110 protein-coding genes and 1 pseudogene (2 of these 111 cut by a window edge) are annotated in these 113,511 nt (G+C 64.8%); 71 read left to right on the top strand and 40 right to left on the bottom strand.

What is annotated here, in order from left to right; genetic code table 11:
* Positions 1-822, top strand: partial view of an L-histidine N(alpha)-methyltransferase gene (gene egtD / locus WC704_RS05930; protein WP_372888984.1) — the 3' portion only. It extends 156 nt beyond the left edge of the window; 822 of the gene's 978 nt are visible here — the last part of the coding sequence; its start codon lies off the left edge, out of view; it ends in the stop codon at positions 820-822.
* Between the two features lie 125 nt (positions 823-947).
* A complete protein-coding gene (locus WC704_RS05925) occupies positions 948-1,817 on the top strand; it encodes a 3-hydroxyacyl-CoA dehydrogenase NAD-binding domain-containing protein (RefSeq protein ID WP_372888983.1) in 870 nt (289 codons plus the stop codon).
* Positions 1,818-1,823: 6 nt separating this feature from the next.
* On the opposite strand, the gene WC704_RS05920 is transcribed toward WC704_RS05925, so the two are convergent.
* The gene (locus WC704_RS05920; protein ID WP_372888982.1) at positions 1,824-2,453 is read right to left on the bottom strand and encodes a flavin reductase family protein; all 630 of its coding nucleotides are present in this window, start codon (positions 2,451-2,453) and stop codon (positions 1,824-1,826) included.
* A gap of 113 nt (positions 2,454-2,566) precedes the next feature.
* Between WC704_RS05920 and WC704_RS05915 the strand changes: the two genes are divergently transcribed.
* From WC704_RS05915 to WC704_RS05890, 6 genes are all read left to right on the top strand, one after another.
* Positions 2,567-3,340, top strand: a complete 774-nt coding sequence (locus WC704_RS05915; protein WP_372888981.1) for a cytochrome b/b6 domain-containing protein — start codon at positions 2,567-2,569, stop codon at positions 3,338-3,340.
* On the top strand, positions 3,337-4,098 hold the full coding sequence (locus tag WC704_RS05910; RefSeq protein ID WP_372888980.1) for a molybdopterin-dependent oxidoreductase: 762 nt from the start codon (positions 3,337-3,339) through the stop codon (positions 4,096-4,098). Before WC704_RS05915 ends, WC704_RS05910 begins: the two co-directional genes overlap by 4 nt.
* 18 nt (positions 4,099-4,116) lie before the next feature.
* Positions 4,117-5,343, top strand: a complete 1,227-nt coding sequence (locus WC704_RS05905; protein ID WP_372888979.1) for a class I SAM-dependent methyltransferase — start codon at positions 4,117-4,119, stop codon at positions 5,341-5,343.
* 60 nt (positions 5,344-5,403) lie between these two features.
* The gene (locus WC704_RS05900) at positions 5,404-6,621 is read left to right on the top strand and encodes an argininosuccinate synthase (protein WP_372888978.1); all 1,218 of its coding nucleotides are present in this window, start codon (positions 5,404-5,406) and stop codon (positions 6,619-6,621) included.
* A gap of 61 nt (positions 6,622-6,682) precedes the next feature.
* Positions 6,683-8,437: a hypothetical protein gene (locus WC704_RS05895; protein ID WP_372888977.1), complete on the top strand. Its 1,755-nt coding sequence runs from the start codon at positions 6,683-6,685 to the stop codon at positions 8,435-8,437.
* Positions 8,438-8,446: 9 nt separating this feature from the next.
* Positions 8,447-10,063 (top strand): hypothetical protein, encoded by a 1,617-nt coding sequence (locus tag WC704_RS05890; RefSeq protein WP_372888976.1) that lies wholly within the window; start codon positions 8,447-8,449, stop codon positions 10,061-10,063.
* Here WC704_RS05890 and WC704_RS05885 read toward each other — a convergent pair.
* The 15 genes from WC704_RS05885 to flgB form a co-directional block, all read right to left on the bottom strand.
* On the bottom strand, positions 10,060-11,199 hold the full coding sequence (locus WC704_RS05885; RefSeq protein WP_372888975.1) for a GNAT family N-acetyltransferase: 1,140 nt from the start codon (positions 11,197-11,199) through the stop codon (positions 10,060-10,062). The genes WC704_RS05890 and WC704_RS05885 overlap by 4 nt on opposite strands.
* 3 nt (positions 11,200-11,202) lie before the next feature.
* A complete protein-coding gene (locus WC704_RS05880) occupies positions 11,203-12,588 on the bottom strand; it encodes a glycosyltransferase (RefSeq protein ID WP_372889110.1) in 1,386 nt (461 codons plus the stop codon).
* Positions 12,589-12,593: 5 nt separating this feature from the next.
* A complete protein-coding gene (locus WC704_RS05875) occupies positions 12,594-13,502 on the bottom strand; it encodes a flagellar motor protein MotB (protein ID WP_372888974.1) in 909 nt (302 codons plus the stop codon).
* 238 nt (positions 13,503-13,740) lie between these two features.
* Positions 13,741-14,604, bottom strand: a complete 864-nt coding sequence (motA, locus tag WC704_RS05870) for a flagellar motor stator protein MotA (RefSeq protein ID WP_372888973.1) — start codon at positions 14,602-14,604, stop codon at positions 13,741-13,743.
* Positions 14,605-14,749: 145 nt separating this feature from the next.
* A complete protein-coding gene (flgL, locus tag WC704_RS05865; protein ID WP_372888972.1) occupies positions 14,750-15,670 on the bottom strand; it encodes a flagellar hook-associated protein FlgL in 921 nt (306 codons plus the stop codon).
* Positions 15,671-15,678: 8 nt separating this feature from the next.
* Positions 15,679-17,025: a flagellar hook-associated protein FlgK gene (gene flgK / locus WC704_RS05860; RefSeq protein WP_372888971.1), complete on the bottom strand. Its 1,347-nt coding sequence runs from the start codon at positions 17,023-17,025 to the stop codon at positions 15,679-15,681.
* Complete coding sequence (locus WC704_RS05855) at positions 17,022-17,366, bottom strand: rod-binding protein (RefSeq protein WP_372888970.1); 345 nt, start codon at positions 17,364-17,366, stop codon at positions 17,022-17,024. Before WC704_RS05855 ends, flgK begins: the two co-directional genes overlap by 4 nt.
* Positions 17,363-18,457 carry a flagellar basal body P-ring protein FlgI gene (locus tag WC704_RS05850; protein WP_372888969.1) on the bottom strand — a complete coding sequence of 365 codons (1,095 nt, stop codon included), beginning with the start codon at positions 18,455-18,457 and terminating at the stop codon, positions 17,363-17,365. Before WC704_RS05850 ends, WC704_RS05855 begins: the two co-directional genes overlap by 4 nt.
* A gap of 11 nt (positions 18,458-18,468) precedes the next feature.
* Complete coding sequence (locus WC704_RS05845; RefSeq protein WP_372888968.1) at positions 18,469-19,152, bottom strand: flagellar basal body L-ring protein FlgH; 684 nt, start codon at positions 19,150-19,152, stop codon at positions 18,469-18,471.
* Positions 19,153-19,163: 11 nt separating this feature from the next.
* The gene (gene flgG, locus WC704_RS05840; RefSeq protein ID WP_372888967.1) at positions 19,164-19,952 is read right to left on the bottom strand and encodes a flagellar basal-body rod protein FlgG; all 789 of its coding nucleotides are present in this window, start codon (positions 19,950-19,952) and stop codon (positions 19,164-19,166) included.
* Positions 19,953-19,964: 12 nt separating this feature from the next.
* Positions 19,965-20,708, bottom strand: a complete 744-nt coding sequence (gene flgF, locus WC704_RS05835; protein WP_372888966.1) for a flagellar basal-body rod protein FlgF — start codon at positions 20,706-20,708, stop codon at positions 19,965-19,967.
* A gap of 23 nt (positions 20,709-20,731) precedes the next feature.
* Entirely contained in the window at positions 20,732-21,979 is a 1,248-nt protein-coding gene (locus WC704_RS05830) for a flagellar hook protein FlgE (protein WP_372888965.1), read from the bottom strand.
* A gap of 42 nt (positions 21,980-22,021) precedes the next feature.
* Positions 22,022-22,705 carry a flagellar hook assembly protein FlgD gene (locus tag WC704_RS05825; RefSeq protein ID WP_372888964.1) on the bottom strand — a complete coding sequence of 228 codons (684 nt, stop codon included), beginning with the start codon at positions 22,703-22,705 and terminating at the stop codon, positions 22,022-22,024.
* Positions 22,706-22,709: 4 nt separating this feature from the next.
* Positions 22,710-23,120: a flagellar basal body rod protein FlgC gene (flgC, locus tag WC704_RS05820; protein WP_372888963.1), complete on the bottom strand. Its 411-nt coding sequence runs from the start codon at positions 23,118-23,120 to the stop codon at positions 22,710-22,712.
* Positions 23,121-23,122: 2 nt separating this feature from the next.
* Positions 23,123-23,479 carry a flagellar basal body rod protein FlgB gene (gene flgB, locus WC704_RS05815; protein ID WP_372888962.1) on the bottom strand — a complete coding sequence of 119 codons (357 nt, stop codon included), beginning with the start codon at positions 23,477-23,479 and terminating at the stop codon, positions 23,123-23,125.
* A gap of 224 nt (positions 23,480-23,703) precedes the next feature.
* Here flgB and WC704_RS05810 point away from each other — a divergent pair, with 224 nt between their 5' ends.
* The 8 genes from WC704_RS05810 (at position 23,704) to WC704_RS05775 (ending at position 30,080) form a co-directional block, all read left to right on the top strand.
* Positions 23,704-24,357, top strand: coding sequence for a MotA/TolQ/ExbB proton channel family protein (locus WC704_RS05810; protein ID WP_372888961.1), 654 nt, complete (start codon positions 23,704-23,706; stop codon positions 24,355-24,357).
* The gene (locus tag WC704_RS05805; protein WP_372888960.1) at positions 24,354-24,902 is read left to right on the top strand and encodes a flagellar motor protein MotB; all 549 of its coding nucleotides are present in this window, start codon (positions 24,354-24,356) and stop codon (positions 24,900-24,902) included. The genes WC704_RS05810 and WC704_RS05805 overlap by 4 nt, the downstream gene beginning before the upstream one ends.
* Positions 24,903-24,950: 48 nt before the next feature.
* Positions 24,951-25,490, top strand: a complete 540-nt coding sequence (locus WC704_RS05800; RefSeq protein WP_372888959.1) for a flagella basal body P-ring formation protein FlgA — start codon at positions 24,951-24,953, stop codon at positions 25,488-25,490.
* Positions 25,491-25,594: 104 nt separating this feature from the next.
* Entirely contained in the window at positions 25,595-25,882 is a 288-nt protein-coding gene (gene flgM, locus WC704_RS05795; RefSeq protein WP_372888958.1) for a flagellar biosynthesis anti-sigma factor FlgM, read from the top strand.
* A complete protein-coding gene (locus WC704_RS05790) occupies positions 25,879-26,235 on the top strand; it encodes a flagellar protein FlgN (protein WP_372888957.1) in 357 nt (118 codons plus the stop codon). Before flgM ends, WC704_RS05790 begins: the two co-directional genes overlap by 4 nt.
* Before the next feature lie 99 nt (positions 26,236-26,334).
* On the top strand, positions 26,335-27,240 hold the full coding sequence (locus tag WC704_RS05785) for a lytic transglycosylase domain-containing protein (protein WP_372888956.1): 906 nt from the start codon (positions 26,335-26,337) through the stop codon (positions 27,238-27,240).
* A 48-nt stretch (positions 27,241-27,288) separates the two neighbouring features.
* A complete protein-coding gene (gene flhA, locus WC704_RS05780; protein ID WP_372889109.1) occupies positions 27,289-29,340 on the top strand; it encodes a flagellar biosynthesis protein FlhA in 2,052 nt (683 codons plus the stop codon).
* Positions 29,337-30,080, top strand: coding sequence for a sigma-70 family RNA polymerase sigma factor (locus WC704_RS05775; protein ID WP_372888955.1), 744 nt, complete (start codon positions 29,337-29,339; stop codon positions 30,078-30,080). The genes flhA and WC704_RS05775 overlap by 4 nt, the downstream gene beginning before the upstream one ends.
* Before the next feature lie 251 nt (positions 30,081-30,331).
* On the opposite strand, the gene WC704_RS05770 is transcribed toward WC704_RS05775, so the two are convergent.
* Positions 30,332-31,597, bottom strand: a complete 1,266-nt coding sequence (locus WC704_RS05770; RefSeq protein WP_372888954.1) for a NupC/NupG family nucleoside CNT transporter — start codon at positions 31,595-31,597, stop codon at positions 30,332-30,334.
* 146 nt (positions 31,598-31,743) lie between these two features.
* Between WC704_RS05770 and WC704_RS05765 the strand changes: the two genes are divergently transcribed.
* The 5 genes from WC704_RS05765 to WC704_RS05745 all read left to right on the top strand — a co-directional run bounded on the left by WC704_RS05765 (position 31,744) and on the right by WC704_RS05745 (position 35,545).
* Positions 31,744-32,415, top strand: a complete 672-nt coding sequence (locus WC704_RS05765) for a queuosine precursor transporter (protein WP_372888953.1) — start codon at positions 31,744-31,746, stop codon at positions 32,413-32,415.
* Positions 32,416-32,551: 136 nt separating this feature from the next.
* Positions 32,552-33,451: an acetylglutamate kinase gene (gene argB / locus WC704_RS05760; protein WP_372888952.1), complete on the top strand. Its 900-nt coding sequence runs from the start codon at positions 32,552-32,554 to the stop codon at positions 33,449-33,451.
* 73 nt (positions 33,452-33,524) lie between these two features.
* Positions 33,525-33,827: a YggT family protein gene (locus WC704_RS05755; RefSeq protein ID WP_372888951.1), complete on the top strand. Its 303-nt coding sequence runs from the start codon at positions 33,525-33,527 to the stop codon at positions 33,825-33,827.
* Positions 33,828-33,858: 31 nt separating this feature from the next.
* A complete protein-coding gene (gene folD, locus WC704_RS05750; RefSeq protein WP_372888950.1) occupies positions 33,859-34,731 on the top strand; it encodes a bifunctional methylenetetrahydrofolate dehydrogenase/methenyltetrahydrofolate cyclohydrolase FolD in 873 nt (290 codons plus the stop codon).
* A 196-nt stretch (positions 34,732-34,927) separates the two neighbouring features.
* Complete coding sequence (locus tag WC704_RS05745) at positions 34,928-35,545, top strand: MarC family protein (protein WP_372889108.1); 618 nt, start codon at positions 34,928-34,930, stop codon at positions 35,543-35,545.
* Positions 35,546-35,650: 105 nt separating this feature from the next.
* On the opposite strand, the gene WC704_RS05740 is transcribed toward WC704_RS05745, so the two are convergent.
* Positions 35,651-37,426, bottom strand: a complete 1,776-nt coding sequence (locus WC704_RS05740) for an AcrB/AcrD/AcrF family protein (RefSeq protein WP_372888949.1) — start codon at positions 37,424-37,426, stop codon at positions 35,651-35,653.
* Positions 37,427-37,488: 62 nt separating this feature from the next.
* Here WC704_RS05740 and WC704_RS05735 point away from each other — a divergent pair, with 62 nt between their 5' ends.
* On the top strand, positions 37,489-37,917 hold the full coding sequence (locus WC704_RS05735) for a GtrA family protein (RefSeq protein WP_372888948.1): 429 nt from the start codon (positions 37,489-37,491) through the stop codon (positions 37,915-37,917).
* Between the two features lie 17 nt (positions 37,918-37,934).
* Positions 37,935-38,663, top strand: coding sequence for a class I SAM-dependent methyltransferase (locus tag WC704_RS05730; protein WP_372888947.1), 729 nt, complete (start codon positions 37,935-37,937; stop codon positions 38,661-38,663).
* Positions 38,664-38,671: 8 nt separating this feature from the next.
* Here WC704_RS05730 and WC704_RS05725 read toward each other — a convergent pair whose 3' ends face one another.
* The 4 genes from WC704_RS05725 to WC704_RS05710 form a co-directional block, all read right to left on the bottom strand.
* Entirely contained in the window at positions 38,672-39,751 is a 1,080-nt protein-coding gene (locus WC704_RS05725; RefSeq protein WP_372888946.1) for a glycosyltransferase family 2 protein, read from the bottom strand.
* Positions 39,752-39,805: 54 nt separating this feature from the next.
* Positions 39,806-41,614 (bottom strand): DUF885 family protein, encoded by a 1,809-nt coding sequence (locus tag WC704_RS05720; protein ID WP_372888945.1) that lies wholly within the window; start codon positions 41,612-41,614, stop codon positions 39,806-39,808.
* A gap of 26 nt (positions 41,615-41,640) precedes the next feature.
* On the bottom strand, positions 41,641-43,743 hold the full coding sequence (locus tag WC704_RS05715; RefSeq protein ID WP_372888944.1) for a bifunctional (p)ppGpp synthetase/guanosine-3',5'-bis(diphosphate) 3'-pyrophosphohydrolase: 2,103 nt from the start codon (positions 43,741-43,743) through the stop codon (positions 41,641-41,643).
* Between the two features lie 116 nt (positions 43,744-43,859).
* The gene (locus tag WC704_RS05710; protein ID WP_372888943.1) at positions 43,860-44,174 is read right to left on the bottom strand and encodes a hypothetical protein; all 315 of its coding nucleotides are present in this window, start codon (positions 44,172-44,174) and stop codon (positions 43,860-43,862) included.
* Positions 44,175-44,292: 118 nt separating this feature from the next.
* Between WC704_RS05710 and WC704_RS05705 the strand changes: the two genes are divergently transcribed.
* The 7 genes from WC704_RS05705 to WC704_RS05675 all read left to right on the top strand — a co-directional run bounded on the left by WC704_RS05705 (position 44,293) and on the right by WC704_RS05675 (position 49,686).
* Entirely contained in the window at positions 44,293-44,784 is a 492-nt protein-coding gene (locus WC704_RS05705) for a winged helix-turn-helix transcriptional regulator (protein ID WP_372888942.1), read from the top strand.
* A gap of 63 nt (positions 44,785-44,847) precedes the next feature.
* Positions 44,848-45,588, top strand: a complete 741-nt coding sequence (gene ccmC, locus WC704_RS05700) for a heme ABC transporter permease CcmC (RefSeq protein WP_372888941.1) — start codon at positions 44,848-44,850, stop codon at positions 45,586-45,588.
* Positions 45,589-45,688: 100 nt separating this feature from the next.
* The gene (gene ccmE / locus WC704_RS05695; RefSeq protein ID WP_033964859.1) at positions 45,689-46,123 is read left to right on the top strand and encodes a cytochrome c maturation protein CcmE; all 435 of its coding nucleotides are present in this window, start codon (positions 45,689-45,691) and stop codon (positions 46,121-46,123) included.
* Positions 46,120-48,123, top strand: coding sequence for a heme lyase CcmF/NrfE family subunit (locus WC704_RS05690; RefSeq protein ID WP_372888940.1), 2,004 nt, complete (start codon positions 46,120-46,122; stop codon positions 48,121-48,123). The genes ccmE and WC704_RS05690 overlap by 4 nt, the downstream gene beginning before the upstream one ends.
* Complete coding sequence (locus WC704_RS05685) at positions 48,120-48,647, top strand: redoxin family protein (RefSeq protein WP_372888939.1); 528 nt, start codon at positions 48,120-48,122, stop codon at positions 48,645-48,647. The genes WC704_RS05690 and WC704_RS05685 overlap by 4 nt, the downstream gene beginning before the upstream one ends.
* Positions 48,644-49,051 carry a cytochrome c-type biogenesis protein CcmH gene (locus WC704_RS05680; protein WP_372888938.1) on the top strand — a complete coding sequence of 136 codons (408 nt, stop codon included), beginning with the start codon at positions 48,644-48,646 and terminating at the stop codon, positions 49,049-49,051. The genes WC704_RS05685 and WC704_RS05680 overlap by 4 nt, the downstream gene beginning before the upstream one ends.
* Complete coding sequence (locus WC704_RS05675) at positions 49,048-49,686, top strand: tetratricopeptide repeat protein (protein ID WP_372888937.1); 639 nt, start codon at positions 49,048-49,050, stop codon at positions 49,684-49,686. Before WC704_RS05680 ends, WC704_RS05675 begins: the two co-directional genes overlap by 4 nt.
* Here the strand turns inward: WC704_RS05675 and WC704_RS05670 are convergent.
* The 7 genes from WC704_RS05670 to WC704_RS05640 form a co-directional block, all read right to left on the bottom strand.
* Positions 49,673-51,256: a family 43 glycosylhydrolase gene (locus tag WC704_RS05670; protein WP_372888936.1), complete on the bottom strand. Its 1,584-nt coding sequence runs from the start codon at positions 51,254-51,256 to the stop codon at positions 49,673-49,675. The genes WC704_RS05675 and WC704_RS05670 overlap by 14 nt on opposite strands.
* Positions 51,256-52,476, bottom strand: a complete 1,221-nt coding sequence (locus WC704_RS05665; RefSeq protein WP_372888935.1) for a DUF885 family protein — start codon at positions 52,474-52,476, stop codon at positions 51,256-51,258. Before WC704_RS05665 ends, WC704_RS05670 begins: the two co-directional genes overlap by 1 nt.
* Positions 52,473-56,231, bottom strand: a complete 3,759-nt coding sequence (locus WC704_RS05660; protein WP_372888934.1) for a LamG-like jellyroll fold domain-containing protein — start codon at positions 56,229-56,231, stop codon at positions 52,473-52,475. The genes WC704_RS05665 and WC704_RS05660 overlap by 4 nt, the downstream gene beginning before the upstream one ends.
* Positions 56,221-57,528: an MFS transporter gene (locus WC704_RS05655; RefSeq protein ID WP_372888933.1), complete on the bottom strand. Its 1,308-nt coding sequence runs from the start codon at positions 57,526-57,528 to the stop codon at positions 56,221-56,223. The genes WC704_RS05660 and WC704_RS05655 overlap by 11 nt, the downstream gene beginning before the upstream one ends.
* A 55-nt stretch (positions 57,529-57,583) precedes the next feature.
* Positions 57,584-58,378 carry a 2-keto-4-pentenoate hydratase gene (locus WC704_RS05650; RefSeq protein WP_372888932.1) on the bottom strand — a complete coding sequence of 265 codons (795 nt, stop codon included), beginning with the start codon at positions 58,376-58,378 and terminating at the stop codon, positions 57,584-57,586.
* Between the two features lie 96 nt (positions 58,379-58,474).
* Complete coding sequence (locus WC704_RS05645) at positions 58,475-59,914, bottom strand: mannitol dehydrogenase family protein (RefSeq protein ID WP_372888931.1); 1,440 nt, start codon at positions 59,912-59,914, stop codon at positions 58,475-58,477.
* Entirely contained in the window at positions 59,911-61,440 is a 1,530-nt protein-coding gene (locus WC704_RS05640; RefSeq protein ID WP_372888930.1) for a UxaA family hydrolase, read from the bottom strand. The genes WC704_RS05645 and WC704_RS05640 overlap by 4 nt, the downstream gene beginning before the upstream one ends.
* A 101-nt stretch (positions 61,441-61,541) precedes the next feature.
* On the opposite strand from WC704_RS05640, the gene WC704_RS05635 reads away from it, so the two are divergent.
* The 8 genes from WC704_RS05635 to WC704_RS05600 all read left to right on the top strand — a co-directional run bounded on the left by WC704_RS05635 (position 61,542) and on the right by WC704_RS05600 (position 72,700).
* Positions 61,542-62,567 carry a LacI family DNA-binding transcriptional regulator gene (locus tag WC704_RS05635; RefSeq protein WP_372888929.1) on the top strand — a complete coding sequence of 342 codons (1,026 nt, stop codon included), beginning with the start codon at positions 61,542-61,544 and terminating at the stop codon, positions 62,565-62,567.
* Positions 62,568-62,650: 83 nt separating this feature from the next.
* Positions 62,651-64,093 (top strand): glucuronate isomerase, encoded by a 1,443-nt coding sequence (gene uxaC / locus WC704_RS05630; protein WP_372888928.1) that lies wholly within the window; start codon positions 62,651-62,653, stop codon positions 64,091-64,093.
* Positions 64,094-64,108: 15 nt separating this feature from the next.
* The gene (gene kduI, locus WC704_RS05625) at positions 64,109-64,948 is read left to right on the top strand and encodes a 5-dehydro-4-deoxy-D-glucuronate isomerase (RefSeq protein ID WP_372888927.1); all 840 of its coding nucleotides are present in this window, start codon (positions 64,109-64,111) and stop codon (positions 64,946-64,948) included.
* A 123-nt stretch (positions 64,949-65,071) separates the two neighbouring features.
* On the top strand, positions 65,072-65,827 hold the full coding sequence (kduD, locus tag WC704_RS05620) for a 2-dehydro-3-deoxy-D-gluconate 5-dehydrogenase KduD (protein ID WP_372888926.1): 756 nt from the start codon (positions 65,072-65,074) through the stop codon (positions 65,825-65,827).
* 130 nt (positions 65,828-65,957) lie between these two features.
* The gene (locus tag WC704_RS05615) at positions 65,958-66,962 is read left to right on the top strand and encodes a sugar kinase (protein ID WP_372888925.1); all 1,005 of its coding nucleotides are present in this window, start codon (positions 65,958-65,960) and stop codon (positions 66,960-66,962) included.
* A complete protein-coding gene (locus WC704_RS05610) occupies positions 66,949-68,517 on the top strand; it encodes a carboxylesterase/lipase family protein (RefSeq protein ID WP_372888924.1) in 1,569 nt (522 codons plus the stop codon). The genes WC704_RS05615 and WC704_RS05610 overlap by 14 nt, the downstream gene beginning before the upstream one ends.
* 203 nt (positions 68,518-68,720) lie before the next feature.
* Positions 68,721-71,627, top strand: coding sequence for a TonB-dependent receptor (locus tag WC704_RS05605; RefSeq protein ID WP_372888923.1), 2,907 nt, complete (start codon positions 68,721-68,723; stop codon positions 71,625-71,627).
* Positions 71,628-71,704: 77 nt separating this feature from the next.
* Complete coding sequence (locus tag WC704_RS05600; RefSeq protein ID WP_372888922.1) at positions 71,705-72,700, top strand: alpha/beta hydrolase; 996 nt, start codon at positions 71,705-71,707, stop codon at positions 72,698-72,700.
* Positions 72,701-72,707: 7 nt separating this feature from the next.
* Here WC704_RS05600 and WC704_RS05595 read toward each other — a convergent pair whose 3' ends face one another.
* The 3 genes from WC704_RS05595 to WC704_RS05585 all read right to left on the bottom strand — a co-directional run bounded on the left by WC704_RS05595 (position 72,708) and on the right by WC704_RS05585 (position 75,822).
* Positions 72,708-73,394, bottom strand: coding sequence for a phytanoyl-CoA dioxygenase family protein (locus WC704_RS05595; RefSeq protein WP_372888921.1), 687 nt, complete (start codon positions 73,392-73,394; stop codon positions 72,708-72,710).
* Between the two features lie 452 nt (positions 73,395-73,846).
* Positions 73,847-74,917, bottom strand: coding sequence for an LLM class flavin-dependent oxidoreductase (locus WC704_RS05590; RefSeq protein WP_372888920.1), 1,071 nt, complete (start codon positions 74,915-74,917; stop codon positions 73,847-73,849).
* Entirely contained in the window at positions 74,914-75,822 is a 909-nt protein-coding gene (locus tag WC704_RS05585) for an aldo/keto reductase family oxidoreductase (protein WP_372888919.1), read from the bottom strand. Before WC704_RS05585 ends, WC704_RS05590 begins: the two co-directional genes overlap by 4 nt.
* Positions 75,823-75,837: 15 nt before the next feature.
* Here WC704_RS05585 and WC704_RS05580 point away from each other — a divergent pair, with 15 nt between their 5' ends.
* Together WC704_RS05580 and WC704_RS05575 are read left to right on the top strand one after the other, a co-directional pair.
* Complete coding sequence (locus WC704_RS05580; protein WP_372888918.1) at positions 75,838-76,935, top strand: Gfo/Idh/MocA family protein; 1,098 nt, start codon at positions 75,838-75,840, stop codon at positions 76,933-76,935.
* A gap of 100 nt (positions 76,936-77,035) precedes the next feature.
* A complete protein-coding gene (locus WC704_RS05575) occupies positions 77,036-79,417 on the top strand; it encodes a TonB-dependent receptor (protein WP_372888917.1) in 2,382 nt (793 codons plus the stop codon).
* 149 nt (positions 79,418-79,566) lie between these two features.
* Here the strand turns inward: WC704_RS05575 and WC704_RS05570 are convergent, their stop codons facing one another.
* Positions 79,567-80,787, bottom strand: a complete 1,221-nt coding sequence (locus tag WC704_RS05570; protein WP_372888916.1) for an MFS transporter — start codon at positions 80,785-80,787, stop codon at positions 79,567-79,569.
* 222 nt (positions 80,788-81,009) lie between these two features.
* On the opposite strand from WC704_RS05570, the gene WC704_RS05565 reads away from it, so the two are divergent.
* The 4 genes from WC704_RS05565 to WC704_RS05550 all read left to right on the top strand — a co-directional run bounded on the left by WC704_RS05565 (position 81,010) and on the right by WC704_RS05550 (position 85,667).
* Complete coding sequence (locus WC704_RS05565; RefSeq protein WP_372889107.1) at positions 81,010-82,062, top strand: YeiH family protein; 1,053 nt, start codon at positions 81,010-81,012, stop codon at positions 82,060-82,062.
* A gap of 552 nt (positions 82,063-82,614) precedes the next feature.
* Positions 82,615-82,821: a hypothetical protein gene (locus WC704_RS05560; RefSeq protein WP_372888915.1), complete on the top strand. Its 207-nt coding sequence runs from the start codon at positions 82,615-82,617 to the stop codon at positions 82,819-82,821.
* Positions 82,822-82,896: 75 nt separating this feature from the next.
* Positions 82,897-84,492 carry an amidase gene (locus WC704_RS05555; protein ID WP_372888914.1) on the top strand — a complete coding sequence of 532 codons (1,596 nt, stop codon included), beginning with the start codon at positions 82,897-82,899 and terminating at the stop codon, positions 84,490-84,492.
* A gap of 98 nt (positions 84,493-84,590) precedes the next feature.
* On the top strand, positions 84,591-85,667 hold the full coding sequence (locus WC704_RS05550) for a GNAT family N-acetyltransferase (protein WP_372888913.1): 1,077 nt from the start codon (positions 84,591-84,593) through the stop codon (positions 85,665-85,667).
* Between the two features lie 554 nt (positions 85,668-86,221).
* Here the strand turns inward: WC704_RS05550 and WC704_RS05545 are convergent.
* A complete protein-coding gene (locus WC704_RS05545; RefSeq protein ID WP_209516744.1) occupies positions 86,222-86,608 on the bottom strand; it encodes a hypothetical protein in 387 nt (128 codons plus the stop codon).
* 166 nt (positions 86,609-86,774) lie between these two features.
* Here WC704_RS05545 and WC704_RS05540 point away from each other — a divergent pair, with 166 nt between their 5' ends.
* Entirely contained in the window at positions 86,775-89,750 is a 2,976-nt protein-coding gene (locus tag WC704_RS05540) for a TrlF family AAA-like ATPase (RefSeq protein ID WP_209516741.1), read from the top strand.
* Between the two features lie 31 nt (positions 89,751-89,781).
* On the opposite strand, the gene WC704_RS05535 is transcribed toward WC704_RS05540, so the two are convergent.
* From WC704_RS05535 to WC704_RS05525, 3 genes are all read right to left on the bottom strand, one after another.
* Positions 89,782-90,459, bottom strand: a complete 678-nt coding sequence (locus tag WC704_RS05535; RefSeq protein ID WP_209516738.1) for a nucleotidyl transferase AbiEii/AbiGii toxin family protein — start codon at positions 90,457-90,459, stop codon at positions 89,782-89,784.
* Positions 90,460-90,463: 4 nt separating this feature from the next.
* Positions 90,464-90,754: a hypothetical protein gene (locus WC704_RS05530; protein WP_310066619.1), complete on the bottom strand. Its 291-nt coding sequence runs from the start codon at positions 90,752-90,754 to the stop codon at positions 90,464-90,466.
* A gap of 86 nt (positions 90,755-90,840) precedes the next feature.
* Positions 90,841-91,083 (bottom strand): hypothetical protein, encoded by a 243-nt coding sequence (locus tag WC704_RS05525; protein WP_209516735.1) that lies wholly within the window; start codon positions 91,081-91,083, stop codon positions 90,841-90,843.
* A gap of 314 nt (positions 91,084-91,397) precedes the next feature.
* On the opposite strand from WC704_RS05525, the gene WC704_RS05520 reads away from it, so the two are divergent.
* The 5 genes from WC704_RS05520 to WC704_RS05500 all read left to right on the top strand — a co-directional run bounded on the left by WC704_RS05520 (position 91,398) and on the right by WC704_RS05500 (position 94,682).
* Positions 91,398-92,402, top strand: coding sequence for a zincin-like metallopeptidase domain-containing protein (locus WC704_RS05520; RefSeq protein WP_209516732.1), 1,005 nt, complete (start codon positions 91,398-91,400; stop codon positions 92,400-92,402).
* Positions 92,399-92,800 (top strand): DUF2958 domain-containing protein, encoded by a 402-nt coding sequence (locus WC704_RS05515; protein ID WP_209516729.1) that lies wholly within the window; start codon positions 92,399-92,401, stop codon positions 92,798-92,800. The genes WC704_RS05520 and WC704_RS05515 overlap by 4 nt, the downstream gene beginning before the upstream one ends.
* Positions 92,800-94,032, top strand: coding sequence for a hypothetical protein (locus WC704_RS05510; RefSeq protein ID WP_209516726.1), 1,233 nt, complete (start codon positions 92,800-92,802; stop codon positions 94,030-94,032). The genes WC704_RS05515 and WC704_RS05510 overlap by 1 nt, the downstream gene beginning before the upstream one ends.
* A gap of 206 nt (positions 94,033-94,238) precedes the next feature.
* Positions 94,239-94,415, top strand: coding sequence for a hypothetical protein (locus WC704_RS05505; protein ID WP_310066616.1), 177 nt, complete (start codon positions 94,239-94,241; stop codon positions 94,413-94,415).
* Between the two features lie 57 nt (positions 94,416-94,472).
* The gene (locus WC704_RS05500) at positions 94,473-94,682 is read left to right on the top strand and encodes a hypothetical protein (protein ID WP_209516720.1); all 210 of its coding nucleotides are present in this window, start codon (positions 94,473-94,475) and stop codon (positions 94,680-94,682) included.
* On the opposite strand, the gene WC704_RS05495 is transcribed toward WC704_RS05500, so the two are convergent.
* Positions 94,666-94,854: a DUF6771 family protein gene (locus WC704_RS05495; protein WP_209516716.1), complete on the bottom strand. Its 189-nt coding sequence runs from the start codon at positions 94,852-94,854 to the stop codon at positions 94,666-94,668. The genes WC704_RS05500 and WC704_RS05495 overlap by 17 nt on opposite strands.
* A gap of 192 nt (positions 94,855-95,046) precedes the next feature.
* Here WC704_RS05495 and WC704_RS05490 point away from each other — a divergent pair, with 192 nt between their 5' ends.
* The 13 genes from WC704_RS05490 (at position 95,047) to WC704_RS05430 (ending at position 108,406) form a co-directional block, all read left to right on the top strand.
* Positions 95,047-97,194, top strand: a complete 2,148-nt coding sequence (locus tag WC704_RS05490; protein WP_209516714.1) for a ParB/RepB/Spo0J family partition protein — start codon at positions 95,047-95,049, stop codon at positions 97,192-97,194.
* A gap of 66 nt (positions 97,195-97,260) precedes the next feature.
* Positions 97,261-97,455 (top strand): hypothetical protein, encoded by a 195-nt coding sequence (locus WC704_RS05485; protein WP_209516712.1) that lies wholly within the window; start codon positions 97,261-97,263, stop codon positions 97,453-97,455.
* Positions 97,456-97,540: 85 nt separating this feature from the next.
* Positions 97,541-98,008: a DUF6878 family protein gene (locus WC704_RS05480; protein ID WP_209516709.1), complete on the top strand. Its 468-nt coding sequence runs from the start codon at positions 97,541-97,543 to the stop codon at positions 98,006-98,008.
* Between the two features lie 10 nt (positions 98,009-98,018).
* Positions 98,019-98,402 (top strand): hypothetical protein, encoded by a 384-nt coding sequence (locus WC704_RS05475; RefSeq protein ID WP_209516706.1) that lies wholly within the window; start codon positions 98,019-98,021, stop codon positions 98,400-98,402.
* Positions 98,399-98,620 (top strand): hypothetical protein, encoded by a 222-nt coding sequence (locus WC704_RS05470; protein ID WP_209516703.1) that lies wholly within the window; start codon positions 98,399-98,401, stop codon positions 98,618-98,620. The genes WC704_RS05475 and WC704_RS05470 overlap by 4 nt, the downstream gene beginning before the upstream one ends.
* A gap of 78 nt (positions 98,621-98,698) precedes the next feature.
* A complete protein-coding gene (locus WC704_RS05465; RefSeq protein WP_209516701.1) occupies positions 98,699-99,445 on the top strand; it encodes a hypothetical protein in 747 nt (248 codons plus the stop codon).
* Positions 99,446-99,519: 74 nt separating this feature from the next.
* Entirely contained in the window at positions 99,520-99,996 is a 477-nt protein-coding gene (locus WC704_RS05460; protein ID WP_209516698.1) for a hypothetical protein, read from the top strand.
* Complete coding sequence (locus WC704_RS05455; RefSeq protein WP_209516695.1) at positions 99,993-100,283, top strand: hypothetical protein; 291 nt, start codon at positions 99,993-99,995, stop codon at positions 100,281-100,283. Before WC704_RS05460 ends, WC704_RS05455 begins: the two co-directional genes overlap by 4 nt.
* A complete protein-coding gene (locus WC704_RS05450) occupies positions 100,280-101,083 on the top strand; it encodes a hypothetical protein (RefSeq protein ID WP_209516692.1) in 804 nt (267 codons plus the stop codon). The genes WC704_RS05455 and WC704_RS05450 overlap by 4 nt, the downstream gene beginning before the upstream one ends.
* 213 nt (positions 101,084-101,296) lie before the next feature.
* Complete coding sequence (locus WC704_RS05445; protein ID WP_209516689.1) at positions 101,297-101,596, top strand: DUF4326 domain-containing protein; 300 nt, start codon at positions 101,297-101,299, stop codon at positions 101,594-101,596.
* Between the two features lie 124 nt (positions 101,597-101,720).
* The gene (locus tag WC704_RS05440) at positions 101,721-106,070 is read left to right on the top strand and encodes a strawberry notch-like NTP hydrolase domain-containing protein (protein WP_209516686.1); all 4,350 of its coding nucleotides are present in this window, start codon (positions 101,721-101,723) and stop codon (positions 106,068-106,070) included.
* An 11-nt stretch (positions 106,071-106,081) separates the two neighbouring features.
* The gene (locus tag WC704_RS05435) at positions 106,082-107,146 is read left to right on the top strand and encodes a toprim domain-containing protein (protein WP_209516683.1); all 1,065 of its coding nucleotides are present in this window, start codon (positions 106,082-106,084) and stop codon (positions 107,144-107,146) included.
* A gap of 324 nt (positions 107,147-107,470) precedes the next feature.
* Positions 107,471-108,406 carry an SLOG family protein gene (locus tag WC704_RS05430; RefSeq protein ID WP_209516771.1) on the top strand — a complete coding sequence of 312 codons (936 nt, stop codon included), beginning with the start codon at positions 107,471-107,473 and terminating at the stop codon, positions 108,404-108,406.
* 27 nt (positions 108,407-108,433) lie between these two features.
* Here the strand turns inward: WC704_RS05430 and WC704_RS05425 are convergent, their stop codons facing one another.
* Complete coding sequence (locus WC704_RS05425) at positions 108,434-108,715, bottom strand: hypothetical protein (RefSeq protein ID WP_209516680.1); 282 nt, start codon at positions 108,713-108,715, stop codon at positions 108,434-108,436.
* A 97-nt stretch (positions 108,716-108,812) separates the two neighbouring features.
* On the opposite strand from WC704_RS05425, the gene WC704_RS05420 reads away from it, so the two are divergent.
* The 3 genes from WC704_RS05420 to WC704_RS05410 all read left to right on the top strand — a co-directional run bounded on the left by WC704_RS05420 (position 108,813) and on the right by WC704_RS05410 (position 110,690).
* Positions 108,813-109,676, top strand: coding sequence for an HNH endonuclease signature motif containing protein (locus WC704_RS05420; protein WP_209516677.1), 864 nt, complete (start codon positions 108,813-108,815; stop codon positions 109,674-109,676).
* 313 nt (positions 109,677-109,989) lie between these two features.
* Entirely contained in the window at positions 109,990-110,310 is a 321-nt protein-coding gene (locus tag WC704_RS05415; protein WP_209516674.1) for a DUF736 family protein, read from the top strand.
* 71 nt (positions 110,311-110,381) lie between these two features.
* Positions 110,382-110,690, top strand: coding sequence for a hypothetical protein (locus WC704_RS05410; RefSeq protein WP_209516667.1), 309 nt, complete (start codon positions 110,382-110,384; stop codon positions 110,688-110,690).
* 48 nt (positions 110,691-110,738) lie between these two features.
* Here the strand turns inward: WC704_RS05410 and WC704_RS05405 are convergent, their stop codons facing one another.
* Positions 110,739-111,014, bottom strand: a complete 276-nt coding sequence (locus WC704_RS05405) for an HU family DNA-binding protein (protein ID WP_209516665.1) — start codon at positions 111,012-111,014, stop codon at positions 110,739-110,741.
* Between the two features lie 452 nt (positions 111,015-111,466).
* Between WC704_RS05405 and WC704_RS05400 the strand changes: the two genes are divergently transcribed.
* The 5 genes and pseudogenes from WC704_RS05400 to WC704_RS05380 all read left to right on the top strand — a co-directional run.
* A complete protein-coding gene (locus WC704_RS05400) occupies positions 111,467-111,628 on the top strand; it encodes a hypothetical protein (RefSeq protein WP_209516662.1) in 162 nt (53 codons plus the stop codon).
* Between the two features lie 142 nt (positions 111,629-111,770).
* On the top strand, positions 111,771-112,220 hold the full coding sequence (locus WC704_RS05395; RefSeq protein ID WP_209516659.1) for a hypothetical protein: 450 nt from the start codon (positions 111,771-111,773) through the stop codon (positions 112,218-112,220).
* A 504-nt stretch (positions 112,221-112,724) separates the two neighbouring features.
* Positions 112,725-113,042: a DUF736 family protein gene (locus WC704_RS05390; RefSeq protein WP_209516656.1), complete on the top strand. Its 318-nt coding sequence runs from the start codon at positions 112,725-112,727 to the stop codon at positions 113,040-113,042.
* 132 nt (positions 113,043-113,174) lie between these two features.
* The gene (locus WC704_RS05385; RefSeq protein WP_209516653.1) at positions 113,175-113,390 is read left to right on the top strand and encodes a transcriptional regulator domain-containing protein; all 216 of its coding nucleotides are present in this window, start codon (positions 113,175-113,177) and stop codon (positions 113,388-113,390) included.
* Between the two features lie 43 nt (positions 113,391-113,433).
* Positions 113,434-113,511: pseudogene (locus WC704_RS05380) on the top strand (DUF2285 domain-containing protein); its annotated part runs 36 nt beyond the window's last position; the annotation flags it as partial.

Genomic DNA, 113,511 nt, shown 5'->3' with positions numbered 1-113,511 from the left:
TTGCCCGAATATTATCCGACACGCACCGAAACCGCGATTCTGCGGGCGTGTTGCGCGGAGGTCGCGCGGATTGCGGGCGTGGGGCGCGCGGTCGTCGAATTCGGTTCGGGTTCCTCGACCAAGACGCCGATCCTGCTGCGCGCGGTTGCCCCTTCAGCCTATGTCCCGATCGATATTTCGGGCGATTTCCTGCGTGAATCGTCGGCCGGGCTGGCGTCCGCCTTTCCCGGCTTGCCGGTGCTCCCGGTCGAGGCCGATTTCCTCCACCCGATCACGCTGCCGGAGCCGGTGGCGGATACGCCCAAGCTGGGGTTCTTCCCCGGCTCGACCATCGGCAACATGATCCCGCATTCCAGCGTCGATTTGCTGCGCGCGATGAAGGCGTCGCTGGGCGAGGGCGCGATGCTGCTGATCGGGATGGACCGGATCAAGGATGCGCGCGTGCTGGAGGCGGCCTATGACGATGCGCAGCGGGTGACCGCCGCGTTCAACCGCAATTTGCTCGAACGGATCAATCGCGAACTGGGCGGCACCATCCCGCTCGACGCCTTCCGCCACCGCGCGGTCTGGAACGATTCGCGCGCCCGGATCGAAATGCATCTCGAAGCGACGCGGGACCTCCGTTTCGAGATCGAGGGGCGGATGTTTGAGATGGCGGCGGGCGAGACGATCCACACCGAGAACAGCCACAAATACGGCCCGCGCGATGCGCGCATCCTGCTGCGCGCGGGCGGATGGACGCCGATTGCGGAATGGACCGATCCCGATGGCCTGTTCGCGGTGCTTCTGGCCGAGGCACAGCCGGCCCGACACGCGCCGTAAGCGCCAAACCGCTATCCAATCGCGGCGGCGATTCTTCCTGCCGCCAGAATCTATGCCAAGGCCTATGATTGCCGTCGCATCGCGTGATCCCTAAAGCGAGCGCAGACAGGAGCGAAGGACGGGATATGCAGACGGTTGGCGTAATCGGCGCGGGGCAGATGGGCGCGGGGATCGCGCAGGTTTCGGCGCAGGCGGGCTTCCGCGTATTGCTCAGCGATGTCTCGCTGGAGCGCGCGCAAGTCGGCAAGGCGGGCATCGCCAAGGCGCTCGACCGGCTGGTGACCAAGGAAAAGATCACGTCGCAAGCGCGCGATGCCGCGCTTGCGCTGATCGAACCGGTGGCGAGCGTCGCCGAGATGGGCCCGGCCTTCCTCGTCATCGAAGCGGCGACCGAGCGCGAGGAAATCAAGCGCGCGATCTTCGCGGAGGTCGGCAAGGTGCTGTCGGACACGGCGATCCTCGCCTCCAACACCTCCTCGATCCCGATTACGCGCCTCGCCCAGGCGGCACCCGATGCCGGGCGCTTCGTCGGCGTGCATTTCTTCAATCCGGTGCCGGTGATGGGCTTGATCGAGCTGATCCGCGGGCTCGCCACCTCGGACGCGACGGTCAACGCGGTCGAGGCGTTCGGCCAAAAGCTTGGCAAGCAGATCGTCCATGCCAATGATGCGCCAGGCTTCATCGTCAACCGCATCCTGATGCCGATGCTCAACGAAGCGTGCTTCGCGCTGGGCGAGGGCGTGGCGACGATCCGCGATATCGATCTGGCGTGCCAGCTCGGGCTCAATCACCCGATGGGGCCGCTGACACTCGCCGATTTCATCGGGCTCGACACCTGCCTCGAGATTACCCGCGTGCTGTTCGAGGGGACGGGCGACCCCAAATTCCGCCCGGCCCCGCTGCTGGTGAAATATGTCGAGGCCGGCTGGTTCGGCCGCAAGACCAAGCGCGGTTTTTACGATTATACCGGCGCGGAGCCGGTGCCGACGCGGTAAACCCGGTTAATCCGGCCGCCGCATCGCAAAACGGGCCGCCTCGCCGATTTCGAAATAATCCGCCGCGCCGCCGCCGCGCAAAATTGGGTGAGCGGCGGCGGTGCGATAGGCACCTTCCTCAATCAGATGCGGCGCGATGTGGATGCCGACGACTTCGCCGAGCACCAGCCAGGTGTCGAGCGTGGTGCCGTCGGCGGATGCCAGCCGCAGCGTCTGGGTCAGGCGGCATTCGAACGCGACCGGGCTGGCAGCGACCCGCAGTGGCGCGACGACCCGCGAGGGGGCAACGGCCAGGCCGGCCAGGGTGAATTCATCGACTTCGGGGGTAACCGTCGCAGCGCTTGCGTTCATGGCGTCGGCCAGATCGCGCGTGGCGAGATTCCACACAAATTCACCGCTTTGCGCCACGTTGGCAACGCTGTCCTTCCAGCCGATCGACGTAAAACCGATGATCGGCGGTTGATAATTGTACAGGCTGAAGAAGCTGTAGGGTGCCAGGTTGCGAACGCCATCGCTGCCAAGCGTGCTGATCCAGCCAATCGGGCGGGGTGCCACGATCGCATTCAGCGGATCATGCGCCAGGCCGGGGACGGTCTTGTGACCGTCGCGCGGTTCGTAGAAATGGTGCTGTATCATCCTGGTCTAAACTTCCGTTTCCGGTTTTGAATATCGCGCGTACCGGATATGATGCCCGATATGATAGGGTCGCATCGTAACCGAGCCGCGTGGCGGGCCGAATAGGGATCTATATGACCGACACAAGTCTCCCAAACGAATCAGATGCGACACCAGCCGACGCGCCGCCGTCGCCCGGCACGGCGCTGTACCGCCATCGACTGGCGACGCGCCTGTGGCATTGGCTCAACGTCGTAACGGTTTTCATCATGATCGGCAGCGGTCTGACGATCCTGAATGCCCACCCACACCTTTATTGGGGGCAGTTTGGCGCCAATCCGGATCATCCGTGGTTCAACCCGCCGCACGCGCCATCCTATCTCACCATTCCAGCCGGGTATAATCTGGCGATCGCGCGGCGCTGGCATTTGCTGTTTGCATTGGTGTTCGCGTTCGGATTGCTGGCGTTCATGGTGTCGAGCCTGATCAACCAGCATTTCCAGAAGGATTTGCGGATTCGGCTAAAGGAGCTCGCTCCGGCGCATTTGTGGTTCGACCTGAAGGAGCATCTCGCCTTTCGTTTTCACGACCCCAAAAATCCCGGCGCGTTCAATATCTTCCAGAAGTTGTCCTATGTGCTGGTGATTTTCGGTCTGATCCCGATGATGATCCTGTCGGGGCTGGTGCTCTCGCCGACGATGGTTGCGGCCTGGCCGTGGATGCTCGATTTGGTCGGTGGACGGGCGTCGGCGCGCTCGCTGCATTTCATCGCGGCGAGCGGATTGGTGCTGTTCATCATCGTCCATCTGGTGCTGGTCATTCTCGCCGGGGCGTGGCCTGAGGTAAAGTCGATGGTGACGGGATGGTGGACAGTTCCCGCCACGCATGATGAGGAGGAAGCGGCATGAGCGCGATTATCACGCGGCGCGCGCTGCTCACGACCGGAGCGCTTGGTGCAGGCGCGTTGCTCAGCGGATGCGACAAGGTCGCCAACAACCCGTCCTTTCGCAAAATCCTGTTTTCCGGCGAAAAGATCAACCACGGGCTGGCCCGCGCGCTGACCGATCGCAACAGCCTGGCCAAGGAATATCGGCCAGAGCAAATGTCGCCGATCTTCCGCGTCAACGGAACTCACAACCCCAATACCGCCAGCTATAACGCGATGGTTGCGGAAAATTTCGCGAACTGGCGGCTGGAGGTTGGCGGGCTCGTCAACCGCCCGCTGTCCATCTCGCGCCAGGCGCTGCTGGCGATGCCGGCGCGTACGCAGATCACGCGGCACGATTGCGTCGAAGGGTGGAGCGCGATCGGCAAGTGGCACGGGCCCTTGCTGGGAACGATCCTGAAGGCGGCGGATATCCGGACAACGGCACGCTATGTCGTGTTCACCTGCGCCGATCTTTATTCGGGCCAGCCTTATTATGAGTCGCTTGATCTGATCGACGCTTTCCATCCCCAGACGATTATGGCGTGGGCCATGAACGACCATTTACTGAGTGTAGCGCACGGCGCGCCGATCCGGCTGCGGGTCGAGCGTCAGCTTGGATATAAGCACGCCAAATATGTGATGCGGATCGACGCGGTCGCCTCGCTCGCCGGGATCGGGCTTGGCAAAGGTGGATATTGGGAAGATCATGTTGATTACGATTGGTATGCAGGTATTTAACGGGTTAGTGGCCTGCGCATGGCATTGATTGATGTGTTTCTCGCCAAGCGGGTCCAGCGCGGCACGCTCACCGTCCACCACGCCGATGGCAAGACCCTGAGTTTCGGCACGGCTGAACCGGGCTTTCCCGATGTGGCGATTCGCTTCACCGATGCCGGTGCCGCCGGCGCGATCGTGCGCGATCCGGGGCTCGGCGCGGGCGAGGCCTATATGAACGGACGGCTGGTCGTCGAGCAGGGGGATGTGCGCGATCTCGTTCGGCTGCTGACGATGAACGATCCGTGGGAGGCGGGGCAGAACGGTCTCGTCGCCTCCCCGCTGCGCCGCGCGATCCAGGCGGTGACGCACCGTATCGGGCGGATCAACATGGCGCGTCGGTCGAAGCGCAACGTTGCGCACCATTATGATCTGTCGGACCGGCTGTACGATCTCTTCCTCGATGCCGACCGCCAATATAGCTGCGCCTATTTCACCGACCCCTCCAACAGCCTGGAGCAGGCGCAGAGCGACAAGAAGGCGCATATCGCCGCCAAGCTGGCGTTAAAGCCCGGCATGACCGTGCTCGACATCGGTTGCGGCTGGGGCGGCATGGCGCTGTATCTGCACCAGATGACGGGTGCCAAGGTGCTGGGCGTGACCTTGTCGGAGGAACAGTTGAAAGTCGCGCGGGAGCGGGCAGCCGCAGCGGGTGTGGCCGACATGGTCACCTTCGAGTTGATCGATTATCGCCATGTGCAGGGCAAATTCGACCGGATCGTGTCGGTCGGGATGTTCGAGCATGTCGGCCCGGCGCATTACAAGACGTTTTTCCGCCAGTGCCGCGACTTGCTGAGCGACGATGGCGTGATGTTGCTCCACACGATCGGGCGCGCGGGTGGGCCGGGCGTGACCGACAAATGGACCACGCAATATATCTTCCCCGGCGGGTATAATCCGGCATTGTCCGAGATTATTTCGGCCAATGAAGGCCTGCGCCTGATGGTCACCGACGTCGAGGTGCTGCGGCTGCATTATGCCTATACGCTCGATGATTGGTATGACCGTACCGTTGCCGCGCGCGAACAGATCGTGGCGCTGTATGACGAGCGCTTCTTTCGCATGTGGCAATTCTATCTCGCGGGCGCAGGGGCGGCTTTCCACTTTGGCGGGATGGTCAATTATCAGGTGCAGTTCGCGAAAAATCGCCACGTCCTGCCGATCACGCGCGATTACATGATCGAGGGTGAGCAGCGTTTGCGGCTGTAACCCGGTTGCGTGGGCGCGCGGCCTCGCATAGGGGGCACGCGACTACGAAGGATCCTGCCCGTGACCGATAAGATCAACCGCGTCGTCCTCGCCTATTCGGGCGGTCTCGACACCAGCGTCATCCTCAAATGGCTGCAGCAGACCTACCAATGCGAGGTGGTCACCTTCACCGCCGATCTCGGCCAGGGGGAGGAACTGGAATCCGCGCGCAAGAAGGCGGAACTGGCAGGCGTCAAGCCCGAGCACATCTTCATCGACGATCTGCGCGAGGAGTTCGTGCGCGATTACGTCTTCCCGATGATGCGCGCCAATGCGCTGTACGAAGGGCTGTATTTGCTCGGCACCTCGATCGCACGGCCGCTGATCGCCAAGCGCCAGATTGAGATCGCGCGGATGGTCAATGCCGACGCAGTCAGCCACGGCGCGACCGGCAAGGGCAACGATCAGGTCCGTTTCGAGCTTGGTTATTATGCGCTGGCGCCCGACATCAAGGTGATCGCGCCGTGGCGCGAATGGGATTTGACCAGCCGCACCAAGCTGATCGAGTTCGCCGAACAGCACCAGATTGCGGTGAGCAAGGACAAGCGCGGCGAGGCTCCGTTCTCGACCGACGCCAACATGCTGCACACCTCATCCGAGGGCAAAGTGCTTGAGGACCCGTGGGATGAAGTCCCCGATTACGTCTATTCGCGCACGGTGAACCCCGAGGACGCGCCCGATGCGCCCGAGACGATTACGATCGATTTCGAGCGTGGCGATGGCGTCGCGGTCAACGGCGTTGGCATGTCGCCCGCGACCCTGCTCGAAACGCTCAACGAAATGGGCCGTCGCCACGGCATCGGGCGGCTCGATCTGGTCGAGAATCGCTTCGTCGGCATGAAGTCGCGCGGCATGTATGAAACGCCGGGCGGCACGATCTATCATCTGGCGCATCGCGGGATCGAGCAGATCACGCTCGACCGGGGAGCCGCGCATTTGAAGGACGAGCTGATGCCGCGTTATGCGGAATTGCTCTATAATGGGTTGTGGTTCAGCCCCGAGCGCGAAATGCTGCAGGCGGCGATCGATCATAGCCAGGAGAAGGTCGCCGGGACCGTGCGGCTGAAACTCTACAAGGGTTCGGTCATCGTGACGGGGCGCAAATCGCCCTTCTCGCTCTATTCCGAGAAGGTCGTCACCTTCGAGGACGATCAGGGTGCGTATGACCAGCGCGATGCGGCGGGCTTCATCAAGCTCAACGCGTTGCGGCTGCGGTTGCTGGGGCGTCGCGACCGCTAACGCGGAGCCCTTCGCGCGACTCTACACGCTGTTTTAACGGGCTGCGCCTACACCCGCAGCTATGGATTTGGTCGAACACCGTCGAACCCGGCTGAACGACGCGCTGTGCGCGCTCGCACTGGCGGTGGTGTTGTGCATCGGCTGGGCGTGGCGCGACTGGGCGTCGCTGTCCGCGCTGCGTCTGCCCGATACCGACGACATGATGCGGTTGCAGCAGATTCGCGACTGGATCGCGGGGCAGGGCTTTGTCGATTTGGCGCAGCACCGGCTCGGGGCAGGGGCCGGGCTGGAAATGCACTGGTCGCGCCTGCCCGATCTCGTGCCGGCGACGATCATCGTGCAGGTGACGCCGTTTTTGGGTCGGCACACCGCCGAACTGGTCGCGGTGATCGTTTGGCCGACCTTGCTGTTTGCGGGCACTTTGTGCCTGACGGCGCGGATCGCGCGCGTGCTGGGCGGTGCGGCGATTGCGCGGACGGCCATAGTGGTCGCCGCCGTAGCCTTCCCCGCGACCACGGTCTTCCTGCCGGGACGAATCGACCATCATGGGCTTCAGTTGCTGTTGCTGCTGATTGTGGTGCGCGCGCTGCTTGCCCGACCGGCGATGGAGCCGGGGCTGGTCGCCGGACTGGCGGCGGCGGCGAGCCTGGTGATCGGGCTGGAAACCGCACCGCTGATTGCAGCGGCAGGTGTCGCGATGGCGATGACATGGTTGCGCGCGCGCTCGGGCAGCGACGATCGCATGATGGGGTTTGGGATTGGCCTTGGAGCGGGGTTGCTGGCGGCGTCGATCGTTTTTCGCACATCATCGTGGAATTATCCCGGCTGTGACGGCTTCACGATGGTGGCGTGGCGCGCTGCGGTCATCGCCGCCTTCGCGCCGATGGGTATGGCGCTGGCAGCGCGCGACATCGCAAGTCCGGCGACCCGCGCCATATTGGGCACGATCATCGCGGTGGTGGTGGGCGTGGGCATGGTGCTGGTCGCGCCGCAATGCCTGTCGCCTTATGGTCTGGTCGATCCCATGCTGGTGCGGTTGTGGCTGGGCAAGGTCGGCGAGGCGCAACCGTTGCTCGCCACGCCGTTGCCGGTCGCGATCGGTTATGCTGGCGTGATGGTGGCGGGACTGGGGGCTAGTGCGTGGCGGGCGCTGGTGACGCGTGACCCGCGTTGGGGCAGTTTGCTGCTGGTACAGGTTGCAGCGTTGCTGTTGACCTTCTCGCAGGTACGCGGTGCCTATGCCGGGGCGATTCTGGCCGCACCGGGGTTGGCAATGGTCATCACCGCGGCCCGTGCGCGCGGTTCGTTGTGGCTGGCGGGGGCGTGGATCGCCTCGGCGGGAATGCTCTATCCAATCGCGGCACAGGCAATTGTGGCGCACGCCAGCGGCGCGTCGCCGGGGCCAGGCAGCGCCGAAGCGGCCGGGGCGTGTGCCGATCCCGCGACGCTCGTGGAACTCGGCGCGTTGCCGCCGGGCCGGTTGATGGCCCCGCTCGATCTTGGTGCCTATGCGATTGGCGCAACGCGCCTGTCGGTGGTTGGCGCGCCATACCATCGCAACAATGCGGGTAACCTCGCCGCCTATCACTTCTTTCTGGGACGGCCCGATCAGGCGGCAAGCCTCGCTGTGACGTGGCAGGTGCGCTATGTCGCGCTGTGTCCCGGCAGTTTCGGCGCAGCCGATGCCGGCTCGTTGGCACAGGCGCTTCGCCGAGATGCGCCGCCACCCTGGCTACGCCGCGTCGCGACCCGTGGCGGGGCTCTTACGCTCTACACTGTTCAAGGCGACTTGTTTCCGAAGCATTCCACGCGGTAAGAGCCGCGGATGCAGGGGGATCTTGATAAGCTACACTGGTGGCAGACGCGCAGCTTCGTAGCGGCAATGGCGCTGGTGGCGATTATTCCGCTGTTGCGTCCGGACATTCCACCGCTGGTCGATCTGCCGGGGCATATGGGGCGCTACCGCGTGCAATTGTCGCACGACGCCTATCCGTGGTTGACGGACTGGTACAATTTCAGTTGGCAGTTGATCGGCAATCTCGGGATCGACATCCTGATTATACCGCTCGCCAAGCTGTTCGGGCTCGAACTGGCGGTCAAGCTGATCGTTATAACGATTCCAGCACTGACCGTGACGGGCTTTCTGTGGATCGCGCGCGAAGTGCATGGCCGGATTCCGCCGACCGCGTTGTTCGCATTGCCGCTTGCTTACAGTTACGCCTTTCAGTTCGGTTTCGTGAATTTCGCGCTGTCGATGGCGCTGTCGCTCAACGCCTTTGCCTTGTGGCTGCGGCTGGCGCGGACCGGGCATTTCCGATTGCGCGCGGCAATTTTCGTGCCGCTGTCGTGCCTGATTTGGGTGTGCCACACCTTTGGCTGGGGTGTGTTGGGCGTGCTTGCCTGTTCGGCGGAAATGGTGCGGCAGCACGATGCACGGACGGATCATGGCCCGATGAGCTGGATCAAGGCATGGGTCCGCGCCGGGCTGGGCTGCCTTCCGCTTGCCTTGCCGATCATCCTGATGGTGGCGTGGCGCAGCGGTGAGCATGTCGGCGGTCAAACGGAGGACTGGTTCAACTGGCGCGCCAAGATCGGTTATATGACGATGGCTTTGCGCGATCGTTGGATCGCGTTCGACATCGCTTCGGTGGCGGTGTTGTACCTCATCCTGTTTCGCGGCTTTCGGGACCCGAATGTCGAATATTCGCGCAATCTTGGGCTTTCGGCGCTGTTTCTGCTCGCGGTGTTCATCCTGTTGCCGCGCATCGTGTTCGGATCGGCTTATGCCGACATGCGGCTGGCGCCGTTCATGCTCGGGATCGCGATCATCGCGGTGCGGCCCAAAAAGGGCCTGTCGATCCGCGGCAGCGCGACGCTGGCGGCGGCGGGACTTGCCTTTTTCCTGATCCGGATCGCGGCAGGGACGGTCAGCTTCTGGATGTTCGCCGATGATTATGACCGCGAGTTGAAAGCGCTCGATCATTTGCCGGTCGGGGCACGGCTGGTCACCTTTATCGGCACCGAATGCGGCAGCCCGTGGACGATGACCCGGCTCGAACATCTGTCCGCGATCGCGCTCGAACGGAAAATGGCCTATACCAATGACCAATGGTCGATGGCGGGCGCGCAATTGCTGACGACGCGCTATTTGCCAGCGGGCCGCTTCTCGCACGATCCGTCACAAATCGTGACCAGCGTGCAATGCCCGCGCGAATGGTGGCGACCGATCAGCCGCGCGATGGCGCGCTTTCCGCGCAACGCCTTCGATTATGTCTGGCTGATTCGCCCGCCCGCTTATGATCCAAAGTTCAACCAGGGGCTGGTGCCGATCTGGCGCGACGGATCGAGCGTGTTGTACCGCGTCGATCACGGCGCGCCTGGCATCAAGATCAGCGACGAAGCGCTGCGCCCGCGTATCCGCCCGGTGCCGACGCCGTTCTAACCGCGTTTGAACGGCGTCATCGCGCCAAGGAATTCCTGGTCGGATTCGACCGAGGCGCGCTCCCGCGCGAGAAAATCGGCAATCGCGCGGCGGAAGCCCAAGTCCGGAATATAATGCGCTGACCATGTCGGCACGGGCACATAGCCGCGCGCGAGCTTGTGTTCGCCTTGCGCCCCCGCTTCGACCGTCTTGAGCCCGCGCGCGATGGCCGCATCGATCGCTTGGTAATAGCACAGTTCGAAATGGAGGAAGGGCACTTCCTCGGTGCAACCCCAATAGCGGCCGTAGAGCGTATCGGTGCCGATCAGGTTGAGCGCGCCCGCGATCGGGCGCCCATCGCGCTCGGCGAAGATCAGCAGGACGCGGTCGGGCATGGTTTCGCCGAGCAGCGAGAAGAATTGGCGGGTTAGATAGGGCTGCCCCCATTTGCGCGCGCCAGTGTCCTGATAGAACACCCAAAAGGCATCCCAATCGGCTTCGGTAATGTCGGTTCCTGACACGTGGCGGATGGTAAGCCCTTCGATTGCGCCGCTACGTTCCTTGCGGATCGCCTTGCGCTTGCGGCTGGCAAGCTCGCCCAGAAAATCGTCGAAGGTGGCATAGTCCTGATTTTGCCAGTGGAATTGCGTGCCCTCGCGGATCAGCCAGCCTGCCGCCTCGAAGAGGGGAAGTTGGTCGGGGCTGACGAACGTCGCATGGGCAGAGGAGAGTCCATGCTGGTCGGTCACTGCCTCGATCGCGGCGATCAATGCAGGGGCTTGTGCGGGGTCGCGGAGCAACAACCGCGGCCCCGGCGCTGGGGTGAAGGGCACCGCGACTTGCAGCTTGGGGTAATAGGTGCCGCCAGCCCGTTCCCACGCATCGGCCCAGGCATGGTCGAACACATATTCGCCCTGGCTGTGGCTTTTGGCGTAAGCAGGGGCGATCGCTGCTGGCTGGCCATCGGTGCCGTCGACGATGATCGGAATGGGTTGCCAGCCGGTGCGCGCGCGCGCGCTGCCCGAACGTTCGAGGATCGACAGGAAGGCATGGCCGACGAACGGATTGTCCCGTCCGGCGCAGGCATCCCATGCGGTTGCAGGAATGGCGCAAACGCCGTCGGCGATACGGGCGGTAACGGCGTTGTTCACGCCCATAAGCTAGGGCTTTGAGGCCAGCTTCTCAACCGGTGGCGTGGCAAAGGACCAACACAAAGCCAGCAACAGGAATGGCGTCGCAAATTCGCGGTGCCGTTCGCCAAATTCAAACCACATGCTGAACAGGAGCAGTTGCAGGCCGCACGCCGCGATCAGCAGGACGAGCGTGAAGGGGATACGCCCCAGCCGAAGCGCCGCCAAAGCGAGCATGGCCAGATGGGTGCCCTGCGCGAGCGGCCAAAGTGCCGCCGCCAGCACGCGCGGGAAGGGTGGCCCCATTGCGACGAGGCGATTCACGCCAAATTCGGCAATGCCGCACGCGCGCAGCAATTTGGTGATGGTCAGCCTGATGAAGGCCGCCGGGTGCGCCTCGATCCAGGCGATCGCAATCGCGGCGATGCGCTTGCCATAAGCGAGCTCGGGAACCCCCTTCAAAGCGACGGGCGGCGGTTCCCAATTGCCCGTGGCATCCGGATTGTTGCCGATCCACAGGCTGGCGCCGCTGGCGGTGGTGAGGGGAACAAAGGCGTGGAACACGATGCCGTTGCGCACCCACCACGGCAACAGCACCAATAAGGCGACCAATCCCCCGCGCAGCCCGGCCACCATCATCGGGACGAGGCCGATTCGGCGCACCAACACCACGCCGAACAGTGCTGCCAGCGGGGCTTGCCCCGGTTGCGCCAAGGCGAGCAAGCCAGCCGGAACCCCCAAGGCAACCGCGCCACGCCAGCCGCGACGGCGGTCGATCCACGCCAAAGCGAGCGCCAGAATCAACACGGCGCACAGCGATTCCTTTTGCGCGAGCGGTGCCGAAAACAGGATCGACGGCCAGATCAGATAAAGCCACGCCGCCCGCCGTCCGGCGACGGTGTTACCGAGCCGCCTGCCCAATACAAACAGCAGCCACGCCGCCCCGCCATCGATCAGCGTGCCGAGCGCCAGCACCGATGGTGTGGCAAAGCCCGCAACCGCTCCCCATCCCGCCAGCATGACGGGGTAAAGCGGTGGAAACAGCGCATACCACACGCTGCCGAAAAAGGGCTCGTAGAGCGCCAGTCCGCGCCCGGCGAGCAAGCCCTTGGCGAGATTGAGATAGCTATTGGGGTCGCCGGTCGAGGTTCTGCCGACCGCAAACAGGGCAAAGGCGATCCGCACCACCACCAATATGGCCGCAAGCGCCAGGATGGGCCCCACAGATGGGCGATGACGCAGCAGGTGAAATCCGGTTGCCGCAAGCGCGATCCAGCCTGCGATCACGCCGACGCTGGTGAACGACATGCCCCAGCGTGCGCTGAAATCGGGCAGGGCGGTCAACCCGTAGAGCAGCATCGCCCCAAGGGCCGCTTGTACACCCCACGCGACGACTCGCTCGACGCGGGGCGACATGCGGGTCACTGGCCGAAGCTGGTTGCGCGATAGAGCAATGTGATGGCGACGCGGCGGTTTCGCGGATCGGCGGCATTGCCCCTGATGATCGGCTCGCGGTCGGCAACGCCTTCGATCCGGTTGAAGCGCGCTTCCCCGATGCCGCCGTTTGCCAGCCTGCGCCGTGTGGCCTCGGCACGCGCGCTCGACAGCATCCAGTTGTTCATCGCCAACGGGTCACCATAGCCCAGGCTATCGGTATGGCCGCGGATCATGATCGGGTTTTCCGTGTCTTTGATGGTCTGCGCGACAAGACCGATCAACGCCGAGGCGCGTGGTTCGAGTTGCGTGGTGCCGAGATCGAACATCGAATAATCGGCATCGTCGAGCAAATCGATGCGCAGCCCATCGCGGGTCTGAACGAACCGGACATGGTTGGACAGTTTGGCAAGGTTGGGAGTGGCGGCCATCGCACGGGCCATTTGCCGCTTCATTGCCTCAAAATTCTTGCGGTCCTCGGCGGACAAAGCAGCGCGATCCTTCAGCGTGCCTTTCTCGCCAGTGCCGACCTGGGTTCCGCCCACAACCTCGGCGGGCACCGTCAGCGAGCGCGTGCCCGTCTGCGATGCCTTGTGCTGGTAGTTGTCCTGATCGGTGATCGATGATCCGCCGAACAGCCCCATCGAGCCCGCGCTATTTTCCTTCAACTGCACCAGTGTCGGCGCGAAATAGTCGGCGAGCGCCTTGCGCTGCTTCTCGTTGGTCGCACCAAGCAGCCACATCAGCAGAAAGAACGCCATCATCGCGGTCACGAAATCGGCATAAGCGACCTTCCACGCCCCACCGTGATGGCCGCCATGCCCTTCGATATAGACTTTCTTGTAGATGATCTTGGGCGGCAGGTTGGTGCCGTGGGGCGCGCGTGCGGCGGCCATTAGCGGGCACCCGTTGCAGTGGGTTCACGCGGAGGCGCGGAGACGCGGAGCGGAAGGGGGTTTCGCGCAGAGCCGCAGGGGACGCAGAGACGATGCGCCCCGTCGCGCGAGCGACGCTTCATTGCTGCGGTCGGAAATGTGGAGACGCGCTGATGCGCGCGCGCGCCTCTCTGCGCCTCTGCGCGAACCAATTTCCCCCGCTCCGCGTCTCCGCGCTTCCGCGTGAACCCAGCCACGCTTACCGCCCCCGCAGACCGTCGAACACCTCGGCGAAACCGGGCTGGTTCGAGTGGGCGATGCCCGAACGGGCAGCTTCGATGACGAGCGGCTGCGGGTGGCCGTGCAGCGAGGCAATGATGATCTGTTTGACGACGTGATAGATCGCGGCATCGGCCTCGATCACTTGCTTCAGCCGGTTGGCGAGCGGGGCGACGATGCCGTAGGCCAGCAGCACGCCCATGAAGGTGCCGACCAGCGCCGATCCGATCAATGCCCCCAGCACGGCGGGCGGCTTGTCGATTGAACCCATCGTCTTGACCACGCCGAGCACCGCCGCGACGATGCCAAGCGCCGGAAGCGCGTCGGCGAGCGTCGCAATCGTGCCCTGCGGTCCCTCGACCTCGTGGTGGTGGGTTTTGATCATGTTATCCATCACGTCCTCGACGGCATGGACGTCGAGCGTGCCCGACGACACCACGACCAGCCGCAGCGTGTCGGCGATCAGGCTGACCAGGGTATGATCGGCCACCAGCCGTGGATATTCGGCGAAGACGGCGGAGGATTGCGGATCCTCGACATGCGGTTCGAGCGCAATCGGCCCTTCGGTGCGCAGCATCTTCATCAGCTTCGACACCAGGAAAATGACGTCGAGATAATCCTGTTTCTTGTATTTGGGGCCCTTGAACACCTTCGCCAGACCGCCGCCCAGCGCCTTCAGCTCCTTCATCGAATTGCCGATGATGAGCGCGCCGACCGCCGCGCCGCCGATGATGAGCATTTCGTGCGGAATCGCTTCCATCACCGGGCCGAGCGCGCCGCCGGTAATCGCGAAGCCGCCGAAGATCATCACGAGAAGGACGACAATGCCGATGACGGGAAACATGAGTCGCGGGGTGCCCCTTATTGGCCCGCCTTGCAGAAGGCGGGCGGTATTTCCAAGGGTTAGCGCGGATACCTCGCCAATCGGTTAACCAGATGCAGTATTTCTTGTGCCGCTCCGTCCCATAAGTGGGCGGAAGCCCGCAAAATCAGCGAAGATAGTCGAACAGCGAGAGCTGACCGAGCTTGGTGAGGCTCGCCTGGGTCGCCTGCAAAATCGAAATCGTCTTCTGCAGGCTGATAATGGCGGTGGAAACATCGGTATCCTCCAGCGCCGACCGATCAACATCGCGCGCGTTGGCGGCATCGCTCGCCTGGGTCGAGACAATGTCGAGCCGCGCCGCCCGGGCACCGACCGAACCCTGGACGTCAGAGGCTTGATTGAGCGCCGCCTGAATCGCGGTTGCGGCGGTGCCCGATGCGGCGGTGGCGGTTGCCGTTCCACCAGCGTTGAGCGCGGAAATATAGGTGGACAGGACCGCAAAGATGTCGGTGGTGCCGCCACTGCCATTGGGAAGCCCGCCAAACACGCGCTGCGCGCTGTCGGTGGCGCGGATGTCGGTGCCGTCGCCTACGGGAATGGCCGGCACTTCGCCGGTTCCGCCGAAGCTCACGCTGCCATCGGCAGCTTGGGTGACTGCGGTGGTGCCCGTCGCCGCCCCAAAAAGCGGCTGGCCGCGCGCGTCGGTGGTTCCGGCCAGATTGACCAGGTCGTCGCGAATGCTTTGCAACTCGATGGCGATGGTTTTGCGATTGGCGTCGCTCAACGTGCCATTCGCAGCCTGGGTGGTCAGCTCGGCTGCGCGTTGCAATTGGGTGGTGACGGCGGTGAGCGTGGTGTCGGATTGCTGCAGCAGCGACTTGGCGAGGCTGATGTTGCTGCCATAGGTGGTGTTGTCGGCATTGGCCTGCTTGATCTGGGCGAGCCGGTTATAGGCCACGACATCCTGCGACGGCGCGCTGATCTTTTTGCCGGTGGAGATCTGGTTGTTGATCGCATCAGCCTGAGCCGACAGGCTGCTGAGTTGCGAGGCGGCGGTGTTGAAGAACTGGTTGATTCCGATGGTCATGGCGGCCTCTAACGGATGTCGAGGATCGACTGGAGCGTGTCACGCGCCACCTGGATGACGCGGCTCGACGCCTGATAGGCTTGCTGAAAGCGCAAAAGGTCAACCGCCTCGCTATCCAGATTGACGCCCGACACCGAATCGCGCGCGCTGACCGCATTGTCGCGAATCGCACTTTGCGCGTCCGCAACTTGTTTACGGCTGGCGAGCGTTGCGGCGTTGCCGGAAATCAGGGCGGTGGTGTTGGTCTCAAAGCCGCCCGAAGTCCGCAGTGCATCCAGCGCGGCGAGGTTGCTGTTGTCGCGCACGCCCTTGCCAACCCCGGCTGCGGCGATGCCGCGCGGATCGGTAAGCGATAGGGAAATGTCAGTTGGCGTTGTTCCGGTGGTGAACAAGGCCGCGCCAGGGGAGCCGTTAAGGTCGCGACCCTGTGCCTGTACCGCATTGACCCCGTCGGTAAAGGCGGTGGCGATGCTGTTGAGCTGGGTCCGCGCGTCGGCGATGCGTGCCGCGCCGTCGATCACACCCGCCAGTGCGCCGCCGCTGGGAGAGAATACCGAGACGGCCTGTTGGGTATGGACAGCGAAGGATACGGTGCCATCGCCACCGCGCGCGAAGGTGACGCTCGCCGCCTGATTGCCGTTGACGAAGGTTGGGCCGCCGGCGTTGCCGAGCTTTACCGTCGCGCGTCCGGCGGCGTCGGTGGTCACCGAAACATCCGAAATCGCGCTGATCTGATCGAGGATGGCGTCGCGCTGATCGGCGAGCTGGGCCGCGCCGTTCGATCCGGGCGTCGCGCGCCCGAGTCCGTCATTGATCTTGGCGAGAGCGGCGCCGAGATTGTTGAGCGTGGCGACGCCATTATCGGCAGTAACGTCGAGATCGGCATCGAGATTGTTGAGCGCTTTGCCAGTGGCCGTGAAGCTGTTGGCGACCGAGCTGGCCTGTTCAAGAAGGGCGCTGCGTGGTGCGATTGCGGTTGGATCGGCGGCAGCGATCTTGGCGGCGTTGAAGAAGCCGGTCAGGCGGTCGCCCAACTGGTTTCCGGTCAATGCGGTTTCGATCCGGCCGAGCAATGCAACACCGGTCTCGCTACGGGCAAGATCTGCACTGGAATTGCGGACGTCGGCGGCGCGCAACGCATCGGCGGAGCGTGTGACCCCGGCGACCGACACGCCCTGGCCGGTTGTGGTCGCGTTGTTCGACGTAAGGCCGTTGGCGGGCGCGATTTCGCGCAAGTCCGACGTGCGCTTGGCGTAACCGGGCGTGCTCGCATTGGCGATGTTTTCGGATACGGTGGAGAGCGCGGTCTGATAGGCGCGTACTCCACTGGCACCGATGCCGAGGAGATCGCTCACGAGTGTTCACCCGTCGAATCGGGCTGGAGCGCGGCTTGCGATTTCGCGAGGAAGCTGGTTATCGCCTTGCCGATGCCAAGCGGCGTATGTTCGGCCATGTTCTGGGCGAGCTGCGCGTCCTGCATGTCCTTGAAAGTGTCCAGACCGCTCGACCCGAACAGCGTGTCCTCGGCGAGATGCGTCGAATGCATGGCCTTGACCATCATACGGGTGAACACCGCCTCGAACTTTTTGCCCGCCGCTTCCAGATTGGCACGGTTCTGCAGGCGGCTGGTGTCGATGCCGACGCCAGCCGTAACTGCAGGTGCCGCAATCGGCGCAATGGCGGGAATGTCGCTCACAGGATAATCAACTCGGCCTTCAGCGCGCCGGCTTCCTTGAGGGCTTCGAGGATCGCGACGAGATCAGCCGGTGACGCGCCAATGGCGTTGACCGCCTTGACCACGTCGGAGAGCTTGGGGCCGGGTTCGAGCAGGAACACCGGGTGCTTTTCCTCGTCGACCGCCACCGCCGATTTCTGCTCCTTGGTTGTCTGGCCCTGGCTGAACGGGGCGGGCTGGCTCGCCTTTTCGGTTTCGTCGATGCGCACGGTCAGCTTGCCATGCGTGACGGCGGCAGTACCGACGCGCACGGTGGAATTGATGACGACGGTGCCCGTGCGCGCGTTGACGATGACCTTGGCCGAAGGCTCGGCTGAGACGACATCGAGGTTTTCGATCTCGCTCATCAACGTCGCACGCACATCACCGCCAATCGGCGCGCGAACCGACACCGACACGGCGTCGACCGCCTGGGCGCTGCCGCTACCGAGCCGCGAATTGATCGCGGCGGCGACATTCTGCGCGGTGGTGAAATCGGCGCGGGCAAGATTGTAGGTGAGCACCGGGGTCGTTTCGAATCCGGTTTGCACCGCGCGCTCGACCGTCGCACCCTCTGGGATACGCCCGGCTGAAGGAATGTTGACGACGATCTGCGAACCGTCCTTGCCCTCGGCACCGAGCCCGCCGACCGCGAGATTGCCCTGCGCCATCGCATAAATCTGCCCGTCGGCACCGAGCAGCGGCGTCAGGATCAACGCCCCGCCGCGCAGCGACTTGGCCTTGCCCATCGAGGCGACGGTGATGTCCAGCTTCTGCCCCGGCTTGGCGAAGGGCGGCAGGTCGGCGGTAATCAGCACGACGGCTGCGTTCTTCAGCCCGGGATTGACGTTGGCGGGCAGTTGCAGGCCAAAGCGCGAGGCGACCGCCTTCATCGACTGGATGGTATATTCAAGATTGTCGTCACCGGTGCCGGGCAGGCCGACGACGATGCCATAGCCCGTCAACTGGTTCGAGCGGATGCCCTGAAAACCGCCGAGATCCTTGATCCGGTCGGCATGAGCCGGCGTCGCGAAGGTCAACGCGGCGAGCAAGGCGATCAGGAAGCGGTGCATCCGGGCGATCCTCAGAAGGGGCTGACGACGGAGAAGAACCGGCCGAGCCAGCCCTGGCGGCTGGCGCGGGCAACATCGCCCTTGCCGGTATAAGCGATCTGCGCGTCGGCCACGCGGGTCGATAAAATACGGTTGTCGGCGTCGATGTCGGAGACGCGGATCAGGCCCTTGATCTGGACGAACTCGTCGCCGCGGTTAAGCGTGACGCGCTTTTGGCCCTGGACCAGCATGGTGCCGTTGGGAAACACCTGGCTGACGGTAACGCTGACTTCGCCCGACAGCGTGTTCGACTGGTCGGTTGCGCCCTGGCCGGTGAAGCTGCGTGTCCCGCTCGCACTCGCATCGGTGCCCCTGAACAGCGAAAGGCTGCCGGTCGTCGGGGGGGTGAGGCTGAGTCCCCCGCTCGAATCGAGTTTCGAACTGGCCGATTTGGAAGCGGCGGTGCGCTCGACCAGTACGATTGTCAGCGGGTCCCCCACACGGCGCGCGCGGGTACCTTCGTAGAGCGCGGCATAGCCCTGCGAGACCTGGAAGATTGATCCGGTCGCGATCAGCGGGGCGGGCGGTGGCGGTGGTGGGAGCGCCGCCGAAAAATCGACCGGTGGTTTCTTCTTGCCGAACAGGTTCGCGTTCGCCGCGCCGGGTACAAGCGCGACGGCGACGATCAGGCCGATTCGGAGGGCGGATGGTTTCATGGGATTAGCCATCAGATATTTTGGTTAACGTATTGCAGCATTTCGTCGGTCGCCTTGATCATTTTTGAATTGACCTCATAGGCACGCTGCGTCTCGATCATGTCGACCAACTCCTCAACGATGTTGACGTTGGAGCCTTCGAGCTGCCCCTGACGGATGTTGCCGCGCCCATCTTGCCCGGCGACACCGAGATTGGCCGCACCGCTGGCCGAGCTTTCGACCAGGTAATTGTCGCCCTTGTTCAGCAAGCCCGCCGAATTGGGAAAGCTCGCGACCTGGATCTGGCCAAGCTCGGTCGATCCGGCTTGGCCCGCGATGTTTGCCGAAACGGTGCCATCGGTGCCGATCGTAATCGCGGTAGCCCCTTCGGGGATCGTGATGCCGGGCTGCACCTGATAGCCTTCACTGGTGACCAGCAGCCCTTCGGGCGAGCGCGAGAAGTTACCGGCGCGGGTGTAGCCGAGCGTGCCGCCGGGCAACTGCACCTGGAAATAACCATCGCCGTCGAGCGCGAGGTCGAGACTGCCATTGGTCTGCTGGAACGAGCCCTGCGTCTCGATCCGGGCGGTCCCCTGAACGCGGACACCGGTGCCGAGGTTGAGGCCGGTGGCATATTTCGATTCGGCCGTGCTCGGTGCGCCTGGCGCGGTGACGGTCTGGTAGGCAAGCGTTTCGAACGCCGCGCGATCCTTTTTATAGGCGGTTGTATTCACGTTCGCGAGGTTGTTCGAGATGACGCGCATACGCGTGTCCTGGGCATCGATCCCCGTGCGCGCGATCTGTAGAGCTGCACTACCCATGATCTCTTCCCCTTAAGCAGGCAGCCGCATCACGGATGCAGCGCTTTCATCTAATTCTTTGGCCGATTTCAACAAATTGGCCTGCACTTCATAGCTGCGCTGATTTTGGATCAAGTCGACCAGCGCTTGCGTTATGTTGACGTTGGACCCTTCGAGCGCCCCCGTTTCGAGCTTGGCGTCGAGGTCGCTTGGCAGCACGCCGCCGCCCTTGACGTGCAGCAGATTGTCGGTGCCCTTGACCGTCTCCGAGCCCTTGGGGCTGGCGAGCTTCAACGTGTCGATTACCTGCGGATTGCGGGCATTGCCGCCGAGCGGGACGATCGAAAGCTTGCCGTCGGCGGAGATCGAGATGCTTTGCGCGGGCGGCACGGTGATCGGGCCCCCCGACCCGATCACCGGAAATCCGTCGCCGGTCTGCAGCACGCCCGAAGGCGCGATCTGCAAGTCCCCGCGGCGGGTATAGGCCTCGCTCCCGTCGGTCGCCTGCACCGCGAGCCAGCTTTCACCGGTGATCGCGATGTCGAGCGGACGCCCGGTCTGCTGGATTTCGCCGGGTTTGCGATCGGCATCGACAACCTCCGCTGAAGCCGGGGTACGCGTGTCGAAATCGGAACCTTGCAGCGACAGCCGTTCGAACACGATACGATCGGCGCGAAAACCGGTCGTGGACGCGTTCGCGATGTTGTTGGCGATCGCTGCCTGCGACGCAAGATGCGCCTTGAGGCCCGAGGCCGCCGTATAAACCAGCTTATCCATGCAATGCTCCGATTACGCTCCCGTCAGCCCTGGATGTTGAAGATGGTCTGCGAAATCTGGCTGGAGGTATCGAGCGCCTTGGCATTCGCCTGGAAGTTGCGCTGCGCTGCGATCAACGCGACCAGTTCCTCGGTAATGTCGACGTTCGAACCTTCGAGCGTGCCCGAAAGGAGCGAGCCGAAGCCATTTTCGTTTGCGGCGCCGATTGCGGCCTGGCCGGAAATGCCGCTTGCCGACCAATAGCTGTTGCCCGCCTGGCGCAGGCCCTCGGGGTTGGCGAAATTGGCCAGCGCGACCTTGCCGAGCGAGACGGTGTCGCCGTTGGAATAATTGGCCGAGACGATCCCCTGCGAATTGACGGTGACGCCCGCCAGGTCCCCGACCGAGGCACCATCGATGTTGCGCGCATTGACCGAGAAGGCGCTCGATTGCTGGGTCGAGCCGGCCAGATCGAATTGCAGTGCTTGCGCCACGCCACCCGTGGTTGGGGTGAAGGCGTCGTAGGTTACCGGCGTCGTCGGCGCGGTTAGCTTGCCGGTGGCATCGAAGGTAACCGGCGTGCCGGCGGTCGAACCGGCGACCGTCAGCTCCTTGTCTCCGACAAAGCTGTGGATGGTCCAGGCGTCGGTGCCGGTGTGCACATAATAATTGGTCAGCGTGTTGGCCTTGCCGGCCGAATCATAAATCGTCGAAGAGGACGAGCTGTTGTAGCTGGCGGCGTTGGCGGAATCGAAGGTCGCCGTCGGCGTGGCAGCGGCGGCATAGAGATTGACCTTCAACGCGGCGCTGCTGGTCGCAACCGGGGTGCCGCTGGTGGCGGGCAGGTTGAGCGGAATGAGGCCGTCGGCCCCGGTCGCGGTCGCGTTGCCCTTGGCATCGACCGGATACCCAAGCAGCGCGGAACCCTGCGCGTCGACGATGTTGTGCGTCGAGGGATCAATCTGGAACGCGCCATTGCGGGTATAAGCGGTGGTGGCGTTGAGGCCGCTGGTCTTGACCGCGAAGAAACCGTCGCCCGCAACCGTCAGGTCGAGCGAGGAGCCGGTGGTCTTCAAATTGCCTTCGGTGAATTGCTGGCGATTGCCCTTCACCACCGTACCCGAGCCGACGATCTTGGTCGGGTCGGTCGCGACGCTCGACGCGATCACGTCAGCAAAATCGGTGCGGCTCTTCTTGAAGCCGTTGGTCGAGACGTTGGCGAGATTGTGCGAGACGGTCGAGAGTTCGGTCTGGGCCGCCTGCAGGCCGCTGAGCGAGGTGTAGAAGGACATTGCAGATACTCCTTTGGGGGGTAGGGGGTAAGGGTTGAGAAATCAGCCGATCTGGCGGACGGCGGTGACGGGGATTTGCCCGACGCCGGGCACGGTGAGGACGGGAACGCCCGAGCTGGGCAGCGCGACCGAGGCGACCGGCGCCCAGACGAGGTTGCGGCTGGAAACGGTGGTTCCGCTTTTCGCGGCGGCAACCGAAACGGTGAACGGTCCGTTACCGGCGTCCGCTCCGCTCGCGGTCTTGCCGTCCCACTCATAGGAAACGGTGCCGGCCTTTTGTGCGCCAAGCGACAGCGTTTGCAACGCCTGGCCATTCGCGTCGCGGATCGAAACGGTAACGTCGGTCGCGTCGTCATCGAGTTCGGCGGCACCCGCCAGGCCGCCCGCTGCGCGGCCATAAGCGGTCGACCCTTCGGTCAGCACGGTGCGGCCGACATAGGACAGCGCATCGCTGGCCGAGCTCGCGCCAAGCTTGGTCTGGATCGCCTTCAATGTACTATTGATGTCGCTAATGCCCGACGTGCTGGTGATCTGCGCGAGCTGCGCGACCAATTGGTTGTTGTCGACCGGGGCGAACGGGTCCTGATTTTGTAACTGGGCCGTAAACAGCTTCAGAAAATCGGACGTGCCGATGGACGGGCTGCTGCTACTGGCTGCCGTCGCTGCGGTATTGGTAGAGCGGTTGATGCCCAAACTGGTGAGCGTCGAATCGAAGGTTGAGGCCATAGTCTTAACGTCCCAGCTTGAGGGTATCGAGGATCAGCGATTTCGCGGTCTGCAGGACCTCGACATTGTTTTGGTAACTGCGCGAGGTCTCCAGCATGTCGACCAGCTCGCGCGTTTCATCGACCGAGGATTCCCACACATTGCCATCCTTGTCGGCGAGCGGGTGTGAGGGATCGTAATGTTTGGACGGCGCTTCGCCCGCCTGGACGATGTTCTCGACGTTGACGGTGGCAAGGCCGGAAGCCTTGTCGAACTGCGTACGAAACACCGGTTTGATCGTGCGATAAGCGGTGTCGGCGCTCGCCGCGACGGCCCCGGCATTGGCGAGGTTCGACGCGGTCGTGTTCAGTCGGACAAGCTGCGCCGACATGGCGCGCCCCGCGACCTGGAAGATGGTGAGCGGCTGATCGGCCATGCTTATTCGCCCCGCAACGCGCGGGTGAGTTGCCCGATGCGCCCGTTGAGGAAGGACAGCGTCGTCTGATAGGCGACAGCGTTTTCGGCAAAGGCGGTCTGTTCGGTCGACAGTTCGACGGTATTGCCGTCGAGCGACGGCTGCGATGGCACGCGATATTGCAGCGCGCTTTTGATGCTGACGTCGCCGCCGATCTTGGCGGCATTTTCCACCGCAGAAAGCGCGGTGTGGAAATCGATATCCTGCGCCTTGTAACCCGGGGTCGAGGCGTTGGCGATGTTCGAGGCAAGCACACCCAGGCGCTGCGAGCGCACTTCGAGTGCGGCGCCATGAACTCCAAAAAGGCCTTCGCTGGGCATTGCCCGTCTCCTGCGCCGGATTGCGCCACGGGTTACCAGCAAAGGGCGTGCCAAATGGGCAAGGGCGGTGAAAACGGGCGTGCGGCAGACCGAACCGGCAAGGATTTGCCGCAGGCGGCAACGGGATTGCCGCCTGCGCGCGGCGTGACTGGCGGTGCCCCCGGCGGCGTTTTTATTCGCGGAGGCTGGGCCCGTTTGGCCCGCGCCTTGCAGTGGCGAATGCGATGTTGTCGCTATTATCGCCTTTTCTGGATCCCGTCGCATTCGCCATCGTTGGCGGGGGCACGCTTGGCGCAATGATCTTGCGCACGCCCGCGCGCGACCTCGTTCGGGGCGTTGCTGCGCTCGGCGCGCTTGGGCGGCGGAGTTTTACCGCTGATCCCTTGCTGGATCAGATTGCCGCTTTCGGACGGATCGCGCGGCGGCATGGCGTTATGGCGCTCGACCGTTCGGTGATCGCTGATGGCGATGTTGCAGCGGCGGTTGCCGCGATCGTCGATGGCGCAAGCCCGGAGGATGTTGCCGAACTGCTCCGCCAGCGTCGGCGCGCGCGCGGCGAGCGTGCCGTGGCCGCCGCCGAATTGTGGGCCGGGGCGGCGGACACCGCACCAGCGATGGGGATGATCGGCACGCTGATCGGTTTGGTTGGCATGTTTGTGCGAATGCGCGATCCCAGTGCCATCGGTGCCGCGATGGCGGTTGCCCTGCTCGCCACGCTTTATGGCGCGGTGCTGGCCAATCTGGTCTTCGCCCCGCTTGCCGCCCGCTTGCGTCGCCGCGCGCGTGATGAAGCGGTCGAGCGCTTGCGGCTCGATGCGCCGTTGATCGCGCTGGCGGCGCGTGAAGCACCGCGCGTGGTGATGGCGGAGGTGGCATGATGTCGCGCACCTTTGACGATGATCTGCCCGACCTGGCCCCCACGCGACCGATCTGGCTGATGACGCTCGCTGATTTGGCGCTGCTGTTGATTGGATTTTTCGTGTTGTTGCAGGCGAGTCAGCAGCTTGACCGTGCCGCATTGGCGCGTGGATTGCGTGCGGGCTTTGGCGTTCGCGATACGCTCGCCCCTTCGGCGATCCCGACCCCCGAGCCAATGGCAGTGTCGGCGGGCGCGATGCGCGGCTTTGCGCCGGGCTCGGCTGCGCTGCCCACGACCCCCGATGGGTTGATCGCCTGGGCGCGCGATGCGGCTCGCGACACGCGTGTAACCTTGCGGGTTGCCGGTGCGGTCGACGGTTCCCCTGCCGATGTCGATCCGCTCACGGGCAGCGGGGCGGTGCTCGCCGCCGATCGTGCCCGCGCGGTGGCGAGCGCGTTGCTGCTGGGACATGCCGTGCCCGCCAACCGTATCACCATCGCCGCCGCCCGACCGGGGCAGCGCGGCGTTACCGTTTCCACCGGCTTTGCGGGAGGGCGGCAATGACATGCCGTCCGGCAACCGCATTTTGCCGCCCCTGCAGAGGATAATGCAATGGTGCGTCTTCTCCCCCTTGGCCTGATGGCTGCGGTCAGCCCCGCTGTCGCAGCGCCCGTCTTTCAGGATATCGCGACCCTCGATCGTGCGGTCGCGGCCTTTACCGGCAAGGCGATCGGCGATGAGGGTGGCGCGCGGACTCCGGTGGACAGTCGGCTGAAGCTGGCGGCGTGTCCGACGGTGTCGATGGCGTGGCGCTCCGACGCGCATGATGCGGTCGTGGTCACCTGCACCGCGCCGCAATGGCGGCTGTTCGTGCCGATGCGGATCCCGGCTGTCACGCCCAAGGGGCCGGCTCCGCTCGTCATCACGCCGTCCGAAGTGGTGCCGCTGCGCCCGGTGTACGTTATCAAGCGTGGCGACCCGGTTACGATCAGCGCGGGCTCGTCGGGCTTTTCGATCACGCGCGAGGGGATTGCCGCGGGCGATGCCGTGGCGGGCGGTCGCTTTCTGGTAAAGGTCGACAATACGCGCGCGCCCGTGCAGGCGGTCGCGATCGCCGGTGGCCGCGCAACGCTGCCGGGCTGGACCGAATAAAGCCCCGCGCTGGGACTTTTTGCGACTTTGGCGGAATAATTTCTTAAGGTCCGCGCGTCGCGGTCGTTTCTACTTTTGTCAGCGTAACCCCAAAGGTGCAGGCAATGGTGGACTCGATCGGAGCAAAGGCTGTTACGACGCAAGACCGCCCGGTCGTGCCTGTGAGGCCGACTGCCCAGCCCGCAAACGCAGCGGCTCGCCAGAGTGAAACGGTCCAAAAGCAGCTTGAGCTCTCCGCGCTCGCTTTCGATTTTGGCAAGCAACCGCCGGTCGACACCAAGCGGGTTGAACAGGTGCGTCAGGCCATTAGCGAGGGCACATACACGCTTCGTCCCGAAACCATTGCCGATCGGTTGCTCGCGTTGAAACAGTCTGGGAACCCGAAGAAATGACGCCCCCTGGTTCTTCGCGGCGCGACGCGCTGATCCGCGTGATCGAATCGCTCCACGGCGAGATTGCGGCGCTGAAGGCTAATGATGTGCTGGCGCTCGAAGCGGCGACGCAAGAGAAGCTGGTCGCAATCGAGGCGGTTGCGGCATTCGGTACTGGTCCGGCGGGGCCGGAATTGCGCGGCCTTGCCGAAGAAGCGCATCGCCTGAACGAAACCTGCCGCATCTACGTTAACCTGATGGCGGCAAATGTTCGCCGCCGCCTGCAAAACTTGACCGGATTTGCCGGAGTCGCGGTCGGCTCCGCGCCGGGGACGGTGTACCGGCCAGGGATGGGCATCGCGGCCTACGCCTGACCGGAACATAGCTTACGTCTCATTAAGGATAACTGGCACGGCTCTTGCTGATGTTCGGCTGACTATTCGCTCGAATAGCCGCGACGCAGCCGGGGACCGATGCCTTTCAACCCACTTTCCATTCTGAACGGTGCAGCGAGCGAGGTGAAAAGCCTCGGCGGCGGAGCGATCCGTACCGCAATCGCCAATGCCAGCCAGCGGACCGGGATCGATTTCAACTATCTGCTGGGCCAGGCCAAGCTGGAGAGCGGTCTGCGCGCCGATGCCAAAGCGGGCACGTCGAGCGCGACCGGCCTCTATCAATTCGTCGACCAGAGCTGGCTGCGCGTGGTTAAGGCGCATGGTGCGGAACACGGGCTTGGCTGGGCGGCTGATGCGATCACCGTTTCGTCCACCGGTCGCGCGACCGTGGCCGATCCTGCGACACGCCATGCGATCCTCGCGCTGCGCAACGATCCGGCGACCGCCTCGATGATGGCTGCCGAACATGCCAGCGACAATAAGGACGCGCTGGAAAGCGCGACCGGGCGGACGGCGACCGGCACTGATCTGTATATGGCGCATTTCCTGGGGCTTGGCGGCGCACGCTCGTTCCTCACCGCGTTGCAGACATCGCCGGACAGGGCCGGAGCGGCGATGTTTCCCGCCGCCGCTCATGCCAATCGCAGCGTATTTTTCGATGCCAGTGGCGGTGCGCGGTCGCTGGCCGAGATTTACAGCCGCTTCTCGGCCAAGCTCGACGAGAGCGCAGCCGGGGCGAGCGCGCCGGTGGCGGCGGCATCAGGGCTGGCGGCGACGCGGCTGGGCAGTTGGGGGGCCGATGTCATCCCCGGCAATGACGAAACCTCGACCGCCGATGCCGCCGTCTGGGCGCAATCGACGCTCGACCGGCTGAGCGGCACCGCCGCCGGCAATGGCGCGCGCGTCGAAAGTGCCAATCTGCTGCGTCCGACGCCCGCCAATGCCCGGCTGGCTTATCTAATGCTCGCGCAACTGGGAGCGTAAACAGTGGCGATTGCGTTGAAGTCCGGTGGTTTGAAATCTGGCGGCGTGTTGCCGCTGCTGCGTTCCGCCGCCTTGCCGGTGGCGATCCTGTTGCTCGTCGTGCTGATGGTGGTGCCGATTCCGTCGGCGTTGCTCGACGTGTTCTTCATTATGAACATCACGATCAGCCTTGCCGTGCTGATGGTGTCGCTCAATGCGCAAAAGCCGCTCGATTTCTCGGCCTTCCCGACGGTGTTGCTGTTCGCGACCCTGTTCCGCCTTAGCCTCAACGTCGCCTCGACGCGTGTGGTGCTGGTGCACGGCCATGAGGGCGAAAGCGCCGCAGGGCATGTGATCGAGGCGTTCGGCACCTTCCTGATCGGTGGCGATTATGTCGTCGGCCTGTTTGTCTTCGCGATCCTGGTCATCATCAACATGATTGTGGTGACCAAGGGCGCGGGCCGCGTGTCCGAAGTGTCGGCGCGCTTCACGCTCGATGCCCTGCCGGGCAAGCAGATCGGGATTGATTCCGATCTCAACGCCGGCCTCATCACCCCCGAAGAAGCCAAAGCCCGGCGCATCGAAGTGGCGACCGAGGCCGATTTTTACGGCTCGATGGATGGTTCGTCGAAGTTCGTAAAGGGCGACGCGGTGGCGGGCCTGCTGATCCTTGCCGCCAACATCATTGGTGGTTTGATCCTGGGGCCGGTCAGCCACGGCATGACGATTTCGGCGGCGGCGCATAATTATGTGCTGCTGGCGATTGGCGACGCGCTGGTCGCGCAAATCCCCTCGCTGATGCTGTCGATCGCCGCCGCCGCGATCGTGACGCGCGTCACCTCGAGCCTGGATCTGGCGGGCCAGATCGGCAGCCAGTTCGGTTCGGCGCGGACGTGGACGCCCGTGGCGATCATCCTCGCGCTGCTCGGGCTGATGCCGGGGATGCCGCATCTGGTGATCCTGCCCGCCGCCGCGCTTGCCGGTTTTGCCGCGTGGAGGATGCGTCAGTCCGCCAATCGCCCTCCGCCCGTTATTACCGCCCCAACCGAGCCGGTCGACCATTCCAAGATCGGCTGGGACGAAGTCGCCGACACGATACAGGTCAATCTCGATGTCGGTTATGGCCTGGTGCCGCTGGTCGATGAACGCCGTGGTGCGCCGCTGATGGGGCGGATCACCGGGGTGCGGCGGCAATTGTCCAAGGAAATGGGCTTCGTCATCCCACAGGTGCGCGTGCGCGACGACATCAACTTGCCGCCCTATGTCTATCGTATCGTCGTCGGGGGCGTGGTGGTCGGCGAGGACAGCGTCTCGCCCGAGGAAATGCTCGCACTCGATACGGGTCAGGCGGTCGGCGGGCTGATGGGCAAGCGCGCCAAGGACCCGACCTTCGGGCTCGACGCGGTGTGGATTGCGGCGGGCGATGCCGATGCCGCGACGGGGGCGGGGTATCTCGTGGTCGATCCGGGCACCGTCGTCGCGACGCATCTCAACCATCAATTGGGCCTCCATGCCGCTGAACTGCTCGGTCCCGATGAAGTGCAAGCGTTGCTCGATGGCCTGAAGGAGCGCGCCGCCAACCTCGTCGCGTCGTTGTCGCCAAACCCGCTGCCGCTGACCACGCTGACACAAGTGCTGCGCGGGCTGCTGGCCGAGAATATCCCGCTCAAGGAATTCCGTCGCATCGCCGCCGCGATCGCGGTCGCCGCGCAAAAGACGCTCGATGCCGACGAAATCGTCGAGGCGATCCGTCCCGATCTTGGCGGGCTGATTATCGGCAAGATCTGCGGCGTGCGCGAACCGTTGCGCGTGATGACGCTTGAGGGTGGGCTCGAAGGCCTGCTCGGCCAGGCGATCCGCAGCGATCCGTCGCGCCGCCACACGATCGAGCCCGATCTCGGCCGCCGCATCGTCGATGCGTTGCAACGCGCGGCGCAACCCTTTGTCGATGAGGCCAAGCCGTTCGCGCTCGTCGTCCAGCCCGCGATCCGCGTGGCGATCCGCAAACTCGTCAAAACCTGCCTGCCCGACATTCCGGTGATGAGCTTCTTCGAAGTCCCCGAGGACAAATCGGTCGAAGTCGTCGCCGTGATCGGTGCCCCTGGAGCCCTGCCCGCATGACCGCGCAGCCCGATTTCGCGACCTTCACCGAGGCGATGCCGCTGGTCTATCGCCGGTCCGGCACGCCTGACCTGTCGCTGCTGGCGAAGAAGCACTTGCCATTGGTGCGGCGGATCGCGTGGCACGTGCATGGCAGCATGTCATCCGCGATTGAAGTCGAGGATCTCGTGCAGATCGGGCTCGTCGCGTTGGTTGAGGCATCCACCGCTTTTGAGGAACGCGGGCAAGTGACCTTTGAGCAATATCTGGTCACGCGTGTGCGCGGTTCGATGATCGATGCGCTGCGCCGCAGCGCCACGATCACGCGCGGCGCGATGCAGCGCAAGCGCCTCTATGCCGAAACCGTCGCCGCGCTGACCACCGAACTGGGTCACGCGCCCGAGGAGGCGCAGGTTGCCGCCCGGCTGGGCGTGCCGCTGGAAAAGCTGCGGCTGGACTATGCCAATGCGCAGCCGGTGCGCTTCGAGCCGATCGACGATGTCTATTCGGACGAGGGGCCGTGGTTCGCGAGCGACGAGCCTGACGCTTTTGCGCAACTGTCCGAGGGTGAGGAACGCGACACGCTGATTGCGGCAATCGCTAGTCTGCCCGAGCGCGAGATGCTGGTGGTGCAGCTTTATTATGTCGAGGAAATGAACCTCGAGGAGATCGGGCAGGTGATCGGCGTGGGGGCCGCACGCGTGTGCCAAATCAAGGCCTCGGCACACGCCAAGCTGAAAAAGGCGATGCTGCGGCGCTGAGCGCGACCCTGTTCTTTTTCACGCGAAGGCGCGAAGAGAAGAAGGTTCTTTCGCGCAGAGGCGCGGAGGACGCAGAGGAAAAGGAGGGGGCGTGGAGCAGCCCTGTGCGTCCAAATTCGCTCGGTATCGGTCTCCCGATTGATACCGGGCGCATATCCTCCGCGTCCTCCGCGCCTCTGTGCGAACCAATTCTTATCTCTTCGTCGCGACTTCGCGTCTTCGCGTGAGAACAGCCCGTCCCCGCGATCCCCTCACCCCAGCAGCAACCCCGCCAGCGCCGCCGACATCAAATTCGCCAGACTGCCCGCCGCCAGCGCGCGCAGGCCGAGCTTGGCGATCATCGGGCGTTGATTGGGGGCAAGGCTCCCGGTCGAGGCCATCTGGATCGCGATCGACGAGAAATTGGCGAAGCCGCACAAGGCAAAGGTCACCACGGCGGTGGTGTGCGGCGACAGATCCTCCATCTTGCCGAGATCGATAAAGGCGACGAATTCGTTGAGCACGATCTTCTGCCCGAACAATTGCCCGGCGATGCGCGCCTCGTTCCACGGAATGTCGAGCAAATACATCACCGGCGCGAAGATATAACCGAGAAGGCCCTGAAAGCTGAGGTCGGGATAGCCGAACCACCCGCCAAGCCCGCCGAGCAAGCCGTTGGCGAGCGCGACCAGGCCGACGAACGCCAGCACCATCGCACCGACCGCGACCGCGATGCGCACGCCCGTCTGCGCGCCATTCGCCGCCGCCATGATGATGTTGGCGGCGCGCTCTTCCTCCAGTGCCTGTTCGGCGACGTGGAGCACGGCTTCTTCGGGATCGTCGCCCAATGGCAATTCACCGACGGGCGTGAGCGAAACGTCGGGCATGATGATCTTGGCCATCAACAGCCCGCCCGGTGCCGACATGAACGAGGCGGCGAGCAGATAGGGCAGCGCGCCCTGACCAAGAAAGGTTGCATAAGCGAGCAGGATCGTGCCCGCCACGCCCGACATGCCGACCGTCATCACCGCGAACAATTGCGGCGGGGTCAGGCTGGCGAGATAGGGGCGGATCACCAGCGGCGATTCGCTTTGCCCGACAAAAATGTTGGCGGCGGCACACAGCGCTTCCACCTTCGACACGCCGATCACTTTCTCGATCGCACCGCCGACCCAGCGGATGACGAACTGCATGATGCCGAGGTGATAAAGGATCGAGACGAGCGCTGCGAAGAAGATGATGACCGGGAGCGCCGAGAAGACGAACGCACTGCCGAAGGTAGGATCGCTGGCAAGGCCGCCGAAAATCGTCATCGTGCCCGCCTTGGCATAGCCGAGCAGCGCCCATACCCCGCGCGACATGCCCTCGATCGCGCGGCGGCCGATGTCGCTGCGCAGCACGATGAACGCGATCGCCACTTGCAGCGCGAACGCCGCCCCCACGACCCGCAGCCGGATCGCGCGCTTGTTGTTCGACAGCAGGAAGGCGAGCCCGAGAATGACGAGAATGCCTATGATGCCGATCGGAAATGTACCCACGTGTTCCCCGCAATAACGCCTGCACCGCCGAAATCGGCGCGCACGGCGGCCCACCATACACGCACGAGACGCAAGCGATAGGGGGGGCAACCGGAATGGTGCCCTCCGCCTTTGACGTAGCCGCGAAACCGGCTAGCGTGGCCAGGATGACCAGTCCCGCTCCCGCGATCCCGCGTTCGCTCTTCGCCTTTTCGATCTTTTATGGCGGCATGGTCTGCATTGCCGGGGTGCTCGGCAACAAGCAGGTGTCGCTTGGGCCGATTTCGGGGCTCGGTACTTTGGTTGGGATCGGGCCGCTGGCGGTGGAGGCGGGGATCTTCGCCTTCCTGTTGCTGGTGGTGGTGTCGAGCGCGGTTGCCGAACTACATGGCCGCGCGGTTGCCAACCGGCTGGTGCAGATCGGCTTTGCACCGCTGATCGCCTCGATCCTGCTGTCGATCGTGGTGCTCGCCGCCCCCGCCGCGCCGGCGATGGACCCTGCACGGCGCGATGCCTTCGCGCTGATGATGGGCGCGACGCCGCGCATCTGGTTCGGTGGCATCATCGCTTATGGCGTATCGCAGACGCTGAACGTGACCATCTTCAGTTGGTTGAAGCGGGCGGAAGGGGGCGGTCTGTTGTGGCTGCGCGCGGGGATTGCCAGCGTGCTGAGCCAGATCGTCGATACGCTGTTGTTCGTCAGCATCGCCTTTTGGGGCGTGTTCCCGATTGGATCGCTGCTCGCCGGGCAAATGCTGGCCAAGGTCACGCTGTCGGCGATTCTGGTGCCGCCGCTCATCTATCTGGCGGTCGGTATCGGGCGGCGGCTGGATCGCTGAACCTTTCCGTCGATTGACGCGAGCGGTGCTCCGCCTGTTGCACCGCTCGCATCGGGAGGGCATGGAGCGCCACGCGCCCAGAGCGGCCCTCCCCCCGACCCCTTCCGCCTGGCGGTAGGGGAGAAGAAGGTTTGGCATGACCGATCATTCCCCCGCCCCCGCATTGCTCGCCAAGGCCGAGACACTGGTCGAGGCGCTGCCCTATATGCAGCGCTACGCCGGCAAGACCTTTGTCGTGAAATATGGCGGCCATGCGATGGGCGACCCCGAACTCGCGCGCGATTTCGCCGAGGACGTGGTGTTGATGAAGGCGGTCGGCATCAACCCCGTGGTGGTGCATGGCGGCGGCCCGCAAATCGGCGCGATGCTCAAGCGGCTGGGGGTCGAATCACGCTTCGTCGATGGCCTCCGCGTCACCGATGCCGAAACCGCGCAGATTGCCGAAATGGTGCTGGCGGGATCGATCAACAAGGAAATCGTCGGCTGGATCGGACAGGCGGGCGGGCGCGCAGTCGGCATTTCGGGCAAGGATGCGGGTTTCGTCACCGCTGCCAAGGTCGGGCGTGACACGCCCGACACCTTGCAGGGGATCGAACGCCATGTCGATCTGGGCTTCGTCGGCGAGCCGGTCGGGGTTGACCGGCGGATCATCGACACATTGTCGCAAGCCGGGATCATCCCGGTGGTCGCGCCGATTGCGATCGGTGCCGACGGGCATACCTATAATATCAACGCCGATACGATGGCGGGCGCGATCGCGGCGGCGCTGGGGGCGGAACGCCTGTTCATGCTGACCGACGTGGTCGGCGTGCTCGACAAGAGTGGCGCGCTGGTGACCGATCTCGATCCGGCGGGCGTCGCGGCGCTCCGCGCCGATGGCACGATCAAGGGGGGCATGATCCCCAAGCTCGAAACCTGCGTCCATGCGGTCGAGGGCGGGGTGGACGCCGCCGTCATCCTCGACGGGCGCGTGCCGCACGCAATGCTGCTGGAAATCTTCACCCGGCGCGGGGCGGGCACGTTGGTTCGGCGTTAAGGCGGGGGTTGCTAGGGGTGGTCGCATCGGCGCGATCGCGCTACGATGTCATCATCAACGCCGGAGACGCTTCTTGCATACGATCATCCAATTATTACAGGTCCTGATCGACGCGGTAACGCTGATCGTGCTGGTGCAGGTGATCCTGTCGCTGCTGGTCTCGTTCAACGTTATCAACACCTATAACGAGGTTATTCGCGCGATTTACACCGGGCTCAATCGCGGGACCGAACAGCTCTATCGCCCATTGCGCCGGATTTTGCCCGATTTCGGGGCGCTCGATCTGGCGCCGTTCGCGGTGCTGCTGATCCTGCGGTTGATCAGCATCGTGCTGGTCAATCTCGATTCACATCTGCTCAACGGCACCCCGCTCTGAACGACCCGCTCCAAACTGAAAGTCCCCAGGCATGACCGCCGCACTGATCGATGGAAAAGCCTTTGCGGCTGGCTTGCGTGCGGGCGTGGCTGAACGCGTCGCCGCCTTCGCCGCACAGGCCGGGCGCGCGCCGGGGCTGGCGGTGGTGCTGGTCGGCGAAGATCCTGCTTCGGCGGTGTACGTCCGCAACAAGGGCAAGGCGACGCGCGAGGCCGGGATGGTCAGCGTCGAGCATCGCTTGCCCGCCGATGTGCCGCAAGACACGCTGCTCGATCTGGTCGACACGCTCAACGCCGATCCCGCGATCGACGGCATCCTCGTGCAATTGCCGCTGCCGGGGCATATCGACGAGCGCACCGTGCTGACCCGGATCGACCCCGACAAGGATGTCGACGGCTTCCACCCGGTCAATGCCGGGCGGCTGGCGACGGGGCTGCCGGGGTTCGTGCCGTGCACGCCCTTTGGGTGCGTGATGCTGCTGAAGGACGTGCTGGGTGATCTCTCTGGGCTCGATGCGGTCGTCATCGGTCGCTCGAACATCGTCGGTAAGCCGATGGCGCAATTGCTGATCGCGGAAAGCTGCACCGTAACGATCGCGCATTCGCGCACGCGTGATCTGTCGAGCGTGGTGCGGCGCGCCGACATCGTCGTGGCGGCGGTCGGGCGACCGGAGATGGTGCGCGGTGAATGGCTGAAACCTGGCGCAACCGTGATCGACGTCGGCATCAACCGTACCGAAACGGGGCTGGTCGGCGATGTCGATTTCGCGGGCGCGATGAGCGTCGCGGGCGCGGTGACACCGGTGCCGGGCGGCGTCGGGCCGATGACGATCGCCTGCCTGCTGCGTAATACGCTCATCTCCGCCGAGCGGCGCGAAGGCGTGGTCGGCGAGGGCGAGTTGTGATCGCAGCCTTGCTGCTGGCGGCGGCCGCTTCCCCAACACCCGTTCGGGCTGAGCCTGTCGAAGCCCCTGCCGCCGCGCGCGCGGAGAGGAGCCCTTCGACAGGCTCAGGGCGAACGGAGCTTGAGTCCGCGCTTGACGCCGAACGCGTCTTTGCCGCCGATGCTCAGACGCTCGGGCAATGGGCCGCGTTCCGCAAATGATCGAACTCTACATCTCCTCGCTCATCACCTTTTTCGTGGTGATCGATCCGCCGGGGTGCGCGCCGATTTATGCCGGGCTGACGGCGGGCGCGACGCCGGTCCATACGCGCGCGATGGCGCTGCGCGCGGTGCTGGTCGCGGCGGGCATCCTGCTGGTGTTCGCTTTGTTCGGCGAAGCCTTGCTGCATGGGCTGGGCATCAGCCTGGCGAGCTTTCGCATCGCTGGCGGGATTATGCTGTTCCTGATCGCGCTCGAAATGGTGTTCGAAAAGCGCACCGAGCGCCGCGAGGACCGCGCCGCCAAGATCGCCGCCGAACCGCATGAGGATGTGTCGATCTTCCCGATGGCGATGCCGATGATCGCGGGGCCGGGGTCGATTGCCTCGGTGATGTTGCTGATGGGCCGCAATGAGGGGATCGAACGCTCGCTCGTCGTGTTGGCTGCGCTGGCGACGATCCTGCTGCTGACGCTGGTGGCGCTGCTCGCCGCGGGGCCGATCATGCGCGTGCTGGGGGCCAAGATCGAAGCGGTGATTACGCGGCTGCTCGGCGTGTTGCTGGCCGCGCTCGCGGTGCAGTTCGTGATCGACGGGGTAAAGATCAGCCTGCTTTAGGCTGAGTGCAGGTGAACCCTTTTTCCTCCGCGTCCTCCGCGCCTCTGCGCGAACAAGAGGATTGGGTTCGCGCAGAGGCGCGGAGAACGCAGAGAGGAAGAAGGATTATTTGATGCGCCACAGCCGCAGCGGTGACTTCTTCGGCAGCGGTAACGGTTCGAGCCAGTCGAAGGTCTTGCGGTGCGCGAGCTGGTCGTAGAATCCGCCGGGCGCGCGCACGCGGTAGATGGTCGATTCGGACATGTTGGGGCAGACCAGCAGCATGCTCGCGCCGTGGCGCTTGGCGATTGCGCGGAAATTCTCCGGTGTGCCGGAAAAAGCGTGCTGTACGTCCAGGATCGCATCGCCATTGCGGTGATAGGGCCCCGCCACCGCATTGTGATGCGTGATGGTGATGATGCGCGGCCCCAGATCGATGAAGCTGAAGATGGTTTGCGCCGGATAGCGGTTGAGCGGGGTGAGCGCGGTCATCGTCGGGCAGAATCCGCTGGCGCGATCGATGATCTGGACACGTTTGGTTGGCCGGTCGATCGGCAGGAAACGGATGGCGAGCCCGGCGAACAGCCCCGAGCCGACCAGCAGGATCGCCGCCACCGTCCCTAATACCCGCACCAGTGCCGAGCGGCTGGCCTGGATCCGCGGGATTAACAGCCATGCCAGCGCGACCGCGCCCGGCACCGCCAGCATCTGTGCGGCGGGTCCCGCGCGGGCTTGCCACAGCAGCAGCAAGGCGGCGCCTGTAACGAAGAGCAAGACCGTCGCCCAAGCCGCGCCCAGCGCGGTGCCGCGCGCGCGCCATGTCGCGATGATCGCGCCGATCACGCCGACCACGGGCATGGCGGCAACCGGGAAGGCGACGCGGAACGGGTGGACATAGATCGGGCGCGCCTCGCGGATCATGTTAAGCCAGTTTTTCTGCAATTCGGGCGAGGCTTGTTCGGGGCGGCCGAGGCATTGCGGGAAGACCAAGGCAAAGCCGATCACGATCACTGCGCCCGCCGCAACCGCGAGCGCAAGCCGCACCCAGCGATTGGCCGGATTGACCCAGGCGAGCGCGAACAGCAGCGCCCCCGCCATCACCATCACGCTTAGCCACACCGGCGTCAGCGCGTCGCAGCGCGGTGCGGCGTTTGCGTAAGAGGCGAACAGCGCATAGCCGATGCCGCTGCCCGCCCCCAGGCACAGCGCATAAATCGACAGGCGTTGCGCTTCGGCACGGTCCCAAATCCAGCGCAGTGCCAGGATTGCGCCGGCAATCGCGGCATAAGGCAGCATTTCCAGACCGATCGTGAGCGACACTGCGCTTGCCAAGCCGACGATCGCGCCGCCGCGCACGCCCCTGGGGTCCGACAGGCCCGCCACCGTCAGGCTCAGCATGGCGAGTTGCCAGCCGTGATGATCGATGCGTTCGGGCATATACATCAACAGCGTCGCCGAGCAGCAGAGCAGCAGAGCAATAGCGAGCGGCCAGGCATAGGGGCTGACCAGCCGCCTGACCGTCGCGCCGATGCCGAGCATGGCGATGCTGAGCGGCAACAGCGGGGCAATGCCGCACGCAAGCATCTCCGCCTCGCGCACGCCGACGAACGGGCGCAACAGCAGGATCAACCCGGCAATCGGCAAATCGACGATGCGGCTCCAGTGAATGTCATAGCCGCCCGGCGGGTTCAGGCGATATTGGCGCAGGTCGTACCAGCCTTGCCCGCCCAGCCAGGCGCGCACCTGCATCAACCGCATATTATCGTCGGTGTCGCCCAATTGCAGATAATGGATGCTGGTCCAGCGATCCTGCAGGAAATAGATGGCGATGCAGAGCCACGCGATCAGGCTCAGGCGGATCCAATCCCGCTCCATCACGCGCGTCAGCGAACCAAGCTTCATCCAAACCGCTTTCCTAGACCGAGATCGCGCTCTACTGCGGCACGCGTAAAGGGCAAGCAAACGTGACGATACTCCTCCAACACGTCGATCGCTGGCGGTCGAGCGGCCTGCTTGGCCAAATGATCCGCTTCGGCATCGCCGGCGGGCTGTCGACGCTGGTCTATTCGGCGGTGTATCTGCCGCTGACGCTGTATGTGTTCGAGCGGCGCCACGCGGTTTATGCCGTGCCGTTCGCTTTTGCGGTGGCGGTTACGACGGGGTTTTTTCTCCATAGCCGCTGGAGCTTCAAGGGGCACGGCACGCGCGCCCCCGGTGCCGCGCAACAGGTTCAGTTCGTGATGGTGCAAGGGTCGGGCATGGCGTTGAACGCGGTCATTACCTGGATCGGCACCGCAAAACTGGGCTTTCCCGCCTGGGCCCCGCTGCTGCCCGCGATCGTGCTGGCAACGGGCATGACCTTCGTGCTCAACCGATACCTTGTGTTCAAATAAGAGGGATCACACCGACCTTGGATAGAATCGTTTACGACCGCATGGCGGCGCATGATTCGACGCATTGGTGGTATCGCGCCCGGCGCGATATCCTGGCCGACTATCTGGCGCGCGAAGGGCATTTGCCCGCCGATGCGCGCATTCTGGAGATTGGCTGCGGCACCGGGCACAATCTGCCGATGCTGGCGCAGTTTGGTGTGGTCGAGGCGATCGAGATTGACCCTGCCGCGCGCGCCATTGCCAGCGAACGACTAGGCAAGCCGGTGGGCGCGGCACCGCTGCCCGAACTGACGGGCGTCGAGCGTGGCGCTTATGATCTGATCGCGGTGCTCGATGTGGTCGAGCATATCGAGGATGATGTCGCGGCGTTGAAGGCGATGGGCGAATGCCTGAAGCCCGGCGGCAAGATCCTGATCGCGGTCCCGGCGCACCAATGGCTGTGGAGCGCGCACGATGTCGTCAACCACCATCACCGGCGCTATTCCAAGGCGACGCTGGCTGCGGCGATCGGCAAAGCGGGGCTCAAGCACAATGGTTTGCGCTGGTTCAATTCGCTGCTGTTTCCGCTGGCGGTGGCATCGCGCGTCGCCGGGCGCATCCGCGGCAAGGATGACAGCGACGATTCGCCGCCGCCGGGGCTGGTCAATGCGCTGTTCGAGGCGATTTTTCGATTCGAGCGGCATCTGGTCGGCAGGGTGCCGTTGTCGCCCGGCGTGTCGATCGTGACGCTGGCCTCGGTAAAATAGGCCGAATGCTATGCTTCCGTTCGTGCTGAGCTTGTCGAAGCACTGCTCTCCGCAAGGTCTGGTGCCTGCGTTGGGAGCTGCCCTTCGGTAAGCTCGGGCCGAACGGGTTGGGGCTGGGCTTCCGCGCGATAGCCGAGCGTCGCCCGCCCTTGAATCGGCCCCACCACATCGGCAACCAGATAGAGTGGTCGCCGCTTCGATTCGACATAAAGCCGCCCGAGATATTCGCCGATCATCCCAAGCACGAACATCTGGAACGCACCCAACAGCACGACGACGAGCATGGTCGAGGTCCAGCCGGCGACCGCGCTGCCGCTGAAGAAGCCGACCGCGATATAGAGGAACAGCAGCAACGAAGCGGCGGTCAGCGCGAGCCCGAGATGGCTGGCGAAGCGCAGCGGCGCGGTGGAAAAACCGGTGACCGCGTCGAGCGCGAGCCGGATCATCTTGCTGAGCGGATAATTGGTTTCCCCGGCATGGCGTTCGGCCCGGTCATAGGGGAAGGGGACTTGCTTGAAGCCGACCCAGGCGACCATGCCGCGAATGAAGCGCGCCTGTTCGGGCATCGACAAGAACGCGTCGAGCGCGCGCCTGCTCATCAAGCGGAAATCGCCGGTGTCGAGCGGAATCGCGGTGTCGGTGACGCGGTCGAGCAAGCGATAGAAAGCGGCGGCGGTGGCCCTTTTGAACAGCGTTTCACCCTCGCGCTTGCGGCGCACGGCATAGACGACATCGGCCCCTTGCGCCGCCATTGCCGCGCGCATGTCGCCCAGCAATTCGGGCGGGTCCTGCAAATCGGCGTCGATAATCAGAATTTGCGCGCCCGAACACAGATCGAGCCCGGCGGTTAGCGCAAGCTGGTGCCCGTGGTTGCGCGACAGGTTGATGACGACCAGCCGCGGATCATTGGCGGCTAGGCGCTGCATCTCGCCCCAGCTATCATCGCGCGAGCCGTCGTTGATGAACAGGATTTCGTAATCGTCCCCAACCGCCGCGCGCGCGGCGGCGGTGACGCGCGCGTAGAGCTGCCCGAGACAGGCGGCCTCATTGTAACATGGAATGACGACAGACAAAGCGGGACGGGTCATGACGCCGATGTAGCGCCGCTTTTCGCGCGCGTCACGTCCCGCATCCGTACCCGCTTACACCTGGGCGCGTGCGCGTTCCTCGACCAGGCGTTCGAGAATGACGAGCGGCACCGCGCCACTGCGCAACACCTCATGGAATTGCCGCACGTCGAAGCGTGCGCCAAGGATGGCCTTCGCCTTGGCGCGCGCGCGCAGCCAGCTCACATGGCCGAGCTTGTAGCTGCACGCCTGGCCCGGCATCGTGCAATAGCGATTGATTTCGCTGGTCGCGCGCGGTGGCGGGAAACCGGTGACCTCGACCATATAGGCGATCGCCTTTTCGCGGCTCCAGCGTTTGGCATGGATGCCGGTATCGACCACCAGCCGACAGGCGCGGAACAGCAGCGATTGGTAAAAGCCGATGCGGCCCAGCGGGTCCTGATCGTACACGCCGCTTTCCTCGGCCAATTGCTCGGCATAGAGCGCCCAGCCTTCGGTATAGGCGTTGAAGAAACTGGTCTTGCGGATCAACGGCCCCGGTGCCGCCTGCGCGATGCTGATCTGGAGGTGGTGGCCGGGCACACCTTCGTGATGCGTCAGCGTGGGCAGGCCGTATTTCGGCCAGTCGCCGATATGCTTGAGGTTGATCCAGTAAATCGCCGGACGCGAGCCATCGAGCGCGGCGCGGTAATAATAGCCGTTCGAGGCGCCGTCCTGAATTTCGACCGGCACGCTGCGGATTTCGAGCGGGGCATCGGGCGGGTTGATGAACAGCGCCGGCAGCCGGGCCTGCATCGTCCGTACCTGGCCGTTAAGGCTGGCGAGCAAGGCGGCGCGGCCTTCGGCAGTGTCGGGGAAGAGTTGCGCGGGCGTGGTGTTGAGCGTGTCCAGCCGCGCGCTGACGCTGCCCTGGGTCAGGCCCTGTGCCTTGAGCAGCGAATCGAGCGTGGCGGAAATTTCGGCAACCTGGTCCAACCCGATTTGATGGACCTGGTCGGGGGTGAAATCGGTCGTCGTCGCGCTGGCCAGAGCGGCGGCGTAGAGCGCATCGCCACCCGGCACCGCCCACAACCCGACATCGGCACGCGCGGTCTGGCGCAGCGTCGTGACGAGCGCAATTTGCCGGTCGAGCGCGGGATAGACCGAGTCGGTGACGATGCGCGCCGCGCGCGCGCCGTAATCCCCGGTCAGGCCCGCCGCAGTGGCGCGCCGGACCAGGGAGGTGACAAGCGAGCTGTCGGCGGGGGCGGGCTTGCGCAAGGCGGCCATTTGTCCGAGCGCCAGATCAAGCGCGAAGGCGGGGGCGACCAGGCCGCGCTTCGCTGCGTCCTGCTGTACCGCATTTTCGGCATCGAGCACGCGCGCGAAATCAGCCAGTCGTGCGAGATAGGCCTCGGCATCGTCGGCGGTCTTCACGACATGGGTGGAATTGAGAAAGTCGGGAATGCCGAAATAGGCACCCTGTTGCTGGGTGACCGGATAGGGCCGCTGCGGCGATCCGACGCCGAACTGGGCCGGGCCGACTTCGCGCTGGCGCAGCGAATAGAGCACGACTTCGCGGTCGAGCTTGCTCGCGGGCGACAAGGTTGCAGGGTCGATCGCGGTGAGAGCGGTAATCGCCTGCCGGGTGCGGGCAAGGCCGCGCGCGCGGTTGGCGAGCGAGGGGTCGTCAAGGCGGGATTTCAGCGCCGCATTGGCCCCCTTGTCGAGGCCAAGCTGGGTCGCGCTTTGCGGGCTGTCCTGGATGCCATCGTTGAAAATGCGATCGAACAGGGCCTGTAGCGCCGCGTCGCCGGCACCGGCGGTGGCCGCACGGGCGGCGGCGGGCAGCATCGCCAGCGCTCCAAGCGCGGTGCTCGATCCCAGGAAGTCGCGACGGTCCATGATGATCCCCTTTAGAGTTGGCTGCGTTACACCCGCACCACGCTGTTGACCGCGTCCGCCGCACGCAACGCGCCGATGACGTGCATCAGATGGTGCACATCATGCACCTCGACATCGATGGTATTGGTGTGGAAGCCGGTGTCGCGGTTGTCGAGCCGCAGGTTGACGATATTGGCCTTTTGCGCACCGATGATGGTGGCGATGGTGCCAAGCGCGCCGGGTTCGTTCTTGACCTCGACCGAGATGCGCCCGGTCGCACCCTCGGTCTTGTCGCCCCATGACAGATCGACCCAATCGGCATCGTCGGCGGCGCCCAGGACCGGGCAATCGATCGTATGCACCTCGATCCCGGCATCGGGGCGGCGCAGGCCCACGATGCGATCGCCGGGGACGGGATGACAACATTCGGCGAGATCGAAGGCGACTCCCGCCGTCAGCCCGCGAATCGAGATCGCGCTCGATTGCGGGGGCAGGTCGCGCAGCGCATCCGCCCCGGCCGAGCCCGGCATCAGCGCTTCCATCACCGCCGCATCGGGCAAGCGACGGCGCGCGATCGCTTCGAGCAAGGCGGCTTCGTCCGCGACTTTCAGCCGCTGCATCGCCATCGCCTGCGCATTGCCGGCGAGCGGGGCGGGCAGGCGCGAGACGAGTTCATCGTACATCTTGCGGCCGAGCGCTTGCGTCTCGACGCGTTCCTTGTGGCGCAAATGCCGCCGGATCGCGGCGCGGGCCTTGCCGGTTATGGCGAAGTTCAGCCAATTGGCCTGCGGTTCCTGCGCCTTGGAGCGCAAAATCTGCACCTGATCGCCATTTTCGATTCCCGTGCGCAGCGGCACGACACGACCGTTGATCTTGGCACCCACCGCCTGATCGCCAAGATCGGTGTGGACGGCATACGCAAAGTCGATCGGCGATGCGCCCTTGGGCAATTGGTGCAGCTCGCCCTTGGGGGTGAAGGCGAAGATGCGATCCTGGTACATCGCCATCTTGGTATGTTCGAGCAGTTCCTCGGGGCTTTCGGCATTGTCGAGGATTTCGACCAGATCGCGAATCCAGCTCACTTGCGTGTCGGGCCGCACGCGCCCGTTCATCGGGTCCTGCTTATACGCCCAATGTGCGGCGAGGCCGAGTTCGGCCTCTTCATGCATGTCGTGCGTGCGAATCTGAATTTCGACGCGGGTATTGTCGGCGTGGATCACGCTGGTGTGGAGCGAGCGATAGCCGTTGCGCTTCGGGGTCGAGATGTAGTCCTTGAAACGCCCCGGCACCATCGGCCAGCGGCGGTGGATTACGCCCAGCGCCGCGTAACACGCCTCCTCGCTCGGCACGATCGCGCGGAACGCCATGATGTCGCTCAATTGTTCGAAGCTGATATGGCGCTCGGCCATCTTCTTCCAGATCGAATAGGGATGCTTTTCGCGACCCGAAATTTCGGCCTCGATCCCGGCGCGCGACAGCAGCAGCTTTAGCCCCGATCCGATCTTGGCGATGCGGTCGCCGCCGCCTTCCTTCAACTGGGCGAGGCGTTTGGTGATCGATTCATACGCTTCGGGCTCGAGCTGCGCGAAGGCGAGCGTCTGCATCTCCTTCATGAATTCATACATGCCGATCCGCTCGGCGAGCGGGGCGTAGATATCCATCGTCTCGCGCGCGATGCGTTTGCGCTTGTCGGGATTTTTGATGAAATGCAGCGTGCGCATATTGTGCAGCCGGTCGGCGAGCTTGACCAGCAGCACGCGAATATCGTCGGACATTGCCAGCAGGAATTTGCGCAGGTTTTCGGCGGCGCGCTCGTTTTCGGTCTGCGCCTCGATCTTGGACAGCTTGGTCACGCCATCGACCAGCCGCGCGACCGAGGGGCCGAACAGGCGCGTAATCTCCTCGGGCGTGGCGACGGTATCCTCGATCGTGTCGTGCAGGATCGCGGTCGCAATCGTCTCGTCGTCGAGATGCAGGTCGGTCAGGATGCCGGCCACCTCGATCGGGTGGCTGAAATAGGGGTCGCCATTGGCGCGCTTCTGGCTGCCATGTGCCTGCATCGAGAACACATAGGCGCGGTTGAGCAGCGCCTCATTGGCAGTGGGATCGTAATCGAGGACCCGATCGACGAGTTCATATTGGCGTAGCATCTGCCCCCCAAGATGGCGTCGGAGGCTGTTGCTTTGCAACATGTTTAGCCCGCAGGCCCAAAAAAGCCCCTCCCGCGCGGGCGCGGAAGGGGCAATTCACCTCTCGGGGAGGATGCTTATTTGGCGCGGGCGTTGCACTTGGCGAGCGCATCGGCGTCAAAGGCCTGACCGGCCGCGGTGAAGGCCGAAAGCTTGCCAGCGCGCTGCGCCACCAATTCGCACACGATGCCGTCGCGCTGCGGGCCCTTGGCGGCGGTGAAGGCGGTGTTGTTCCACTTCCACAGCGTGCCGTTGGTGATGAGCACGGTCTTGGTCGGGGCGGTGACCGGGGTTGCGGCGTAATAGGGGCCGCCATCGGCAGCATTGGCCGCCATCGGCGCGAGCAAAGTGGCCGAGGCCAGAACGGCGGCAGCGGTGAGCGTACGAATCATGGCGACAGTCCTCATAAATCAGTTGCTAAGGGCCACCTAAATGCTGCACATGCGAGTTGCAAGTAGAAACGTATATTTCAGTCCCATGACTTTCAAAAATGGGATAAGGTTGGAGATTATGGACGAAAAGCTCCGCGAGCCCTTGCGGGAAATGGTGAAGTGCAGCCTGCCGGCGGCGCTGGAGGCGATGGGCGAGCGCTGGAGTTTTATGATTTTGCGCGCGGCGTTTAACGGCCTGCACCATTTCGAACAATTCCAGTCCGAACTGGGCATTGCCCGCAATATCCTGGCCAATCGGCTGGGGCGGCTGGTCGATCACGGCATTTTGACGCGCACGGCAATGCCGGAGGACCGGCGCAAAATCCAATATCAACTGACCGAGAAGGGCGTTGCGCTGTTGCCGACGATGCTGGCGCTGCGGCAGTGGGGCGAGCGGTGGGAAACGGGTTTCCGTGCCAGCCCGGTGCTGGTCGATAAACGCGACATGCGCCCGATCGCCCCGATTGAGGTGCGCGCCTGGGATGGCCGGGTGCTGACCAAGCCCGAACTGCTCTGGGCGTTGCCGGAGGATGTCGATTATGGCGAGCAGGTGCTGCGCGCCGCCGAATAAGGTGCGGGCAATGCGACCAAACGGCCTGTAGATTCGTCGATCGATCTTGCGTATCGGGGACGCGTGACAAGCCTTCACATCTTCGCCAATCCAGCGCGTTTCCTGAAACTGGCACGTCCGTTGACGTTGCCGCTGTTCTGGGCGGGCGTGCTGTTGATCGGGTACGGCATTTGGGGTGGACTGGTGCGGACTCCGCCCGACTATCTTCAGGGCGAGACGGTGCGCATCCTCTACATTCACGTGCCGACCGCATGGCTGGGCATGGGCGGATGGAGCGGGATTGCAATTTCGTCGCTCGTCTTCCTGGTGTGGCGGCATCCGCTGGCGATGATCGCGGCACGCGCGATTGCCTTGCCCGGCGCTGTGTTCGCTGCCTTGTGCCTGGCCACCGGATCGATTTGGGGGCGACCGACCTGGGGCACGTGGTGGCAATGGGACGGGCGACTGACCTCGATGTTGTTGCTGTTCTTCGTCTATCTGGGGTTTATGGCGTTGACTCGCGCCGATGATGATCGCGGCGGCGACGGGCGGATTCCGGCGATTTACGGTATTGCGGGATCGGTGTTGTTGCCGATCATCCGCTATTCGGTGGTGTGGTGGAACACGCTGCATCAGGGGCAGAGCATCGGGCTCACCTCCTCCAAAATCGACGCGACAATCCTGTGGCCCTTGTGGTTCACGCTCAGCGGTTTCACCTGTTTCTTCGCCGCAATCGTGCTGATGCGGATGCGCACGATTCTCGCACGGACCAAGGCCGAGGCGCGGATGCGGCGCATGGCGCATGTCGTGGAGGTGGGCGCATGAACCCCTGGCCGTTCGTAATTGCCGCTTATGCGCTGACCGGGGTCGTCGCGGTCGGGCTGGCGGCGTGGAGCTTCGTGGCGATGCGCCGGAGCGAGAAACGATGAAGGCCAAGCATCAACGGCTGACGCTGGTGCTGCTGGCGGTCGCGGCGGTCGGCGGGGCGAGCGTTTTGGCGCTGTCGGCGCTGAAGGACCAGGCGGCGTTCTTTTATGCGCCGGGCGACGTGAAGAAGGACGGTTTGCCGCTTGGGCGTGCGGTGCGGCTCGGCGGGATGGTGGCGGATCATTCGATCCAGCGTTTGCCCGATGGCGTATCGATGCGCTTCGTCGTGACGGACGGCGTGGCGACGGTGCCGGTGGCCTTCAAGGGCATCGCCCCCGACCTGTTCCGCGAGAAATCGGGCGTGGTCGCGGAAGGATCGTTCAACCCCGACGGCAGCTTTACCGCGACCAATCTGCTCGCCAAGCATGACGAGAAATACATGCCACCGGAGATTGCGGGCAAGATGCACGAAACCAAGACGCTGAAACAATGATCGCCGAAGCTGGCCTTGCCGCTTTGTGGTTCGCCGCAGCGCTCGCGTTGCTGCAATTGGTGCTGGCGGCGCTTGGGGTTTGGCGGACCAGTCGTCTGTCCGTTGCGCGGGGGGCTTCGACAGGCTCAGCCCGAACGGGACAGGAAGGCGACGCCGCGAAACGTGCGCTGACCGATGAGATCATGGCGGCGGTGCGCCCGGTGGCGGTGGTGCAGGGGTTGCTTGCTTTGCTGGCGATGCTGCTGCTCATCACCGTGTTCGCGCGCAGCGACATGTCGGTGTTGCTCGTTGCCGAGAACAGCCATTCAGACAAGCCGATGCTGTACAAGGTTGCGGGCGCATGGGGCAATCACGAAGGTTCGATGCTGCTGTGGGTGACGATCCTCGGCGTCGCCGGGGCGGCGGTGGCGGTGCTCGAACGCACGCTCGCCAAGCCAACGCTGATCGCGACGCTCGGCGCGCAGGCGGCAATCGCGCTGGGGTTTTACGCCTTCTTGCTGTTTTCCTCCAATCCGTTCGCGCGGCTCGATCCGGCACCAGCGGACGGAAACGGCCTCAACCCGCTGTTGCAGGATCCCGGCCTCGCCTTCCATCCGCCGACTTTGTACATCGGCTATGTCGGCATCTCGATCGCTTTCTCCTTCGCGGTTGGCGCGATGGTGACGCGCGATGTCGGCCCGGCTTTCGCGCGCGCGATGCGACCGTGGGTGCTGGGCGCGTGGATCTTCCTGACGTTGGGGATCACCGCAGGCTCCTATTGGGCTTATTATGAGCTTGGCTGGGGCGGCTGGTGGTTCTGGGACCCGGTCGAGAATGCCTCGTTGATGCCGTGGCTGGCGGCGACGGCACTGCTGCATTCGGTGACGGTGCTGGCGACACGCGACGGCTTGCGTGCGTGGACGCTGATGCTGGCAGTGGTTGCCTTCTCGATGTCGATGATCGGCACCTTCCTCGTGCGATCGGGCATCCTCACCAGCGTCCATGCCTTTGCGGTTGATCCGACGCGCGGCAGTTTCATTCTCGCCTTGCTCGCGCTCTATATCGGTGGCGCGATGCTGCTGTTCGCGCTGCGCGTCGGCACGGTCAAGCAAGGCAATGGCTTCGATTTCGTCAGCCGCGAAGGCGCGCTGATCGCCAACAATCTGCTGCTGACGGTGATCCTGGGGATCGTGCTGATCGGCACGCTCTACCCGATTGTGGCGGCGGCGTTCGGCACGCAATTGTCGGTCGGCCCGCCCTTTTTCGACAAGGCGGCGGGGCCGGTTGCGTTGGTTCTGGTCGCGGTAATGGCGGCGGGGCCGCTGCTGCGCTGGCGCCGCGATACATTGGCGGCCTTGCTCGGGCGGATGACGGTGCCGGTCGCGGCGACGGGGGTGATGCTGATCCTGCTGGCGACGATCGGGGGCGTGGCCTTGCTGCCGATGCTCGGCCTGGCCCTGTCCGCCGGGCTGGCGGCGGCGAGCCTGGCACCTTTGTGGAAGCGCAATCTGCGCCGCACGCCGCTGTTCACCTATGGCATGGTGGTGTCGCATCTCGGCATTGCGGTGAGCCTGGCCGGGATGGCGTGCGATACCGCGTTTACGCAGGCGACTTTGGTCGCGGCGCGCGTGGGGGAGCCGCAGCATGTCGGGCCGTTCACGGTGACGCTCGACGGGATCAAGCCGGTGATCGGGCCCAATTGGTCGGCGCTGGAGGCGCGGCTCAGCGCGCGGCGGGGCGATGATGGCGCGGTCTTCTATCTCCGCCCGCAATCGCGCTTCTTCGCCAATCCGGTGACGGTGACGAGCGAGTCGGCGATCGCAACGCGCTGGGACGGGCAGCTTTATACCGTGCTGGGCGAACCCGACGGGACGGGGCGCTGGCAATTGCGGTTGTGGTGGAAGCCGTTCGTGACGCTGATCTGGTTTGGTGGCGCGCTGATCGCGATCGGCGGCGCGCTGTCGCTGCTTGGGCGGCTGGCGCGCGGGCGGCGGGCGGCATTGCGCGAGGCCTACGCATGAAGCGGCCGCTAATCTGGGTGCCGTTCGTGGCGGTGCTCGCCGTGTTCGCGGTGATCGGCTGGGGCTTGTACCGGCCCGCCGACCGCACGATCCGGTCCGCATTGGTCGGGCAGCCGCTGCCAAAGTTCAACCTGCCGCCGATCATACCGGGCAAGCCGGGCTTGGCGACCGCCGCCTTCGCCAAGGGCAAACCGCGGCTGCTCAACGTGTTTGCAAGCTGGTGCATTCCCTGCATCGCCGAGGCACCGCAATTGCTGAAGCTCAAGCAAGCCGGGGTCGAAATCGACGCGATCGCAATTCGGGATACGCCCGCCGCCATCACCGATTTCCTGGCGCGCAATGGCGACCCTTATGCCGCAATCGGTGATGACAAGATCAGCGCGGTGCAGCTCGCGCTCGGCTCGTCGGGCGTGCCCGAAACCTTCGTCATCGGTGGGGACGGGCGGATCGTGCTGCAGCACGTCGGCGATATTCGCGAAGAGGAAGTGCCGGGCTTGATCGCGGCGGTGAGGAACGCGCGATGAGGCGGCTGGCATTCCTTTTGCTGTTGGTGGCAAGCCCGGCCTTTGCCGACAGCCAACAACCGCCCGCGCCGCTCGCCAATGTCCAGCTCAAGGATCCGGCGCAGGAACGCCAGGCGCAGGCGCTGATGCTGACGCTGCGCTGCGTGGTGTGTCAGGGCCAGTCGATCGCCGACAGCAATGCCGAGATGGCGGGCGACATGCGCGCACTGGTGCGCACGCGCATCGCCGCCGGAGAAAGCCCGGAGACGATCCGCGCATGGCTGATCGCGCGTTATGGGGACTATGTCAGCTATGATCCGCCGCTCAGCGCGCTGACCGCGCCCTTATGGATCACGCCGCTGGTGCTGCTGGCGCTGGGCGCGTGGCTGGCGCGCGCGAGCTTCAAGAAGCGGCGGCGCGCATGAACTGGGTGATCCTGCTCGCCGCCGGGGTTGCTACGGCGGGCCTGTTGTCGGCGCTGGGCGTGTCGCGACGCTTGTGGACGATTGCGGGCGCGACGCTGATGCTGGGGGCGGCGGGTTTCGCCGCTCAGGGGCCGCGCCATGTGGCAGGCAAGCCGGTTGCAGCCGATGTCACGCCGATTGTGATCGACCCCGGCATGGTCGCGTTTCGCGAAGCGGTGTTCGCGCTGCCGCGGGCGGACAGCCTGGCGCTGGCCAGCGCTGACGCGCGCTTGCGCGATGGCGACGCGCGCGCCGCGATTGACGGGCTACGCGGCGAGCTTGCCTTGCGGCCGCGCGACGCGGCGTTGTGGACCGCGCTAGGCTATGCCTTCGCGCTGCATGACCGGACGGTGTCCCCTGCGGCGAAGTTCGCGTTTCGCCGCGCAGTACTGCTCGCACCCGAAACGCCCGGACCCTTGTTCTTCCTGGGCCTGGCCTATGTCGATGCCGGAGATTTGCCGGCGGCGCGCCCGGCCTGGCGCTATGCGCTGGCGGTGACACCGCCGGGCGCGTCGTATCGTGCGGACATTGCCGAACGGGTGGTGTTGCTCGATCGCTTCCTGAGGGCGTCGGCAGCGCACGCTACAAAGCGGTAAAGCGAAAGTCGCGAAAGCGCGCGGCGCCCGTGCCCGCCGCGTAAACGCCCGGTCGCAACATCAGAAAGCCGCCGCGCACATTGTGGTGATAGCCGGACACTTCCATCCCTCGGTCGAAGCGCTTCCAGGTGTGGCCGCCATCGCCGCTGGTGTCGAAAGTTACGATGTGGCGATCGTTGGTGATGCGCAGCCGCATCCGGCCCCCATGCGGATTGTGCGGGCGACCGCGCTCCCGCCCATATTGGTGGGTGACGAAGCGGTGCTGGTCGAAACCGAGCCCGCAATACAGGTGATCGTCGTAGAAGAGCAGGAGCCCAGCGGTGGTGCCGTGCTCGATTTCGATGTCGACCTCAAAGCGATAAGCGGTGTCGCCCGCGATCAGCAGTAGCGGTGCCGAATCGACCGGCGCGCTGCCGCTGGCGGTGAGCGTCAGCGTGCGGTTGGCGATCGACAGGCGATCGGCCTCATTCGGGCGTGGGCGGAAGAAGCTCCAGCGCGTACCGAGCGCCGGGGCCCGGAAAGCGTCGGACAGGGCCATGCCGTGCGGAACCGCGCTGCCGCCCTTGGGCTTGGCGAGCGGGCGTGACAGATCGCCGCCGGTCATCTTGAACCAGCCATCGGCGGTCCAGGCGACGGGATCGAGCAACGTTTGCCGCCCGAGCGTCCAATAGCCGTTCTCATAGCCGTGATAGAGCGCCCACCAATCGCCCGCCGGCCCTTCGACCAGCGAGGCGTGGCCGCGTGACCACCAGCGCTCGCTCTGGTCGCGCGTGCGCACCAGCGGGTTGGCGGGGCAGTCCTCCCACGGCCCGTGGATCGAGCGCGCGCGGGCGGCGATCACCATATGCCCGGTCGGTGGCCCGGCGGTGCCGCCGACGGCGGTGATGAGGTAGAAATAGCCGCCGTGACGGACGATCTTGGGGCCTTCGGGCGAGAAACCCTCGACCACCCAGTCGCTCGGATAGTGCCACGGATCATAGACATGTTCGGGAACGCCGACCGTCGACAGGCCATCGACGGACAGGCGCACGCGGTCGCCGCCCGACAGGAACAGCCAGCGCGAGCCGTCCTCGCCGACGACATGGCACGGGTCGATATGCGCGTGCAGGCCGAGATCGATCGGCTCGCTCCACGGCCCTTCGATGCGGTCGGCATGGATCACCCAGATCGTATTGGGGGCGGCTTTGGTCGGGATGTAGAGAAAATAGCGCCCGTCATGCTTGGCGAGGCTCACCGCCCAGACCGAGCCGATGTTGCGGTGGAGCGCGGGGCCGATCGGCCGCCAGTTCACCAGATCGCGCGAATGCCACAGGATCAGGCCGGGGTAGGAATCGAAGCTGGAGAAGGTCAGGTAATAGTCCTGTCCGTCTTTCAGGATGGCGGGGTCGGGGCGGTCGCCCGACAGCACGGGATTGAGGAAGCGCCCGTCGCCGAGATCGGCGATGCGTTGCTGATCGAGCCCGCGCCTGTAATCGGCGGGGGTGTCGGGCGTGGCGACGGAGGCGGTGGGCAGCAGCAGCGCGGCGCTGCCGCCGGCTGCGGCGAGCGCGTCCCGGCGCGTCAGGCGCATCAAACCCTCCGGGCGCGGCGCGCCAGTTCGTCGCTGCGCATCCGGCCATCGCGGAGCAGCACTTGGTGGTAGCGGGCCAGCGCCGGGCCCGTGCGCCGACGCGCGCCGTCTTCGATCGCGAGCGCGAACAGCATTTCGCCTGCGCGCGTCATCGGCTCCTGCACGATCCGGGCAAGATCAGCGTCGAACGGCGCGAAATAGGCGGGTTCTCCCTGCCAGGTGACCAGGCGCGCGCGGGCTTCCGCCAGCGAAAGGCCGTGGAGATGGAGGGCGAGATCGGCCAGCGCGCGCCCGATGCGGAACAGCCGCCAGTGCAAATAACCGAGTTCGGCCAGCGGATCGGCGGCGTACAGGCCCGCATCGGCAACGCGGCGTTCGGCATAGATGCCCCATCCTTCGGCAAAGCCCGGCGCATAGTCGAGCCGCAGCGGGTGCGGATCGGCGGCGGCTTCCAGCGGAAGTTGCACCATATGGCCGGGGAGCAATTCGTGCGCGACGACGCTTGGCAGCGTGAAAGCGGGGCGATCGGCGAGGCGCTGAAGATCGGGGACATAGCCGCCCGGCTGCGTGGGCGTGGGCAGCGTGCGATACCCGAAATGGGCTTGGGCGATGTCGGCGGTGGTCGGCGGATTGGCGGCGACATTCAAGCACCAGGGTGGCACCATGCCGACCAAGGCCGGGACATGCGGGCGCATAACGGCCAGCCATCGGTTCATATCGGCCAAAGCGGCGTCGGGGTTTGGATAAGCGTAGCGCGGGCCGTACCACAGGGCCGAGAAGCGCGCGCCGGTGTTGGCACCCGCCACCCCTAGCCGCGCGAACAGCGCATCGGCGCGGGCGGCGCAGCGGCGGCGTTCGGCCTCCAGCCGCGTCGCCGCCGCGCGCGGATCGACGTCATTGCCGAGCTTGCGGCGGAGCAGGAGCGCGGCGTGCGCCGGGTTGCGCGGTGGCCCCTTGGCGCGGGGGTCGACCGCGAACCGTTGTACTATGTCCCGGTCGATCGCCAGCCCGGCGCGGGCGGTGTCGAGGTCGAGCTGCGCAGATGTGCCAAGGCTGTTCAAATCATATCCGGCCAGCAGGGCAAGCGCTGCACCCGGATCGTGCGGCAAGGCCGCCGCCGCATCGAGCGCGGCACGTAAGGAGATAGGGCGCGCGGCCCGAACGCGGCCGGCCAGTGCCAGCGCCGCGCCCCCGGCGAGCAGCGCCCGCCGCGTTGTCATGGCGTGCGATCGGCGATGGCGACGGTGTTGTTCTGCTGGGTGACTTCGGGGGTGCCATCGGTCTGTTCGACGCGGACGCAGAGCTTTTGCGGATCGGCGCCTGCGGGCACCGTCAGCGTCACCCGCGCGGTTTTGGGGGTGAGGTCGCTGGGCGCTGGGAGCGGTGGCACGGGCGCGCTGACGATCCTGCGATCCTGCTGCCACAGCGACACGCGGCCTGCTGTCGTTGGCACCGCGCCGAGGCTGTGGACAGTGACCGCGACGCGCTGGCCCGCAACGCTCACATCATCGCGCCCGATGCCGAGATCGGGGCGGGTTTCGACCGGCGTGGTGGGTGTCACCAGCGCAAAGTCGAGCACGGTCTCGCCCGGCGGGAAGGTCAGCGGGATCGACGCGCTGCGTTCGAGCGCCACCGTCGTGCGCTCCGGTACCGCGCCGCGTTCGGCTGCGATCGACCAGCGTCCGGCGGTGACGTTCCACGCCGTCATCGTCGCCGCTTGCGGGCGGTCGCTGCTGTTATAGGCAATCACCTTGAAGCGGTCGCGCGTCGCGCCGGGCAGCAGGATCGCGACCTGTTCCGCCGCCCCCGGGGTGGCGAAGCGCCAGCTTACCGTATTGCCCGGCCAGGTCTGGTTGCGCTTCAGCGCGATCCCGCCGAGCCGTTCGCGCTGCAGGATGTCGCTTGGCTGTTCGACGCGGTCGCTCCACCAATGGCCTTCGGTCAGCATCGCCATATGCTGCATCTTGTCGGCAATCGCCTCGCCATGCAGCGTGGCCAGCACGTCGAGGTCACCCGTCGCCGACCAGGCGGCATAGCGGCCGAACGGCTCTTCGCTTTTGGCCGCCCGCGCCCGTAGCGCCGCTCCATCCGGCAAGGCGGTGACGGCGTTTTCGTTGAATTCGGCCAGCCCGGCCGCATTCTTAGCGACCCGTGCCTCGATCGGGCGGAGATATTTGGCATCGCCAGTGAAGCGCCATGCCGCCCAGCTCGCCTGAAGCGGCGTGCTCACCCCGCCGCCATCGCCGACACGTTCGGCATCGCTGCGCCAGTTGATTTCATTGGGGTAGGACCGCGCGCCATCGGCCCCCTGTTTGCCATGCGCCATCCAGCCGTCGATCACGCCGGTCACCAGCGCGCGCGCGGGCGTGCTGCCATTATACAAGCCAAGCAGGATCGGCGCGTGCAGCACGGTGAAGCTATAGGGTTTCTGCCATTCCCACGCCCCCTCGCGGTACATCATACGCCCGCCATACCAGTTGCTGGCGAAATGCAGGTGGCCCGCCGGGTTCTTGAGGATCACGCCTTGCAAGGCCTTGGTCGTTGCCATCAGCCGCTCGATCGAGCGTGGCTCGCCCCAGTTGAGATAGAGCCGCTCGGCATCCGAGTTGAGCCCTTCCTCATAAGCGTGAAGCTCATCGGTGGTGATGTAGCCAAGGCCGTTCACGCGCATCCCGTTCTTGTACGCGGCATCGGCGAGGGCGCGGAGCGAAGCGTTGATCTTGTCGGGCTCGACCCCCATCAACGCGAGGCCGGGCCATTGCTGCGTCAAATCGGTATCGTCGGAAATACCACCGCCGAAATCGCCGTAAGGCACCTGGCGATGGTCGATCCACCACGTGACGAACTGCCGCACCAGCTTCAGGTCTTCCAGTTGGCGAAACGCCCAGAGCGGGACGCCCGGCGGCGGCGTCGGCTGGGTTATGGCGGGCAGGTTTTCGGGGCGGTAATTGATGTCGGCCCAATATTGGCGCGCGGTCACATTGTCGGGGTCGACGCGCAGCAGGTCGGTCACGTCCCCGAACAGGCGCGCGTACAGCGCCGCCCGCTTGGAGGCGGTATGCTCCTCGACCAGAAAACCCCAATTGTCCTTCACTTGGTTGAGCCGGTCGGCGATATGCTCGGGCAAAGCGGCGGCGCGATCCTTGAACACCAAACGGATCTTCGCGCCATTGAGTGCAGCAGCATCGAAGCCGGGCAGGGCCGAGGCGATGCTGAGATAGAGACTGTCGTTGGACAGGATGCGGTCGCGCAGATCCAGCCACAGCGTGCGCGGCGTGCCTGCAGGCACGCTGACCGAAAGGTCGATCATGTCGCGCGCGGGCCAGATCAGGTCCTTCACACGGATGTTGAGCGGGATCGGCCCGGTGCCGCTGAGCGCGGGCAGATCGATCGCGATGCCATCGAGCTCGTCATGCAGATTCTGCCAGCCATAATCGAACGCGCGCGCCAGCGGCTTGTCGGGATAGGCATCGCCAAGGCTGGCCGGGATCAGGATATGGACGATCGGCAGGCCGGGCGTGCGGGCTTGCGCTGGTGCGCCAGCCCCCGCAGCAGCGGCGCCGACCGCCGCCTTGATGCCGGAACTGGGCAAGGCGACGACCATGCTGCGCTCGTCCGGCGCATAACGCCCGGTGATGAAGGATTCGAGGTTGGCGAGCGCGGCGATCCTGGTCGAGGCGGTGGCGTCCACGGTGTAGGAGAGTTTGAACGATCCCGCCGGTTCCGCGTCGGCCTTCACGTCATAGGCCCATAGTTCCTGGATCGGCTGCTCCTGCATCGTGTTGACGAAGCTGAGCGTTCCGCCTTGTCGCTCGGGCACCGCGCTGACGCTGCGGACGGTGCCGCGCGCGCGGGTGGCGAGCGTGGTGGTTTTGCCGCCGTCCGACCATAGCAAGGAGCCATAAGCCGCGCCGCGAATCTCGACGCGGTTGAAGCGCTCGCCGGGGGGGACGGTCAGATCATAGCGCTTGCCGCCTTCGACATAGACGTTCCAGTCGGGCAGCTCGAAATAATCGTCGCGACCGGGCAATTTGGAGCGGTTATAGACGCCGGGCCAGGTCGTCTCGGATATGCCGTCGACGCCCTTCCACATCCATTCCTTCAAATCCCTGGCGTCGGCGAACTCGACCTTGCGCACGGCGGTGACGGGGGCATCGAGTACGGGCGGCGCGCCTGCATCCCAGCCATAACGGTGCAGCCAGGCGGTGCGGCGGGCGGTGGCGTCCGCTAATGGGGCGGGGGCCGGATCACGCTTGTCGGCGAGCGTGGCAATGTCGCTGGCGGCCAGCATCCGGTCGTACACGCGAATCTCGTCGAGATCGCTGCCGCGCATGAAATTGTAGCGGCTCTGCACTTGGTGGGGGGAGAGCACGCGCCCGGCGAGGCCGAACTGGTCTAGCCCCGAATCGAGATCAGCGACTTGATCCTTGCGCGCGACTTCGCGGCCATCGACAAAGAGTTGGACGCCCTTGGTCTCGTCCCAGGCGAAGGCGATGTGTTTCCAGGCATCGGCAGCGGGCGTGCTGCCGATCGTCCAGGAGACGCGGATGCGTGACAGGTTCGCATCGGTGACGAAGGCATCGAAGCCGTGGCCGTTCCAGTCGATCCGCAGGAAGGCCATGTCCCAACTGCTGTGATCGGCAAAGCCCGCGCGGAAGATGCCGAAGGGCGCGACGCCCAGCGGATCGCGCGGCCGCCAGAAGAAGCTGAGCGTGCCGCGCTGCGCGCGCATGTTGCCGGGTGCCTTCCACGCGACATAGCCATCATCGGCCCAGCGCGCCGCGCCGCCGATCGCGCCATCGGGCACGATGCTGACACCGCTGCGGAAATTGGGGACTGGATCGCCTGAGGCGACGTCTGCGGTCAGGCTGTTGTCGGCGGAAACGCGGAACAGCAGGCCGCTTGCATCCTGCGCCGCCGCCGGGGTGGCGACAGCGATGGCCAGCAGGCTCGCCAGCCCGGTCTTACAGCGCATCGACGCGCGCCAGTCGCGGTGAGAGCAAATGGATGACACCGACCGCGATCAGATACACGCTGCCCGCGACGGCGAAGATCAGCGTGTAGCTGCCGGTCGTCTGCAGGATGTAGCCAGTGAACTTGGCCATCCCCATGCCGCCAATCGCGCCGACCATGCCGCCAATGCCGACCACCGATCCGACCGCCTTGCGCGGGAACATGTCCGACGGGATCGTGTAGAGATTGGCCGAAAACGCCTGATGCGCCGCCGTCGCCAGCCCGACGATCGCCACCGCCGCCCACAGATTGGCGATATATTGCGCGAAGAAGATCGGCATCACCAGAAAGGCGCAGACCAGCATCGTCGTCTTGCGCGCGGCATTGGCCGACCAGCCGCGCTTCATCAGCCGCGAGGAGGACCAGCCACCGGCGATGCTGCCAAAGTCCGAGATCAGATAGATCACCACCAAGGGCGGGCCGAAGCTCTTCAAATCGAGATGATAGGCCTTGGACAGGAAATCGGGCGTCCAGAATAGGAACAGCCACCAGATTGGGTCGATCAGGAACTTGCCCAGCGCATAGGCCCAAGTCTCGCGATAGCCGAGCAGGCGCGTCCACGCGATCTTCTGTGCGGGGTCGGCGGGGTCGCTTTCGATATGCGCCAGTTCGGCGGCGCTGAGGCGCGGCTGTTCGCGTGGGCGGCGATAAATCGCAATCCATGCGACCAGCCAGACGAGGCTCGCCACGCCGGTGACGATGAACGCCATCCGCCAGCCAAAGGCGAGCGTGATCGCCGGCACGATCAGTGGGGTCACTACAGCGCCGATATTGGCCCCGGCATTGAACACGCCCGTCGCCAGCGCCCGCTCGCGCGCCGGAAACCATTCGGAGACCGCCTTGATGCCCGCCGGGAAATTGCCCGATTCGCCCAGACCCAGCACCGCGCGCGCGGCGGCGAACTGAAAGGTCGATCCGGCAAAGCCACATAGCGTATGGCCAAGCGTCCAGATGATGAAGGCGACCGAATAGCCGATCCGCGCGCCGACCCGGTCGACGATCGACCCGAAGCTAATATAGCCGATCGCATAAGCCGCCTGGAACCAGAAGACGATGTCGGCATAGGCATTCTCGTCCCAGCCAAATTCGCCCGAGATGTTGGGCTTGAGCAGGCCGATCATTTGCCGGTCGACATAGTTGATCGCGGTGGCCGCAAATAGCAGGCCGCAAATAACCCAGCGATAGCGCCCGATCGCGCTTGCACCGTGCTCCCCTGCTTTGCCGGAAACGGTGTCGATCGGAAGTTCCGCCGTCGCCATCATCTTTCTCCTATCGGCGGTCCTGTTTCGAACCTCTGCCGGATTGTATGGGCTATTATTGGGCTGCGATGCTACACTCTACCGTCAGCCGATGATCGAAGATCGCCGTGATTTGCGCGCCGATTTCGACTTGGTGGACGCCGCTGACGGCGCCGCTCGAAATCCACTGCCCCGCGCGGAGCGCAATGCCGCGCTGCGCCATCAGTTCGAACAGAAAACGCGCCGCACCAAAGGGACCGTCGAGCATCGTGGCGGCGGTGGCGACCCCCGTCGATGCGCCGTCAATGGTCAATTCCACGGGCCATTGATTGAGATCGAGCGCCCGCCAATCCGCCACCTCCGGGCCAATCACCAACCCGTTATTATTGCCGAAATCGGAAATGGTGACACCGGGGCCATGATCGTTGATGCCGCCGAAGGGGGAACTGGCAATTTCGATGCCGACGCATACCCGGTCGATGAGCGCGGTGGCCTCCGCCAGCGTGTAGTGATGCTTGTCGGGGTCGGGCGTGGCGGCGATGCGCAGCAGAAATTCGGCCTCGGCGGCGGCGAACCCTCCAGCGTAAACCGTCATCGCGCGCGCGGTTTCCCCGGCTTCAAAGGTCTGGTCGGCGAAAATGGGACCGGCGAGGCGATCGGTACATCCGAGCGGGGGATTGATCCGCCCGACCTTCCATCCGGCGATGGTGCGGTCGGTGAGTGCGATCGCGGCATCCTGCATGGCATAGGCTTCGGCCAGTGCCGCGGGCATCGTGCCCGGATAGTCGACAAGCGGGGACGCGCTGCGGCGCGCACTGACGAATTCGGTCGCGACTCGCGCGATATTGTCCTGCTGCTTCTTGGCCTGCACGTGCCGTTATCCCCTCATGGACCGTTCGGACGGCCTCGTTGACTGGGTATGGGAAACCGGTGTCATTGACAAGAGGGTGATCGCCCGCCTTCGCGATCAGGCGGCGAATACGCTGGCCCAATCACCATCGAACGCCGCCTGTGCCGCCCGTGCGATTGCATCGGTCACGTCCGAATCCCGCGCCAATGCCCTGGAAAACCCCAGTTCGGCATCGATCAGCCGTGCCAGCACCAAACGCGCGTCGCCGGTTGCCGCAAGCTCGGCGAGCGTTGTGCCCGCAGGATCGAGGATTGGCACACCCGCGTGGGCGCGTTGCAGGAGAAAGCCGAGCCAGCAACCGAGCGCGGCCAGGACATGGCGCGGCAACCGGCCCTGTGCGCGGTGCACCGCCAATGTGTCGCCCAGCCGATACGGGATTTTCTGGCTGCCATCGGCGGCAATTTGCTCAAGTCGGTGGAGGATTGCCGGGTTACGGAAACGCGCCAGCACCGCCGCGCGATACGCATCGAGATCGAGCCCGGCGACACGCGGCAAGGTCGGGATGATATCGTCGCGGATCATCGCATCGACGAAACCCGCCAATGCCGCATCGCCCATTGCTTCGGCAACGCTGGCATGGCCGCGCAGCAACCCGACATAAGCGAGCGTCGAATGCGCCCCGTTGAGAATACGCAGTTTTGCCTGTTCATAGCCTGCGACATTATCGGTCAGTGTCGCCCCGGCGCGGCCCAGCGCGGCGCAGACCGGATCGCCGAGATCCTCGATCACCCACTGCGTAAACGCCTCGCGCTGTACCGTAGCGTGATCTTCGATGCCTAGCGCCTGCGCGACATCGGCATAGAGCGCATTGTCTGCGGCCGGGGTGATCGAATCGACCATTGTGCCGGGTACGAGCACATGGTCGGTGATCCAGGTCGCCACGTCCGGCGCACGCGCTTGAGCAAAGCGGATCAGCGCGGCACGCACCTTGGCCCCGTTATTGGCGAGATTGTCGCACGGCATCACCATGAAGGGCGCGGCGCCGGCGGCTTTGCGCGCGGCAAGGCCGGTAACAATCCAGCCGATCACGCTGCGCGGTACAGCAGGGCCAGCCAGATCATGCACTATGTCGGGATGCAAAAGGTCAAGCGTCCCGTCCGCGAAGAGGCAATAGCCCTTCTCGGTCACCGTCGTCGTCACCAATCGCACCGCCGGGTCGGCGAGTAGGGCGAGCGTTTGGTCCCCGTCGGCGGGGCCCAGGAAGCGGCTGTGGGCGCCGATGATGCGATAGCCGGGCGCGACATCGCGAATCGCGAGCGTGTAAAGCCCCTGCTGTTCAGCCAGGGCACCTACCGTTCCCGCGCTGCGCAGCGACACTGCAGCAATGCCCCAGTCGGGCTCGCTGTCGAGCAGCGTATCGATATAAGCCGCCTGATGCGCGCGGTGGAACGCACCGGGGCCAAAATGAACGATCCCCGTGGTCGGCGGCGCGGTACGGTTGGGACGCGCGATCGAAGCAGGAACGCTGTCGAGTGTGGCATATCTCAGCCGCTTCATAGGGTTACTCCGCGCTTCCAAATTGCGATTTCGCGCTCGCCATTACGTTCTGCCGCGGTGGATGCGCCCGAGGCGATTTCGCAGACGCGCATGGCGAGGTCCTGCGCTACCCGATCGACACCGTGCTCCAGCACCGCGCCTGCGTCGAAATCGATCCAGCCGGGCTTGCGTGTCGCGAGCGCACCGTTCGATGCGATTTTGATCGTCGGCACGGGGAAACCAAGCGGTGTGCCGCGCCCGGTCGTGAACAGAATTGCCGTCGCCCCCGCCGCCGCCAGCGCGGTGCAGGACACAGCATCGTTGCCCGGCGCTTCGAGCAGCGTCAGCCCCGTACCCTCGATCCGCGCGCCATAAGGAATGACATGGGAGACCGGCGTCCGCCCGGCCTTCTGCACCGCGCCGAGCGATTTTTCCTCCAGCGTGGTGATGCCGCCCGCGACATTGCCGGGCGAGGGATTCTCCGACACCGGCTCGCCATGATCGAGGAAGTAGCGTTTGAAATCATTGACCATCATGACGATACTGTCGAACACATTTTCGGTGACGGCGCGCTCCATGAGCAGGCGTTCCGCGCCGAACATTTCGGGGATTTCGGTCAGCAGCACGCATCCGCCCGCCGCAACGACGCGCTCGCTGATGCGGCCGACCAGCGGGTTGGCGGTAAGCCCCGACAGGCCATCCGATCCGCCGCATTTCACCCCGAGTACCAGCCGGTCGAGCCCGACGGGGCTGCGATGGCTGCGCGCGAGATCGGCCAGTTCTGCGACCTTGGCCACACCTTCGTCAATCTCATTTCCAGCCGATTGCGTGATGAGCGTGCGGATGACCGGGCGGCGCTGTTCGGGAATTTCGCGCAGCAACGCGTCGATCTGGTTCGATTCGCACCCCAGGCCGACGATCAGCACGCCGCCAGCATTGGGATGGCAGGCGAGTGCGGCGAGAATGCTGCGCGTGCCGTCAAGGTCGTCGCCAAGTTGCGAACAGCCAAACGGATGGGTGAAGGCATGGACGCCATCGATCACTCCGGCTTTGGTATCACTCGTCAAGGCGGCATTGGCCTGGGCGGCAATGCGGCTTGCGGTGCGCGCAACGCAGCCGACGGTCGGAAGGACCCAGATTTCATTGCGCGTGGCCACGCGTCCGTCGGCGCGGAGATAACCCTGGAAGGTCATCGGTTCGTCGCGCTGGCGCACCGGTGCGGGGGCGGTGGGGGCGAAGCGATAGTCGAGCGTCCCATCGAGCGCGGTCGCGAGATTGTGCGAATGGACGTGCGCGCCGGTTGCAATGGCAATGGTGGCCGTGCCGATTGGAAAACCGAACTTCAGCACCGGCGCGCCCGCTACGATGGGCGCGATGGCGATCTTGTGGCCGCTTGGCGTGTCGGCGAGTGCGGTGACGCTGCGCGCGTCGAAGGCAATGGCGGCGCCCGCCCGTACTGGCTCGACCAGGGTTACGACGCTGTCGTCGGGATGCACCAGAAGGGCCTTTGCCACGCGCGTTGCTCGCTTTTTGGTAACCGGTATCATTGCTGTGCCTCAGCCGCTCGTGGTTTGGCAAGGGGAGCGATGCGGGTCGTCGCATATTGCCGGACTAGCCAAGCCGACCGTCCCGGGTTTAAGCCGACGGCATGAAAAGCACCGGACAACCGACGATCAACGATGTCGCGCGGATCGCAGGGGTTTCCAAGAAGACCGTCAGCCGCGTCATCAACCGCTCACCCTTGCTCAACGACGATACGCGGCGGCGCGTCGAGGATGTGATCGGGGAACTCGGCTATATCCCCAATCCGCAGGCGCGTGCGCTCGCGCTGCGCCGCAATTTCCTGATCGGTCTCGTCCACGACAATCCCAATGCGCAAATGGTGATGAATGTGCAGCAGGGGATTTTGGAGGCGCTGCACGGCACCGAATTCGAGCTGGTGGTGCGCCCGGTCGATCGTGGGTCGGCGACGATGCTGGTCGATCTGCGGCATTTCCTGGAACGCCAACGGCTGTTCGGGCTCGTGTTGCTGCCGCCGATCAGCGAGAATGATACGATCGCCAAATTGTGTACCGAAATCGGGTGTCGCTATGTCCGCATGGGATCTGCCCCACTCGATGACAACGACCATATGGTCGCCTCCAACGATTGCGAAGCGGTGCGCGCGGCAACCGAATATCTGATCGAACAGGGGCATCGGCGGATTGGTCTGGTCGCCGGGCCGCACGGCTTCCGCTCGGCGCGCGAGCGGCGGCTGGGTTTTGAAGAGGCGCTGGCGAAAGCGGGTATCGCGCTGCCGCGCAGCATGATCGCCGATGGCACCTACACCTTCGAATCCGGGCTGACGGCGGCCGAGCGTCTGCTCGACCTGATGCCGCGCCCGACCGCAATTTTCGCGTGCAACGATGAAATGGCGGCAGGGGTGATGCACGCCGCGCGGCAACGCGGGCTCGATATTCCCAAGGATTTGTCGATCGTCGGCTTCGACGACACTCCGGTCGCAGCACATGTCTGGCCGCCGTTGACGACGGTGCGCTGGCCGATTGCATCGATGGCGCGCTCTGCCGCGCTCAAGCTGACGGCGGGATTGGATGGCGAGGAGATTGTCGAGGAACCCTCATTATTCCTGTCGACGCTGATCCGGCGCGCTTCGGTGGCGCCGCCGGCTGCCTAAACCTGCCGGTAAAGGTGCTTGCGAGGATCGCTGACACCGGTTACCAGAGCCGATATAAGAAACGGCGGGGAGGAGGAATGACGATGGCGCGACCGCTCAACCTGAATCCGGACCGTCTGTTCCCGAGCGATCCCGCGACGCGGGCGATTGCGCGCTCTCTCTACGCCAGCATCGCCGCTTTGCCGATCGTCAGCCCGCATGGGCACACCGATGCCGGGTGGTTCGCCGAAGATAGCGCATGGACCGACGCGACCGCGTTGCTGCTCGCGCCCGATCATTATATTTTCCGGATGCTTTATAGCCAGGGCATCGATCTCGATGCGCTGGCCATTCCACGCCGCGATGGCACGCCTGCGACTGATCCCCGCGCGGCGTGGCGGGTGTTTGCGCAGAACCTGCATCTGTTTCGCGGCACGCCCTCGCGCCTGTGGCTCGACCATGTCTTTGCCGAGGTGTTCGGGTTCGAGGTGGCGCTTGGGGCCGATACGGCGGATTTCTATTTCGATACGATCGCCGAGAAGCTCGCCAGCCCCGCCTTTCGCCCGCGCGCGCTGTTCGACCGCTTCAAGATCGACTTTCTCGCGACGACCGAGGGGCCGCAGGACGATCTAGGCGCGCACCACCGCATCCGCGCCTCGGGCTGGGGTGGGCGCGTGGTGACGACCTATCGCCCGGACGGCGTCATCGATGTCGAGCATGAGCAATTTGTGAGCGCGATGGCGCGCTTTGCCGAGCTGACCGGGGAAGATGTCCATAACTGGAAGGGCTATCTTGCCGCGCACCGCAAGCGGCGGGCGGATTTCCGCGCGGTCGGGGCGACCGCCACCGATCACGGCCACCCGACCGCCGCGACCGCCAATCTGTCCCCGGTCGAAGCCGAAGCCTTGTTCGGCAAGATCGTCGGCGGCACCTGGACGCCTGCCGATGCCGAGCTGTTCCGCGCACAAATGCTGACCGAAATGGCGGCGATGTCGGTTGAGGATGGCATGGTGATGCAAATCCATCCCGGCGCGTTCCGCAACCACAATGCCGGACTGTTCACCAGCCACGGGCGCGACAAGGGGGCCGACATCCCGACGCGCACCGATTACGTCCACGCGCTGAAACCCTTGCTCGATCGCTTCGGCACCTCGACCGAACTGTCGATCATCCTCTTTACGCTCGACGAGAGCGTGTATGCGCGCGAATTGGCCCCGCTGGCGGGGCATTATCCCTGCCTCAAGCTCGGGCCGTCCTGGTGGTTCCATGATAGCCCGGAAGGAATGCGCCGCTTCCGCGAGATGACAACCGAAACGGCGGGTTTCTACAACACCGTCGGCTTCAACGACGATACCCGCGCCTTCCTGTCGATCCCCGCGCGGCACGATGTCGCACGGCGCGTCGATTGCGGCTTCCTCGCGCGCCTCGTCGCCGAGCATCGCCTTGAAGATTGGGAAGCCGTCGAACTGGCGCAGGAGCTGACCAGCGGCCTCGTCCGCCGCGCTTATCGGATCGATTCACCAGAAACCGCCGCCAAAGCGGCCTGACCCCCGGAGAGCCCGATGTTCGACCGTACCTATTACGCAACGCATCCCGACATGATGGAATGCGTTTCCAATGACGAATTGCGGGATCGCTATTTGATCCAGGACCTGTTCCGGGCTGGCGAATGCGTGCTCAATTACACCCATGCCGATCGCTTCGTGATCGGCGGTGTGCTGGTCGGCGACGTGGCGGTGAAGCTGCCCGACCAGACCGAGCCTGCTTCGGCGGCGGGGCATCCGTTCCTCGAACGGCGCGAGCTGGCGGTGGTCAATGTCGGCGCGGTGCCAGGCACGGTCTCGGTCGATGGTGCGGTGTTTACGCTCGGCAACAAGGATTGCCTGTACGTGACGATGGGCGCGAAGGACGTGCGGTTTTCGGGCGAGGGCGCGCGCTTCTATCTGGCGTCGTGCCCGGCGCACAAGGCGTTCGCCACGCGCGTGATTTCGGTTGGTGATGCGACCAAGCTGGAGCGCGGCAGCCTCGAGGAATCGAACGAGCGCACGATCTACCAGATGGTCATCCCCGGCATTTGCGACAGCGCGCAACTGGTGATGGGCCTGACGGTGTTGAAGCCGGGTTCGGTGTGGAACACGATGCCGCCGCACATCCATGAACGCCGCAGCGAAATCTATTTCTACTTCGAACTGGATGGCCCCAACGACCGCGTGTTCCATTATATGGGCGAGGGAGAAGCGCTGCGGCACATCGTAATGGCCAATGAAGAGGCGGTGATTTCCCCGCCCTGGTCGGTGCATATGGGATCTGGCACCAAGGCCTATGCCTTCATCTGGGCGATGGCGGGTGAGAACCAGGATTATACCGACATGAGCGTGCTGGATATTTGCCAGTTGGCGTGATTTTCATCTCCCCTCCCTGGAAGGGAGGGGTTGGGGGTGGGTCGGCCCGTTGAGAGTCCGGCGCTCCCCCCATACCAACCCACCCCCAACCCCTCCCTTCCAGGGAGGGGAGGAGCGTTTGCGATGACCAATCCCTTCGATCTTACCGGCAAAGTCGCCGTCGTTACCGGGGCCAATACCGGCATCGGTCAGGCGATTGCACTGGCGCTGGCGGCGGCGGGGGCGGACATCGCCTGCGTCGGACGGACTCCGGCGGACGACACCGTGCAACAGATCCGTACGCTGAGTCGCCGTGCCGAAATCATTTCCGCCGATCTCTCCACCATCGAACCTGTGCAAAGAGTCGTGGATGAGGCTGTGGATAAGCTTGGCGGGCTCGACATCCTCATCAACAATGCTGGGATCATCCGCCGCGCCGATGCGGTCGATTTCACGGAAGCGGATTGGGATGCGGTGATCGATACCAATCTCAAATCGGTGTTTTTCCTGTGCCAGGCGGCGGGGCGGCACATGATCGCAAAGGGCGGCGGCAAGATCGTCAATATCGCCTCGATGCTGACCTTTCAGGGCGGCATTCGCGTGCCGAGCTACACCGCGTCCAAGAGCGGGATTGGCGGGCTGACCAAGCTGCTCGCCAATGAATGGGCGAGCAAGGGCATCAACGTCAACGCGATCGCGCCGGGGTATATTGCGACCAACAACACCGCCGCCTTACAAGCCGATGAAACGCGCAACCGGTCGATCCTTGAGCGCATTCCCGCGGGCAAATGGGGCGATCCCTCCGATCTGGGCGGCGCGGCGGTGTTCCTGTGCAGCCGCGCGGCGGACTATGTGCAGGGGCACATTCTCGCGGTCGATGGCGGTTGGCTGGCGCGATAAGGGAACTGCATCGTCACCCCGGGCTTGTCCCCGGGGTCCACCGCGCCGCCAAGCGTGCGATCAAGTTGAAGAGTGGACCCCGGCACAAGGCCGGGGTGACGGGGCCGGGGTGACGCGAGAGGGTAGGGTAATGACGTTTCTGGCCTTCGGGGAAATCATGCTGCGCCTCTCGCCGCCGGGGCGCGAGTTGTTGTTGCAGACGCCCAGGCTCGATGTGTGGGTGGCCGGAGCGGAGGCCAATGTCGCGGGCGCGCTCGCCCGGCTTGGCCATGATGTCGCCTTTGCCAGTGCGGTGCCCGACAATGATCTGGGCCGCGCGGCGCTGACCTATTTGCGCGGCGCAGGCGTCGATACCGCCGGCATCCAGCTTCGTGGCGATCGCATGGGGCTGTATTTCGTGACCTCGGGTGCAGGGTTGCGCGCGACCGAGGTGATATACGATCGGGCGGGGTCGTCCTTTGCCGAGACGCCGCGTGAAGCCTGGAATTGGGACGTCCTGCTACAGGGCGTTGACCGGCTGCATCTGTCGGGCATCACCCCCGCGCTCGGCCCCGTGCCCGCCGCAAGTGCGATCGCGGCGGCGCAAGCGGCGACGGCACGCGGCATCGCCGTGTCGTTCGACGGCAATTGGCGCGGCAAATTGTGGGAACGCTGGGACAGCGATCCGCGTGGCATCCTCACGCAATTGGTGGCCGAAGCCGATTTGCTGTTCGGCAACCACCGCGACATCGCGCTGCTGCTCGGTCGCGACTTTGGCGGCGACGGCGAGGCGCGGCGACGCGATGCGGTCGATGCCGCCTTCGCCGCGTTCCCCAAGCTTCAGACGATCGCTTCGACCGCGCGGCATGTCGAACATGTCGATCTCCACCGGTTGTCGGCGCGCGTCGATACGCGCGCGGGGGCGGCGCAGACCGAGGAAGTCGTACTGGCTGGAATCGTCGATCGGATCGGTGGCGGGGATGCCTTTGCGGCGGGCGTGCTCCATGCATTGCGCCTGGGGGGTGACAGCGCGGAGGCGGCGCGCACCGGGTTCGCGCTTGCCGCGCTCAAACATTCGCTGCCGGGCGATGCGAGCCTGTTCCGCCAGGCCGATATTGATGCCTATCTCGCGGGCGGGCTGGATGTCCGGCGCTGACCTCACCCGCCGCGCGCTGATCGGCAGCGGCGCGGCGACACTCGTGGCGGCAGGAACGGGGTTGCACGCCGCACAGCCATCACTCGTCGCGTGCGCGGCGGGCCGCTTTATCGGAGCGACCGAGGCAGAAGGTGTCCGCGCCTATCGTGGCATTCGCTACGGGCGCGCCGAGCGCTTTCGCGCGCCGACGCCCTTTGCTTATGGGCCCTCGCCGCACCTGGCCGACGCCTTCGGCCCGGTCGCGCCGCAAGCGGGCAGCGCGTATGGGCCGCAAAGCGAGGATTGTCTGTTCCTCAACATCTGGACGGCGCGACCGGATCGCGCCGCCAGGCTTCCGGTGATGCTCTACATTCATGGCGGGGCCTATTCGGGCGGCAGCGTGACCGATCCGCTCAACGACGGGGCGGCATTGGCGGCGCGCGGTGATGTCGTGGTGGTAACGGTCAACCACCGGCTCAACGCCTTTGGCTATCTCTATCTCGCGCGGCTCGATCCGCGCTTTCCCGATAGCGGTAATGCCGGGCAGCTCGATCTGATCCTCGCGCTGCAATGGGTACGCGACAATATCGCGGCGTTCGGTGGTGATCCGGGACGGGTGATGGTGTTCGGCCAATCGGGGGGCGGGGCCAAGATTGCGACGATGCTGGGTATGCCCGCCGCCGACGGGCTGTTCCACCGCGCCGCCACGATGAGCGGACAACAAGTCACCGCTTCGGGGCCGCTCAACGCCACTGCGCGGGCGCGCGCCTATCTGGGGCGGCTCGGGGTAGATGCGGATGACCTGTCGCCGTTGTTGGCGATGCCGCAGGACCGCCTTGTCGCTGCGCTCGACGCGACCGACCCGATCCTTGGCGGCGGCGTTTATTTCGGGCCTGTGCTCGACATGAAATGGCTGACGCGGCATCCGTTCTGGCCCGATGCCAACCCGCAAGGGCTCGGTATTTCGCTGATTTTGGGCAATGTCCGGGACGAAACCCGTGGGTTTCTCGCGCCCGATTCGGACAAGGTACGCGGGCTCACCTGGGACAATGTCGCGGCGCGGATTGCGCCCGAATTGCGTATCGATATCCTGCCCGAATGGGTGGTCGCCCAGTATCGCGCGCACTTCCCGGATTGGTCGCCGACCGAGGTGTTTTATGGCGCGACCACGGCGGGACGAAGCTGGCGCGGACAAGTGATCGAAGCCGAGGCGCGCGCGCAGGCTGGGGCACCGGCCTTTGTCTATCAGGTCGATTTTACGTCGCGGCTCGACCCCAGACGCGGTGCCTTCCACACCATCGACATTCCGCTGGTGTTCGGCACAATCGGGGCGAGGGGTTCGCAAACCGGCACCGGAGCGGACGCGCAGGCGGCGTCGCGGGCGATGCAGGAGAGCTTCGTCGCCTTCGCGCAAACGGGGAACCCAAATCACGCCGGGCTCCCGCAATGGTCCCGCTACGACCTCACGCGACGCACGACGATGATCTTCGATTCGGTCCCCCATAGCGCGGACGACCCCCGTCGCTGGCAGCGCGAACTGTTCGCGCGGGTGCCCTATATTCAACCGGGGACTTAAGCCAAAAAGCTGATTGACACCGGTTACCAAAGACGACATTTAAGCATCAGGACGAGTTGCCGAAGAGCAACCGTTGGGCAGGAGAGGAGCAATGCGCGACAATAGCGCGCGTTCTCCCTCTTCCGCTCGTCATTCCGCAGGCGCGGTGTGGCAACCGGTGTCAATCGACGTCGCGCGACAGCGACGCCAAGGGGGGATGAAGAATGCGCAAGATTTCTGTGGCAGCGACGGTGCAGCACGGTGTCTCGGTTGGCGCGCTCGCGCTTGCACTGTTCTTGCCGGGTGTTGCGTTGGCCCAGACCGACCCGACGCCGACCGCGCCTGCTGCCAGCGAGGATACGGGGCAGGACATCGTCGTGACCGGCTTTCGCCAGTCGCTTCAGGCTGCGCTCAACGTGAAGAAGACCTCGGTTGCCGCGGTCGACTCGATCGTCGCCGAGGATATTGCGAAATTCCCCGACCAGAATCTCGCCGAATCGCTCCAACGGATTCCGGGTATTTCGATCCAGCGCGATGGCGGCGAGGGGCGGGCGATCACCGTGCGCGGGCTTGGCGCGCAATTCACGCGCGTTCGTGTGAACGGCCTGGAAACGGTGGCGACCTCGACCGACGGTGCCAGTGCCAACCGTGATCGCGCGTTCGATTTCAACGTGTTCGCATCCGAGCTGTTCAGTTCGCTGGTGGTCCACAAGACCGCCGAAGCCTCGCTCGACGAAGGATCGCTGGGCGCGGTCGTCGATCTCAATACGGGCAACCCGCTTGGCGGCAAGAAGCCGGGTTTCTCGGGAGCGCTGTCGGTACAAGGCTCTTATAACGATCTCGCCAAGACGCTTGGTCCGCGCGTCGCCGGGCTGCTGTCGTGGCGCAACGAGGCCGGAACATTCGGGGCGTCGGTCTCCGCCGCTTATTCGAAGGTCAACACGCTCGAGCTGGGGAACAATACCACGCGCTGGGCACAGGCGCAGTTCGACTCGGTCGACGGCACACCGTGCTATTATAATACCAGCGGTTCGGGGGCGGCGCAGGCCTTCACCACGCCCGCCCGCAATAGCGGCGGTGTGTATCGGCAGAGCGCGGCGTGCGACAAGGCCGCGCAAGCCTTCCATCCGCGCATCCCGCGCTACGGCGTCATCAAGCATGATCGCGAGCGGTTGGGCATTACCGCCAGCGTGCAGTTTGCCCCGACCGACAAGACCAAAATTTCGATCGACGGCCTCTATTCCAAGTTCAAGGAAGCGCGCGAGGAGGAATGGCTGGAAGTGCTCGCGCGCAGCAACGAGCGCTCGATCGATCTCGTCAATCCGGTGTATGATGCGCATAACAACATCATCTCGGCGACGCTGAACGATGCGTATAATCGCAACGAACATTATCTGCGCCAGTCGAACACCGAATTTTATCAGATTGGCGGCACCTGGGATCAGGACGTGACCGACAAGTTCCGCTTCACGCTGTTGGGTGGGCTGTCGAAATCGGATGCGAACATCCCGGTCGAGACGACGATCCTGCTCGACAACCGGGCAGCGCAAGGGTTCACATACGACTATACCAATATCGCGAGCCCGACGCTGAGCTATGGCAGCAGCGTAACCGATCCGGCTGCGTATCAGCTTTCCGAAATCCGCGATCGTCCGTCGGAGACCGTCAACAAGTTCCGCACCGCGCAAGTGCGCACCGAATGGGATGTGGCGGAGGGTTTCCAGGTCAAGGCGGGCGGCGTCTATCGCAAGTTCACGTTCGATACGGTGGGCTATACCCGTGACACCGTGGTGTGCGGCAATGGCGGCAGGGATCTGGTGCTCGGCACGCTGACCTGTTCGCCGTCCTCGCAATCCGGGGCGGGCGCGGTGTACGGCTTCCCGGTCACCGCGGCGCTGACCGATCTGGTCAATCTTGGTTCAGCGGGGCAACCGTCGGGGACAACCTCGCAATATATTGTCGCCAATATCCCGGCGGCGGCAGCCTTGACCAACCTGTACAACCGCGCGCGCGTTGTCGATGCGGGCAATACCCGCAGCGTTTCGGAAAAGGTGACAGGCGGTTATCTCGAGTTCGATACCAAGGGTTCGCTCTTCGGGTTGAACTATGCGTTCAACGCCGGGACGCGCTATGTCCACACCGATCAAAGCTCGACCGGTCTTGTCAGCGGCACCGCCGCCACGGTTCAGCGTTCGTACGACGATTGGCTGCCCGCGCTCAACGTGGCCTTTTATCCGACCGACAAGATCATCGTGCGCGGCGCGGTCGCCAAGGTGATAACGCGACCCACGCTGGGCAATTTGACGCCTGGTGGTACGGTTGACGGGTTCAACTATCGCATCAGCAACGGCAACCCGTTTCTCGATCCGTTCCGCGCGACGGCGTACGATCTTGCGTTCGAATGGTATTTCGCGCCGCAGTCGATTGCATCGATCGCGTTGTTCAAAAAATCGATCGACAGCTTCCCGGTTTCGAACACGCTTACCCAAACCTTCGCTGCGACCGGTTTGCCGAAATCGGTGTTGCCGCCCAGTTCGCCCGCCTTCATCAATTTCGATCCCAACCAGCTTTACACGGTCAGCACGACGGTGAACGGCACCGGCGCATCGCTGGAAGGTATCGAACTGTCGGTGCAGGCCCCGTTCAAGTTCCTGCCGGGCTTCCTGAGGAATTTTGGCGGCATTGCCAATGCGACCTTTATCGACAGCAGCGCCAGCTATGGCGTCGTCGGACCGTCCAGCCTGGTGTGTGCAACGCAATTCACGTGCCGGCTGGTCGCACCGAGCGCGGTGCAGCGGACATCGACGTTGTTCGGCCTGTCCAAGAAGGCGTTCAACGGTACGCTTTATTATGAGGACGCCAAGTTCAGCGCGCGCGGTTCGATCAGCTATCGCGGTCCGTATGTCGACCAGAATAGCGGCACCGGCAACGTGTTCGAGGGCTATTCCGCAACCACCAATTTCGATGCCTCGGTGCGCTATCGCCTGACCAAATGGCTCGAAGTGTCGCTGGAGGGCACCAACCTCACCGATACCTACCGGTATCGCTACACCGATCTCGACGCGAACCGGATTTACGAAAACAACCATTTCGGTCGCACCATCCTGTTTGGTGCGCGCGCGAAGTTGTAACAGCGGACACCTTTTCCTCCCCCTTCGGGCGTCGCCAGTGTGATGGCGATGCCCGTTTGTTTGCCAGGAGAATCCCGGTGATCGACCGTCGCAGCGCCATTCTCGGAACGCTGGCGAGCGGGTGGGCGGCGCGCGCGTCTGCGCAGACGCCGCCGCCGCGCGTTAGCGAAGGCGTGGCAGTGGCGGGTTCGGCTGATCCCGAAGAGACGATCGACCTGTGGCCGCAAGGCGCGCCCGGTGCTCCCGCGACATTACTTGTGGAGACGGTTGAGGATCGCGGCAAGGGTGGGCTGCCGGTCGATCGCGCGGTGTGGGGGATCAGCCGTCCGCGCCTGGTCGTGTTCCGCCCGCGGAAACCCAATGGCGCGGCGCTGTTGGTGACGCCGGGCGGGGGCTATCGCTGGGTCGTGGTCGACAAGGAAGGCTATGAAATCGGGCGGTGGCTCGCGGCGCGCGGCTTCACCGTGTTCGTGCTGTTTTATCGTTTGCCGGGCGAGGGCTGGGCGGCGGGGCCGGATGTGGCGCTGGCCGATGCGCAGCGGGCGATGCGGCTGATCCGCGCGCGGGCGGCGGACTATGGCATCGCGCCTGAACGCGTCGGCGCGATGGGTTTTTCGGCGGGCGGGCATGTCTGCGGCGATTTGGCGACGCGCTTCGATACGCCGGTTTATGCGCCGGTCGATGCCGCCGACCGGCTGAGCGCGCGACCGTGCCTCGCCGCGCCGATCTATGCCGTGCAGGCGATGACGGCGGACCTCGCCCATGCCGGATCGCGCGCGCTGCTGCTGGGGCCATCGCCGGGCGCGGCGCAGGAGCGGGCGCACTCGACCGCCGCCAACGTCTCGCCGCGCACGCCGCCCTGCTTCCTGCTCCATGCCGAGGATGACCGGGTGGTGAAGGTGGAAAACACGCTCGCCTTCCGCGCGGCGTGCGTGCGCGCGGGCGTGCCGGTGGAGACGCATCTGTTCGCCCAGGGCGGGCACGGCTTTGGCCTGCGCGGCACGCTCGGCAAGCCGGTGGCGGTGTGGCCGGAGCTGTTCGTGGCCTGGGCGCGGACGCTGGGGTTTGGATGAACGGGCGTCAGACGCCCAACCATTCCAGTCCGCCGGGAAGATCTTGCGCGGCGAAATCGAGCTGCAGCACGCGGCGGTGCGTCGGATTGGTCGCGGCGTCTGAGGCGTGCAGGATCGGCGTGGCATAGAGCCAGATGTCGCCTGCATCGGCGAGGCACGCATGGCTGCCGCGCCGTCGCACGACATCGGCGACGGCGTTTCCCGGAACCAGCCCGTCGCGGTGCGAGCCCGGAGCGATCAGCAGCGGAGCATTGGTCGCGGGAACAGCGTCCAGGTGAACCCGCAACGTCACCATATCGCGCAGGATGACGAAAGGCGGCGCGACGTGTTGCAGGCCCGCTTTGGTCGTCCAGGGGCCGAAACCTTCGACATCGATCCGTCGGGTGACGCAGATCGTCCGGTCCTGATGCCATGCGAGCGACCAATTGGTTTGCGCCGATTTGTCGAACAGGATGGCGCGCACCGGGCGGCTCTCCGGTCCGAGGATGCCGGCAGCGATCGCGCCGATGGACCCGTGTCGTGCCAGAAACGGGTGAAGGCGCGGCAGGCCGTGGATGCGCACGCCCGCAAGGTCGGATGGCAGCGGGGCAAGCGCGACGCGCAGATCGTCAAGGTCGCGCGCCGCCGCGCCGCGAAAGCGCTGCGCGCCGTGATCGGAGAATGTGGGCGAGAACGAATCAGGCAAATCGGTCATGGAGCAGTTATGCGCGGTGTCTGCGCGCGGCAATGGCGTGGCGGATCGCGGCGAGCGATGTGCCGCCGTCTCACCGCCCTTCCCCGGCGGACGCCGGGGGCCAGTCGCGGAGGTGGTCGTAACGGACGGTGGCGCTTTCCTTCCAGCCGTTGCGTTCCTGGGCCCCGGCCTTCGCCGGGGAAGGGATTTCGGTCGGATAAGGTTTGCTCACGTCCTTCCCGCGAAACGGGACTTGCCCCGGGGTCGATGCACCGGCACCCTGCGCTGGACCGGGCGATGCAGCTCGGCGAACCGGGGGGGATCATGCGGGATAGGTTTGGACGGCGTCTCTTTGAACTATCCCCTTCCGTTCGTTTCGAGCATCGTCGAGAAACCCGGCACAGCGCTTGTGGCTGTTTCTCGACGATGCTCGAAACGAACGGGTTACAGTAGCGTGATCGCGCCCTTGAGCGTTACCCCGCCAACAGCCCATGCTCGATCTTCGGCAGCACATGCCGCGCGAACAGATCGGCCTCGGCGGCGTGGGGGTAGCCTGAGAGGACGAACGCCTCGATCCCCATGCCGCGATAGGTGTTGAGCTTGGCGAGCACCTGATCGGGATCGCCGACGATCGCCGCACCACAGCCCGAGCGGGCGCGGCCGATGCCGGTCCACAGGTTCGCTTCGGCATAGCCGTCGTCGCCAGCATTTTCGCGCAGCGCGGCTTGCGCGGCGACACCCGCCGACTGCGAATCGAGCGATTTGGCGCGGATCGCGGCACCTTCGGCGGCGTCGAGCTTGGAGAGCAGGCGGTCGGCGGCGGTGCGCGCTTCGGCTTCGGTCTCGCGCACCACGACATGCGCGCGATAGCCGAATTTCAGCGTGCTGCCATAAGCGGCGGCGCGCGCGGTCATGTCGGCGATGATCGCGGCGACGGCCTCTTGCCGGTCGGGCCACATCAGGAACACGTCGGCGCCCTTGGCGGCGGCATCGCGCGCATCGGGCGAGAGGCCGCCGAAATACAGCAAGGGCGCCTTGCCCGACACGGTACGCAAGCGCGGTGGATCGAGCTTCAGCTTCCAGAAATCGCCATCATGGTCGAGCGGCTCGCCGTTCAGCAGCGTGCGCAGGATGTGCATCGCCTCGACCGTGCGGGCGTAGCGCGGGGCGGAGGCGAGCGTCTCGCCCGGCATCTCCGACGAGATGATGTTCACGCGCAGGCGGCCGCCCAGCATCTGGTCGATCGTCGCGATTTGGCGCGCGAGCTGCGGTGGCCAGCTTTCGCCGACGCGCACCGCCATCAGCAATGCGATGCGGCGCAGGAGCGGGGCGATGCCGGCGGCAAAGGCGGTGGTGTCGATGCCCAGCGCATAGCCCGAGGGCAGCAGGATATTGTCGAAGCCACCGGTCTCCGCCTGCAGCACGATGTCGCGGCAATGCGCCCAGCTCGATTGCAAATGCGCATCGGGGACGCCGAGAAATTGGTAATCGTCATCGCACAAAGCGGAGAACCAACTGATTTCGCACGGCGGCAGCGCGCTCATGGCAGGCGCTCCCCGCGCACGGCGACCAGCACGTCATACCAGTTCTGGCGGGTGAAGCGCACCTTATAGACCTCGGCAATCTCGGCGATGCGCGCGACATTCTGCGTGCCGACAATCGGGATCGGGCGCGCGGGATGCGCCATGATCCACGCATAAGCGGCTGCGGCGCGCGACACACCGGCCTGCTGCGCCACGACATCGAGCGCGGCGGCGACCGCCTTCGACCGGTCGTCCTCGGGCGATCCGATCCGCCCGCCACCAAGCGGCGACCAGGCGAGCACCGCGATATCGCGCTCCATCGCCAGATCGAGCAGGCCGTTTTCGATCGGTCCCAGTTCGAGTGGTGACAGTTCGGGCTGGAGGCTGGCGAGCGGGATCGTCAGGAAGGATTCGAGCGCGCGCGTCTGCGCTGGCGTGAAGTTGGAGACGCCGACCGCGCGGACCTTGCCGGCGCGGACTATGTCTTCCAGCGTGCGCGCGACTTCCTGCGGGTGGGCGAGGATGTCGGGGCGGTGGATTTGGTAGAGATCGACCTGATCGAGCCCGAGCCGGGTGAGCGAGGCGTCGAGCGCTTGGCCGAGATAAGCGGCGCTTTGGTCGTAGGGGACGGGCGGGCGGATGCCGCCCTTGGTCGCCAGCACCATCTGCGCGGCGAGGCCGGGGGCTTCGGCGAGCACTTGGCCGAGCAGCAGTTCGGCATCGCCAAAGCCGTCGGCGCCATCGAAGCCGTAAATGTCGGCCGTGTCGAACAGCGTCACCCCGGCGGCGAGCGCGGCCTCGATTCGCACGCGCGCTTCCGCCACGGTGGCCGCGGCGAAGCGCCACATGCCCCAGGCGATCGGGCTGACCTGCACTCCGCTCTTGCCGAGGGGGCGCAATTCGGGTGTAAGTATGATTTCAGACATCGCTGTCATATAAGGGTGAACGCATTGGGAGAGCAAGTCCGATACGGTCTGGTCGGCACCGGCATGATGGGCGTCGAGCATATCACCAACCTGGCGATTACGCCGGGCGCGGTGGTGACTGCTCTCGCCGATCCGGTGGCGGAATCGATCGGCTGGGCGACGGCGGCGCTGGGTGATCGCGCGGGCGGGGCGGCGGTGTTCGATTCGGTCGAGGCGCTGGCGGCGAGCGGGCTGTGCGACGCGGTGATCGTGGCGAGCCCCAATTATACGCACCGTCGCGTGTTGGAGCCCTTGTTCGATGCCGGGCTCCACATCCTGTGCGAAAAGCCGCTGGCGACGACGCTTGATGATTGTCGCTGGATCGTCGAACGTGCGGCACGGAGCGAGCGGGTGTTCTGGACCGCGATGGAATATCGCTACATGCCCCCCGCCGCCGCCTTTATCGAGGAAATTCGCAGCGGCGCGATCGGACGGTTGCAGATGCTGTCGATCCGCGAACATCGCTTCCCGTTCCTGGTCAAGGTGGCCGACTGGAACCGCTTCAGTCGCAATACCGGCGGCACGATGGTGGAGAAATGCTGCCATTTCTTCGATCTGATGCGGCTGATCACCGGCAGCGAGGCGGTGCGCGTCTATTGTTCGGGCGCGATGGACGTGAACCATCTCGACGAACGCTATGGCGGGGAGACGCCCGACATCATCGACAACAGCTATACCATTGTGGATTTCGCCAATGGCGTGCGCGCGTTGCTCGATCTGTCGATGTTCGCCGATGGCGCGGAAAATCAGGAGGAAATTACCGCAGTGGGGGACGCCGCGCGGCTCGACGTGCTGATCCCCGAAGGTGCTTTGGTGCATTCCCCGCGCGTCGGCTTCCGCAATGCCAAGCAGGTGACCCGGCGCGTGGTCGAGGTCGATCAGGCTGCGCTCGATGCGGGCAGCCATCACGGATCGACCTTCTACCAGCATCAGCGTTTCAACGCGGCGGTGCGCGGCGCGGGACCGGTCGAGGTGAGCGCCGAGGACGGGATGATGGCGGTTGCCATCGGCACCGCCGCCGAGATCAGCGCCCGCGAACATCGGGTGGTGGAGATGGCCGAACTGGGGTTCTGACGCCAAGCCTAGCTTTACGACGGACAAGTATGACAGCGATGTCCGACGCGCAAAAAGAATAATACCCATCGGAAAGATGGGATTTATGAGGAGGGATAGGATGAAAGCATTGTACCTGACGAGTGCGGCGGCGCTTGCGCTGGTGGCAGCCTCACCGAGTTTTGCGCAGACAGCGCCAAGCCAAGCGGCGGTTGAGGACGCGCCGGGCGACATCATCGTCACCGCGCAGAAACGCTCCGAACGGTTGCAGGACGTGCCGGTCGCGGTCTCGGTCATTTCGGGCGATGCGCTCAGCGCGCAAGGCAAGACCAGCCTTGAGGGGGCGCAATATCTGGTGCCGTCGCTTAATTTCCTGAAATCTGGCACGACGCTCAACCAGTCGTTGTTCCTGCGCGGGGTCGGCACCTCGACCTTCTCGATTGCGGGCGAGCCATCGATTTCAACTGTGGTTGACGGCGTGGTCTTCGCCCGCGCGGGCGAGGCGTTTGGCGACCTGGTCGATGTCGACCAGATCGAAGTGCTGCGCGGGCCGCAGGGCACGCTGTTCGGCAAGAATGCCAGTGCCGGTGTTATCAACATTATTTCGAAAAAGCCGACCGGTACGCTCGGCGGTTATGTTGAGGCCGGGTTCTTCACCGACAGCGAATATCGCGGTCGCGCGGTGCTCAACGTGCCGCTGGGCAAGGCTGTGCGCTCGCGCCTGACCGGTTTCTACACCAATTATGATGGCAACATCCGCAACGTCACCACCGGCAAGCTGGTCAACGGCTTCGAACATTATGGCGGGCGGTTGCAGCTCGATGCCGATGCCGGGCCCAACGTGAAGCTCGCCTTCATCGCCGATTATCACCGCAACGATGACGATTGCTGCGGCGAGGTGATCGCGACCGGACCGATCAACACCGCAACGGGCGCCGTCACCACCAATGCGTCCACGGCGGCCCTGCCGACGCCGCGTGGCACCGATACGCGTGAAATCGCACAAAATCTGACGACGCGGACCAGGGAGACCGGCTACGGCTTCTCGCTCCAGGCCGATATTCAGGCGGGGACGCAGACCGTCACCACGATTACCGCCTATCGCAACTACAAGAATACCGAGATCCGCGACGGTGATTTTCTGCCCGCAGCCTATATCGGCTTCAATCAGCTCCACGATTTCGGACCGCAGACGGGTGACACCTTCAGCCAGGAAATCCGGTTGACCTCGCCCGGACACCAGTTTCTCACTTATGTGTTGGGCGCATATTATTCGCGCGCGGCGAGCGAGCGCGTGTTCACGCGCAACGATCAGGTCTGCACTGCGGCGGTGACACCCGCGCCGACCGTGCTGACTCCGTGCTCGAACGCGTCCGCCAACCCCTCGACCTTCCCGACCGGCACCGCCGATTTCGGCTCGGTGTTCAAGAACGTCGCGCTGTTCGGGCAGGGCACGCTCAACATCAGCGATCGCTTCCGCGTGATCGGTGGCTTGCGCTACACGGTCGATCAGCTCGACGTGTTCCATGCGCGCGCCACCACGCTGGCGGGGCCGGGGATCAACCCCAATTTCGATCAGGGCGTTTACAACGAATATATCCGGCTGGTCGGGCTCGGGGTTTCGCCGACGACCGCGGCATCGCAGGCGGTGAGCGCTTCCAACGGCGTGCCGTTCCGCGCCAAGGCGACCAACGAGAATCTGTCGGGCAAAGCGGGTGTGCAGTACGACATTTCGCATGGCTCGACTGCCTATGCGACCTATGCGCGGGGGTATAAGGGCCCGGCGTTCAACGTGTTCTACAATCTGACCGCGACCGGCACCAATGTGATCGCGCCGGAAACGTCCGATTCCTATGAAATCGGGCTCAAGAACACGCTGTTTGGGGGCAAATTGACGCTCAATCTGGCTGCTTTCTACGCCAAATATCGCAATTTTCAGGCAAACAACCCGGATCTGGTGGCGGGCGTGGTCGTGACGCGCTTTACCAATGCCGGCGACGTGTCGACGCGCGGCGTGGAACTGGATGCCACGCTTCGGCCGGTGCGCGATCTGAACATCACCGGTGGGGCGGCCTATACCGACGCGCATGTCGATCGGTTCAACGCGCCCGCCGGGGCCGCGGTGGTGCCGGGGGGCACGCCGCTTGGCTTTGCGCCGAAGTGGAAGGGTAATGTCAGCGTCGATTACCGGGTGCGCACCGGCGGTTTTGCCGATGTGCTGCTGGGCGCGCAGGGATCGTATCAGAGCAGCGAGCTCGGGCTTTTCGCAGCGGATGCGGTGCAGCGGCGACTTGGCACGATCGGCGCCTATGGGCTGGTCAACCTCAGCGCGGGGCTGGTGAGCAGCAACGATCGCTACAAATTGACCTTCCAGGTGCGCAATCTGTTCGACCAGAGCTTTGCTGCGGCGATTACCAATGGCGGGCCGGGGCAAGCCTATCGCTACCAGATTCCGCGCGATGCCGATCGCTATTTCGGCGTGACCGGGCGGGTGAACTTTTGAGGTTTGGCTCCTCCCCGGAACGGGGAGGGGGACCATGAGCATTTAGCAAATGGTGGAGGGGGCGCGCCGCGAGCGTAACGCTTGAGGGGAGCCCCCTCCACCACTCGGCTGAAGAAGCCGAGCGGTCCCCCTCCCCGTGCCGGGGAGGATCAGATGGTCGCCCGCTCGCCGACGGGAATGATCACCGGGATCAGGAGGTGGATCGCAAGCAGCGCGGTGAGATAGGACCCGGCACAAATCGCCAGCGCGGGCGCATAGCCCCAGCCGTGCGACAGCGCATAGACCTGAAATTGGATCATCCCGATCGAGCACAAATTGCCGCAAAAGGCGGCGATGCCGATGCGTGAACCGACCGCGCGCGCCGGGGTAATATCGGTGGTGACGCCGAACACATTGGTCGAAAACCCCTGATGCGCGAACAGCACTAGCCCGAGCAGCAACGCCGCGACCCACGGACTGTCGACCGATTGCACGAACACCACCGGCAGGACGAGCAGCGCATAGCCCAGCATCGTTGTCTTGCGCGCGCGGTTTACGCTCCACCCGCGCGCCATCAGCCGCGTCGGCAGATAGCCGCCAGTCAGCGCGCCGCACGCCGCCATTCCGTAAACCAGCGCGATTGGTAACCCCAGCGTCCCCTGCGCCAGCCCGAACAGCCGGTGGAACAGATCGGGCAGCCACAGCAGCATGAAAAACCACACCTGATCCGACAACACCTTGGCGATGGCGATGGCGGCGGTTTCGCGCGAACGCAGGATGCTGAGCCACGGTACGGGGGCGGGGGCCACTGCGTCGAGCGCGACCGGCTTGATGCGGATCGCGAACCATAGCGCCACCCACACGACACCCAGCCCGCCCGCGACGAGGAATGCCGCCTGCCAGCCATAAGCGACCGCAAGCGCGGGGATGAACAAGGGCGTGACGATCGCACCGATATTGGGCGCGATGTTGCCGATGCCGAGCGCGATTTGCCGGTCCCTATGGTTGAAATAGGTCGCCGCGGTCTTCACCGCCGCTGGCGTACCGACCGATTCGGCGATGCCGAGCAGGATGCGCGCGGCGAAAAAGGCGGGGACGGTCGCGGCAAAGGCGTGCGCCATACCAGCCAGGCTCCACACCAGTACGCCGAGCGCGAAGCCGAGCCGCAACCCGACGCGATCGAGGAACCAGCCCGTGCCGAGAAAGGCGAAGGCAGTCGCGACCTGAAAGGCCGTGCCGAGATTGGCATAATCCTGGTTCGACCAGCGAAACTGCGCCTCGAGCGTGGGTTTGAGCAGCGCCAGGATTTGCCGGTCGACATAATTGAGCATGACCGCGACGAACACCATCGCCACGATGATCCAGCGTGCCGCGCCGCCGCGTAGTGCCATTGATCCGCTCCCGGTCCTGTTATTGGGATAGCGTTGTCAGGTATCCTCGCTGCAGGCTACAGCCAACGCATTCCGTCACCCCGGGCTTGTCGCGGGGCCCACCCTGCCGCAAGACGTGGCGGCACGGGTGTGCAGCACGGGGGATCCCGGGACAAGCCCGGGGTGACGCAAAAGGGCGGTGAAGCGCGGATGGCGACACAGCAACCGAAACGTCCGCTTCCGATGGCGGCGGACCTCTATGGTGACCTGTACGGTGATATCGAGGCTACCCCCAAGCACAACTGGCGCGGCTATGTCCCCGGCTTGCTGGTGGTGGCGATGGGGACGCTGGCGGCCGGGTTCCTGTCGGATCATTATGGCGTGCCGCTGACGCTGATGGCGTTGCTGATCGGCCTGTCGCTCAATTTCCTGAGCGCCGACGGGCGGCTGACGCCAGGTCTGGCCTTCGCCTCGCGTTCGCTGTTGCGCTGGGGGATCGTGCTGGTCGGGATGCGCGTAACGGCGGGACAGATCGTCGCGCTGGGGCCGGTTGCCTTGCTGTGCGTCGTCGCCATCGTCGCGGCGACGATGGCGACGGGGGTGTTCGCGGCGCGGCGCTTTGGCTTCGATACCGCGTTCGGGTTGCTGGCGGGGGGATCGGTGGCGATTTGCGGCGCGTCGGCGGCGATGGCGCTGGCGACGACCTTGGGCGAGAAACGCACCACCCAGGCGCAACTGACGCTGGTGCTGGTCGGCATTTCGGCGATGAGTGCCTCGGCGATGATGCTCTACCCGCTGGTGGCGCACGCCTTCCACATGAGCGACCTGAAGGCTGGGTTCCTGCTCGGTGCCTCGATCCACGATGTCGCGCAGGCGCTGGGTGCGGGCTATTCCTATTCGGATGGCGCGGGCGCCATCGCGGCGATCGTGAAGCTCACGCGTGTCGCTTTGCTGGCGCCGGTGTTGGCGGTGGTGGCGATGGGGCTGGCGCGCTGGGGCGGCGACGGGGGTAAGAGCGGCGAGGGCCATGCCAAGGGGCCGGGCGTGCCGTGGTTTGTGGTTGGCTTCTTCGTGCTGGCGGGGATCAATTCGTTCGGCGTGATCCCGCCAGTGGTGGCGACGGGGGCGGAACGGGTCGCGGCGGCAATGCTGGCGGCGGCGGTCACCGCGACCGCGATCCGCTCGCCTTTGTCGCAATTGCTGGAGGCGGGGCCCAAGCCGTTGCTGGTGATTTTTGCGGCAACGCTGGCGGCGTTCGGACTGGCGCTGGCGGCGGCGTTGTTGCTGATCGGATAAGGTTTGGCGTGCCGATCGCGACGGGAATTCCGGCCATTCGCACCCGCTTCGGGCAGGCGAAGGAGAATCGTCGAAATGCCCGATGATTACAAGACTTGTTTCGCAAAAATATATGATTCAAACACGAGTCGTGACCAGTCCTGGTTACGCCGTTTCAACTAGCGAAAGGAGGTGATCCGATGTCTCATGGTTCAGCAATGGGGTCGGTTCAGTTCGTTCGGGGGACGCACCGCTAAGCTTTTCGGGGCAACCCGTTCGATGACGGCGGCGGGGGGTATTTTCCCCCAGACAACGCCAGCCTGCATCGGAGCTTTTGCGGTCCGCATGGTCTCCCAAGCTGGAGCTTCCGGCCGCTGACCATGTCAGGAGGTTGCCGGGGTGCCGTGAGGCCCCCGGCAGCCTCTTTTCATTTCTGGGGCAAGCGGCTTGCATCAGCGCCGCCTCCCCCACGCCATCCCGTCTTCGCGTGCTTTCTATAACCAAAATGGTCTCACTGCGGGTATATGCTGCGGCGCAGCGTTCTGCGTGTGATTCGCTTGAGGGGGCGTGGTTGTGGTGTTCATTATTGGCGTTGGGGTTTGCGTCATCGCATTCGTTGCATGGGAATTGCTGCGGTTGCTGAAAAAGCGTGGCTCGCACGCGCGGCGGCGCAAGCGGATGGTACGCGGCATCGCCAGACAAAAGGCATGGGATATCGTGTTTGGACGCCGCACGCAGCGGCGGTTGACCGTGCTTCCGCCAGAACCGGGCAAGGAGTGAAGGCTTGCCGTACCGCAGGGGCGTGGGCATGATCCGGTCGACCCGCGCGGATTGCTCGCGGTACTGGAGAGACTGATGCGCATCCCGATCGCTTCTTCCCTGCTGTGCGCATTGGTTATGGTTCCCGCGACCGCACAAGTGCCGCCAGAATCGCTGCCATCGGTTGAAGAGGTCTCGATCGAGCAGTTGCAGGCGATGATGGCGCACGGCACGCCCAGCGAGGCGATTACCCGTGCCTATCTCGCGCGGATTGCGGCGATGGATCGCAGCGGCCCCAAACTTCGCGCGGTGATTGCGACCAATCCCGATGCGCTGGCGCAGGCACGCGCGAGCGACGCGCGGCGCAAGGCGGGCAAGGCGCTCGGCCCGCTCGACGGGGTGCCCGTGCTCATCAAGGACAATATCGAAACCAGCGATCCGATCGCGACGACGGCGGGCAGCCTGGCGTTGAAGGATAATGTCACCTTGCGCGATGCGCCGCTGGTGGCGGGGCTCCGGCGGCAGGGCGCGGTGATCCTGGGCAAAACCAATCTCAGCGAATGGGCCAATATCCGGTCGAACAACTCGATCAGCGGGTGGAGCGCGGTCGGCGGTTTGGTGCGAAACCCCTATGCGCTCGACCGGACGGCGTGCGGTTCGTCGAGCGGATCGGGCGCGGCGGTGGCGGCGAGTTTTGCGGCAGCGGCGGTCGGCACCGAAACCGACGGGTCGGTGGTGTGCCCGTCGTCGATGAACGGGCTGGTCGGGCTCAAGCCGACGTTGGGGCTGGTCAGCCGCACGCACGTCGTACCGATCAGCCATAGCCAGGATACGCCGGGACCGATGGCGCGCAGCGTGCTCGATGTGGCGATCCTGTTCGATGCGATGGTCGGCTATGATCCCACCGATGCCGCGAGCATCGCGATCGCGTACCGGACAACGCACAGCTATGCGGCAGACCTTTCCCGCGCGTCGCTCAACGGAGTGCGCGTGGCGGTGCTCCGCCCTGAGATGCCCGACCTGTTGAAGGCCAAATATGAAGCCGCGCTGGCGGTGCTGCGGGCGCAAGGGGCGGTGCTGGTCGATGTCGAGGCACCCAAGCTTGCCGGGCTGGGCGAAGCGGAATCGCAGGTGCTGCACACCGAGTTGAAGACCGATCTCAATGCCTATCTCGCCACCACGCCACCCGCGGTAAAGGCGCGCACGCTGGCCGATCTGATTGTGTTCAATCGCGCCAATGCCGCCAGTGAAATGCCGTTCTTCGCGCAGGAGACGTTTGAGGCGGCGGAGGCCACACACGGCCTTGCCGATCCCGAATATCTCGGCGCGCGGGCGAAATCGCGGCGGCTGGCGGGGAAGGAAGGCATCGACGCGATGCTTGCCAAGGCGAACGCGACGTTATTGGTCGAGCCGACCTACGGGATGCCGTGGCTGTCCGACACGGTCTATGGCGACCAGTTCAGCGGGCCGAGCGCGAGCGAATTGCCCGCCGTCTCGGGCTATCCGCATCTGACGGTGCCGATGGGGCTGGTGCGCGGCGTGCCGGTCGGGCTGTCGTTCATCGCGACGGCGCTGGGCGATTCGACGGTATTGCAGGCGGGCTATGTTTACGAACAGGCCGCCAAGGCACGCGCCGCGCCGCGCTATGCCGCAACCAACGATGCCGGGCCTGGGCTGGAGGGCGCGCGCTAACCGCCAAGGTTTCAGCATCCGGGCGGATACAGGATCGTGCGCGCGACAGGCGCGGCTCTGCACCGAATGGTAACCCCGTTGCGCTAAGGCCGTGCGCCATGACCAAGCCGATGCTGCTCGCGGACTTTACGCGCCTGCCGTCGCCGACGCGCGCGGTCGTGCTCGATGGCCTGTCGGGCGCGATTGATGCGGTGGTGGAGGGGGCCCCCGCCGCGCAGCGCTTCCTGCGCTATCAATGGTATGCGGCGGCGCTGGCGGCTTATGGCGGCGCGGCGCGCACGGTCCTGGTTGAAGAGGATGACGAACCGGTAATCGCGCTGCCGTTCGTCGGGGTTGGGCCGGCGCTTGCGCGCGTGGCGATGGTGCCGGGTTGTTACTGGCCGTTCCGCAGCTTTCCGATGCACGCGCAGATTGGTGCGCGTGCGGTCGATGCGCTGCTCGATGCGCTCGGGCGTTCGGTCAACGCGCTGCGGGTCGGGCCGGTATGCGATGGCGATCCGTCGCTCGAGGCGCTGCGCGCGCGCGCGCGGGCAAGGGGGTGGGCGGTGCTCGACCGGTTCGTCGCCAACACTTTCCTGCTTGATCTCACGCAAGACGGTTGGCCGCGCGGATCGACGCTGCGCAAGAATCGCTTTCATGAAAAGCATCTGGCGGAGCACGGCGCGCTCGACTGGCGCTTTGTCGGGCCCGACGATTGGGCGGGCGCGTTCGATGCCTTCGCGGTGATCGAGGAAAAGAGCTGGATCGCGGCGCGAACCGATGGGCGCGACGCGAAATTCACGCGCACCGGCCACGGCGCCTTTTGGCGCGCGGCGGCGCAAGACCCGGCGCTGGCGCGGATGCTGTCGGCGGCGTTGCTGAACGTGGAAGGTAAGCCAGCCGCCTTCGCCTTCGATCTCGATTGCGACGCGACGCGCTACGCCATCGCCAACAGCTATGATCCGGCATTCGCCAAGCATTCGCCGGGAAAGCTGCTGGCGTATCGCAACCTCGTCCGCGCGCAGGCAGCGGGAATCGCCACGGTCGATTGGGGCGCGGGCGACAGTGGGTACAAGCAGACGCTCGGGGCCGTGCAGGGTCCGGCGTTGCGCGACTGGCTACTGGTGCGGCCCGGTGTCCCGGCCTTGCTGGCGCGCGCGCTGAAAGGGCGCTGGACGGCAAGCGGCCAGCGCTGACTGTTACACCCGCACGTAACGGAAGTACCAGACATCACTTCCACATGCATTATAACATACTGAAATCACGATTGAAATCCTCAATTTCTGGCAAGGCAATTTCGATCCAGCAATCATATAGCAAACATCGCAAAAGACTGCCGTATAGTGTCGCCCGCCGGGTCGTAGCTCCGTAAAGCGATTAGGCCTTTCCAGCGCGTTAGCCACCTAGATTGCCAACCGTTCAAACGGCGCAGGCTCGGGGGCGGGGGAAGCAGAGAGCGACGGGCACGCTCGCGGTTTGGGCATCGGTCGCCAACGCCGGGCGGCTCGCCTCCCGTCGGCACATGAAGGTCGCCCAGCAGACTGGCCAGGTCCAGCTTGACCATTTCGCTGACCGCTCCCCGATCGGCGGCAAGCCCGGTTTTCAGGCCGCCCAAGTGCTGCGCGTGGCCGACAGGACGCAGAGAAGGCACGACTGCCGAGGGCGAAAGAGTCGATCGGCCAAGGCCCCACGACGAAGCCCAAGGGCGCGCCGAAACCGCCCACAACCGCACAAGGTTGCGGGCCTGGCATTATCCTTCAGGCTGATCAGCAATCTGTTGGGCTTGTGCGCGCGCCACGGCCGCCAATTGCGGTGGCCGGAAAGCGCAGTCTCGCAACGTCTTGGCCCAACCGTCGTTGTGCGCGCACCACCGCGCAGCCCGCATAGGATCAATGCCGACATGGTCGAGCCAGAAACGGTTACTGATCAACGCGGGTAGCGCCCGGCTCAACCGACCACGATCCCGCCAATGGAGATTGCCGTGGATCACGATCGCCCAACCGGCCTCTTCGACGAGGCCGCCGGAAAGAAGCCCCGACACCTCATCCAGAGTCGCGCCGCAATGGCAGACGTATTGAGGAGAGCCGGCCTTCATTGCGGCAACTAGGATGCGCTGGATTTGCATCATCTCAGTCATAGGTAAGTCCTTCAATCGCACCGCGCGTCGATGCACGGCACAAGAAATTGAGAAGCTCGGTCGCGCTTCCGGGCCAAAACCGAGCAATTCAGACGACTTGCCGGTTTTGTGGGACGAGCTGATCCGCTACCCTGCGATCGATAATCGTTCCGGAGGCTGGTGGGGCATGGCGTCGAGAGGATCTGAATGGCGGCGATGGGAGCCGCATATCCACGCGCCCGGCACCGTTCTCAACAATCAGTTCGGCGGCCCCGATCCTTGGGAAACCTGGCTGGCGACGCTGGAGGGCGTTGCTCCTCGTATCGAGGCGGTCGCCGTTACCGACTATTATGTGACCGACACCTACGAGACGGTGCTGCGCCACAAGGCCGCAGGGCGGCTCGGCGCGATCGAACTCGTCTTCCCCAATATCGAGCTACGCCTCGATGTCGCGGCGCGGACGGGCTTCGTGAACATTCACCTGCTCGTCAGTCCGGAAGATCCCGACCATCTCACGAACGTGCGGCGGATCCTCGGTCGGCTCCACTTCCAGGCGTTCAATTCGCAATTCGACTGCACGCGCGACGAACTGATCCGGCTTGGCTGCACCGCCAACCCCGCGCTTACCGACGATCGCGCTAAGCTCGCGCATGGCGCCACCCAGTTCAAGGTGAACTTCCGCCAACTGCGCGAGGTCATCCACAGCAACGAATGGGCGAAGAAGAACATCCTCATCGCGGTCGCCGGCAGCGCTGACGATGGCACCTCGGGAATGCGGCAGGCGGCCGACGCGACGATGCGCCAGGAAATCGAGCGCTTCGCCCATATCATCTTCTCGAGCGCGCCTTCGTCGCGCGACTTCTGGGCGGGCCGTCGAAACCTGTCGCCCGAAGAGCTGCGTGTCCAATATGACGGCTGCAAGCCCTGCCTCCATGGCAGTGACGCTCACCAGCCGGCGCAGATCGGGCAACCTGCCGGGGATCGCTACACTTGGATCAAAGGTGCGCTTACCTTCGACGCGCTGCGCCAGGCCTGTATCGATCCCGAAGGGCGCGCCTTTGTAGGCACCCTGCCGCCGAGCACCGCCATGCCGTCCCAGGTGATCGCGGAGGTCAGCCTTTCAGATGCACCTTGGGCGGCGACGCCAACCATGCCCCTCAACCCGGGACTCGTCGCGATCATCGGTGCACGCGGTTCGGGCAAGACCGCGCTAGCCGACGTCATTGCCGCTGCGTGCGATGCGATCCCCGCCACCACCTGGAATGCCAATCCGGACCTCAGCCCATCCTTCCTGGTCCGTGCCCGGCCGCTCCTGGGCGCAGGCAAGGCGACACTGCGCTGGGGTGGGGGAGCTACAACCGATCGCTTCCTCGACGGCCGCGATGCCAATGGCGCCTTCGCCTTTCCTCGCGCACGCTATCTCTCCCAGCAGTTCGTGGAAGAGCTGTGCTCGGCCAAGGGAGCCTCGGACGGTCTCATCCGCGAGATCGAGCGCGTCATCTTCGAGGCGCATCCGCCGGCCGACCGCGACGGTGCCATCAGCTTCGAAGAACTGCGCGAACGCAAGACGCTGCGATTCCAACAAGCAAGGGCGCGCGAGGCTGAGGCGATCGCCGACATCTCCGAGCGGATCTCGGAGGAGTTCGAGAAGGAAGCGTTGATCGGCATGCTCGCCCAGCAGGTCAATCAGAAGAAGCAGGTGATCGCAGGTTATAATGCCGATCTTGCCAAGCTCGTGCTCAAGGGCACCCCCGCGCAGGCCCAGCGCCATGCGGCCCTAACGCAAGCCGTGCAGGCGCTCGACACGCGGCTCCAGCAGCTCGGCAACCAGCGGCGGGCTTTCCTCGCCATGCAGGATGAGGTTCGCAGCACGCGCGCAACCAAGGCACCGGAAATGCTGCGCCAGACCCAGGCGCGCCACCTCGCCAGCAGTCTCGATCAGGCCCAATGGCAGGAGTTCCTTCTGGTCTACCAGGGCGACGTCGATCAGAGCCTCGCCGGCTACGTCCGGTGGGCCGATGGCCAGATCTCGGATCTGCAAGGCGTGCCGCCGGTGCCTGGTGATCCCGCGACATCGCTGATCGCCGACGGCGCCGATCTCGCGACCGTGAAACTCGCCATCTTGCGCGCCGAAATGACCCGCCTCGAGGCGCTGTTCAGTGCCGACCGGGTCGTGCGCGAGCAATATAGCGCGTTGACCGCCCGCATCGCGCAGGAAAACTCTGCCCTCCAGACGCTTGAGGCCCGCCTTGCCGATGCTCAAGGCGCTGCCGCCCGGCGCAAGGACCTTCAGACCGAACGGGACGCAGCCTATGGCCGGGTGTTCGGCGCCGTAGTCGACGAGCAGAATGCGCTGGCGGCGCTTTATGCCCCGCTCATGACCAAGCTCGCGGCGGCCTCGGGTACGCTCCGCAAGCTGAGCTTTTCCGTCCGGCGCGCCGCCGATGTCGAGGGCTGGGGCGGCTTTGCCGAGGAGCAGTTGCTCGATCGGCGCAAGAGCGGTCCGTTCAACGGGCGCGGCGCGCTGATCGGTGTCGCCAACACGGCGCTTCGGCCCGCCTGGGAAACCGGCAGTGCCGCCCAGGTGCAGGCGGCAATGAGCGGCTTCATCGCGAACTATACCCAGTCATTGTTCGAACATGCCCCCTTCGCACCGACCCAGCAGACCGAGTTCCGCGCCTGGTCGAAACGCTTCGCCCACTGGCTTTTCCGCACCGATCATATCAGCGTGCGCTACGAGATCGCCTATGACGGTGTCGATATCGGCAAGCTGTCGCCCGGCACGCGCGGGATCGTCCTGCTGCTGCTCTATCTTGCGCTCGATGATGGCGACGATCGTCCGCTGATCATAGATCAGCCCGAGGAGAATCTCGACCCCAAATCGGTGTTCGACGAACTCGTTTCGTTGTTCATCGCCGCCAAGGCGAAACGCCAGGTTATCATGGTCACCCATAATGCCAATTTGGTGATCAATACCGACGCGGATCAGATCATCATCGCCGAATCCGGGCCGCATCCGGCTGGCGGGCTACCGCCTATAACCTATGTTTCAGGCGGTCTTGAAGATGCCGAGATCCGGCGCAGCGTCTGCGACATTTTGGAGGGTGGTGAACAGGCCTTTCGCGAACGTGCCCGGCGGCTTCGCGTCCACCTTGATCGATGATGGACGGGGTTTGCCGATGCAACCGCCCAATCTAGAAGGTCTCAATGGTGCGTTTAAGCAGGTCGTTGCTCAGTCCCTGAGCACGGCCGATCAGAGGGCGGGTCGTATCCCGTACCATCAGTTGGGCATTAATCGCCTCAACCGCTGCCGCCGTTGCCTTCTCGACGGTTTCGAGCGCCGTGCGGCACCGGTTCATGCCGCACGCGCGTAACGCAGCAATCACATAGTCCGCGCCATAGCTTTCAGCCACCGTCGCAAGGTCGAACATGTCGCGCGGCTGAAAATTCCAGCCGCGGAAGTAGACCTTCTTGGCGATGATCTCTGCAGGCGTTTCCAACCAGACCGTCCGCCCGCGGACGTCGCTCGAAGTGACCGGGTCATCGGTGATGCTGGGCGCGCAAATGAAGTCGATTTCGCCGAGATCCCGATAGGCCAGCTTCAGGACACCGCTGCCGTCGCTGTCATAGCTCTCCGGCCGCCTCTCGAGCTGCATCCCCTGCGTCTCGGGGTTGAGGAAGGGTAGAATCTGCGGGTCGTCGAGGAACAGATCGATATCGTGGCTTTCACGATGGTCGATCTGAAGCATCAGCGCGGTGCCGCCGCCAAAACTCCAGTCCGGTGCAAAGCCGTTGGTTTGCTCGAAATGATCGAGAATGGAGGTCGCCAGATCGAAAAGGACCGGCCATTCGCTTGGCCGCCCGGCCGACACCCGATCAGACCGCCAGCGGCAGCGTGTAGCCCGACAGCTTGGCGAACTGGCCGGCGACCTTGCTCGCCTGACCCAAATCCACGTCCATACCCTTCAGAAACTGCTTCTGAACAGCGGCGGGAACCTCGGAAAAGAACGAAAAGACCGGCGCATTGAACTCGACCGCGCTCTGGGGATCGGCAACCATCGCGGCGAGTTGATGCACGGACAGGTCCGCCCCATAAGGGGCGTTGACCGTCGTCATCACCTGTGTCGCCACATTCGTCATCATCGAACCCACAACGCGATCCGACATGGATCGTTGCCACTATATAGCCCCGAGGGCTTATCAAAACAAGAATCGGTGCCGGCGCGGTCCCTTCGCCCTTCCGGCCGCATTACTCAATCACCGGGTTCGAATGTCACCAGGACCAGATCGATCAGCCCGCGCCCGTGGTCGCTCGACGGATGCGCCTTATGGACGCGGTAACCATCGCCCTCATGGTTGTGAAGATCACGTACCACTGATTGGAACGCTTCGAGATCCGAAGATGAATCTCCTGCGGGCCTGAAAGATGCGCTGTTGGTCTTGCGATCGACCCGGAAATTGGTGCCGTTCGCGATGAGATTCTCGATATAGTTCAACGTAACCCCCTCCCGACGCCTCTTTATCACAGCTGATAAGGTAGCCGACACTCAGCTACCGATTTAATTCCGCTGCTGCGATGGTGTGCGCCAGCTGGCCGCGCAGGCTGCGGCCGCAGACAAACCTAAGGCAAGTGACTCGGGAGGGGAATGCCTTCCCCTGCCAGTGAGCCGCTCAGCTAGCGTCTCTCCGGACCCCTTCTGCCGGGCTGCCGCCTCGCGCCATCCCAGGAGAGTGAGAGGAATGCCGACCCGCCATGACGGGTTGAGGGTGGCGAGAGAGGCTCGGCGCCGGCCCGTCCTGGAGACAGGCCATGGCACGGACACGCCGCACCCGCCCGACCGAACGGGCGAACCTCTATGAGCAGATCACCCACCGCATCATCGCCGAACTCGAAGCCGGGCGCGTTCCCTGGGTCCAACCCTGGGGCTCGTCCCGCGCCTCGATCGGCATGCCGTACAATGCCGTCAGCAATCGCCGTTACAGCGGCCTCAACATTCTCACGCTCTGGAATGCCGTCATCGAACGCGGCTTCTCCGTGCATGCCTTCCTGACCTTCCGCCAGGCGGTCGCGCTCGGCGGCTCGGTGCGCCGCGGCGAACATGGCGTCGGCATCATCTACACCCGCCGCTTCATCCCCGGTGAAGAGCGTCGCCGCGCCGAAAACGAGGGCCGCGAGCCCTCGGGCGGCATTCCCTTCCTCAAGAGCTTCACCGTCTTCTCGGTCGAGCAATGCGACGGGCTTCCAGCGAATATCTGCGAACCGCCCCCGCCGATTCCCGAGGGCTTGATCCTCCCGCAAGCCGAGGCACTGATCGCGGCGACCGGCGCCGACTTCCGCATCGGCGGCGGACAAGCTTATTACTCACCCCGCCACGACTACGTCCAGGTACCGAGACCGGACGATTTCTTCGATCCCGTGAACTGGCACCGGACGGCTTTTCATGAGCTAGGTCATTGGGTTGGCGGCTCTGCCCGATTGAACCGTGACCAGACCGGCAGTTTCGGATCGGTCGCCTACGGGAAGGAAGAGCTGGTCGCCGAAATGACCGGCGCCTTCGTCTGCGCCGCCCTCGGCATCGTGCCGACCGTCCGGCATACCGACTACCTCGGATCCTGGCTGGAGATCATCCGAGAGGACAGCCGCGCGATCCTGCGCGCCGCCAGCGCTGCCTCCAAGGCAGCCGACCATCTCCTTGCCTTCCGGCCGGATGCGGTGCCGCATGCCGTGAATGATGACGATGATCCGGACCACGATCCGGCACCGGCGCTCGATGGGAGGCTGACCGCAGACACGCGGCTGCGGTCAGCGGCATGATCCTCCTCACCCCCGAGCTGCGCGAGCAGCTTCGTGCCAACGATCGTGCCCACCATGAGGCCCAGGCCCGCAATGGGCGCGAGCCCGATCCCGTTCCGGTCGTTCGCTTCTTCAACCCCGTGGGTCAGGCGACCTGGCTTGCAACCGAAATTGACCAGGACGGGATTCTGTTCGGACTTGCCGATCTCGGCTTCGGCTGCCCGGAATTAGGCAGCTTTGCGCTCGAGGAGCTGGAAGCGATCCGGCTCCCGTTCGGGCTTGGTATCGAGCGGGACATCCTGTTCGAAGGCGCTTTCCCGCTGTCGGTCTATGCCGAGGCAGCGCGTCGTGCCGGCTCTCTGGTCCTGGCGGAAGGAATTCTCCGCAAGGCGCAGGCGTCTTTGCGGGGAGGGCGGTGATGCGCTTCCGTAAATGGCCGAGGCCCGCCGCCTATGAGGAGACAGCGCGCAAGCGCGCCGCCTTCGCGACGAAACAGCGCCGCGAACGCGAGGCGCTGCCGCTGTTTGCCAACATGATCGCCGCGGGGCAGCATAGCGTGGAGGAAGAGATGGCCGACCGCGCCGTCTGGTGGCCCCAGCAGCAGCGGCGGCTCCGGGACGAACGCGCGGCTGTGTGGCGACAGGCGCGGACGCGATTGTTCGAGTTCTCCGAGCAAAAGCGGGGTGCAATCCGACGCGCTTGGCGGGATTGCCCCTATCCCGCCGACCCCTACAGCCTTGTCGACTTCCTCTATCAGATCGCCGTCGGCAAGGTCGATCCCGAGCGGCCGCCCTGGAGATATCATGCGCGCGCGCAGGCCCGCACGACGATCAATCCCACGAGCTTCGACGAAGCATTCAAGCGTATCGGGCAGCGCAAGATCGAAACCGCGCCGGGGCTGCCCGTCGTCGAGGTGCCCCACTATTGCGGCAATCTCGGCCACGGCATCCTGTTTCTCGATGCCATGCCGCCGCCGCGCGATGGCGATCCGATTGCCATTCATGTGCGCGGGGTCTGCACCGATGCCGACATCGCGCTGATCGGCCGGCTCGCAGAAGCTGCCGAGCAGCGCCCGGTGAAGGTGATCCGTGTCGACGTGCTGCAGACGCGCGCGACGGGCTTTTCGCACCGCCTGCTCATTCTCGGCTGCTCGGCGACCAAGCGGAATGATCCGGGCTGGATGCCGGCTTGGGAGCGCTACGACGGGCCGCTCTGGCGGACCTGGCGCACGGTCGACCCTGGTCGTCGGCTCGCCCGCGTCGGCTTCCTGTCCGCGCGCTACGGATTCGGTAGTGGCGATCGGCCGATCGAGGATTACGACGCCCGCCTGACCTCCGACCTCGCCGACCGGATGATCGCTGGCGGCATGACGACGCGCTGGCCGCGCCCGCCATCCGCGAACAGGCCCGACAATTATGGTTCGCATCCCGGCTGCGAGATTGCGAGCCTAGCCTACCACGGCACGCGGCCATTCACGGACGTCGCGCTGGTCGGGGGTGGGCTCTACCTCAAGGTCATGCGCGCCTTTCTCGACGGCTTTCGGGAGATGCGCTGCGTCGCGCCCGACGCGGAGATCACCGAAATCAACGCCGGGATCGGTGTCATGCGTCAGCGGCTGCGGGCATGGCTCGAAGGGGGACGCGGATCATGAGCGATCGGTCGCCAACCCTAGGCCACAATGGTGGACCCTCCCTCAATGACGATTCTGACCCGGCGCCGCCCGGCCCGCGCTATTGCAAGTATTGTTGCCACTGGTCGCCGCCCTCGGATTACGAGGTTCGCGATCATGAGGCGTTCCGGCTGGGTTTGTCGCGGCGTCGGGTCAAACGCCCGACCGGCACATGCGATCGAGTCCTCATGCGGCCTGGTAAGCCGCTCGCCTTTTCCGCCACCAGCGACACCTTCGGCTGCCTCAACTTTTCGGCCAAGCCGCCACCACCGATCACGCCAGGGCGCGGCTTCGTCACCGTCTATGAGGGTGACCGGATCGTCTGGCAGGGCCATGAGGAAGACCTGCCTGAAGAGCATCGCTGAATATGTCCGCTCCATATCATGCTATGAACGGGGCCTGTTTCGGATGGAGTCGCGCCGATGCCCAAAAATCGTCAGACCTTCCACGACCCGCTGGGTGAACTGGCGCCGGTTACGATCGAAATCCTCAAAGGCGATATATTGCGCTTCACCCAGGTCGACAGCAGCGGACGCACCAATGTCGTCACCTTCAGCGACCGTCTCGCTGTTCGACGCGATAGCCTCGCACCTGGACAGTGGAGGGATGTCGGGGTCAGAGCGGAAGCGTAAACTGGTTCACGTCGGCCTCCGGGCAGCCCTCCAGCTTCTCGATGATCGTTATGGCCAATGTCTCGGCCGCACGCTCGCGCATCCGCTCGTCCGGCATCGTCAATCCGACACGCGCCCAGCCCGGTGCCGCAAGCAGGATCGCGGACAATATTTGCGGCTCGATTCGTTCCATAGGCGCATGAGAACATAACGGGAACTTCTGGGCAAGGCCTCCGAGATGTGGTGGCGCGGCGTTGCGACGGACGCCGCCACCGCCGTCGCGGCCAGCCTGCGGCCGGCCGCAAGAGCTAGAGGGAAGCCGGGGCTTCATGACGGGCAAGGAGCCGAGAGAGAGTCTCGCGGCGGCCCGTCATGGAGAAGTCCCATGGCCAAAGCGCCTCAGAAGATCAGCCTCAGCGGTTCGCGCGACATTCCGTTCGACCGCTTGGCGCTGTCCCAGTCCAACGTTCGTCGGGTGAAGGCGGGCGTCTCGATCGGTGAACTGGCGGATGACATCGTCCGCCGCACCTTGCTCCAGAGCCTGAACGTGCGTCCCATCCTGGATGGCGAGGGCCAGGAGACCGGCCAATTCGAGGTGCCGGCCGGTGGCCGGCGGTTCCGCGCGCTGGAATTGCTGGTGAAGCAAAAGCGGCTCGCGAAGGATGCCCCCATCCCATGTGTCGTGAAGGCGGCCAATGACGTCGTCACCGCCGAGGAGGACAGCTTTGCGGAAAACACTTTCCGCGAGCAGCTCCACCCCCTCGACCAGTTCCGCGCCATGCAGGCGATGGTCGACAAGGGCGAGGGGATCGAGTCGATCGCCGCGCACTTCCTGGTGACCCCGGCGGTCGTGAACCAGCGGCTGCGACTCGCCAAGGTCAGCCCCAAGCTGCACGACATCTATGCCGAGGATGGCATGACGCTCGAGCAGTTGATCGCCTTCGCCGTCTCGGACGATCACGAGCGCCAGCAACAGGTCTGGGAGATGCTCGCCCATAGCTACAACAAGTCGGCCGCCTTCATCCGCCAGAAGCTCACCGAGGATACGGTGCGCGCGGCGGACAAGCGTGTGCGCTTCGTCGGCATCGACGCTTATGTCGCCGCGGGCGGCGCGGTCCTGCGCGACCTGTTCGAGCCGGACGACGGCGGCTGGCTCACCGATCCCACTCTGCTCGACCGACTGGTGGCCGAGAAGCTTCAGGCCGAAGGCGAGACGATCGGGGTCGAGGGTTGGAAGTGGGTCGCGACCGCGGTCGACATGCCGTGGAACGTGACCGCGGGCCTCCGCGAGATCGACGGCGTCGAGCTTGCGATGACCGCAGAGGAGGAAGCCACGCTCGCCAGGCTTCAGGCCGAGATCGAGGAACTCGAAGCCGAATGGGCCGATGCCCCTGAGGTGCCCGATGAAATCAGCGAGCGGCTGGACGCCATCGACGAAGCAATCGGCGCGCTTGTCGAACGGCCGATGATCTTCAGGGTGGACGACATGGCGATCGCCGGCGTGTTCGTGTCGATCGAGGTCGATGGCACGCTATCCATCGAGCGCGGCTATGTCCGACCCGAGGATGAGCCGGCGGTTGCTACGGAGGATACGGACACCGGTCGGGACCCCGACGCCTCGGACGAGGATCGCATCGACGGCGCGAGGGCTGCTTCGCCCCGGCCGCTCACGTCCAACGTCGTGCCGATCGGCGCGGCTTCGGACGATGATGAGGATGAAGACGGGGAGCTTGTGAAGCCGCTGCCCGACCGGCTCGTCGCCGAACTGACCGCTTGGCGGACGCTAGCGCTGCAGGATGCCTTCGCGCGTCAGCCGTCCACGGCTTTCGCGGCGGTCCTCCACGCTTTCGTACTCGATTGCTTCTACTCCTCGACGCGCGATTCCTGTCTCCAGATCTCGCTGCACGACGTGACGTTCGGGCATTCGGTCACGGGCTTGCGCGACAGCGCACCGGCGAAGGCGATCGACGAACGCCACAAGCGTTGGGCCGACCGGCTTCCCGATGACGACAAGACGCTGTGGGACGCGCTGCTCCTGTTCGACGGCAACGAACAGGCGGCGTTGTTCGCACATTGCGCGTCCCGGGTGCTGAACGCCCAGGTCGAAATGGTCCCGAAGTACGACAATGGCCGGGTCTCGAAGTCGATGGTCGAACGGCGCGTCGCGCATAGCCACGTGCTGGCGCGTGCGGTCGGGCTCGACCTGGTCGAGGCGGGTTGGCGCCCGACGGTCGCGGGCTACCTCGGCAGCGTCACCAAACAGCGGATCGTCGCCGATGTGGCGGAGGCGAAGGGCGCCAAGTTCGCCGGCATGATCGACCATCTTAAGAAGGCCGACATGGCCCGCGAGGCCGAGCGGCTGCTGGAGGATTCGGCCTGGCTGCCCGAGCCGATGCGCACGCCTGTCCCGCTCGACGCGCTCACGAACGACGACGGTAACGCCGACGAGATCGAGGCGCTCCCGGCCTTCCTCGAGGAGGAGCCTGTCGTCACCGGCGATGACGATGGCGAGGCCTTGCCCGAGGCCGCCTGACTTCCACGGCGGGGCGGTTTCGGCTGTCCCGCCACCTTCTCCATTCTGCTTCCAAGGGATCGACCGATGAACGTTTCCAACATTGAATCCGCCTCCGCCGCCGATCTGGCGCCGGTCCTGCTCTCCTGCCTCCAGCGTCTTGGTCAGCTCGGCCGGGAAGGCGCCGTGGCGCTCGCGCGTCTGGTCGAAGACGACGATGCCGATTTCGACGAGGCCTCCGAGTGGATCGCCGATATCGCGTCAGGCGGCCTTCGCGAATGAGGCGAAGATCGCGCCCAAATCCCCATCCCAACTTCACAGAAAGCCCGGCCATCACGCCGGGCTTTCGCGTTTCAGGAGATTCGCAATGACGGATGCACCACAACCAGCCATCGACATGGCCGCTCTCAGCCGGAAGTTCGCACTCTGGGAGGCCTCGGCCACAGCACTCGTTCCCCAGAACAAGGCCAGTCTGTTCGCCTCCCTGGCCTCGGCGAATATCACGCGCGTCACCGTCATCTTCGATGGCGAAGGTGACAGCGGACAGATCGAGGACATCCAGGCCTTCAACGGCGACGTACCAGCGTCACTTCCAGAGCAGCAGATCGACATGCTCGACTTGCCTTATGGGGAGAGCCAGGCAGTGACCCGCCAACAAGGCGCCGCAGTGGCGATCGAAACGCTCGCCTACGATCTGTTGCGCGAAAAGCATGAAGGCTGGGAGAACTCGGACGGCGCCTATGGCGAGTTCATATTCGATGTCGTCGCCGGCACGATCACGCTCGACTATAACGAGCGCTTCATGTCGTCCGAAAACCACGTCCATGAATGGTGAGGAGCCGGCGATGGGACATTGTTATCATCACGCCCTTTCCTCAGTGCGTAAATGGGGTGGCGCGCCTGAAGATTTTCTGCCGCTCCACCAGTGGTTCGATGAATCGAAGGCGATCACCGCCGACTTCCGCCACCGGGCGCTCCGCCATCACGCCGAGGGCATCTTCATGCTGGAGCGCTTCTTCGGGGCGACGATCACCATTTCGACGGGGCGCGTCGTGCCGGTGCGGCTGATCGGTGAAATGCACGTCCGAGAGGATTTGGGTTTCATCCCCAGCTTCGCCGATTGGGTACGTTGCATCCGGCCGGAGCCCTGGATGGGCCGAGCCCAGCCCATCCACCGCTACGTCGATCCTTTTGCCGCCCAGCCGGCCGTCGCGATGGAGGCGGTATGAAGGTCCAGGCAGTCCTCGAATTCGATCTCGAGGCGGACGACCGAACCCCGATGGTGATGGCCGAGCAGCTCCATCAGGCGGCCGGCGATACCGATCATGCCATCCGCAACCGGCTGATGGGCGGCGGCTTCCTCGCCTATGACCTGCTGGTGAGGAGCTGGACGCTTCGAACCCAAATTCTCGATGGGACGCCTGACGATCGAGATCTGCCTCCCTGATCCGCGTCGCGCATCCGTTCCCTTGTTCCTGCGAAAGCCCGGCCGCGTGTCGGGCTTTCGCGTATCTGGAGACTTGTCATGGCTGATTATTATTCCCCGACCGTCGTTCGTCCGAGCATCCCGGGGAGCGCTATCACGCGGCTCGAATGGGCCTTGCTCACCGGTATGTTCGAGCATGAACGCGATGGCGAGGCCGTCTACTTCTTCGCAAGCGAAGGACCCTCAAGCACGATCTGGCTCGACATCGCGGAGGTGAAGGGCATGCTGCGCGATGAGGATGCGCCTTCCGGCATCGTCGTCGAGATGGTCCGCGAGAAGCTGAAGACGACCGATCCCGACGAACTCGAACTGGAACTCGACCTCTCCGATCTGGGCGAGGCCGCGATCTTCCAGGAAATCGTGCGTCGCAGCGCGACGCTCGACCATGTGGTCATCACCTCCGCCTGGACTTGCAGCAAGATGCGGCCGGACGGCTTTGGCGGTGGTGTCACTGTGGTCACAGCCGACCACATCCTCTCCAGCTCGACGACCGAGATGGAAGGCCGCCTCCTTGACCAGGCGGACTATGGCGACCTCGGTTGCGCGCCCGGGCATGGGAAGCATCCCGCGCTGGTGCTCGGCGAAGAGGATGTGCGCTCGATGGTGGCCGACATCCAGCATGCCTATGCCGGAACCGACACGGCGGCGGTCGCGGTCAGCGATGATCAAATCCGCGCAGCCTGTATCGAGGTGATCGGTCGGCTCGATCCCGACGAGCAACTCCACAACATCGAGTTCGCCGCCGCCGTCGCCGCGATCGGGATCGCACGCGGCACGCCCGCCTGACCCGTTCTTCACCCCATCGCCAACACCTCGAAAGCCCGGCCACCGCCGGGCTTTCGCGTTTCAGGAGATATGAAATGTCCGCTCCGTTGATCTACGAAACCGCGCCGCTCGGCAGTCTGATCCGCTATTCCAACGGCGAGCCGCGCCCGCCCGAGCGCTTCACCCGCAAGGTCAAAGCCTGGACCAACGACAATGGCGTCGGGCGGCTCACCGAGCGCCGGCCGGAGGAAATCCGCCCCACGTATCGATCGCCCGCCGGCTTCTGCCTGCATCTTGGCGACTATGGCAGTGGCGGGATCATCGCGGTCATCGTGCATCGGCATTATTCGGTCGAAAGCGCGCTCGACTTCGAAATCGTCGAGACGCCGACGCCCGGCATGGTCCGCGTGCTGACCAGCTTTGGCGGGCGCGACGAACTGCGTTTCCTCGCGCCCGACATGGCGTCGGCGGAAGCCTGGCTCGACCGCAACCGCTACAGCAACGCCCGGTTCGAGGTCGTTGGCGATCCCGACCCGGTGCTGCTGCCCTCCAATCTCGGGAGGGCGGCATGACCGTGCGGCGCCATTTCGTACATGTCTATACGACCATCCGGATCAAGGTGGCGGTCGATGCGACCGATCACCGCGCGGCGATGCAAGCCGCCGACGCGGTGGTGTTCGGCGACCGGCACGCGGTCGAACTGTTCCCGGACCATCCGGCGGTCATAGACGCCGACTATGCTGAGGAGGTCACCGAATATCTGGTCGATGAGGCCGATGACCCGACCTTCGAGCACTCACGCAATTATGGTCCGGATTTCGCGCCTGCTCTCCACCAAAACGACAGGAGGGCGGCATGACCCGGATCGTGATCGAATATGGCATGACCGCCGCCGGCATGATGGCGGCGCGGGTCGTCGACTTGGGCTATATCGCCATTCCGGCGCGGGACGGCTTCCGCCTCGCATCGGGCTGGCGGCTGTCCAGACCCCTTGCCGAGTGGGACGAGAAAGACGTCTTCGGGAGCGAAGGCATCGTCGCCGACGAAGCGGGCTTTCGCGCGCACGTCGAGGTGATCGCGGCCCACCTCCGGCAGCGCGAAGCGCTCGGCCGCAAAGATGTCCGAATGCGGCTCTCCACACCTTGGGGCATGTCGCAGGGCGCGACTGTCTATGCGCAAGGCGTGGTGTTCCATTCGACCGCTTCGCATGGCGGCTTCAAGCTCGACCGCGCCCGCAATGCCGCTCTCCATCCGGCGCTTCGGATCAAGGGCGGCTGGTATGAGGAGGACGGTGACTGGGCACGTGTCGCGGTCGGTTATCCCGATCTCTTCACGGATCGGGAAAGGCACAAGGCGGATCGGACGCTTCGGGACTGGGAGCCCGATGCTTGGGAAGCCGTGCATGGTCGGACGCTGACGGCGGAAGACTCCTTCACCCGCGATCGAGAGCGGTTCCAATACGAACACGCCGAAGACTGGGTGGTCATCTCGGCAATGCGATCGGATCGTTATCCCGGTCTCGTAGAAACGGTGGCTACTATCGGTGGCCGCCGAGATATTTCCCAAAGCCGGAGCTATCTCGTGTCCGCTGATGAATATAGTGCAGGGCGGCACGGGTTCGTGATCGATCCCATACGGCATCGTCCGCTCGCCGCTTGAAACCGGGCCCGTTCCGCTTGTCGGAACGGGCTTTTTCATGCCCGCATTGCAGAGCCCTGCGCCGTCTCCGCAACCGCTACGGGTCGGCATCGCTCCTCCTTGCACGGTCTCCTCGCCCGTCAACGGGCAGCCCGTTCCCCGGTGGTGACGGCCGAGTGTCCCGACCGTGCTGCACGTCCGCATGCCGCCAAGGGGCGGTGCGGAGAAGTTTCGATGTGCAGGGTGCTCAACAAGCGTGCGACGAAGGACAACGCGAATGCGGTCTATATCGGCCGTGGCTCCAAATGGGGTAATCCATTCGTCATCGGTCGCGACGGCGATCGGGCGATGGTCATCGCCAAATATGCGCGCTGGCTCCGTACACAGCATCATCTGCTGCGCGCGCTGGACGAATTGCGCGGGCGCGATCTCGTCTGCTTCTGCGCGCCGCTGTCCTGCCATGGCGACTTGCTGCTCTGGCTGGCGAATGCCAGCCGGGAAGAGCGGATCGCGTGGTGGCGAGGCGCGGCCTGATCGGCGCGCCCGGCGAGGGGAGCCCAAGCGAGAGGGAAAGGCGGGCCGAGATCGGGCGAGCTTCGCTGGTTCGAGAGAGCGCCGGCGGCTCACTCCGTTCCTGCTCTCCCGGAAGGCTTGCCTGATGACCCAGACCATGTCCGACGCGGCGCTGCGCGCCGCGCCGCTTCCCGCCGCATCCGGATTCGCGGCCGCTGCCGCTTCCATCCACGCGGCGGGCGCTCGGCTCCTGCCCATGATCGAGGCCGGGCGCCCGATCGACGCATCGGACCTACGTCTCGCGATGACCACTGCGTTCGGCGGCACTGATGCCGAAGGCGCCTGGGACTGGAAGACCGCCTATGATGCCTGCGAGGCGGCGGAGATCCTGTTCCTGCGTCGCTATGGCCAGACGATCGTCGGCCGTGCGCCCGCCAGCGCCCTCGCGCTGATCGAGCGCGTCGCCGGGCTCCTGCCGACCCATACGCGCCGTTCGGAGACCTCCCAGGCGCTCCAGCAATTCTCGACGCCGCCGGGACTCGCGTTCGTCGCGTCGGTCGCCGCCTCGCTCCATCCTGCCGATCATGTGCTGGAGCCTTCCGCCGGCACCGGCATGCTCGCAGTCCATGCCATGCTGGCGCGGACCGGCATCACGCTGAACGAGCTTGCCGAGACCCGCGCCGCGCTGCTCGGCCATCTCTTTCCCGGCGTCGCCGTCTCGCACCACGATGCCGCGTCGATCGACGACCGGCTGCCGGCCGCGATCCGCCCGACCGTGGTGCTGATGAACCCGCCATTCTCGGCGGTCGCCCATGTCGAGCGCACGATGAAGGACGCCGCGCTTCGCCATATCGCCTCGGCGCTCGCCCGGCTCGAACCCGGTGGCCGGCTTGTCACCATCACCGGCGCATCCTGCTCGCCCGACGCGGCCACCTGGCGCGAGGCGTTCGTCCGGTTGCAAGAGAGCGGCCGCGTCGTGTTCACCGCCGCGATCGACGGCAGGGTCTATGCGAAGCACGGCACCACCATCGACACCCGGCTGACCGTGATCGACAAGGTGCCGGCTGACGATCCCACCGCACTGCCCGCCAGCGCGGGAACAGCGCCCGACACCGCGACGCTGCTCGGCCGGGTGCTGGATCAGGTGCCCCCGCGCTCGCCGATCACCCCGTCGCCGGTAACGCCGCTCGCCATCTCCACATCGGCTTCGCCAGCAGATGCCAAGGCGCGAAGAGTCGCCTCGCAATCCACATGCAGCGACGCCGAGTCCGAAGCGGTCGAACTCGTCTATCAGACGATCGACTGGACCCCGCCCGCCGATCGGCTCGGCGACAGCATCTACGAGCCCTATGCACTCCAGTCGATCGTGATCCCGGGCGCGACCGCGCACCCGACGCCGCTCGTGCAATCCGCCGCCATGGCGTCGGTCGCGCCACCCAAGCCGTCGTACCGGCCGCACCTGCCGCCGCAGCTTGCGGTGCTGGGGATCCTGTCGGACGCGCAGCTCGAATCCGTGATCTATGCCGGCGAAGCCCATTCGGGGCATCTCTCCGGCGCATGGAAAGTCGATGCGACCTGCGACGTCGTGACCGCCGCGCGGCCCGACGCGGACGACAGCGTGACGTTCCGCCGGGGCTGGTTCCTCGGCGACGGCACTGGCGCCGGCAAAGGCCGGCAGGTCGCCGCGATCATCCTCGACAATTGGTTCAAGGGCCGGCGCAAGGCCTGCTGGCTGTCCGTCTCCGATCGGCTCCTGGAGGACGCTCAGCGCGACTGGTCCGCGCTCGGACAGGAACGGCTGCTGGTGACGCCGCTCTCACGCTTCAAGCAGGGCAGTTCGATCCGCCTCGACGAAGGCGTGTTGTTCACGACCTACGCCACGCTGCGCTCGCAGGAGCGCGGATCGAAGAAGTCTCGTGTCGAACAGATCGTCGAATGGCTCGGAGCGGATTTCGATGGCGTGATCGTGTTCGACGAAGCGCACGCCATGGCCAATGCCGCCGGCGGCAAGGGTGAACGCGGCGACGTCGCGCCGTCGCAGCAGGGGCGCGCGGGCCTTCGCCTCCAGCACGCGCTGCCCGATGCCCGGATCGTCTACGTCTCGGCCACGGGTGCCACCACCGTGCAGAATCTTGCCTATGCGCAGCGCCTCGGCCTCTGGGGCGGCGACGATTTCCCGTTCGCGACACGCGGGCAGTTCGTCACCGCGATCGAGAATGGCGGCGTCGCCGCGATGGAAGTGCTCGCCCGCGACCTGAAGGCGCTCGGGCTCTATGCCGCCCGCTCGCTGTCCTTTGACGGCGTCGAATATGAAATCCTGGAGCACAAGCTGACGTCAGAGCAGGTCCGCATCTACGACAGCTACGCCTCAGCCTTCGAGGTGATCCACAACAATCTGGACGCGGCGCTCGAAGCCTCCGGCGTCACCAGTGCAAGCCACGGCACCCTGAACCGCCAGGCGAAGGCGCAGGCCAAGTCCGCCTATCAGGGGATGCTCCAGCGCTTCTTCAATCACCTCATCACCAGCATGCAGACGCCGAGCACCATCGCCAGCATCGAGCGGGACCTCAGCGCGGGCAACGCATCGGTCGTGCAGATCGTCTCAACCGGCGAGGCCATGCAGGAACGTCGCCTGGCCGAGATACCCGCCGACGAGTGGAATGACGTGTCGGTCGACATCACGCCGAGAGACGGCGTTCTGTCCTACCTACAACACAGCTTTCCGATGCAGCTCTATGAGCCGTTCACCGACGGCGAAGGCAATCTCTCGTCCCGGCCGGTCCATGATGAGGAGGGCAATCCCGTCGTCAATCGCGAGGCGGTTCGCCGCCGCGACGCGATGATCGAGCGGCTTGCGGCCTTGCCGCCCGTTCCCGGCGCGCTCGACCAGATCGTCCAGCATTTCGGGGCTGATGCGGTCGCTGAGGTAACGGGGCGTTCGCGCCGCGTCGTCCCGAAGACCCGCGATGACGGCACCGCCCGTTTCGCGGTCGAGAACCGGCCGACGTCGGCCGCGCTCCATGAAACCGACGCCTTCCAAAGCGATCAGAAGCGCATTCTCGTTTTCTCGGAAGCCGGCGGCACGGGCCGATCATATCATGCCGATCTTGGCGCGGTGAACCAGCGCCGACGCATCCATTATCTGCTCGAGGCCGGCTGGAAGGCCGATGCCGCGATCCAGGGCTTCGGACGCACCAACCGCACCAACCAGAAGCAGCCGCCGCTCTTCCGGCCCGTCTCGACCGATGTGAAGGCGCAGAAGCGCTTCATCTCGACCATCGCCCGGCGACTCGATTCCTTGGGTGCGATCACGCGTGGCCAGCGCCAGACCGGCGGGCAGAACATGTTCCGGCCCGAAGATAATCTCGAAAGCTGGTATGCGCGTGATGCGCTACGCCAGCTCTATGTCCTGCTCGCACGCGGCAAGGTCGAAGGCTGTTCGCTCGCCCGCTTCGAAGCGGCAACCGGCCTGTCGCTGCTCGACAGCGACGGCGGGCTCAAGGATGAGCTGCCCGGCATCAACATCTTCCTGAACCGGATGCTGGCGCTGACGGTCGCCATGCAGAACCTCTTGTTCGAGGCGTTCGAAGGGCTGCTTACCGCCCGGATCGAGCAGGCGCAGGCATCGGGAAGCTATGAGGTGGGGCTCGAGACCCTGATCGCCGAGAGCTTCCGCATCACCGGCCGCGCGCCGATCTACACCCATCCGGGCACCGGCGCGCAGACCGCGCTCATCACCATCGAACGCAAGGATCGGCTGAAACCTCTCGCGCTTGCCGATGCTCTGGCCATGGTCGATGATCGCGGGGCCAAGCTGCTGGTCAATGCCCAGACCGGGCTCGGCGCGGTCCAGCGCCGGGCGCGCAGCGTCACCGATGATGACGGCGCGATCCATCCCCGCGTGCGGCTGATCTCGCCACTGATGGATATGGTCGTTGCCGCCGATAAGCTGGCGGTGAACCATTGGGAAGAGGTCGACAGGGGGACGTTCAGCACCGCCTGGGCCGCCGAACTCGCCCGACTGCCGGATCACCAGGTCTCGACACTGCACATGGTGTCGGGCCTATTGCTGCCGATCTGGAAACTGCTCCCGAACGAATCGACCCGCGTTTACCGCCTTCAGACCGATGACGGCGAGCGTGTGATCGGCCGCCGCGTCTCTCCGGCGTGGGCAGCGAGCGTCACCAACGATGACGGCCCGGTCAAACTCTCAGGCGAAGAAGCCCTCGCGATGCTGATCTCGGGCGAAGCCTCGCTGTTCCTGGCGGGCAGCCAGAAACTCCAGCGTGTCCGCTCGATGAACGACTGGCGGATCGAACTCACCGGCTTCAACGATCTCGGCGTCGAGCGCCTCAAGGCCATGGGCTTGATCTCCGAGATCGTCTCGTGGAAGCTGAAGCTCTACGTGCCGACAGGGGCTGTCGGCGTCGACGTGTTGGGCCGTCTGCTCGATCGTTTTCCGGTCGAACGGATCTCGGCGCGTCAGGCCGCCTGAGGAGCCCCACGATGCCCGCCACGGATACCATCAGCCCCGCCAGCCAGATCGCCGCGGCCTTGGCCGACCATGCCGAGGCGGTCTGCCGCTGTTACTTGTCCAAGGGACGCAAGGAGGGCCGGTACTGGCTGGTGGGCGACGTCCACAACACACCCGGGCGCAGCCTCTATGTCCGTCTCTCCGCGTCGCCCGACGGGCGCGGAGCGGCCGGCAAATGGACCGATGCGCAGTCGGGTGATCATGGCGATATGCTCGACATTATCGCGGCTGCCCGGAATTGCCAGACCATGCGCGAAACGCTCGACGAGGCTCGCCATTTCCTCAGCCTGCCCATGCCGCCGCCGGTCGCGAACGAGCCGTACAGGAAAAGCAAGGCACCGTCCGGCACGCAGCAGGCGGCGCGGCGGCTCTGTGCCGCCTCGAAGCCTGTCGGGAGCAGCCTGGTTCGGACCTATCTTGCGTCACGGCACATCACCGACCTTACCGGCTGCGAGGCGCTGCACTTTCATGCCTCTTGCTGGTATCGGGCATCCGACGAAGATGACCCAGATGTCCGACCCGTATGGCCGGCGATGATCGCGGCGGTCACCGACCTTGATGGCAGCGTCACCGGCGTGCATCGCACCTGGCTCGCGCTCGACGGCTCCGGCAAGGCGCCGGTCGCTTATCCTCGCCGCGCCATGGGCGATCTGCTTGGGCATGGGGTCAGGTTCGGACGACATGGCCCGATCATGATGGCGGGCGAGGGCATCGAAACCATGTTGTCGCTGCGTCAGGTCATGCCTCTGATGCCGGCGATCGCCGGGCTCTCCGCCGCCCATCTTGCCGCCATCCTGTTCCCGGCCGGACTTCGACGTCTCTATGTCGCGCGCGACGATGATCCCGCCGGTGCGGGCGCGTTGAAGACGCTCACCGAGCGCACGATCCCGATGGGTATCGAGGTGGTGCCGCTCGAGCCCAGGCACGGGGACTTTAACGACGACCTGTGCGCGTTCGGGCGTGAGCGTCTCGCGGTGGCGGTGCGGTCCCAGCTTTTCGAAACCGATGCGGCGCGGTTCCTTGGCGGACGGGGATAGGCCGGAAGGCAGGGGCTCAGTCCTGCACGGACCGGATGGTCGCATCCGCATGATCCGGACGATCCCGGCGAGACGCCACGCTCTTGCCTTCGATAGAGGGCGACTGCGGCAAGCGGCCCGGGCCGGCAATGGCTGCGCGACGGCTATTTTCCGCCGGGGCTGAAGCCCCTTTGCAGCGCGAAACAAAATAGCCGCCGCTCCGCCATCCTCCGCTGGGCGCTTCGGCCGCGCCCTGTCGGGCGCGGTGCAAGCCCGCTCCGCCCGCCGCCGGTCGTCGCCACGAAGGCCACGAGAGGCGTGGCTCACAGGATCCGGAGCATGGCGATGACGAGCGACACCGATCACCCCGAACAGGACGAGCCCCAACCCGGCTCCACGGCTTATCTCCTTCAGGAAATGCAACTCTATGGCTATCGCCCCTTCGACGACGAACCCGACCATCGCCCGCTGCCGGACGACCGTATCGCCGGCGGCGCGGTCGCTGAAATGTTCGACGCCTTGGTCTCATGCCTGATCGACACCCGGATCGAACCCGACCTCGAGGATCTCGCCTGGGGCGTCGTCAACGTCTTTCACCGCGCCGGCGAACGGGTCGAACGCGAGCTCGACGACAACGAGCAGGCGCAGAAGCGCATGCAGCGCGAACAGGATGGCAGCGAGGTCAAGTCGGTCGAGCTGGAACGCACGATCGCCGAAGGCATCACCATGATCGAGCGCCGCGACACGATGGAATTCTTCCGCGACGCCGCCGCTGATCAGTTCCGCATCCATCTGCGCAAACCCTGGCTTCCCCGTTCCGGCCCCATGGTCAATCGCAAGGCGCTGACCTCGGCGGTGCTCGACAGCCGCAAGCAGATCGATGGCCGGGCCTATCGCGATGCCCTGGTGCTCAATCCCGACGGCGTGCGGATCGCCTTCACCGGCGGCGCCGACTGCAACGATCATGACCGAATCTATGCCGTGCTCGACAAGGTTCATCAGCAGCTACCGCAGATGATCCTGCTCCACGGCGGCACGCCGACCGGCGCCGAGCGTATCGCTGCCTGCTGGGCACGCGACCGCAACGTGCCGCAAAAGCCCTATCAGCCCGACTGGAACCGCCACAAGAAGGCCGCGCCGTTCAAGCGTAACGATACGATGCTCGAAGCCTGCCCAAAGGGCGTGATCGTCTTCCCCGGTACCGGCATCCAGGACAATCTCGCCGACAAGGCCCGGAAGATGGGCATCCGCATCTGGGACTTTCGCAATCGACCCGGATGACCGGTCGTGCGCGCGGGGCTAATTCGGTCAGTCCAGCGGCGAGTTCGACAACCGCATATACTCACTCTCCGTCACAAAGGCAGAAAACTGCCCTCCTCTAAGATCCTTTTCCACCCCCGTCGGGTATGTCTCGATCCCATGGAGGATCGTGCCGCCGACAATCACATGACCGTCATGGGTAGAGTCCTGGACATCGATGCGGAACGTCAGAACGCCGCTCTGTCCATGATAGACGAAATGCTTGCCGAAATGCGGCAGCTCGGGCGCGAAGTTGCGCTGGATCAGCGGCTCGGGTTCGGGATCGCTCATCGCCACAGCATTTCATAATGGCCGCTCGCTTCAAGAGCGAATGAACGAGAGAGATCAATATCGGGCAATTTTAACGTCGACATGACGAGATAGGTCTATGTCGATGTCGATGCTCGACGATATCCGGCCCGCTCGAAAATATTTCGTCCATGACCTCGTTCGCGAGGCGGGGCTCGACGTCTCCGATTGGTCGAACAGTAAACGCGGCGCGGCCGGTGCGCGGACGAACCCCAAATATTGCTACGAATGGGTATTCGTCGAACCCGGCAATGCGATCGTGCTGAACCTCTGGCATGTGCTACTGAGGCAAGAGGACGGCCTCATCGTCCATCGCGGCAATTTCCGCGAAGATGCCGACGTCCAGTTCGCGCGCGGGCGCGGCAATCCCTGGGGGCGCCGCGCCCGCAAGCTGGATGATGCGCTCCAGCTCGCGCAGCGCGATGGTCTCTCGATACGGGTCATTCTCAATGCCGGCAATCGCCGGGATCGCGATGATCCGGAGGCCAAGGCCTCGCAGGTCTCGGAACGCGAACTCGATCCCGAGCCCTGGACGCTCGCCTCTTATGATGCGGCGACCGGCGCGCACGTGCTTGTGCGCGGCACGGCTTGCCTGTTCGTCGACCAGTTCGCCCTGATTGAGCCGGACGGTTCAGAGGAGGTCCGGCGGCGCGAACAGGCAGGTCTTGTCTATGTCCGCGATCCGCGCATTCGGAACCGTGCCCTGCTGCGCGCTGCGGGACGCTGCGAATATTGTGGCTCGCCCGGCTTTGTTCGAGCCGGTGGCGCGATCTATCTGGAGACGCATCATATTATCCCGCTACACGAAGGCGGCCCGGACGCGGTGGCAAATGTGATCTGCCTTTGCCCCAACCACCACCGGGAGGCGCATTTCGGAGCCGATGCCGTCCGCTTGCGGGAAGCATTCCGGAAGCGCCTGTCTTCGAGGACCGTGCCTGCTTGATCCGGCCGGGGTGTGGATCGCAAATTCGCCTCGGGGCGGGAAACACGGGATCACGCGGGATTTACGCAGATAGCCGAACGCGACGGCCGCCCCTGACGTTTCATGAGGAAAGCGGTGGCCAGGACAGCCGCATCCCTCCAACTGCTGGAGACCGACCCCTCATTTGTCGCCTGCATACGATCCTCGGCATGCCTCGTGCCGTCAACCCCGCAAGGGGGTTCCCTTCCGCTTACGCTCCAGTGACGTCGGCAGACCGGGCTCTCCTTTGGGCGCCATCGGGGATGGTCCCCGAGCAACCGAAGGAGTTTTGACCATGGCCACTATCGCAAACCTCACCGTGAAGTCCGACGGCAGTCTCGAAGGCACGCTCGCGACGCTCAACGTCACCGCGCCGATCGCGATCATTCCCAACGCCCGCAAGGCGAAGGACAGCGAACCGGACTTCCGGATCATCAGCCGCAAGAACGGCTTCGAGCTGGGCGCCGGCTGGAACCGCTTCTCGCAGACCACGGGCGCCGAATATGTTTCGGTCTCGCTGTCTGCGCCGGAATTCGGCACCATCTACGGCAATGTCGCCAACGCGCCCGGCGATGACCCTTCGAAGAAGGTCATCATCTGGAACCCGCCGGCCTGACACGCCGCCGCCGGCCCCGCCCCCCAGGCGGGGCCGGTATCTTCTTTCCCAGATAAGAAAGGACGCTCCGGATGAGCCGTCACGCTGTTACCGTTCGGTCGGCCACACGGACCGACGACAATGCCGTCATCGGCTACGACCCGCCGATGCGAACCTACTTCCTCCAGGCGTTCGAGGACGAAGAACGCGACGAACCCGGCCTCTGGTTAGGGATACGCTTCGATGAATATCCCAGCCTCGCCGCGCTGATCGCGGCGGCCGAGCGGCAAGGCTATGCGCTCGAAGATCTCGCCGAATGCGATATAGCCGACATGGCGCGCGAGGCGGCCCTGCCGGCACGGCAATCACTCGCCGAACGAGCGGGCTGGCCGATCCGCTGATCTGAAACTTGCGGGGACAGGTCGATACCTGTCCCCGCTTCGCCATGCTCAACCGTTCAGCTTGTCCTTCAAGGCCTTGGCAGGCGTGAAGGTCAGCTTCTTTGATGCGGCGATCTGGATCGTCTCGCCGGTCGACGGATTGCGTCCCTCGCGGGCCGGGCTGTCCTTGATCTTGAATTTGCCGAAGCCGTTCAACGATATTTCCTGGCCCTTGGCGGCCGCCTCCGCGATCGCCGTCAGAACGCCATCGACCAGCTTACGAGCATCGGCCTTGGTGGTGCCGCTCGTGGCGGCAATGGCATCGGCAAGATCATTATTGTTCACGAATATCACTCCACTTCCCAATCCTGTCCGCGCAGAGGCGACTCGCATCGTCCAACGCAGCCGGTCACCGTAGGCAGACATCGCCTCCCGGTCATCTCTCTTCCATTTGCAGTGTTCGGGCCTTTCTGCGGCCGCGACTGTCACAGCAGACTTCATCGCGGCATCGAACCTCGCCCACGACCAATGTCACCATCAGGCAATCGAGGTTCCAGACAAGCGACTGATCGGTAGGGGCGGCGGAGCAAAGCGCGGGATCGGGCCATCCCCACTCGCAAGGCGCTGATCCCTGTGGCCGAAGCCTGAGCCTCCTTCAATCAACCCGTAAAGGGTCCACTACGCTGGCGCGTGCGGCCGCTTGGGACAAGTCCCGGCGCGGTGATTGCGGCCAGGCCCCGGCCGCCGGGGCCCCTGTCGAGCGGGGATGGCCCCGCTCCCGGACAGGAGTTTTCATCATGCCGCTCAACACCGCTCAATCGCTCGCCTGGAGCCTTGCAAGGACGCTGATGACCCTCATCGTCCTCGTCAGAACCGACAAGGGCTATGTGGTCATGCCGAGCCAGGAATATGACGGCAATCCCGACCAGGTGGTCCGGGAATATGATCCGTGGGGATGACCGCTTGCCCATCGGCGGGCTTTCAGCCCTCTGCGCGTTTCCGCTTTTTCACGGGCCGCCTTATGCTATGCTCTCCCGGCAGATCGCGCTGTGGAGGTGGTGGCGGGCGCGTCCGATATCCATGTTGCTATGGAGGACGCCGATGACCATCCTGCTCCTATTTGGCCTGTTCGCCGCACTCTACGTCCTTTGGCTGCTAATCGGCCTCGCCGTGCACGCCCTCCCGCTTTATGCCGGCCTTGCAACGGGTTTCTGGCTTCACGCGCACGGCCAAGGTCTGCCGGCCTCGATCCTCGGCGCGATCCTCGTCGGCGCGGCGACGCTCGCGATCGGGCGCATCCTGTTCGACACGGTACGCTCGCCGCTGCTGCGCCTCGCCATCGCCGCGCTCTTCGTCATCCCCGCCGCCTTCGCGGGCTATCACGCGATCTACGGCATCGCCGGGATGGCGCTGGGCTCCGGCGTCACCCTGACGATGCTCAGCTTCATTGGTGCGATGGCGATCGCCGCCAAGGCATGGACCGAGATTACATCAGCACCAGTGCGTCAGGTTCTGCTGACGGGACCAACCCAGACAGGGTGTTCCGACTGATCCTCCCTTGGCGGTCAGGCTGAATGTCGGTACGAGCACGGTGATCGTCCGACTGCCGCTCGGGCTCGGCCAGCCTCGACGCGGCGGCTCCGGGCCTCGACCAACACGCCGATCCTCACGGGCCATTGTAGCGGGCGGCAGGACTGTCGCACCCGATCCACCACCCGCGGCACTCTTCGCTATTCTCCGCGAAGATCACGATCGCCCACCCAAGCGCGTTCCGGACCTCATAGCTAAGCTTTCCGGTTCGCTGCCGAGCCCCGCGACCTCTCAATAGCGCGCATTTGCCAGCAGGCCGCTCCGCTCGCCGGCCTGGCCGCAACGGCGGTCCTGGAACTTTCTTCCCCCGGCGTGCCGCCGTTCCTCGCGCACCAAGAAAGTCCCATGCCCGCCGTCCTTCGCTGTCGCTGCGGGCCTGACGGCTGCGGCGTCCGGCACCTGCTGTCCGGTCATGCGCATCGAGGTCGCAAGGGCGCGGCCCGAGACGCAAGAAAGGACTGTAACATGAGCAAGATTGGCAGCTTCAAGAAGGTCTCCGGCGAACTTCGCGGCGAGATCATCACCCTCTCGGTCCAGGCCAAGTCGGTACGGATCGTCCCGGTGGACAGCAACGGCGCAAACGCTCCCAGCCACCGCGTGATGGTCGGCGAGGCAGACGTGGGCGCCGCCTGGAGCAAGCGCACCAGCGATGACCGCGGCTTCCTCTCAGTCAAGCTCGACGATCCGAGCTTCGTCGCACCGATCTTCGCCCAGCTCTACGACAACGGGGATGGCGGCTTTGACCTTGTCTGGAGTCGGCCTTCGCGCCGCAACAACGACTGACGCGCCACCGACCCGCCTCGCGCTCCACGCCTGGCGGGTCTCCCCATTTCGGGGGATAAGCCCCTCAAGAAGTTGGAATATCCCCGACGCACAACAGTCCGCAGGATGCCGGCCCACCTAAAAGGGGCGGCGATGTCCGACGAACGCAGGGGAAGAAGCTCGGCGCGGCGCAATCTGGATTTTGCCGGATTTGCACAGGAGTTCCTGCGCCGCAACCCTGATTACCGGCGAGACTTTCTCGCGCTGTCAGCAAACGCGCCCTCGGCAGCGCCAGCGACCGAAGCGGAGGTGATGGCCCGTCGTTGGGGCCTCTGCTTTCCCGTTCGCGCCGGACGCTTCGCCCCCTAGCGATCCGGCGCTCTGGTCGCCGTTCCTATCGCCCGTAACCGTCATCCTCGACGCTGCGCCGCCCGGCTTCGCCGGCGCGACGCCGTTCGACATTACCGGCTGGCCCATCATTCTCGCCGAT

Origin of the sequence: Sphingomonas sp., assembly GCF_041661885.1 — a bacterium.
Lineage (GTDB): Bacteria > Pseudomonadota > Alphaproteobacteria > Sphingomonadales > Sphingomonadaceae > Sphingomonas.
The sequence above is the reverse complement of the archived record's forward strand: the minus strand, read 5'-3'. Positions and strand labels throughout refer to the sequence as shown.

Coding starts and splice junctions, on each gene's coding strand:
- WC704_RS05925 (WP_372888983.1), top strand. CDS start 948: ATGCAGACGGTTGGCGTAATCGGCGCGGGGCAGATGGGCGCGGGGATC.
- WC704_RS05920 (WP_372888982.1), bottom strand. CDS start 2,453: ATGATACAGCACCATTTCTACGAACCGCGCGACGGTCACAAGACCGTC.
- WC704_RS05915 (WP_372888981.1), top strand. CDS start 2,567: ATGACCGACACAAGTCTCCCAAACGAATCAGATGCGACACCAGCCGAC.
- WC704_RS05910 (WP_372888980.1), top strand. CDS start 3,337: ATGAGCGCGATTATCACGCGGCGCGCGCTGCTCACGACCGGAGCGCTT.
- WC704_RS05905 (WP_372888979.1), top strand. CDS start 4,117: ATGGCATTGATTGATGTGTTTCTCGCCAAGCGGGTCCAGCGCGGCACG.
- WC704_RS05895 (WP_372888977.1), top strand. CDS start 6,683: ATGGATTTGGTCGAACACCGTCGAACCCGGCTGAACGACGCGCTGTGC.
- WC704_RS05890 (WP_372888976.1), top strand. CDS start 8,447: ATGCAGGGGGATCTTGATAAGCTACACTGGTGGCAGACGCGCAGCTTC.
- WC704_RS05885 (WP_372888975.1), bottom strand. CDS start 11,199: ATGGGCGTGAACAACGCCGTTACCGCCCGTATCGCCGACGGCGTTTGC.
- WC704_RS05880 (WP_372889110.1), bottom strand. CDS start 12,588: ATGTCGCCCCGCGTCGAGCGAGTCGTCGCGTGGGGTGTACAAGCGGCC.
- WC704_RS05875 (WP_372888974.1), bottom strand. CDS start 13,502: ATGGCCGCCGCACGCGCGCCCCACGGCACCAACCTGCCGCCCAAGATC.
- motA (WP_372888973.1), bottom strand. CDS start 14,604: ATGTTTCCCGTCATCGGCATTGTCGTCCTTCTCGTGATGATCTTCGGC.
- flgL (WP_372888972.1), bottom strand. CDS start 15,670: ATGACCATCGGAATCAACCAGTTCTTCAACACCGCCGCCTCGCAACTC.
- WC704_RS05850 (WP_372888969.1), bottom strand. CDS start 18,457: ATGCACCGCTTCCTGATCGCCTTGCTCGCCGCGTTGACCTTCGCGACG.
- WC704_RS05845 (WP_372888968.1), bottom strand. CDS start 19,152: ATGAAACCATCCGCCCTCCGAATCGGCCTGATCGTCGCCGTCGCGCTT.
- flgG (WP_372888967.1), bottom strand. CDS start 19,952: ATGGGTAGTGCAGCTCTACAGATCGCGCGCACGGGGATCGATGCCCAG.
- flgF (WP_372888966.1), bottom strand. CDS start 20,708: ATGGATAAGCTGGTTTATACGGCGGCCTCGGGCCTCAAGGCGCATCTT.
- WC704_RS05830 (WP_372888965.1), bottom strand. CDS start 21,979: ATGTCCTTCTACACCTCGCTCAGCGGCCTGCAGGCGGCCCAGACCGAA.
- WC704_RS05825 (WP_372888964.1), bottom strand. CDS start 22,705: ATGGCCTCAACCTTCGATTCGACGCTCACCAGTTTGGGCATCAACCGC.
- flgC (WP_372888963.1), bottom strand. CDS start 23,120: ATGGCCGATCAGCCGCTCACCATCTTCCAGGTCGCGGGGCGCGCCATG.
- flgB (WP_372888962.1), bottom strand. CDS start 23,479: ATGCCCAGCGAAGGCCTTTTTGGAGTTCATGGCGCCGCACTCGAAGTG.
- WC704_RS05810 (WP_372888961.1), top strand. CDS start 23,704: ATGTTGTCGCTATTATCGCCTTTTCTGGATCCCGTCGCATTCGCCATC.
- WC704_RS05805 (WP_372888960.1), top strand. CDS start 24,354: ATGATGTCGCGCACCTTTGACGATGATCTGCCCGACCTGGCCCCCACG.
- WC704_RS05800 (WP_372888959.1), top strand. CDS start 24,951: ATGGTGCGTCTTCTCCCCCTTGGCCTGATGGCTGCGGTCAGCCCCGCT.
- flgM (WP_372888958.1), top strand. CDS start 25,595: ATGGTGGACTCGATCGGAGCAAAGGCTGTTACGACGCAAGACCGCCCG.
- WC704_RS05790 (WP_372888957.1), top strand. CDS start 25,879: ATGACGCCCCCTGGTTCTTCGCGGCGCGACGCGCTGATCCGCGTGATC.
- WC704_RS05785 (WP_372888956.1), top strand. CDS start 26,335: ATGCCTTTCAACCCACTTTCCATTCTGAACGGTGCAGCGAGCGAGGTG.
- WC704_RS05775 (WP_372888955.1), top strand. CDS start 29,337: ATGACCGCGCAGCCCGATTTCGCGACCTTCACCGAGGCGATGCCGCTG.
- WC704_RS05765 (WP_372888953.1), top strand. CDS start 31,744: ATGACCAGTCCCGCTCCCGCGATCCCGCGTTCGCTCTTCGCCTTTTCG.
- argB (WP_372888952.1), top strand. CDS start 32,552: ATGACCGATCATTCCCCCGCCCCCGCATTGCTCGCCAAGGCCGAGACA.
- folD (WP_372888950.1), top strand. CDS start 33,859: ATGACCGCCGCACTGATCGATGGAAAAGCCTTTGCGGCTGGCTTGCGT.
- WC704_RS05745 (WP_372889108.1), top strand. CDS start 34,928: ATGATCGAACTCTACATCTCCTCGCTCATCACCTTTTTCGTGGTGATC.
- WC704_RS05740 (WP_372888949.1), bottom strand. CDS start 37,426: ATGAAGCTTGGTTCGCTGACGCGCGTGATGGAGCGGGATTGGATCCGC.
- WC704_RS05725 (WP_372888946.1), bottom strand. CDS start 39,751: ATGACCCGTCCCGCTTTGTCTGTCGTCATTCCATGTTACAATGAGGCC.
- WC704_RS05720 (WP_372888945.1), bottom strand. CDS start 41,614: ATGGACCGTCGCGACTTCCTGGGATCGAGCACCGCGCTTGGAGCGCTG.
- WC704_RS05715 (WP_372888944.1), bottom strand. CDS start 43,743: ATGCTACGCCAATATGAACTCGTCGATCGGGTCCTCGATTACGATCCC.
- WC704_RS05710 (WP_372888943.1), bottom strand. CDS start 44,174: ATGATTCGTACGCTCACCGCTGCCGCCGTTCTGGCCTCGGCCACTTTG.
- WC704_RS05705 (WP_372888942.1), top strand. CDS start 44,293: ATGGACGAAAAGCTCCGCGAGCCCTTGCGGGAAATGGTGAAGTGCAGC.
- ccmE (WP_033964859.1), top strand. CDS start 45,689: ATGAAGGCCAAGCATCAACGGCTGACGCTGGTGCTGCTGGCGGTCGCG.
- WC704_RS05690 (WP_372888940.1), top strand. CDS start 46,120: ATGATCGCCGAAGCTGGCCTTGCCGCTTTGTGGTTCGCCGCAGCGCTC.
- WC704_RS05685 (WP_372888939.1), top strand. CDS start 48,120: ATGAAGCGGCCGCTAATCTGGGTGCCGTTCGTGGCGGTGCTCGCCGTG.
- WC704_RS05680 (WP_372888938.1), top strand. CDS start 48,644: ATGAGGCGGCTGGCATTCCTTTTGCTGTTGGTGGCAAGCCCGGCCTTT.
- WC704_RS05675 (WP_372888937.1), top strand. CDS start 49,048: ATGAACTGGGTGATCCTGCTCGCCGCCGGGGTTGCTACGGCGGGCCTG.
- WC704_RS05670 (WP_372888936.1), bottom strand. CDS start 51,256: ATGCGCCTGACGCGCCGGGACGCGCTCGCCGCAGCCGGCGGCAGCGCC.
- WC704_RS05665 (WP_372888935.1), bottom strand. CDS start 52,476: ATGACAACGCGGCGGGCGCTGCTCGCCGGGGGCGCGGCGCTGGCACTG.
- WC704_RS05660 (WP_372888934.1), bottom strand. CDS start 56,231: ATGCGCTGTAAGACCGGGCTGGCGAGCCTGCTGGCCATCGCTGTCGCC.
- WC704_RS05655 (WP_372888933.1), bottom strand. CDS start 57,528: ATGGCGACGGCGGAACTTCCGATCGACACCGTTTCCGGCAAAGCAGGG.
- WC704_RS05645 (WP_372888931.1), bottom strand. CDS start 59,914: ATGAAGCGGCTGAGATATGCCACACTCGACAGCGTTCCTGCTTCGATC.
- WC704_RS05640 (WP_372888930.1), bottom strand. CDS start 61,440: ATGATACCGGTTACCAAAAAGCGAGCAACGCGCGTGGCAAAGGCCCTT.
- WC704_RS05635 (WP_372888929.1), top strand. CDS start 61,542: ATGAAAAGCACCGGACAACCGACGATCAACGATGTCGCGCGGATCGCA.
- uxaC (WP_372888928.1), top strand. CDS start 62,651: ATGGCGCGACCGCTCAACCTGAATCCGGACCGTCTGTTCCCGAGCGAT.
- kduI (WP_372888927.1), top strand. CDS start 64,109: ATGTTCGACCGTACCTATTACGCAACGCATCCCGACATGATGGAATGC.
- kduD (WP_372888926.1), top strand. CDS start 65,072: ATGACCAATCCCTTCGATCTTACCGGCAAAGTCGCCGTCGTTACCGGG.
- WC704_RS05615 (WP_372888925.1), top strand. CDS start 65,958: ATGACGTTTCTGGCCTTCGGGGAAATCATGCTGCGCCTCTCGCCGCCG.
- WC704_RS05610 (WP_372888924.1), top strand. CDS start 66,949: ATGTCCGGCGCTGACCTCACCCGCCGCGCGCTGATCGGCAGCGGCGCG.
- WC704_RS05605 (WP_372888923.1), top strand. CDS start 68,721: ATGCGCAAGATTTCTGTGGCAGCGACGGTGCAGCACGGTGTCTCGGTT.
- WC704_RS05595 (WP_372888921.1), bottom strand. CDS start 73,394: ATGACCGATTTGCCTGATTCGTTCTCGCCCACATTCTCCGATCACGGC.
- WC704_RS05590 (WP_372888920.1), bottom strand. CDS start 74,917: ATGAGCGCGCTGCCGCCGTGCGAAATCAGTTGGTTCTCCGCTTTGTGC.
- WC704_RS05585 (WP_372888919.1), bottom strand. CDS start 75,822: ATGTCTGAAATCATACTTACACCCGAATTGCGCCCCCTCGGCAAGAGC.
- WC704_RS05575 (WP_372888917.1), top strand. CDS start 77,036: ATGAAAGCATTGTACCTGACGAGTGCGGCGGCGCTTGCGCTGGTGGCA.
- WC704_RS05570 (WP_372888916.1), bottom strand. CDS start 80,787: ATGGCACTACGCGGCGGCGCGGCACGCTGGATCATCGTGGCGATGGTG.
- WC704_RS05565 (WP_372889107.1), top strand. CDS start 81,010: ATGGCGGCGGACCTCTATGGTGACCTGTACGGTGATATCGAGGCTACC.
- WC704_RS05555 (WP_372888914.1), top strand. CDS start 82,897: ATGCGCATCCCGATCGCTTCTTCCCTGCTGTGCGCATTGGTTATGGTT.
- WC704_RS05550 (WP_372888913.1), top strand. CDS start 84,591: ATGACCAAGCCGATGCTGCTCGCGGACTTTACGCGCCTGCCGTCGCCG.
- WC704_RS05545 (WP_209516744.1), bottom strand. CDS start 86,608: ATGACTGAGATGATGCAAATCCAGCGCATCCTAGTTGCCGCAATGAAG.
- WC704_RS05540 (WP_209516741.1), top strand. CDS start 86,775: ATGGCGTCGAGAGGATCTGAATGGCGGCGATGGGAGCCGCATATCCAC.
- WC704_RS05530 (WP_310066619.1), bottom strand. CDS start 90,754: ATGTCGGATCGCGTTGTGGGTTCGATGATGACGAATGTGGCGACACAG.
- WC704_RS05520 (WP_209516732.1), top strand. CDS start 91,398: ATGGCACGGACACGCCGCACCCGCCCGACCGAACGGGCGAACCTCTAT.
- WC704_RS05515 (WP_209516729.1), top strand. CDS start 92,399: ATGATCCTCCTCACCCCCGAGCTGCGCGAGCAGCTTCGTGCCAACGAT.
- WC704_RS05510 (WP_209516726.1), top strand. CDS start 92,800: ATGCGCTTCCGTAAATGGCCGAGGCCCGCCGCCTATGAGGAGACAGCG.
- WC704_RS05505 (WP_310066616.1), top strand. CDS start 94,239: ATGCGGCCTGGTAAGCCGCTCGCCTTTTCCGCCACCAGCGACACCTTC.
- WC704_RS05500 (WP_209516720.1), top strand. CDS start 94,473: ATGCCCAAAAATCGTCAGACCTTCCACGACCCGCTGGGTGAACTGGCG.
- WC704_RS05495 (WP_209516716.1), bottom strand. CDS start 94,854: ATGGAACGAATCGAGCCGCAAATATTGTCCGCGATCCTGCTTGCGGCA.
- WC704_RS05490 (WP_209516714.1), top strand. CDS start 95,047: ATGGCCAAAGCGCCTCAGAAGATCAGCCTCAGCGGTTCGCGCGACATT.
- WC704_RS05485 (WP_209516712.1), top strand. CDS start 97,261: ATGAACGTTTCCAACATTGAATCCGCCTCCGCCGCCGATCTGGCGCCG.
- WC704_RS05480 (WP_209516709.1), top strand. CDS start 97,541: ATGACGGATGCACCACAACCAGCCATCGACATGGCCGCTCTCAGCCGG.
- WC704_RS05475 (WP_209516706.1), top strand. CDS start 98,019: ATGGGACATTGTTATCATCACGCCCTTTCCTCAGTGCGTAAATGGGGT.
- WC704_RS05470 (WP_209516703.1), top strand. CDS start 98,399: ATGAAGGTCCAGGCAGTCCTCGAATTCGATCTCGAGGCGGACGACCGA.
- WC704_RS05465 (WP_209516701.1), top strand. CDS start 98,699: ATGGCTGATTATTATTCCCCGACCGTCGTTCGTCCGAGCATCCCGGGG.
- WC704_RS05460 (WP_209516698.1), top strand. CDS start 99,520: ATGTCCGCTCCGTTGATCTACGAAACCGCGCCGCTCGGCAGTCTGATC.
- WC704_RS05455 (WP_209516695.1), top strand. CDS start 99,993: ATGACCGTGCGGCGCCATTTCGTACATGTCTATACGACCATCCGGATC.
- WC704_RS05450 (WP_209516692.1), top strand. CDS start 100,280: ATGACCCGGATCGTGATCGAATATGGCATGACCGCCGCCGGCATGATG.
- WC704_RS05445 (WP_209516689.1), top strand. CDS start 101,297: ATGTGCAGGGTGCTCAACAAGCGTGCGACGAAGGACAACGCGAATGCG.
- WC704_RS05440 (WP_209516686.1), top strand. CDS start 101,721: ATGACCCAGACCATGTCCGACGCGGCGCTGCGCGCCGCGCCGCTTCCC.
- WC704_RS05435 (WP_209516683.1), top strand. CDS start 106,082: ATGCCCGCCACGGATACCATCAGCCCCGCCAGCCAGATCGCCGCGGCC.
- WC704_RS05430 (WP_209516771.1), top strand. CDS start 107,471: ATGACGAGCGACACCGATCACCCCGAACAGGACGAGCCCCAACCCGGC.
- WC704_RS05425 (WP_209516680.1), bottom strand. CDS start 108,715: ATGAGCGATCCCGAACCCGAGCCGCTGATCCAGCGCAACTTCGCGCCC.
- WC704_RS05420 (WP_209516677.1), top strand. CDS start 108,813: ATGTCGATGTCGATGCTCGACGATATCCGGCCCGCTCGAAAATATTTC.
- WC704_RS05415 (WP_209516674.1), top strand. CDS start 109,990: ATGGCCACTATCGCAAACCTCACCGTGAAGTCCGACGGCAGTCTCGAA.
- WC704_RS05410 (WP_209516667.1), top strand. CDS start 110,382: ATGAGCCGTCACGCTGTTACCGTTCGGTCGGCCACACGGACCGACGAC.
- WC704_RS05400 (WP_209516662.1), top strand. CDS start 111,467: ATGCCGCTCAACACCGCTCAATCGCTCGCCTGGAGCCTTGCAAGGACG.
- WC704_RS05395 (WP_209516659.1), top strand. CDS start 111,771: ATGACCATCCTGCTCCTATTTGGCCTGTTCGCCGCACTCTACGTCCTT.
- WC704_RS05390 (WP_209516656.1), top strand. CDS start 112,725: ATGAGCAAGATTGGCAGCTTCAAGAAGGTCTCCGGCGAACTTCGCGGC.
- WC704_RS05385 (WP_209516653.1), top strand. CDS start 113,175: ATGTCCGACGAACGCAGGGGAAGAAGCTCGGCGCGGCGCAATCTGGAT.